Origin of the sequence: Antarcticimicrobium sediminis (assembly GCF_004348975.1) — a bacterium.
GTDB classification, from domain to species: Bacteria; Pseudomonadota; Alphaproteobacteria; order Rhodobacterales; family Rhodobacteraceae; genus Antarcticimicrobium; species Antarcticimicrobium sediminis.
Window position 1 is genome coordinate 112,115 of sequence record NZ_SMFP01000006.1, and the last position, 113,919, is coordinate 226,033.

Below are 113,919 nucleotides of genomic sequence, written 5' to 3' on the forward strand. Positions count from 1 at the left end.
CGGCGCGGATCACCCCGCATACCCGGGCGCTTCTTTTGACAACGCCGCACAACCCCACCGGTGCCATTCTTACGGCCCAAGACCTCGCTGCAATCGGGGACCTGGCGCTGGCGCATGACTTTTGGATCATCTCGGACGAGGTCTATGCGGATCTTGTCTATGAGGGGGCGCAGTTCGCCTCTCCGCTTGCGCAGGAACAGCTGGCGGATCGGGTGGTCGTGGTTTCCTCGATCTCGAAATCCCACGCCGCGCCGGGGTTCCGCAGCGGCTGGTGCGTGTCCTCCAAGGTATTCTGCGACGCGCTGCTGCCGTTTTCCGAAACCATGCTGTTTGGCAACCAGCCCTTCATCGCGGACATGACCGCCGAGGCGGTGACCAAGGGCTCTCCGGTGGCGGCTGGCATGGCTGCGCGGTTCGCGGCCCGGGCCGAACGGCTGGAGACGCGTCTGCACGCGCAAACTAAGCTGCGAGTCCATCGGCCCAAGGCTGGCATGTTTGCCATGCTCGATGTGTCTTTGACCGGGATGGATGGGTTTGCCTTTGCCATGGATCTTTTGGAGAAGTCCGGTGTCGCGGTCATGCCCGGCGCCTCTTTCGGGGAGAGCTTGACGAACTGGGTGCGTCTGGCCTTGACGATCCCGGATGACGATTTTGACAAGGCCCTGACCCGTATCATCACCCATGTGCAACAGGCCGCAGCGGTGCCCGCATGAGCACGGTCGGGGAACAGCTGGTCGCGGCGCTGAAGGCGCGCGGGGTCGAGGTGGTTTTCGGCATTCCCGGGGTCCATACGGTCGAGCTGTATCGGGGGCTGGCCCGATCTGGCATCCGCCACGTCACCCCGCGCCATGAACAAGGCGCAGGGTTCATGGCGGACGGCTATGCGCGCGCCAGTGGCAAGCCCGGCGTGGCCTTTGTCATAACCGGGCCGGGGCTGACCAACGCGCTGACGCCGATGGCGCAGGCGCGGGCGGACTCGGTGCCGATGCTGGTGCTGTCCGGGGTCAATGCCTCGGGCACGCTAGGGCAGGGGATGGGGCATCTGCACGAACTGCCCGACCAACACGGGCTGGCCCGGTCGGTGGCGCTGGTGTCCGAGCATGTGGCGCGCCCACAGGATCTGAACAGCGCGCTCGATCGCGTCTTTGCCTCCTTCACCACGGGCCGTCCGGGGCCGACCCACATTCAGGTGCCTTTGGACGTTGCCGGGGCAGAGGGCGTTGCCCCCTCGGCCCCCGTAGCGGCGCCGACGCCCAAGGTCTCTGACGAAGAGATCGCCGAGGCGGCCCGCAAACTGACTGCAGCCAAACGGGTTGTCATCCTCGCAGGCGGGGGGGCGAGCAAGGCGGCCCCTGACGTGCAAGATCTGGCCGAGCGGCTGGATGCGCCGGTGGTGCAGACGGTGAACGCACGGGGCATCCTGTATAGTCATGACCTGTCCGTGCCCGCGAGCCCAAGCCTGCAGGCCGTGCGGGATCTGATCGAGGCGGCGGACATCGTTCTGGCGCTTGGCACTGAGCTGGGGCCGACCGACTATGACATGTATGCCACCGGCACCATGGCACTGATGCCCGAGCTGATCCGCGTGGATCTTTGTGCCGCGCAATTGGCACGTCACGCGGCCGCGCTCGCGCTTCATGGTGCGGTCGGGCCGTTCGTGCGCTCCTTGCTTGCGGTTTTGCCCGATGCGGCGAAATCCGCCGGTGGCGCAATGCGCGCTGCAGCGGCGCGGGCCGCCGCCTGGGAAGAGATCGGCGCGGAGTATCGCGGCCAGGTCGAGATCGTGAATGCGATGCGCGATGCGCTGCCCGGTGCGTTGATGGTCGGCGACTCGGCGCAGCCGATTTATGCGGCCAATCTCTACTATGATCACGACCGCGCGGGCGGATGGTTCAATGCGGCGACAGGCTATGGCGCGCTTGGCTATGCGATTCCAGCGGCCATCGGCGCGGCGATTGCCAAACCGGGAACGCGGGTGATCTGTATCGTCGGGGACGGCGGCGCGCAGTTTTCCCTGCCCGAGATCATGGCCGCCGTGGATGAAAAGCTTCCGATCACCTTCGTGGTCTGGAACAACCACGGCTATCGCGAAATCGCCATGGCCATGCAGGACGTCGACGTCCCCGTCGTGGGCTGTGACCCGACGCCGCCCGATTTTGCGTTGACGGCGGCCTCTTTCGGGATCCCGCATCAGGCGGTTGGACCTGATCCCGCCGAGATTGCACAGGCCCTGCGCAAGGCCCCCGCTGACGGCCCTTCGATGATTGAAATCGCGGCACCTGTCTTTGTGCCCGCCAAGGATTGAGAGCGACCATGAGAAACCCGAGTTTCGAATTTGCCCGTGCCGTCACTCGCCGCCCCGCGGCCTCGATCGTGGAGGGTCTGCGGGCCAAGGACATCGGCACCCCCGATCTGCAGGGCATGCTGGCCGCCCATGACGCCTATGTGGCGGCGTTGCGCAGCACCGGGGCAGAGGTGACCGTGCTGGATGCCCTTGCGGCCTATCCGGATGCGCAATTCGTCGAAGACACGGCACTGTGCCTTCCGCAGGGGGCGATCCTGATGCGTCCCGGCGCCCCCAGCCGCGCGGGTGAGGTCGCTGAAATGGCCCCGACCCTGCGCGCGCTGTGCGAGGACGTGCGCGAAATCAGGGGCCCCGGCCATGTGGAGGGGGGCGATATCCTGGTCACGGGCAAGGAAATCCTGGTGGGCCGCTCGGATCGTACCGATGCGGAGGGCGTTGCCGAACTGGCCAAGATCGCGGCGGAATGGGGCCACACCCTGCGCGAGGTTTTTACCCCCGAGGGCGTGCTGCACTTCAAGACCGACTGCTCGCTGATGGACGGGGACACCATTCTGTCGACCAAACGGCTTGAGGCCTCGGGCTGTTTTGAGGGCTATCGCGTTTTGCATGTGCCCGAAGGGGAGGAAGCCGCGGCCAATGCGATCCGCTTCAACAATCTGGTGCTGATGGCCGACGGCTTTCCGCGCACCGCCGAGTTGCTGGACAAGGCCGGCTACGAGGTGGTGCAGATCAACAACCGCGATTGCGCCAAGCTGGACGGCGGCATGTCCTGCCTGTCGCTGCGGTTCTGATCGATCTGCCTGAGGGGCCCAACACCCGTCTCGCCATCGGGCGGACGGGTCTTGGCATTCCCGGGCGCGGGATTATTCCGAAGCCTTTTGCGGCGCGCATGCCGCTGATCAGGGGGATCTCTTCACGTCCTGCCTGATCGTACTGATCTGCCTTTCTGCCCCGTTTTTCTGACCACCGAGCATTTGAGCCCGAGAAAAATGGTCTTGCATGGCCGTAAAATAGATAGTAACTGATTACTAACAAAAGTGAAGATTGAAATGATCGCTGGACGAAAGACAGCAACCGGGCAGGGGTTGGAGCGTCTCAACGCGCCACCTTTCACGCTGTTTGCCCGTTCGCCCAACCGGCAGCACCACAGCCTGTTTGGTCCTGACTCAGAGGAAGCCCAGCCGTGAAAATACCGCATGGATTACGACTCGTTCCGCCAATCGCTATCGGGATTGGTCTCGCGGCATGGTTCGTCTCGACATCCGAGCCTCCGGGGCGGACGCAGGATGCAGAGCGCAGTGTGGTCGCCCGCACGATCACGGCCGAGGCCGTGTCGTTGCGGACGGTTGTGCGCGGTTATGGCGACGTCAAGGCGGCGCGCAGTTGGGAGGCAGTGGCCGAGGTTGCCGGCACCATCATCTGGCGTCACCCCGACCTCGACACGGGCAATATTCTGGCATCGGGCACAAAGGTGCTCAAGATCGATCCGACGGCATACGAACTGGCGGTGGCCGAGGCCGAGGCGGACCTGAAGGCGCTTGCGGCGGATCTGGCCCAGCTCGATGTCGATCAGGCCAATACCAGCCGTCTCGTGGCGCTGGAAGAGAGCCGCCAGCAGCTTGCAGAGGCCGAACTGGCGCGGGTGCGGGATCTGGTCGAGCGTGGCGTGGCGGCGCAATCTGCGCTCGATTCACAGGAACGCACCACGTTGCAGGTTCGTCGCGGTGTCGAGGAGTTGCGCAATGCCGCTGCGCTGATCCCGTCGCGGCGTGCCCGGCTCGACGCGCAGGTGGCGCGGAGCAAAGCGATTCTGGCCCGCTCACGTCGCGATCTTGAAAAGACGGATATTGTCGTTCCTTTTGATCTGCGGGTTGGCCGGGTCCACGTCGAACGGCATCAGTTCGTCGGCGTCGCTCAGCCGCTGGTTACCGCAGATGATATCAACCGGGTCGAGATCGCCGCACAGATCCCCGTGATGTCGTTCCGGCGCCTGCTGGGTGGCGCGGCGCAGGGCGACACGATGACGCTTTCGGATATGCCCGAACGCTTTGCACAGGTGTCCGCCGAGGTGCGGCTTGTCTCTGATCCGTCGCAAAGCTGGACCGGTCGTCTTGTGCGGGTGGAAAGCGCGCTCGACCCACAGGCCCGCTCCGTTCCCGCCGTGATCGAGGTGGACGCCCCCTATGCCGGGGCCAATCCGCCCCTGCGGTTGCCGCTGGTGCCCAACATGTATGTCGAGGTCGTGCTGATCGGACCGGACATGCCGGCACGCGTCACCCTGCCCGACAGTGCAATTCACGAGGGCGGTCTGGTCTATCTGCGCAACAGTGACGGCCGGCTTGAATTGCGCGACGTCACGGTCGCTTGGCGGCAGTCGGGGCAGGCGGTGCTGGCCGAGGGGGTGATCCCCGGCGAGGAGGTCATTCTGGACGATCTGATGCCGGCGATTCCGGGCCTGCGGGTCGATCTGGCGGGGGCGGCAAAATGATCCGTTGGTTCACCGAACATCCCACCGCAGCCAATCTGCTGATTGTGCTGATCTTTGCGGCCGGTCTCATGGCCGCCCCGACACTCAAGCGCGAGACATTTCCTGATTTCAGGGCGGTCGAGGCCGAGATCAGCGTCATTTACCGTGGTGCCACCGCTGAAGAGGTCGAGGACGCGATCTGCCGCCGCATCTGGGATGCCGTCGAAAGCGTCGAGAATCTGGAAGAATTGACCTGCAACGCGCAGGGCGGAATCGGGCGCGCCACGGCCACGATGGTGCCCGGCGGCGACAGCGCGCGGTTCGTGAATGATTTGCGCACCGAGGTGTCGGCGGTGGATGATTTCCCCGAGCAGGCCGATCCGGCCATCGTGCGGGAATTGCATCGCACCGACAACGTGACCTCTGTCGCCATTGCCGGCGATCTGCCTGCAGCGCATCTGGAACGCTATGCGGCGGGGCTTCAGGACAAGCTGTCGGCCCTTCCGGGGGTGGCAAAGGTCACGATGGCGGGGTTTGGTACACGGCAATTCCGCATCACGGTTCCGCGTGCGGTGATGGAACAGCACGGGCTGACGGTGACGGCGCTGGCCGCGACCATCGACGCGCAAAGTGTCGACCGGCCCCTTGGCAGTCTGGAGACCGACGAGCGCGAGATCAGCCTTCGCTTTACCGACGAGCGCCGCAGCGCGGCCGGGTTGGGGGCGCTTGTCGTGCTCTCCCAACCCAACGGTGCCGAGCTGACACTGAACCAGATCGCGACCATTTCCGAAAGCTATGCGCCGGAAGAGGAACGCGCCTTTCTTGATGGTCAGCGCGCGGTGTTCCTGCAGGTCGACAAGGCGCTGGGCGCGGACGCGCTGGAGGTCTTTGACAGCGTCGGGAAACTGGTCACGGACGAACGCGCGGCCCTGCCCGATGCGCTGCGGCTTGAGATCGTCAAGGATATGACCAGCATCGTGCGCGACCGCTTGGTCATGCTGGTGCAGAACGGGATCATGGGGCTGGCGCTGGTCATCGCGGTGATGAGCCTGTTTTTCCGCCCCGGTTTCGCGATCTGGGCCGCGATGGGGCTGCCGGTGGCGATCATGGGGGCCTTCGCGGCAATGGCGCTTCAGGGGCTGTCGCTGAACATGATGACCCTTGTCGCCCTTCTGATGGCGATCGGGATCGTGATGGACGATTCCATCGTGATTTCCGATTCCATCGCCGAGGCCGCAGCCCGCGGGGCCACCCGAAGCGAGGCGGCCATAATCGGCGCGCGCGCGGTGATGCCGGGGGTGCTGTCATCCTTTGCGACCACCATCGCGGTCTTCGGGCCGCTCGCCTTTCTTGCCGGGGATCTGGGCGCGGTTCTGGAGGTCGTGCCGCTGGTCCTGATCGCCGCGCTGGCAGCAAGCTTGGCCGAGGCGTTCTGGGTGCTGCCGCATCACTTGAGCCACGGGTTGAAGAGCGCGGACAAGCCGCCGTCACGGTTTCGCGTAGGGTTTGACGCCTGGTTCGAGCGGGTTCGCGAAAAGCGGGTCGGTGCCGCGGTCGATATGGCGATCCGCCACCGATACCTTGTCACCGGGGTGACGATCGCGGCGCTGATCGTGACCGTCGGATTGATGGCCGGCGGCTATCTCAAGCGCGAGGCGATCCCGGCCATCGACGGGGATGTGCTCGAGGCCCGGATCCTGATGCCGCAAGGCACACCGCTGACCCGGACAACCGAGGTGGTGGACCGGGTGACGGCGGCGCTGAAACAGGTCGACGCGACCTTCACGCCGGATCAGCCCGAGGGTGCGGCACTGGTGAAATCCGTGCAGGTCCGCTTCAACCACAATGCCACGGCGGGCGAGGCCGGGCCGCATGTCGCCACGATCAGCGCCGATCTTCTGAGCGCCGAGACCCGGACCGTGACGCTGGACGAGATCGTGACGCTGTGGCGCGAGGCGATCGGAGAGGTGCCCGGCGCATTGTCCATCTTGCTGACCGAGCCCAGTATCGGCCCGCAGGGGATCGCGATCGAAATCCGCCTGTCGGCACCAGACCTTGATGATCTGGCTGTCGCGGCCGAACGGTTGCTTGCCGAAACCCAAAGCTACGCCGGGGTCTTCAATGCCACCCACGACCTGCATCCGGGCAAGCCGGAGCTTCGGTTGCATCTGGCCGAGGGGGCGACCGGGCTGGGATTGAGCGCGCGCGACGTCGCGGATCAGGTCGGCGCGGCCTTTCTGGGCCGGGTCATATCGACGGTCCAGAAGGGGGACATCGCGCATGAGGTCGAGCTTGAGCAGTCGAGCGAAGATCGCGATTCCCGTGATGATCTGCGCGATTTCACCGTGACGCTGCGGGATGGACAACAGGTGCCGCTGTCGACCGTGGCCGTTGTCGAGGAGGCGCGCGGCTGGTCCTCCATTACCCATGTCGACGGGCAACGCACGGTCACCGTTCAGGCCGACGTCGATACAAGGATCGGCAACGCCGATGCCATCGTGTCCGAGCTGAAAACCGGTTTCCTGCCCGGATTGGCGGCCGCGACGCCCGGGCTGCAGTTCGAGATCGGCGGGCAAAGCGCCAATTCGGCGGAAACCGTCGCGTCGATCCTGCGCGGTTTCCTGATCGGGTTGGTCGGAATCTATGTGGTTCTGTCGTTCCAGTTTCGCAGCTACGTCGAGCCGGTGATCGTGATGGTGTCTATCCCGCTGGCCTTCATCGGCGTGGTTCAGGGCCATCTGCTCATGGGGTACAACATCTCGATGCCGTCGCTGATCGGTGCCGCGTCGCTGGCCGGGATCGTGGTGAACAACGCGATCCTGCTGGTGCAGGTTGTCAAGCAGCACGCTGGCGAGGGAATGGATCTGGCGCGGGCGGCCGGGCAGGCCAGCCGCGAGCGGTTCCGCCCGATCCTGATGTCGGTCTCGACGACGATGATGGGGCTGGTTCCGCTGTTGATGGAAACCAGTACGCAGGCGCAGACATTGAAGCCGCTGGTGATTTCGGTGGTGTTCGGCCTGTTCTCGTCAACCCTTCTGGTCCTGATCGTCCTGCCTGCCTTTTACGCCATCCTCGGCGATCTGGGGCTGGCTCAAATCCAGAAGACGTCCACCGAAACGCCGGTTCGCGGCAAAAAACTTATGTAAAACAGGGAGGAGAAGATCATGCCGGGTGAAATCATCTGCGGGGGGCATTCGAGAAAGGCGCGACAGGGCTTACCCTTCAAATCAAGCGCGGCGGGTCGATTGCGCAAAGGCCGGGGGGACGAAGGGAACACCGCCGCCCTGGCGCGCTGTGTGAAAACCGCGACCCTGGCTGTCGCGATCCTGGTCGCCTTCTGCGTGGAGGGCAATGCGCAGGACCTTCTTTCGGGGCCGGACATCCAGTCGCGGATCGTCGGCCACAGCTTTCACGGCAAGAAAGGGATCATGTCGGTGTCCTTGCTCTATGCCGAGGATGGCACCGTGACCATGAAGGCACCGATGGGCACAGGGGCGGGAACCTGGGCGCTGTCGGACAACCGGTTGTGCGTCAAGATGCTTACCGGTCCGCGCAAGATGGACGACTGCCTGACGTTCACCCGCCAGTCCGACGGAACCTATCGCGCCTCGAACGGTATGCGGCTGACACCGGCCGAGTGAGGCGCGCGCGACGGGGCGGCGGGGGCCCGTTCGGTTAGTCTCGCCGCAACCTGTCGCCTAGGCGGGCCGTGTCGGCTGCCGTGTTTTCGAAAAGCGCCGCCTTCAGCCGTTGTGCGATACGCTCGGCCCGGGTCACCAGGTAATTCGCCGCTTCGGGCGTCGGGGCCGTTTCTTCAAGCGTGGCGCGAAACAGCTCAAGCCAGCGGTCAAAATCCTCGCGCCGCAGCCCGGGCAGGTTGCGATGCACCGCGACCAGCTTTTCGGTAGAGCCGCCATCGTGCACCGCGACGTCAAGCCAGAAGGCCCGCATCCGTTCCACCTGCGCGCGCCGATCCTGCGTCGTCTTTCCCTCGAACACCCGGCACAGCTGTTTGTCGGCGCGGATGCGGGCGACGAAGAAATCGAGCATTCGGGACAGGTACGCCCGATCGATCCCGATGATTTCGACCGCCTGTTTGAGCTGGCCACACTTTCGGTCTGGAACAGCCTGTTCGGGATTGAAACGATCCGACATTCAGCGCCTCCCTCGCAATCATTCGGTTGCCGGGGTTTCGGGCCGGGCGGCGCTGATGACCTCGTCCTCCTCGTCATCAACGCCGCGACCCCCGCGATGCGCGGGACATTTTGGGGCATGTCGCCGCGACCGCGGATCTCACTTGGGACGTGTCCCTGAGAGCCAGTTCACCGCCCAGAGCGCAGGGCATACGGTGCCAGCCACTCGAACGGGGGCAGTTTCAGCGTGGGGCTCGCCCGCCGCCCTGTGCTGCATCAAAACCGGGTTTTTCCTTGCGCCGCGCCACGGTGACGATGAGGACCCAGACAGCCGTACGCAGGCCCATCGCCCCGACGGTGCGAACCTCGTAGGCACCGCCAAGCGCCACATGCACCCAGAACGCGATCATCACCAAGGCCGTGGTGACAAGGATCGCGATCGAAAGGCGCACCGCCCAATGCCGTTGCAGGAAAAGGCCGATGCCAGCGCCGACATAGGCGAAGCCAGCCAGAAAATTGAACCACAGCACAAACGGAACCGCATTCCCGACCGCAGCGCGCGCCGCAGCGTCCCCGAAAAGCGCCCGCCCGCCCGAGGCGACAGTCAGCAGCCCGAAGGCGATGGCAACCGTCGCCGCGACCCTCAATCCCCACCGTCTGTTTTCCATGGTTTGATCCTTTTTTTGCAGGCCGGTCCGGCAAATGCAGGCCGTCTATTTCTGAAATATGTAGGTGCCGGGCGCATCCGCGTGCGGCGCTTGCCCCTTGCGACCCATGGGCGGCGGAGCGGTTTCAGCACCGGAGCGGTCGGCGAGCCACCCGGTCCAGGCGCTCCACCAGGACCCGTCCTGTTCCGGTGTGGTCTGGATCCATCTTTCGGGATCCATGTGCAGATCGGTGGCCTTGCGGCTGCGGACCCGGAAGCTTCGGCGCGGGTGGCCCGGCTCGGACAGGATACCGGCGTTATGGCCGCCGCTGGTCAGCGCGAAGGTCACATCGGTGTCGCTGAGCATGTCGATCTTGTAAACCGACTGCCACGGCGCAACATGGTCCTTGGCCGTTCCCACGGCAAAGACAGGTACGCGGATGTCAGAGACGTGGATTGGCCGATCTTCCACCCGGAAACGTCCCTCGGCCAGATCGTTGTTCAGATAAAGCTTGCGCAGATACTCCATATGCATCCGGTAGGGCATGCGTGTCGCATCCGCGTTCCAGGCCATGAGGTCGCTCGCTGCTGCTCGCTCTCCCATCAGGTAGTCGCGCACCATCCGGGACCAGATCAGGTCGTTTGATCGCAGCATCTGAAAGGCGCCGGCCATCTGTGTCGTATCCAGATAGCCCTGCTTCCACATCACGCTGTCGAGAAAGGCGAGTTGGCTTTCGTTGATGAAAAGCCCCAGTTCGCCCGGCTCGGTGAAATCGACCTGGCTGGCCAGAAGCGAGAGCGAGCTCAGCCGGTCGTCGCCGTCGCGCGCCATCGCGGCCGCCGCGATCGACAACAGCGTGCCGCCCAGACAGTAGCCCACACCATGAACCTTCTGGTCCGGGACGATCCCGCCGATTGCCTCCAGCGCCTCCATCACCCCAAGACGCCGGTAATCGTCGAGCGACAGATCGCGATCCCCCACGTCAGGGTTTTTCCACGAGATGACAAAGACCGTGTGGCCCTGTTCGACCAGATACCGCACCATCGAATTCTGCGGCGAGAGGTCAAGGATATAGTATTTCATGATCCAGGCCGGGACGATCAGGATCGGCTCGGGGCGTACGGTGTCCGTGAGTGGGGCGTACTGGATGAGCTCGATCAACTGATTGCGATAGACGACGCTGCCTTTCGTCACCGCCACGTCCCGGCCCGGCAGGAAAGAGTCGGCGCTCTCTTGCGCCGCTCCGGTCAGCGATTTCTGTGTGTCCTGCAGGACATTCTGCATCCCGCGGACAAGGTTCATGCCGTAACTCTCACGGGTCTTTTTCAGGACCTCCGGATTCGTCCAGGGGAAATTGGACGGGGCCATCGTGTCGAGCATTTGGCGGGTCAGGAACTGCAATTCGCGTTCATGCTGTGCCGTGACCCCGGGCACGTCCGTGACGACCTGGTGCCACCATTGTTGTTGCAGCAGGAACCCCTGCTGGAGCAGGTTGAAAGGCCGCATCTGCCAGGCATTGCCCTTGAAACGATCGTCCTGCGGCAGCGCGTCGATGCAGGGGGCCACGGTGTTGGCCGAGGCCGTCGATTTCATCGCATAGCGCGTAAAGCGGCGACCCTTTTCCGCGGCCTTTTCCACGAGGCCCAGCCGCTTGCCCGGCGCGGCCATCATATGCGTCGACCAATCGACCCAGGCGTTCATCAGCGCGGCAGGCGAAAGCCCGTGCGTCAGGCGCGACAGCCCGACCTGTGTCGCATGATCAAGGGCGTCACGAACGGCTGCGGCTGAATCGTGGCACGCACCGGCATCCGCAACCTGCGTCACGGGGGCGGTGTCGCGTTCGACACCGGACCCCGCTGCCGGGGGGGCATCCGCCGTTGGGAGACGCGATGCGCGCTCCTCAGCAGGGGTTCCCCCGTTGGACGCTCGCGCAGGGTGCGGGGTCCGCAGTTTCACCACCTGGTTTTCAGCATTCGGCTCCATGGACCCTCCTTGATGTTCCAACTGGCCATTCCGAGAGGAAAGCCATTTCCACTAGCGGACCTCTTCGAATCAAGATAGTAATCAATTACTATATTAAATCAAGCCATGACGCTCGGTAACGAAATTGAGCGCCGTCCCCGCCTCTGGTATCAAGGTAAGGGTGGCTCTCGAAACAAAGAGATGGAGATGTGTAGTGGTGCGGACCAGAGCAAAGAAAATCCCGGCAGAGGAACGCCGGAACGTCACCGTCGAGGCGGTCATCGATCTTGCCGGCTCCACGAACCCGGATTCCATAACCACTGCTGCTATCGCCGAACACATGCACCTGACGCAGGGCGCGATCTTTCGCCATTTTCCCAACAAGGACGCGATCTGGACGGCGGTCATTACCTGGGTGTCAAAGACCCTGATGGCCCGGATCGAACGTGCCGCCAAGGACGCCGAGACGCCACTTGAAAAAATGGAGTCGATGTTCATGGCGCACGTCAGCTTTGTGGCTGACCACCCCGGCGTTCCGCGCATGCTGTTCGGGGAACTTCAGAATGCGCGAAAGACGCCCGCCAAGAGCCTGGCGCAAAACATGATGAAACAATACGCGGCCCGCTTGGGTGAATTGATCGCGGCTGGCAAGGCGTGCAAGGAATTGCGCCCAGATCTGGACGAGGGGGCGGCGGCGACGTTGTTCGTCGGCACCATTCAGGGCTTGGTCATGCAATCGTTGATTGCTGGCGACATGGGGCAAATGCAGCTCGACGCGCCGCGGGTTTTTGCGATTTATCTGCGTGGTATCTCGATGCCTCATGACATCAAGGCATAGGAGAAAGGGCATCACGAGGGCCCGCTTTCTCAAGGCGATAGCCGGGGCTTCTGACCAGATTGCCCCCGACCTGCAAGGCAACGAACTGGCCAGCCTAGAATGAGGCGCTGAAGTCGTGCGGTTTGCTGACGATCCCCGGATCGGAAACACAGGCTTGCATGTGTCAAGGGGGGGCGATTCCGAAATGACGCGAGCGCCAAAGCCGATTGGCACGCGGCGCACAGTCAGGCCACTGCCGGGCAGTGCAGGAGATTTCCGTCACAGCCGGGGGCTTGTCGGCATCTTTCGTCACAGAACGGCTTGGCGCGGGTTTGGTGCTGAAATTATGGGCGGATCTCGGCGTGCTGGCTGGGTAAATGTAAAATCGCTTTGACAATCCGTGCAACCTTTGGTCTTTTTGGGACACATGGTGGATTGATCCGCCGATGGCATTCGCGCCCCGCTCACCCCCTACAGGGTGTCGGGGTTTTTTGTTTTTGAAGGGACCGACATGGAGCGCTTCGACCTTGGTCTCGTGTTTTCGACCACGGGGCCGTATGCCGCCTTGGGTCGGGCTGCGCGTGCCGGAGCCGAGCTTGCGATCGCAGATCTGGCGCGTGACGGCGTGGCCCAGATTACGCCGGTGGTCTGCGATCCGGCGGGCCGTCCCGATGCTTATGAGGCCATGACCCGCGATGTTCTTGAACAAGGGGTGTCGCATGTGGTCGGTGCGATCACCTCATGGAGCCGCAAGGACATGATCCCGGTGCTGGAACGCTATGGGGCGCTTTTATGGTATCCTTGCCCCTATGAGGGATTCGAGAGCAACGATCACGTGATCTACATGGGGGCGGCGCCAAACCACCATATGATCCCGTTGCTCGATAGAATGCTGGCCGCTGGCGTGCGCCGCGCCTATCTTCTGGGATCGAACTATGTCTGGGGGTGGGAGACTCTGCGCCTTGCCCGCGCGCGCCTGTCCGAGGCCGGGGTGGAAATTGTCGGAGAGCGCTATGTGCCGCTGGGCGAGACCGATTGCACCTTGGCCCTGTCCGAAATCGCGGAGCATGGCGTGGACATGGTCATCAACTCCCTGATCGGGCCGTCGAACGTCGCGTTCATGCACGGATTGCCTGCGCAGGGCCGCCCCGAAGTGGTCTCCTGCAACCAGTCCGAGGCGGATCTGGAGGCGCTGGGCCAAGCTGGCGACGGGCTGGTTTCGGCCGGCACCTATTTCGAGGAGTTGGGGCCGCAGGATTTCGTTCGACGCGCCGCCAAGGTGGCGCCGAATGGGCGGTGCTCGTCCTTTTTTGCCACGACCTATGCCAGCGTCTGCATCCTTGCGCAGTCGATCAAGCGCGCAGGGAGCGCTGCCCCCAAGGCGGTCTTTCGCGCCGCTTGCGCGGGGCCGCACGACACTGTTCTGGGGACGGTTCGGATCGATCCGATGACTCGCCACGCCGCACTGACCCCACATATTGCGCGCGCCAAACAAGGGCGGTTCCACCTGATCGCCTCGTCCGAGGGGCCCATCATCGCTGATCCGTACCTGACCAGCGTGCAGCCCGTGCGTGGCGGCCCAAGAGAAACGCCCAGCCTGAGGATCGTGAAATGACCTATAGCTTTGTCGGCAAGACAGGCATTGTCCTGCATCCCAGCGCCGAGATGCGCGAGCAACTGGTCCGGCGGCTGGCGACCTACGGGATCCGCGCCCAAGGGCGATGGCCCGAACTTGAGCCCGGCGAAACGGAAGCCGATCTGCTGGTGGTTGACCTTGACCGCGCCGAGGACGGGCAATTCCCTTGGCCGCCGCAGGCAGCGCCGATGCCGGTGTTGGGGCTGATCGGCTCTGAAACCCCCGGCCGTCTGGAGTGGGCGATCCGGCAGGGGCTGGACGCTTTCCTGCCCATTGGCGCGACGGCGAACCTGTATTCGGCGTTGGTGTTGGGCTTTGCCCGCTATGACGAACGCTGCGAGACGCGCCGCAGAGAGGCCGAGAGCGCACGGCGCGCGTCGCTGCGGCTGGACCTGCTGCGCGCGGTAATCTCCATCATGCAGGCCGAGGGCATCGACGAGGCCCGGGCGCTGAAAAAACTGCGCGCCTTCGCCATGGTCGAGCGCGTGGCGTTGGAGGATGCCGCAACGCTTTATCTCTCCAGCCCGGCCAAGCGCGGGAAGGCAAAAGCATGACCTCGGCGACCGATACGACGCCCGCGCCCAAGACCTCGCGAAAGGGAGTTCGCATTCTGCAGGATCTGCTGACGCGCCCACGTGCGGCCTTTGGCCTGTTCATTATCGTGCTGATGGTGGGGGCGGCTGTGTTCGCGCCTTGGATCATGCCGCATGACCCGTTCGAGCAGAGTTTCGACGGTCTCAGCCTGGTTGGTGCGCCGCTGCCGCCCGGGGGCGATTTCCTTTTGGGCACCGACCTTCTGGGCCGCGATCTGGCGTCCCGGCTGATCCTTGGCACGAGGACCTCCCTGATCATCGGGGTGCTCGCCAATGGCATCGCGATCCTGCTGGGGGCAGGTGTGGGCATCACCGCTGGATATTTCGGGGGCTGGGTGGGCGCGATCCTGATGCGCTTTACCGATTTGATGATGGCCTTTCCGGCGCTGTTGCTGGCGATTGTTCTGGCGGCGATCTTCCAGCCTTCGCTGCTGATCGTGGCGCTGGTGATCGCGATGGTGAACTGGGTGCAGATGGCGCGCGTGATCTATACCGAGACGCGCAGTCTGGCCGAGCGCGACTTTATCACGGTGCAGCGCGCGCTGGGGGCAGGGCATCTGCGGATCCTGCTCAAGCATCTGTTGCCGCATCTGCTCTCCTCCATCGTGGTGTTCGGCACGCTGGGGATCTCAACCACCGTGCTGCTGGAGGCGACGCTGAGCTTTCTTGGCGTCGGGGTCCAACCGCCGATGCCGAGTTGGGGGAATATCATCTTCGAAAACCAGACCTATTTCTCGACGGCGCCTTGGCTGGTGTTCATCCCCGGTAGCGCCATCCTTCTGCTGGCGCTGGCCTTTAACCTGGTGGGGGATGCGCTGCGCGATATCCTCGATCCGACGTTGAAAGGACGCCACTGATGTCGGCCTATCTTGTCCGTCGCCTGTTCGAAAGCGCCTTGATCCTGATCGGGATCACACTGGTGACCTTCGTTCTGCTTTACCTTGTCCCTGCCGACCCGGCGCGGCAGATCGCGGGGCGGTCCGCCACCGTCGAGACGGTGCAGAACATCCGCGACCAGTTGGGTTTGAACGATCCCTTTTTCCTGCAGTACTGGCGGTATCTGACCGCGCTGTTTCAGGGCGATATGGGGCGCAGCTATCTCCAACGTGCCGAGGTGTCCGAGTTGATCGCCACGCGCCTTCCGGCATCGCTGTTGTTGATGGTCGCGGCCATCGTGACGGAATTGGCGTTCGGCCTGACCATCGGTATCGTCGCCGCCCTGCGCCGCAACAAGCCGGTCGATCACGGGCTGATGATCTTCAGCTTCGTGTCGATTTCGGCCCCGCAATTCGTGATCGGCATCCTGTTGCTTTACGTCTTCGCGGTGAAGCTCGGCTGGTTCCCGATCGGCGGCTACGGCACCTTTGCCCATGTGGTGCTGCCGGCCGTGACGCTCGGGTTTCTCGGGGCCGGGTGGTACAGTCGGATGATGCGCTCAAGCGTGATCGACGTCCTGGGGCAAGACTTTGTACGCACCGCGCAGGCCAAGGGGTTGGGCAAGGCCCGCATCATCCTGCGGCACGTTCTACCCAACGCCATCCTGCCGATCATTGCCATGATCGGTATCGACATCGGGCTGTTCATGTCCGGCATCGTCGTGGTGGAAAGCGTGTTTGGTTGGCCCGGGATCGGCCAACTGGCCTGGCAGGCGATTCAGCGTGTGGATATCCCCGTCATCATGGGCGTGACCATGGTTTCGGCGACCGCGATCGTTCTGGGCAACCTTCTGGCCGACCTTGTCGCGCCACTCGTCGATCCCCGAATCAAGATGAAATAGAAACCAACAGAGGACTGATAACATGAGAAAAATTCTTTTGTCCGGTGTCGCTGGGCTGGCTCTGACCGCCCAGATGGCAACCGCCGAAGTGGACGAAAATGCACCCATGGGCGGGTCCATGATCGTCACCTACAAGGATGACGTGGCCACGCTGGACCCGGCCATCGGGTACGACTGGCAGAACTGGTCGATGATCAAATCGCTCTTTGACGGGCTGATGGGCTATGCGCCGGGCACCACCACGCTGCGCAACGAGTTGGCCAGCAGCTATACCATCTCCGAAGATGGTCTGACCCACATCTTCAAGCTGAAGGACGGGATCAAGTTCCACAACGGGCGCGAAATCGTCGCCTCGGATGTGAAATTCTCTCTTGACCGTGTCACCAACCCCGAGACGCGCTCGCCCGGCGCCGGGTTCTTTGGCATGATTGCCGGCTTCGATGACTGGAGCGCGGGCAATGGCGAGGGCCTGTCCGGCGTCAAGGTGATCGACGACAAGACCGTCGAGATCACCCTGTCGCGCCCTGACGCCACCTTTGGCCACGTCATGGCGCTGAACTTTGCCTCCATCGTCCCGAAAGAAGCGGTCGAAGCCTCGGGCGAAGATTTCGGGCGTGAACCGGTCGGGTCGGGGGCGTTCAAACTGGCAGAATGGTCGCCGGGTCAGCGCGTGGTGTTCGAGCGGTTCGAAGACTATCACCGCGCAAACCTGCCCAAGCTGGATCAGGTGACCTTCGAGATTGGCCTTGAGCCGACCGTGGCGCTGTTGCGTCTGCAGCAAGGGCAAGCGGATATTCCCGGTGACGGCATTCCGCCGGCGCAGTTCCTGCAGGTCATGAATGATCCGGCGCAAAAGGCGCATGTGATCGAGGGCGGTCAGTTGCATACCGGCTATATCACCCTGAATACACAGATGGCCCCGTTCGACAATGTCGCCGTGCGCAAGGCCGTGAACATGGCGATCAACAAGGACCGGATCGTCAAGATCATCAACGGTCGCGCCGTGCCCGCGAACCAGCCGCTGCCGCCCACCATGCCGGGCTATGCCGATGACTATGAAGGCTATGCCTTTGACCCGGCCAAAGCCAAGGACATGCTGGCTGAAGCAGGCTTTGCCGACGGGTTCACCACCGAACTTTATGTGATGAACGTGGATCCCAATCCGCGCATCGCACAGGCCATCCAGCAGGATCTGAAGGAAATCGGGATCACCGCCGAAATTCGCAACCTTGCGCAGGCCAATGTCATCGCCGCAGGCGGCGAGGCGGATCAGGCCCCGATGATCTGGTCCGGTGGCATGGCATGGATCGCGGATTTCCCCGATCCGTCCAACTTCTACGGCCCGATCCTTGGCTGCGCCGGTGCGGTGCAGGGCGGCTGGAACTGGTCGTGGTACTGTAACGAGGACCTGGACGCTCGTGCAGCCGAAGCCGACGCCATGACTGGCGAGGCCAATGCGGCGGCGCGTATCGAGGCGTGGAAATCCATCTATCTCGACGTGATGGAGGATGCGCCCTGGGTGCCCGTGTTCAACGAGCAACGCTTCACCCTGACCTCGGGCAAGGTCGCCGGCGACGCCAGCCTGTTCGTCGACCCGGTCCATATCCCGGTCAACTATGACTACATCTATTCGAAGGAAGCAGAATAACCATGTGTCAGCACTGTGATTACACGATCCACGGTGCACACCATCACGGGTGGGACAATTCGCTCCCACCCGTCGAAACGGTGGCCCCCGGATCACGCCTGCACTTTCAATGTCTCGACAGTTCGGGCGGGCAATTCAACAAGGGCAGCACCAGCGCGGATGTGCCCGGTCTGGACTTCTCCAAGATCAACCCGGTGACCGGGCCGGTCTATGTGGATGGGGCCAAACCCGGCGACGTGCTGAAGGTCAAGATCGAAGCCTTCCACCCCTCGGGCTTTGGCTGGACCGCGAATATCCCCGGTTTTGGCCTGTTGGCGGATCAGTTCACCGATCCTTACCTGAAGATCTGGGACTATAATCCTGAAACGCTGGCGCCGTCGCTGTTTTCCGATATCGCCAAGGTGCCGCTGAAACCTTTTGCCGGCACCATCGGTCTTGCCCCGGCTGAGCCCGGGCTTCATTCGGTCGTGCCGCCCCGGCGCGTGGGGGGCAATCTGGACATCCGCGATCTGGCGGCCGGCACCACGCTGTACCTGCCGGTCGAGGTTGAAGGCGCCTTGTTCTCGGTTGGGGACACCCATGCCGCGCAAGGTGACGGTGAAGTTTGCGGCACCGCCATCGAAAGCCCGATGGATGTGGAGGTGACGCTGGACGTGATCAAGGGCGAAAAGCTTCTCTTTCCGCGCTTTTCAACGCCGGGGCCGGTGACACGGCACCTGGACGCAAAGGGCTACGAGGTCACCACCGGGATCGGCAATGACATGATGCAGGCGGCCAAGGATGCGCTTGCGGCCATGGTTGATCTGCTTGGTCGGACCAAGGGGATGTCGGCAGAGGACGCCTATCTGTTGTGTTCCGTTTGTGGCGATCTGCGGATTTCCGAGATCGTGGACATGCCGAACTGGGTGGTCAGCTTCTACTTCCCCAACGTGGTGTTCGAATGAACCAACCGGTGCTTACGGTGCGCGACCTGAGTGTTCAGGTCGCCACCCCCTCGGGCGCGAAGATGGTGCTTGAGGGGCTGTCCTTTGATCTGCGCGCGGGGGAGACGCTGTGCCTTGCGGGCGAAAGCGGATCCGGCAAGTCGATGACCGCGCTGGCGATCATGGGGTTGCTGCCGAAACCGATGTGCCGGATCGCCGGTGGTTCGGTCAAGCTGGGCGAAACCGAACTGGTCGGCCTGTCTGATGCCGGCTATCGCCAAATCCGCACCGCGCGGGTGGCGATGATCTTTCAAGAACCGATGACCTCGCTCAATCCGCTGATGACGGTTCAGCAGCAGTTGAGTGAAACGCTTCTGGAACATGGAGCCTGTACGCGGGCCGAGGCGCCGGGGCGCGCATTGCAGCTTTTGCGTGATGTGCAACTGACTGAACCGGACCGCCGTTTGAAGCAGTATCCGCACGAATTGTCCGGTGGGATGCGCCAGCGAGTGATGATCGCCATCGCGCTGGCCTGCGACCCCGAGGTGCTGATCGCGGACGAACCGACGACAGCGCTGGATGTGACGGTGCAGGCCGAGATCCTCGATCTGATCCGGGACTTGCAGCGCGATCACGGCACGGCCGTTCTGATGATTACGCACGATATGGGGGTCGTGGCCGAAATGGCGGACCGCGTCGTGATCCTGCGGCATGGCTGCGAAGTGGAAAGCGCGCCGGTTCGGGATCTTTTTGCGGCGCCGCAAAGCGCCTATGCGCAAGAGCTTCTGGCCGCTGTGCCGCGCCTTGGCAGTGCGCCGCCGCGCCCGGCAAAACCACAGGGACCAACCGTTCTCAAGGTGGATGATCTGACGGTGCGCTTCGACGTGACCGGCGGCCTTCTCAACCGTGTGACAGCGCGGGTTCATGCAGTCGAGGGGGTGTCGTTCGATATCCGGGCTGGCGAGACACTGGCGCTTGTCGGCGAATCCGGCTGCGGCAAATCCACCATCGGCAAGGCGCTGCTGGGACTGGTCCCGTGGCAGGGCTCGGTTCTGGTCAATGGTCGCCAGACGCGCGGCATGGGACCGGCCCGGCTCAAACCTGTGCGCCGTGACATCCAGATGGTGTTTCAGGATCCCGGGGCATCGCTGGATTCGCGGATGACGGTGGGGGATCAGGTGGCTGAACCGCTGTTGATCCATGGTCTGGCGTCAGGATCTGAACTGACGGACCGCACCGAACATTTGTTCCGGCGGGTCGGCCTGTCACCCGACATGATGGCGCGCTATCCGCATGAATTTTCGGGCGGGCAACGCCAGCGCATCAACATCGCGCGGGCCCTGTCGCTGTCGCCCAAGCTTATCGTCGCCGATGAAAGCGTTTCGGCTCTGGACGTTTCGGTGCAAGCGCAAGTGCTTGGGCTTTTGCAGGAAATCCAGGATGAGGACGGGTTGGCGTTTCTGTTCATCAGCCACGACATGGCCGTGATCGAGCAGGTCGCGGACCAAGTCATGGTCATGCGCCTCGGGCAGGTGGTCGAGGAAGGCGCGCGCGACGCGGTGCTTCGCGATCCGCGCCATGCCTATACACGGCGCCTGCTGTCGGCGGTGCCGGTGCCCGACCCCACGCAGCTGCGCCATGAACGGATCGAGACCGAAAGCCTCGGCAGCCCGATCTGGCCGGCAGGGCAGGGGCCCGAAAAGTTGCACCTGAACGCCGTCGCCCCGGATCACAGAGTGGCGGTCTGATCAAGTCGCGCCCCGAGGACCGCCCGCTTTGAGCGTCAACACGCAGGGGGCTGGGCTGTGATCTCAGGCACCATCGCCCCTCAAGCTGACGTTGACGGTGTTTCCCACCGGAGCCTTGCTTTGAAGGCGCCCGATGGGGCGCCTTCAAATACATATACCGCGCTGCTAGGCTTTAGGACGCATGCGGAAGACGCCTGCCGCAGGTCGGTCAGCGTTCGCAACGCAGGCGCATAGGTCCTGCAGGACTGCGCGCTCAGAACCCCAGAGCCATGCCGTCCTTGCGGGTATCGCTGGCGCCGGTCAGCAACCCTGTCTTGGGGCAAATGTGGATCGCTTGGCTACCCCCGATGGGGCTGGTCTGGATCGCCAGCACGTGTCCGCGTGACGTCAAATCGGCCTTTGCCTCCTCAGATACGCCAGGTTCGATCTGCAATTTTCCATCATGGGCAAAGCTGCGCGGTGCATCCATCGCGTCCTGAAGGTCCATGCCAAGGTCCAGCACGGCAGACAGGAACGCCGCATGGCCAGCCGCCTGATATTGGCCCCCCATCACGCCAAACGGCATCGCCGCAACGCCATCCTTGCACAGCATGCCCGGAATGATCGTGTGCATCGGCCGTTTGCGCGGGGCGATGGCGTTGGGATGTCCCTCGATCAGCCGGAAGGACGCACCGCGCGAATGAAACAGCACGCCGGTCACAGGATCGAGGCGGGTTGATCCGAAACCGTGAAAGATCGAGTTGATAAAGGACAATGCATTGCCGTCTTCATCAACGACACAAAGATAGATGGTATCCTTGTGCTCGGGCTCGTCCCACAGCGCTGGTGGCAGGGCATGGCGCATGTCGATCCGCGCGGCGAGCGTGTCCACGACCTTGTCCGACAGCAGCGTCTCGACGACATCGGGGCAGGAGGCCGGATCGCTGATCAATGCATCCCGATGATGATAGGCAAGCTTGGTCGCCTCGGCGTGCAGGTGGATGCGATCTGCTTCCGACAACCCTTTTCCCATGTCAAAGCGCGACAGGATCCGCAGGATCAGCAGCGCCGCCAAACCCTGACCGTTGGGCGGGCATTCGTAGACATCGTACCCGCCATAGCTGGTCGAAATCGGGTCGACCCAATGGGCTTGGTCGCGGGCCTCGTGGAAATCTTCTTCGGTGTGCAGCCCGCCAAGAGAGCGCAGATGCGCCGTCATCTGCGCGGCAACCTCACCTTCGTAGAACGCCGTCGCGCCCTTGGCTGCAATTTCGCGCAGGCGGGTGCCAAGAAGCGGCTGGGCGTGCATCTGGCCTACGCTGGGCGCCTTGCCTTCGGGCAAGAAAAGCTTGGCCGCATGTTCATCCCCCGCCACAACCGCAGCATTGGCGGCCCAGTCCATCGCGACACGCGGGGTCACCGGATAGCCATTTTCGGCATAGCCGATCGCGCGGGAAAACAGCCGGTCAAGCGGCAGCGAGCCGTGATCCTCGTGCAGGCGGCACCATGCCGAAATTGCACCGGGGATCGTGACAGCATGTGGGCTGGTCTGGGGGATGCTATCGGTGAGACCGGCGGCCTTGAGCGCCTCGACTGTTGCGGCGGCGGGGGCACGACCCGACCCGTTGAGCGCCTTCACCTTGCCGCCTTTCGGAGCATAGAGCGCGAAACAGTCGCCGCCGATTCCAGTCATCAGCGGATCGACCACGCAGTGCACCGCAACAGCGGCGAGGGCCGCATCGACGGCGTTGCCCCCTTGGGCCAATATCTCATGGCCAACGGCCGTAGAGAGCGGATGCGAGGTGGCAATCATTGCTTTCGGGGCGAGTGTGCTGGGGCGGCGAGCGGAAAAGAAGTTGAACATGTCAGTCGTCCTGTAGGGGTTGGATTGAAGGCCGTGAACGGGTGTCGAGCCCATCGGGCCTTGTGCGGAATATGGGTCAGGCCTGCGTAATCGGGTGGATGCAAGCCACGGCCCGCCCAGAACCCAGTTTGCCGAGTTGCGGATCCTTTGATTGGCAATCTGATTGTGCCACCGGGCAGCGGGTTGAAAACCGACAGCCTTTTGGCAGATCAAGCGGGCTTGGTATCTCGCCCGGCAGCGGCTCGGATAACGGTTCGAAAAACTGTGGCGCGGCGGCGCGCAGGGCCGCAGAATAGGGATGCACAGGCGCCTTGAGCACGGCGTCCGTGGGTCCGGTCTCGACGATGCGGCCAAGATACATGATGGCGATTTCCTCACAAAGATAGCTTGCGACGCCAAGGTCATGCGTGATGAAGGCCAGCGTCAACCCCATGTCACGCTGCAACGATTGCAACAGCGTCAAGAGTTGCGCCTGCGTTGAGACGTCAAGGCCCGAGACCGCCTCGTCAGCGACCAAGACCGAAGGCTCCGAGGCCAGCGCGCGGGCAATTGCCACGCGGCGCACCTGGCCACCCGACAAGCCCGATGGGAAACGCTCGGCCGCGTCCGCGGGAAGGCCAACGCGATCCAGCAATTGGGCGATCCGCGCGGCTTCGCCTTCGCGCGGGACGATGTTGAAGTGGCGCAGGGGCTCTGCGATGATCGCCCCGATCGTCATGCGCGGGTCGAGCGATCCGCGTGCGTCCTGATAGACCATCGCCACGTCGCGGGCAAAACCGGTGCCCCGGGCGCGGGCCTCGCCGATTGGTTTGCCACGATAAAGCGCGCGCCCGCCGCTCGGCTTGTCGAGGCCAAGCAACACACGCAGCAGTGTGGATTTGCCTGAACCGCTTTCCCCGACGATCGCCAGAGAGGTGCCCTTGCGAATACTGAGCCGAACACCGTCCAACGCCCGAAGGCCCACGGTCTCGCGACTGAACAGGGGGCGTCCGGGCTTGGGAACCTCGAAAACCTGTTCGACCTCGATCAACTCAAAGATCGGTTGGACCGGTGCATCTGGTGCATGGGGGGGCAGGGTCATTCGGGATTCCAACAGGCAATATGGTGATCAAGCGGACCGGCGGCAGTCGCGCGCAAGGGTACAAGCGGCGGAGCCTCTCCCGCACAGCGGGGCAACGCGCGTGGGCAGCGAGTGGAAAATCGGCATCCGGGCGGCATCTGGGCATGGGACGGTACTGTGCCCTCGGGCGCGGTCAGGGTCTTTGTGCCAATCTCGAGCACGCAGGACTTGAGCTGCTGGGTGTAGGGGTGGCGATGGTGCTCCAACACATCATGTGCCGGGCCGCTTTCGACAACCTGACCTGCGTAAAGCACTGCAATCCGGTCACAGGACTGACTGGCAAGCGCAAGATCATGCAGCACGAAAATGCAGCTCGCGCCACGTTCACGGGTCAAGGTCAGGATCAGGCGGACGATCTGGGCCTGGATCGTGACGTCTAGCGCCGAGGTTGGCTCGTCCGCGAGCAAAAGATCAGGGCTGCCCGCCAAGGCAATGGCGACCATCACGCGTTGCTGCATTCCGCCCGAAAGCTGGTGCGGAAAGGCTGACATGCGCCCTTCGGGATCATTGATGCCAACAGAGGTGAAAAGCTCGATGGCCCTTTTGCGGGCCTCTGCCGTGGATAAGCCCTGCGTACGTCGCAGGGTCGTGCTGAGTTGACGCCCCACGGTATACGACGGGTTCAGGGCCGCGCCGGCGTCTTGAAAGATCATGGAAAGACGCTGACCGCGAAGCTTGACCATCTGGCGCTCCGTCAGGGCAAGCAGGTCGCCTTCGCCGGCAAGCTCGATTGTGCCCGCGACCTTGGCAGTGCCGAGCAGCCGCATGATTGCCACGGCGATCGTCGACTTGCCTGCGCCGCTTTCGCCCACCAGCGCCAGCGTTTCTCCTTGCCCGAGCGACAGGTTCACGCGGTCGAGGATCTTGGCCGCACCGCGATGAACCGTCAGATCCCGAAGGGTGAGGACGGGGGGCAGAGCCATGTCTGTCATGCGTTCTGTCATGGGTCTTTCCGAAGTTTGGGGTCGAACTCTTCCCGGATGCCATCGCCGACGATGGTGAGCGCGATCAGCAAAAGCGCCAGCGCAAAGCCGGGCATGGCCGACATCCAGGGGGCGAAGCTGACAAAGTCGCGGCCTTCGGCAATCATCAGCCCCCAGTCAGGGGTCGGGGGGGTCACGCCGATCCCGAGAAACGAGAGCGACGACGAGACAAGGATCGCCTCGGAAATACGGATTGTCACTTGTACGGCCAGCGGGAAAATGACGTTCGGCAACACGTGGCGCCAAACCACGCGCAGGTAGGGGATGGACATGAGTTGCGCCGCCTCGATGAAGAGCTGGACGCGAACCTGCAGGACGTCCCCGCGCACGGTCCGTGCAAAGGGCCCGATCATCGACAGCCCGACGGCGATCACCACCTTGTCGACGCCTTGGCCGAGAATCGCGATGAATGCCACGGCGAGGATAAGCGAAGGCAGCGCGAGGATCGCGTCGATAAGGCGCATCAAGGCCCATTCCGATCCGCCCCCGGACAACCCGGCGGCAAGCCCGATCACAAGACCGCCCGCCGCCCCGATCAGCACGGCGAAGATGCCGATGATCAAGGCAAACCGCGCGCCATAGATCACACGCGAAAGAATGTCCTGCCCATAGCTGTCGGTTCCGAACAGATGCCCGACCGTAGGCGGTTGCATCATGACGTTGAAATCCTGCTGCACAGGATCAAAGGGCGCGACCTGCGGCGCAAAGATCGCCGCCACCAGATAGGCCACGGCGACAATCAGGGCGATCGTAAAGAACGGACGACGGACAAAGACCGACCGGCGGGATCTGTTTGCCGTGTCGGGCGCTGCTGTCGGGGGCAGCGTGGTTGGGGCCTCGGGGGTTTGAATGCTCATTTGCGGGCCCTCAGCCGTGGATCGAGGAAGGGATAAGACAGATCGACCAGCAGGTTCACCCCGATAAACAGCGCCGCCGTCATCATGACTCCCGCCTGCACCACCAGGTATTCACGCCCCAGCACCGCCGAGGTCAGCATTTGGCCGATGCCGGGCAGGTTGAAGACGGTTTCGGTAAGCACTGTGCCCTGAAGCAAAACGCCCAGTTGCAGGCCAAGGATGGTGACCAGCGGCATCGCGATATTGCGCACGCCGTGGACCCAGACAACACGCCAGCTTGGCTCACCACGGGCGCGCGCGGCCGTGATATAGGGTTGTTCCATGACCTCGATCAATGTCGCGCGGGTCAGGCGGGTGATCATGGCAATGAAATAGGTGGAAAGCGTCAATCCGGGCAAGATCATGTGATAGATGCCCAGCCAGAAATTCTCCCAAGGGGAGACGTAGCCCATGACCGGAAAAAGCTGGAGTTTCACCGCGAAGAACCAAATCAGCAGGATCCCCAGCAGGAAGGACGGAAAGGCGGTGCCCGTCAGGGCAAGCACCGCAGACCCGGCGTCAAAAATAGTGTCTTTCTTGACCGCGGACAGCACGCCAAGGGGCACGCCGATCAAGATTGCGAAGGCAAGGGAAAAGGAGGCGAGCGTCAAGGTGACGGGCAGCGCCTCCTTGAAGGCATAGGTAAAGATCTCCGCGCGTGCGACATAGGATGTCCCCCAATCGCCTTGTACGAACCGTACAGCCCAATCCGCGTATTGTACGAGGAAGGGTTGATCGAGTCCGAGTTCGGTTTTGAGCGAGTCGTAGCTCTCCTGCGAATATTCCGACCCGAGCATGATTTGAATCGGATCGCCGGGCGCCAGCTTCAAAAGTCCGAAGCTGGCCACCGAGACGAAAAACAAGACAACGAGCGTCTGCGCGATCTTTCCCAGTGCCTGTAAGAGCATTAGTCGAGGCTCACGCTGTGCAGGTTGACGAGGTCGGCAGGGATGTATTTGAAGCCCTTAACCTTGTTTGAGAACACCTTGTAGATCGGCATATGGGCCATGACCGCAATGCCGGCTTCATCCATCAGCAGGTCTTCGGCTTTGTAGTAAAGCGCGCGACGGGCCGCCGGATCAAGCTCGACCTGCGCCTGGGCACAAAGATCGTCGAAATCGGTGTTGACCCAGCCGCCAAAGTTCCATGCACCGTCTGACTTGAACTCGGGGTACAGGGTCTCGTCAGGGTCAAGGTCAGCCACCCATTCGAAATCATAGAAATCAAAGTCAGACCCGTTGCGGCGCTTGACCCATGTTGCGGGTTCGACCAGCTCCAGCTTTGCCTTGATGCCGATTTTGGCCAACATCGGCGCGACGGTCTGGGCGATACGAGTGCCGACGGGGCCACGCTCGGCCATCATGTAGACGGCTTCGATTTCACCTTGGTTCGCGGCTTTGGCGCGGAACGCCTTGGCCTTGTCGAGATCATACCATTGGCCGCGCCCGCTGGTCGCGATGTTGGGATCGAAGAAATCGGTCATGGGGGGCGAAATCGGAGTGTACGCCAGTTGTGCGCGTCCAAAATAGGCCTGTTTCACGATCGTATCGCGATCAAGCGCCCAAGCCACGGCGCGACGCAGATTGATGTCATCGAAGGGACTGCGTTTGCAGTTCATGCCGACAAAGGTGTAGTTGCCCTCGATTTCGCCATAGAGAGTTGCGTTCGGGAAAGCTTCGATCTGATTGACCAACTGCATCGGGCAGTCCGTCATGCCGTCGATCTGTCCCGACATCAGCGCTGCGAGCGCGGTCGAGGCTTCGTTCATGAGAACGAAAGTTGCGCGTTCGAGTTTCGGCAGACCCGGTTCGAAATAGTCGGGGTTGGCCTCCAGTTCGATGGAGTCGTTCTCTTTCCATGACACGAATTTGAAAGGCCCGGTCCCCACGGGGTTGCGGCCGTAATCGGTGCCGTATTTTTGTACGGCGGCGGGGCTGACGATCGTGCCCGCGCGCCCTGTGGAGCCGTTCAACGCGACCGGCAGGAAGGCGTAGGGCTGTGAGAAAATCAGTCTGACAGTGAGCGGGTTGACGACTTCGATGCGATCCAGAAGTGCCAGTTTCCAGGCATGGGGCGACTTGGGCTTGCCTTCCTTGACGCGCAGCAGCGAAAATTTGACCGCTTCTGCGTCGCAGGGGGTGCCGTCGTGGAATTTCACGCCATCGCGCAGCTTGAAGACATGGGTCTTGTCATCCTCAAGATCCCATGTTTCGGCCAGATCGGGTTCGAACGTTACGTTCTCACCATCATAGGCAATCTTGAGCAGGCCATTGTGGATGTTGTTGATGATCTGGATCGAGGAGAGGAACCCGGTGAAGTGAGGATCCAGCGTGTCGATCACTTTGATCGAAGCGATCTTGATGTGTCCGCTTTGTTGGGCGCGGGCAAGGGAGGGCACGCTTCCGGTTGCGGCCGTTACGATCCCGGCCCCGAGTCCCTTTAGGACGGCTCTACGTCCGAAGCGCGCTGAGAGGCGGTCGGCGAGGGCTTTCTTGTGGTCGATTTTTGTCATTTTTTGTCTTCCCTGTTGGCATTGTCTCCTCCCAATATTCAGTTCGATCCGAGTTTCTACGCGGTGGGTTTCTTCCCAACTCGCGCGCCCCGACCGGTTTCGAGGCATTTTTCATCGAATCCTCCACTTCATTCGATGAGTTTGTAAATTCAGGTTGCAGTGACATGTATACAATAGAAAGCTAAAAGTGCACCAAACGGGACGACTGGGTGAGCAATGGCTATTCGTGCAGCAGATAGTATCTTCGAAACCTTGATCGATGAGATCATGGCCGGACAGATGGTGCCGGGTGAGCCATTGGTAGAGCAGACGCTCGCCGAGCAGTTCGGGGTGTCGCGCACACCCGTAAGAGAGGCGTTGCACCGGCTGGAGCAGGCCTGCCTTGCCGAGCGCGGGGCGCGGCGCGCCTTTGTGGTGCGGCGCATGGCGCCCGAAGATCTGGCCGAGCTGTTTGAGGCGACGGGCGAGATCGAGAGCACACTTGCCGCGCTCGCCGCGAAAAGAATGAGCGAGATCGAGCGGCGCAAGCTGGAGACGGTTCTGGACGAGGGCGACGCCTGTGACGACCCGGCGGCCTACAGCGAAATAAACAGCCGCTTTCACGAAATCATCAAATCAGGCGCTCGAAATTCGATCTTGGCCTCCACGCTGGACGAGTTGAATCTGCGTACGCTGGCTTGGCGTGCTGCGAATTTTCGTGAAGACAGTCGACGCTTGGCCTCCTCGCGCGTTGAACATCGCGGCATCACTCAGGCGATCCTGTCGCAGGATGCCGATACCACGCGGCGGCAAATGTGCAGCCACGTCGCCTCGTCCTACATCGTTTTGTCCGACATTCTCGCCCGGCGTTCACCGGACCGAAGCGGCCCGCAATTCTAGAAGATACAGGAGTATCCCATGCCCGACCTGACCCTGACGTTTGAGCTATTGTTGTTCCTTGTCGTTATTGGCGGCGGGGCGGGGGTGCTCGCGGGATTGTTGGGCGTCGGTGGCGGTATCGTTTTGGTGCCGGCCTTCTTCTTTACCTTCCAGATTCTGGGATACGATGGGCCGCAGGTGATGCAGGTCTGTCTGGCGACCTCGCTGGCCACGATCATCGTGACGTCCTTGCGCTCGGTGATCAGCCACAACCGCAAGGGGGCGGTCGACTGGAAGATTCTCAAAGGCTGGGGGCCGGGTATTGTTCTGGGCTCGATCGCAGGCGTGCTGATGGTCTCGTCGCTGCGGTCGGTCACTCTGCAAATGATCTTTGGCGTGCTGGCATTGATCGTCGGGGCCTATATGGCATTGGGCAAAAGCAGTTGGCGCATTGCCGAAGAGATGCCGAGCGGCATCAAGACCTATTTCTATTCGCCGGTGGTGGGTTTCTTGTCGGCCCTTATGGGCATTGGCGGCGGCAGTTTCGGCGTGCCGTTGATGAATCTGCACAATGTACCCATCCATCGGGCGGTCGCGACTGCGGCGGGATTCGGCATTTTGATTGCCGGGCCTTCGGCTGTCGGCTTTTTGTTCCTGAACATCGAGCCGGGTTCGCGCCCGCCGCTGACCGTGGGGGCGGTGAATATTCCGGCCTTTCTGGTGGTGATCGCCATGACGCTGCTGACGACGCCTTTGGGCGTGAAATTGGCCCATGCGATGAACCCGGCGCCGCTGAAGCGGGCGTTTGGGGCATTTCTGATCCTCGTGGCCCTGAATATGCTTCGCAAGGCGATGTTCGGCTGAACTTGGTGCGGCGCAATTGATCATGGCAGATGCGCTGCGCGCCCTCTCTCAACGTTCGCTTTACAAGCGACTGGCGGTCCGCTGGACGTTCTGACGCGCAGGCGTCCGCTCTGCCAGGCATTTCGCCAGACCGCACTGTTGTCGATTACTGCAGCAGGGAGTTCGCTGTATTTTGTAAAATATCATGATTTTATAAAATATTGTTGACCGGCCCCCCGAAGCCATCAAAGCTGTTCCTCAGAGAGGCACAGGGGTGATCGCGCGGCGCGCAGGGCCTGAAACCGACAGTGGATGAGGTGAGAGATGAAGATCGCTATTCTTGGGGGCGGCAATGGCTCGATCGCAGCGGCGGGGGATTTCGCGCTTGCCGGACACGAGGTGCGGCTGTGGCGGCGCAGCGCGTCGGATGTGGCCGAGCATGGCACGTTCGACGACACGATTACCCTGCGCGATGCGCAGGGCACCCGTAAGGGCAAGATGGCGCTGGTCACAAATGATATCGCCAAGGCGCTCGAGGGGGCCGAGTTGATCTTTTGTCCGATCCCTGCGACCGCGCATGACGACCTTGCGCCCGTGCTGGCGCCGCATCTGAAACCTGGTCAGGTGATCTTTCTGCCGCCGGGCACGCTGGGGACGATGATCTTGGCCAATGCCGCGCGCGATGCCGGCACGCTGAGCGGCGTCGCCTTCGCCGAGACCGGCACCTTGCCCTGGTTGGTGCGCAAACATGGCTTTGCCGAGGTCGTCGTCTCGACCCGTGCCGTCCGCCTGCCGACGGGCGTCTATCCGGTGGCGCTGACGGATGCCGCGCTGAAGGTCATCGACGCGGCCTTTCCCGGTGTGATCGAGCCTTGCGAGGATGTGCTTTCCGCTGCGCTGATGAACGCCGGGCCGATCATCCATCCGCCGCTAATCGTGATGAACGCAGGCCCGCTAGAGCATTTCGAAGCATGGGACATTCACAACGAGGGCACGCAGGCCTCGGTCCGCGCGGTCACGGATCAGCTGGACGCCGAACGGGTCGCCGTGCGCGAGGCCTTTGGCTATGGCGCGCCACATTTCCCGCTGGCGGATCACTACCACGACGATGGCGAGATGTGGATGTATGACCGCAAGAGCCGCGCCAACCTGACCGACAGTGGCGACTGGCGCGAAAAGATCGACCTGCACGCGCATCGCTACATGATGGAAGACACGCGGCTGGGACTGTCGCTGATCTGTTCGATGGCCAAGGTGGCCGGGGTCGATGTGCCGATCGCCGCTGGGTTGCTCGCGATTAGCGGTGCGATCAATGGCGTCGATTTCATGGAAAACGGGCGCGCGCTGGACGCCGTCGGCCTTGGTGGGCTGTCGCTGGAGGCGCTGAAGGCCGCCGCGCAAGGGCCTGCGGCATGAGCGTGCCAATTGCCTGTCTGGGCGCGGGCCGGATGGGGCGGGGCATTGCGATTGTCTTTGCCTACGCCGGCCATCCGGTCAGCCTGATCGATTTCAAGCCGCGCGAAGCAGAGGCGTTTGACGCACTGGCCAAAGATGCCCGCACCGAGATCACTGACACGCTGCAGATGATGTCGCGCTTTGGCATGTTCGATGCTGATCTGGTGAGCTCGATTGCGGCGCGCGTCAGTATCGTCGTCGAGGCAGAGGCGGGTGCGGCGCTGGCCACGGCGGCGGTGGTCTTTGAAGGCTTTCCCGAGGTGCCTGAGCTGAAGCGCGAGGCGCTGGCGCGGGCCGAGGCCTTGATGGGGCCCGAGGCGATACTGGCCTCGACCACCTCGACCATCCTGGTCGATGACCTGTCGGGGGCCCTGGCGCGACCGGCGCAGTTTCTGAACGCCCATTGGCTGAACCCGGCGTTTCTGGTGCCGCTGGTCGAGCTTTCGCCCGGTGCGTCGACTGATCCTGCGGTCACGGCGCGGCTGTCGGCGCTGCTGGAAGGGATCGGCAAGGTGCCGGTCACCTGTGCGGCCAGCCCCGGTTACATGATTCCGCGCATTCAACAGGTGGCGATGAACGAAGCCGCGCGCATGGTCGAGGAAGGCGTTGCCAGTGCCGAGGATCTGGAAAAGGCCATCCGTTATGGCTTCAGCTTCCGGTTCTCGGTGCTGGGGCTGCTGGAGTTCATCGACTGGGGTGGTGGCGACATCCTGTACTATGCCAGCGAATACCTGTCCAAGGCGCTGGAGAATGATCGCTATGCGGCGCCTGATGTGATCCGCGCGAACATGGAACAGGGGCGCATCGGGCTGAAAACCCGGCAAGGTTTTCTTAACTATGAGGGCATGGATGTGGCTGCCTACCGCGAAGACCGGTTGCGCGCGCTGGCCGGGCGACTGGCTGCCGAAGGGCTGATGATCCCGCCGGTGGCGTGAGGGCTTTGCCCCTCTCCGCCGATCACAAATCAGGCTGATTTTCAAAATAATGAGAAATCATGCAAATTTAATGAGAAATCATGCAAATTGGTTTGACTTCGGGCCGCCCGGGAAAAATCATCTGAGTGACATGATAGCAAAGGCTCGCCCCCTCTGAGGGGCGGGTCAATACAGGCCGGACAACAGGCCAGATCCCCCCCCCCAACAGGAAAGTGAATGACATGATCGAGAAGACCACTCATCGTCGACGGTCCCGCCTTAAGACAAGCATGATGGCGGCGGTTGCTGCGGGCGTCATGCTGTCGGGCACGTCCCTGCGCGCAGAAGAAGTTCTGAAGGCCGTAAGCGCCTTTCCTCTCCCGATGGTCTTGAGCCAGGATTTCCTGGAATTTGTCACAGACGTGAACGAAAAGGGCGAGGGGATCGTCAAGATCCAGTTGATGGGTGGACCCGAGGTCATGCCGTCGGCGCAACAGATCGATGCCGTGAAACGTGGGATCATCGACATTCAATACGGGCCTGCGACCTACCACCTCGGCTCGGCCCCCGAAATTGATGCGTTTGTCGGTGCCACCGTCAGCCCCGAAGAGGCGCGCGAGAACGGCGGCTTTGAGCTGATGCAGACGATCCTGCAGGACCGGTTGGGCGTGCGGATGCTGTCGATGGCGCAGGCGGGGCTGGAGTTCTATGTCTGGACCGTCGACAAACCCAAGATCAAGGAGGATGGCAGCGTCGATCTGAATGGGATGCGCCTGCGGTCGCAGCCGATCTACCAGTCGTTCTTTGAAGGGATGGGCGCGGTTCCGGTCTCGGTCGGGGTGCCGGATGTTTATACCGGGCTTGAGCGTGGCACCTTTGATGGTATCGGTTGGCCGATTGCCGGGGTGACCGATTTTTCTTGGGACAAGTATCTGAAATATCGCATTGATCCGGGCTTTTTCAATTCGGACCTGATCATCGTGATCAACCCCGAAAGCTATGCCGACCTGTCCGGCGAAGCCCGCGCGGTGATCGATCAAGCCGCTCTGGAGTATGAGCGTGACTCGCGTCAGCGGCTGGCCGAGCTTACCGCCGAGACCGACAAAAAGGTGCGCGATGCCGGTATCGAGGTGATCACGCTCGAAGGCAGTACGGCCACCGATTATCTTGATGGGGCCTTCGGCAGCGCATGGGCGCGGCTGAAAGCCTCGGACAGCACGCACTATGATGAACTGCGGGCCGCCTTCTATCCCAGCGACGCTGAGTGAAACCGCGCGCATAGCGCCGATTTCGACCCGTGGGGCAGGCCGCGAAGGCCTGTCCCCGCCCCCATGAAAAACAGGACGTTCCCCATGCTGGCCAGGCTATATGACCGCGCCATCTTTGGCCTTGCCGTATCAGGCGCGCTTAGTCTTTTGCTGACGACATTGATGATCGTCGTCGATGTGGTCCTCAGAAACACCGGATATCATCCGCTTCAATCCTCCAGCGCGCTGTCAGAATATGCGATGCTGTTTTCGACTATGGCCGCAGCCCCTTGGCTGGTGCGCGAAAACGGCCATGTTGCGATCACCGCTTTTGTCTCCATGATGCCGAGCAGGCTGCGCTTTGCCAACGGGATGGTGACGCAGGCGCTGGCGGTTGCGGTGCTGGCCCTGCTGAGTTGGCGCGCTGCGGTGATCGGGCTGGAAAAGGCGGCAAATGGCACGATGGACATGCGCTCCATCACTTTGCCCGCTTGGGTACTTTACGCGATGCTCGCGGTCGGGCTGGGGCTGATGGCGATGGAATTCCTGCGCTTGCTGCTCCGGCGCGAGGTCTATGCCGGTACTGCGGGGGCGTCCTGATGGAATGGTATATGGCCACGGCCCTGTTGCTGGGCGGACTGCTGGCGCTGATGTTCCTTGCTATGCCGGTCGCCATCGCCTTTCTGGCGATCAACGTGGTGGGGGTGCTGCTGTTCATGGGAGGCCTGAACGGCGTCGACCAGTTGATCGCCAATTCGACCGACTCGATCACCTCTTTCGCGCTGGTGCCGGTGCCCCTGTTCACCATCATGGGCGAGCTGCTGTTTCACACCGGGCTGGCAGTCAAGCTGTTTGATGCGCTGGACATGTGCTTCGGGCGGATCAAGGGGCGGCTTAGCTATCTGACCGTGGCGGGCGGCACGCTGTTTGCAACGCTTTCGGGCTCCTCAATGGCGAATACCGCAATGCTCGGGTCGACCCTGATGCCGGACATGCTGCGCCGGGGCTACAAGCCGCATCTGATCATGGGGCCTATCATCGCGACCGGGGGCGTGGCGATGATCATCCCGCCCTCGTCGCTGGCGGTTCTGCTTGGCTCGCTGGCGCGCATCGACGTTGGCGCGCTGCTGATTGCCGGGCTGATCCCGGGGCTGGTGCTGATGGCGATGTTCGTCGCCATGATCCGGCTGCAGATCGCGCTCGACCCGGACGCCGCGCCGCAATACGCGGTGGAGCCGCATTCGCTTGGCGAGATCCTGCGTTCGCTCGCCCTCAACGTGCTGCCGATGAGCCTTGTTGTCTTTTGCGTCATTGGGTTGATCTTGCTGGGCTGGGCGACACCGACGGAATCCGCGGCCTTCGGGGCGCTGTCGGTGGCCATTCTGGCGGCCATCTATGGCAAGCTGAGCCGGGCCGCGCTGATGAAGTCGATGATGGGCACGCTCAAGGTCTCGGGGATGATGCTGATGATCATCATCGGCTCGACCACGTTTTCGCAATTGCTGGCGTTTTCCGGGGCCTCGTCGGGGCTGATCAGCTTTGCCACCGGGTTCGATCTGGGCCATTTCGGGATGCTGGCGGCGATGCTTGTGGTGCTGCTGGTGCTGGGCATGTTCATGGATCAACTCTCGATCATGATGCTGACCCTGCCGGTCTTCATGCCACTGATCGCGCTGTATGATATCGATCCGATCTGGTTCGGCGTGACCATGCTGTTGGCGCTGGAGATGAGCCTTGCCACGCCGCCCTTCGGGTTGCTGTTGTTTGTCATGGCCGGGGTGGCCCCCAAGGGCACGACACTGGGGCAGATCGCACGCTCGGTCCTGCCGTATCTGGCCTGCACGCTGGTGCTGATCCTGCTGCTGGCGATGTTTCCAGGGTTGGCGACATGGCTGCCGGGGCTGATCGACTAGGCTGTGATCTGTCGCGCGTAGTCCTCAGGTGCCGCGCGCGACTTCGTCCTCACCGTTCAGCAGGCTCTCGATGATCTCACCGGTGCGGCGAAAGCCCTTGGCCATCATCGCCACGGCCTCGTCTTCGCGCCGGGCCACGGCAAGTGCGGCGATCTGCTTGTGTTCGGCGAGATAGGACTGCTTGAGGAATATATTGCCGCCTTCGGTGGTGAAATAGGGCCAGCGATAGCGCTGCGTCTGGTTGTACAGCTGGGTGGAGAACACCGTCATCCAGTTCGATCCGCTGGCGCTGATCAGCGCCCCGTGAAAGGCGCGGTGACGGTCTTCCAGCTGGGTCGTCTGCTCCTCTGTCGCGGCGTGGCCCAGCTTGAGGTTGCGCTCAAAACAGACCGAGAGCTTGTGGAGGGAGCCCATGACCCGTCCCTCCCAGTCATCATCTCCGGTGCGGATCGAGCGGCGGAATGCCTCGCAATCAATCAGGATGCGGGTCTCGATGGCGTCCCACATCTCGGTCGTCGAAATCTTGGTCACGCGGAAACCACGTGCGGCGTAGGAGACGACCAGTTGCTCGCTTTGCAACCGGTTCAGAGCCTCGCGCAGGGGCGAGAAGCTGAAACCGTAGCGGTCCTTCAGCGCCTGAAGGCGCAGCGGGCTGCCGGGGCGGAACTGCCCCTTGAGGATATCGAGGCGGATCCGGTCATAGGCGAGCTGCCCCAGGGTCTGATCAGAGGAACTCTCTGCGGTATTGTCCGACGGCATCTGCGCCTCCTGGGTCGGGCCCTTCTGGGGCCGCTGATGTGTCTGAAAGACTAAACATCCCCATGGGGGGCGGAAATACGAAATCTGGAACTTTCGAAAATATTCCCGAGGCGTGGCCCAATAGGGTCTTCATGCCGGAACAACTGTAAGCGGTGCAAAGACCCCATGTTTCAATAAAATAGGGGGGTTGAGATACTGTCGCCATTACTGAAAGGAGGTGGCGATGTTGGATGGAACGATGCCGGAAGAGACGAAGGTGTGGGGCTTCACTGTCCCCGTCTCGTCGACTGGCCGGCGCAAATGGCCGGAGGCTTTCAGGACCCAGGTCGTCGAGAAGATCAATAACGGGGCCGGTATCCGTGAAACGGCGGAAGAGATCGGAGCGAACAAGTCGCTGGTGGCTCTCTGGATCAAGAAGGCTGAACCTGCGCAAACGCGAAGAGCAAAACGTCGGCTGATCATGAAACCCAAAGCTTTACTTGCCCCCTGCAAACCCCGTTGGCATTTGCTAGCGGAGCGGCGGGCACCGAACAAATGACACTATGAAAGGACGCAGCATGGAAAAAACAGGCGACGATATCGGAATCGGGGATTTCTGGCGCACCCTTGGCGAACGCCCGATCGGGGCCACGCTGGTGACGACCGACAGCGCAGAGGGACCGCAAGGCTTTCTCGGGCTGTCGGCGGCCCATGTAACTGCCAACCCGCCCACAATGCTCGTATCCATCGACAAGAAAACCTCGGCGCTGGCCGGGGTTCTGGATAAGGGGCATTTCGCCGTGAACTTCCTGCCGGAAGGCTATGCAGAAATGGCAAACGCGTTTGGCGGCAAGGGCGACAAGGTGTTTGACCCGGACAAATGGGGCACGTTCGCTACCGGTGCCCCCGTGTTGAACGATGCCCTTGGGGTGTTCGACTGCGAGGTAAGCAAAGTGGTCGAGCAGGGCGACATCTCGATCGTGATCGGTCTGGTCAAAGGTGTCAAAGCCGCGGACGGTGGCGCGCCGCTGATCTTTCACAGGGGCAAGTTTCTGTCAGAGTGATTGCAGACAATCGCAAAGGAAAGGCCCGCGTGATGCGGGCCTTTCTTGTTTGCCACAAGGCGGCTGCGACAGGCTTTGCCCCTTGTGCGAGCCGGCTATCTGAAGGGCGTCGCGCGACGTCATCGGGGGCTGGATTTCGGTGCCAAATTTGTCCAAGCCAACAAGGAAATTGTCGAACACCGTCATGATGCCTTTGACGCCGGGGACTGCCGCCGCTTCGTCCAGCATGGCGGCGATCGTGGCGTAAGAGCCGATCAATGTGCCCATGTTAAAGTTCGCGGCACCTTCCGGCAGGTTGATCTCCTTGGCCGTCGCATTGTCATCCGCCTGATCATCCTGCGCCCCTTGGACGCCCATATAGGACAGCGCTTCCAGATCCGCGCCTTCGCGATAGGTTTCCCATTTGGCTTGCGCGGCTTCGTCCGTCTCATCCGAAATGATCATGAACAGCACATAGGCACCGACATCGCGACCGGACTTTTCCGCCGTCGAGAGCAGGGCTTCACATACGAGGGTAAACTTGGTCGGCGTGTTGATGCCTTGCCCCATGACAAAGGAATAATCGGTGTATTCGGCAGAGAATTGCAAACCGCGTTCGGATTGACCGGCCGCAAGCAGTTCAATTTTGCTTTCCGGCTGCGGTTTCATCACGCAGTCATCCATCGTGAAATGCTTGCCTTTGAAATCAGCCAACCGTTGTTCCCAATCGGAATAGATACGCCCATGTCCATCTGCTAGGTTTCCCGTAGAGTCTTCCATTTGTTCGGACTTTAACGGGCACAATGAGAGGGCACGTAGGAGAAAAATTCGGCGGGATGTCCAAAGAAATTCAGGGGTGGCTGAGGATGGGGCGGGGGAGCAGATAATTTGCACCCAGCCCGTTAATGAGGTGAAGTGTTGATCGAAATCAGGTGGACGACAGCGTCGTGTGATACGTAAAGTTGTCACCGCGATAGTATTGCACGGCGTACTCCAGCAACCGCGCGCCCGACCCCATATAACGCCGGGTCATCGTTAGCCCAAGATCGCCGGGCTTGCGGCCCAAATCATGTGCGATCTCTTCCGGCAGATGGATCGCACGTACATCCTGATGGATTTCCTTGACCCGTTCGCCCGACTTCTCTTCGACCAGGCTGAACAAGGCAACGCGCAGAACATCGATGTCGCTGACGACACTTTTTAGGCGCGGGTCAAGGTAAACTTCGTTTACGCAGAATGGGTTATCCTCTCCGGCATAGTAACGAGGGCCGGACAGGTAGAAGAATTTCCGCCCTGGCCGCACGCCCATTTCCGTTGCCGTTTGGCCGCGCACCTCGACCATTTTGCGGGTCTTGAAGTGCCACTCCGTCGCGCGGGCAAAGTCGAACAGTCCGCCCCTTGAGTCTGCTGTAAAGCGCGATCGCCAATCGTCTTCGACCGCTTCGACCCGGGTGCCGACCCCCTTGCGCGCCGACAGCATACCCCGCTCTCGGAGTTGAGCGATCGCTTGACGCACAGTGTGGCGGGAAACGCCCAATATTTCGGCAAGCTCCGCTTCGGGCGGCAGCAATGTCCCCACACCATAGGTGTTGTCATCGATCAATTTCTGAAGGTGCCGAGCAACTTGAAGGTAACGCGGTGTGCCTTTTTCGAATGTCAGCTTCATTTCGACTGCTTGACCATCCATCAAAGTGCATCCTTATTAAGTTCGAACTTACCGCGATAATTGCACAGCAATTCGGGTGTGTCACCCATCCGCGCGCGCAGACATACAACCAAAAGGATAATGAGGCATGGAAAAACTCACGGATATTCTGGCCGGGCGCGCTTTGACGCCAACCGAGGAGGCGATTTTGCCGGATCAGGCCGCGCGGACCATGAAGGGAATCATGGAGCACCCTTTATTGCGCCAAGATGTGGAGATTCCCGATCTTGTGGCGGTCGATCCAAGCGAGGACCGGATATGAGCGCCTCCATAGATCAAATCGCAGCCGCCCGCGTCCAAGCCGCCGACGCCGAAGAACAGCTTGCCCCCTACCTTGCCGCAGCCGCCGCTGAGCCGACGATCTTTTCCAAAGTCGAGGCCGAGGATGCCCGTGCCCAGGCCCGTGCTTTGGACGCGCTTGCGGCAAAGGGTCAATCTGCCGGGCCGCTCCACGGTGTGCCGCTTGCGCATAAAGATATGTATGACCGGGTCGGGCAGGTGACGGGGTTTGGCGCCAAAGCCGGGTGCGGCAAGCTGGCGACGGCCACCTGTACGGTGCTCGCCCGATTGGATGCGGCGGGGCAGGTGGATATCGGCAGGCTGCGGATGTCCGAGTTCGCGTTGGGGGCGACCGGGCACAATCATCATTGGGGAATCCCGCGCAATACGATCAAGCCCGGCGCGATTTCCGGTGGGTCTTCGTCCGGGGCCGGTGCTGCCGTGGGCGCAGGCTTGGTCCGGGCAGCGCTTGGATCGGACACCGGCGGGTCGATCCGCCTGCCCGCAGCTTGCAACGGCGTTGTCGGCTTCAAGCCGACCCAAGGCCGGGCGCCCGTGACCGGGGTCATGCCGCTGTCGTTTTCTCAAGACACCATCGGGCCGCTCGCCGCCACCGTGGCCGAAGCACGGTTGGTGCTGTCGATCATCGCGGGACCGGACCAGATCGATCCGGCCTGTCGGGACGTCGCACCCATGCGCCAACGCGCCAAACCTTTGCCCGCCGGATTGCGTGTTGGTTTTGCGTCGGGCGAGCTTCTCGCGCCGGCCAGCGCCCGCATGACCGCAGCGATTGAAGCTGTGCGCAGCCTTTTGCAGGCCGGGGGGCACGCCACATGCGATCTTGACCTTGATCTTCTCGCGACCCTTGGCGAGGCGGCAAATGCCATCGCGATGAGCGAAGCGGCTGCGGTGCACGCGGATCGTCTTGCCGCGGCCCCCGAAACCTATGGGGACCAGCTGCGCACACGCTTGGCGCAGGCCGTGGCGATACCGGGGTTTGCCTATGTTAGGGCCCGCCAGATCCAGCGGTTGGCGCGCAAGGACATGTTTGAAAAGGTTTTCGGTACAGCCGATCTTTTCATCATTCCGACGCTGTTCGATGTGCCCCCGACGGAGGCGGACATGAACCTGGGCGGGGCCCCGGGCGCTGCGGCCATGATCGGTCAACTGGCCCACTATACCCGCCCGATCAGCGTTCTGGGCTTTCCCGCGCTTTCCCTGCCCGTGGCGCAGACGCCAGAGGGGCCACTTTCGATTCAAATCGTTGGGCCAGACTGGTCCGAGGATCTGATTGCCGATCTGGGCGAGTGGCTTGAAACGGCCCTTGCATCGACGTTTTCATCTGCCGGGTGAGCAAAACTCAGTCCCTGCGTGGGGGGCTGTTGGGCGTGTTCAACTGGCCGAGCCACGATTGCGCGCTTCGGATGTCCCATCTCCGTATAGGTTGATCGTTGTCAAAGCAGCCCTTCACGGCTGAGAATACGATTCGTTTAGTGTGCCGGGACCGGCGCGGCAGGGGAGGGGCGAATGGCAGTCTTGCAAAGGTGCGCATTCCGGATCGCAATCACGCTGGCGATAGTGGGGCTGGCTGCTCCGGTGGTCGCCGATGAGAAGTTCCAGAAAATTCTGATGCGCGTGGAAAACGAAGGCACGATCCGAGAGAAGGTCGTCGAGTTCACGATCAATCCAGAGGTCAAAGACCGGCTCGCCACGATGCGCAGTTTTGTGTCGGAGCGTGGCCTGAGCCAGATGACGAATTCGCAGATCGTGTCCAACCGTGAGGCGATGGAAAAGGCCGCCGCCACCGAAGGCTGGGACACGTTCAACCTTGGCTTTGGCACGGGCGGCGCCGTCGGCACTGTCGCGGAAAATGTTCTGGAAATGGGCGGCTTGAAGAACGTCAACAGCGCGATGACAAACTTGGGCTTGTTCATGACGGTTTGGCAGGTGAACATTGATCTGTGTTCAGGCGACATTCAGTCGGCGGGCCGGAACGCTTACAAAGGTATTTTGGGCTATGCCATCGGCACATGGGGCAGCTCGGCGTTGCAAGTCGGCAATGTGGCGACCTTCGTGATCGACGTGGCGTTGCAGGAGTTTGGTAAAGGCGCATGGCTGGCCCGCACCGACGCTTGGCGGCAGGTCTATACCAAGTATTACCGCGAGCGTGAGGCCAATGCCGAGGCCGGAGAATACGGCGTGCAACCGCTTTGGACCGAATCCAAAGAGAAGAAACTGGAACGCGTCAAAGGGCAGACAGAAGGCGGGCGCACGATCAACGAGTGGAAGTTCCTGCTCGATTATTACCGCCAGAAAGCGCACAGCTCGGCGGGGTTTGAGGCCTTGGTTCAGACAGAAGTCCAGCGTTATGTTGGTCGGTTTTGGGACAGTGACGACTTTCAAGTCGAAAGCCGCAACATCGACAGTGGATCGTGGGGCTTTGGTCGTGGTGCCAGCCTGACCGTCGAAATCAAGGAAAACCTGGAAGCTGAGCATCGCGCCAAGCTGATGGCCGTCCTTGTGAAAAAGGTGTTTCCCGAGATTGCGCGGCGGCAATGGTATCGTTCGCTTGAAGGTGTTGTCAGAGACCTGAACGACAAAACCCGATTGGAGCTGAACGACGTGATCCGCATCGATGTCGGCGCGTTCGATCTTGTCGCGCCTGCAAAGATCGTTTTGAAGAAACCCAATGGCGGCGAATGGACGGGAAGCCTGCAGCCCAACAAACCGCGCACCTTGCAGATCACCAAACTGGCGATGCTCAAGGCCGGCTGGCCAACCGAGATCTCGCTCGAGCTGCCGGAAGGCACGCAGACCCGCCCGCTGGTGCCAATCAACGACATTGCTGTAATTTCGTTTGGTGAGCCCGTCACGCCGATGATTACCGTTTATGACCGCAAGGAAAGCGCGCAAAGCTGCACCGTCACGACGATCTTGCTGAATGGTGAACGCACGGTGCGTACAGAGACCCGAGCCGCTGTCACAGGGGATCTGGATATTGCGAGCTATCCTATCGGTGAGCCACCGAATTTCTCGATCAGCTTGGTCATGGGCGATTTCAACGGGGACGACTGGGTGGCAGCCTCCCCTGGCGCAGTGGGATATGGCGGATCAGGCTTCTATTTCACGGCGCCGCGATATGAAGACATCCAAAGGATAACGGCCTGCGAAGGCGGTCTGTTGGTGGGCGGTAGCTTGGCGAAGGCAGATTGCACGGTTGAGCGTCGCATAGACAGTGAAGACGCCAAGGGCACACGCATCGAAACCCTCTGCACCTCGAAAATAACGATAGAACCTAAAGGCGTCTATGCGACAGTGGGCGAGCAGATGAAATACATCCCACTTGATGGCGATGTCGGCAAAGACCTACGCAACGTTTTGATTCAGGGCATGTCAAAAACGCAAGGAAACAACTGATGAAACCCTTTATGCTTCCGATTTTGACGGTTTTCTGGATCGCTCAGGCTGTCAGTGGTCACAGCCAAGACATGCAGTCGCGTATTGACGAACTGGCCGCGGGAATGGACGATTTTGCCCCCTCCGTTGACGAGCTTCCACTTGGCGAGATCGCCGATGATTTCGGTGACCCCGAAGCCGAAACAGTCGCGCCACAGGCCGCTTCTGAGCCGGCGGTCCAGCCCGAGCCCGAGCCCGCAGCGCCCGTCGCCACGGTGGCCGTCATTCCTGAGGGCTGGGACAAGCACAGTTTTCTGGGCATGACTTTTGCTGTTCCTGTTCACTGGAAGAGGATGAGCAAACCCGATGACGATGACGAATTGATCTTCGGCGACATCAACATGGCGGAAAAACGGTTTCTGGGGGTAAATGTTACCTACTTTACGCCCGGCCAAGTTGATGATTTTGAAGACGACACCAAAAGCCTACCCGAAGAAGTCGCAAAGGGGATCGGCATTGACTTGACCGGTGCCGAGCAGGCGTTCAGTTATCCTGATCCGATCGTTGCAGTCGATGGGCGCCGCATTTTGCGCAAGAAATTCGTGCTGCGAAAGGACGACTTCTTTGTTTATGCCGAGCTTTTCTACAAGGAAGATTTCAACGAACGCGGCGGTACCGACGCCCTTGGTATAGTTTCGATGAATAAACCAGAGGCAGAGGTCGCCCCGCTCCTAGAGCGATTCGCGGGCACTGTTGGCTTGGAGGCAGCCCCAGAGCCAGAAGCGCAAACAGGGGTCGATGGGCTGGTCAACTATTCGCTTCCCCTGCCAAAAGGCTGGAAGCGCCAATTCAACAGCTCGGATGCGATCAACTTTCTAAGCACACCGACCTACAGCGCCTCGCTTGGGGTCAATGTCGGATATCGCGCGCGCGAGAACTGGAGTTCGGATAGCGAGTATGACGGCGCGCCGGAAATTTCACGCGGCGAGATCTTCGGGCAGCCGGCAACGCTCAAGACAGGGATGACGAATGAGCCGTACATGCAGGTTGGCTACAGTTTTGTCAAAGCGCTGCGCAAGGTTTACAAACTTGACAAATGTCTGGCCAATGGCGACCTGATCGTCATCCAGCAGTATGCTGCCAAAAGCTGGCTTGAAAGCACGGGCTATGACAGCCTGATGGCGACGATGAGCCTCACGCTGCCTGCTGATGCCATTGATTGCCCTGTTGAGGGGGCGGCAACGCCAACCCCCGCAACAACACCAGCCCCCACGCCCGAGACGGCCTCAGGCTGGACGACATATACCAACAGCCGTTTTGGCACCTCGCTCGACTATCCGACCTCGCATTTTCAACCCGCAGGCGCCGCCCCCGAAAATGGCGATGGGCGCAGCTTTGTCAGCCCCGATAGGCAGGCCGAGGTGTTGGTTTGGGGCGCACACAACGCGCTGGAACAGACACCACAGCAGATGATGGAGGAGGTCCGCTCCAGCCATACAAGCGGCACTGTCATTTCGCAGCAGGCGGATGCAAGCGGCTTCACGATCAAACTGTTGGAGGGTGCGAAGCTTATCCAGCAAAGGAGCATCCTTGATGGCGGCAACGTCGTGCACAGTCTTCTGGTGCGCTACCCCGCCAATCAGGATGGCAAATACGGGGAGGTCGTGCAGGCCATGATCGCCTCGTTAAGCGCGCCTGCGGCGGAGGCGGCGCCGCCAACGGCGTCGGCTGCGGTGTCCGATATGGAACAAGCCTTCTGGAACAGCGTCAAAGGGATGACACGGGCGGATGGCTTTGAGGCCTATCTTCAGCAGTTTCCAAACGGTGCCTATGCCGCCGAGGCCCGCCAGCGCATCGCAGATTTGACCGCTCCGGCGCCGTCGACTGATCCGCAGGTCGAGCTGATCTTCTGGCAATCGATTCAGTCCTCCTCTGATCCGGCGATGTTTCAGGCCTATCTTGACCGCTGGCCCAACGGCACATTTGCGGTGCTTGCAAGGCTCAACCTGACGCGGTTGACAGCGGTGGCCGTCCCGCCGACCCCGCAACCGGGGCCACAACCCACGCCGCAGGTCAGGGTCACCCCGAGTGCGCGCAGCTATTACACCCCGGCGCGCAACACCGCTGAGCGCAGCGCCATTATGGATGCCGCGCGGGTGCCGATGCTGCAAGAGTTGGGGCAGAGGGTAATCTTCCTTGTCAAAACGCTGCGCACGGATGGCGAGTGGTGTTTTCTGATGGCGGAACCGCTGCAACCCAACGGAAGAAAGCTGAACTGGTATTCCACGCGCTTTGCCAACGATTGGGCCAATGACGCGATGAGCGACCTTGTGATGGTGCTGATGCACCGGCAGGGCAGCGGCTGGCAGGTCGTCGATTATGTCATCGGGCCAACGGACGTGCATTGGTACAATTGGATCGACAGCTACGGCCTGCCCGAGAGATTGTTCAACCCTGGGTGACCTCGCCTGGGCCGCACCGGAGACGGCCGCTTGTAGGGCCTCTCTACAGACCGTTGGGCACTGTAGAAAAGTCCAGTTTGACGGAGTCTCCGGGCCCTCGGATCACCCGTTCGGGACAGCGGTCGTGAGGCCATCGAAAAAGGTAGTCACGGTGTTGCGGACCGCTGTTTCGATGTCAATTTCAATGCGCTCGCCGTAAACGTATTTGCGGATCGCGATGTAAAAGACCGCCCCGTGCAGCCCCCAGAACAGCTCGACCTCTTCCTCGGTTAGCGGGGAAGACGCCGCGCCCGGGTCCATTTCGTGGCGCAGTTCCAAGGCTGCGGGTTGAATGATCTTGGTGCGGATGAGGTCGAGGTAGCGCGCTGTCAGACCGTAGGATTTCAACCCAGAGGACACAAAGATTCTGACCCAGTCATAGTCGAAAACGCGCCCGGCATATTCAATATAAAACTGCGTCAGTCGCGCCTTCAAGCTGCGGCTGCGGTCCAGGACCAAAGGCTCCCACTCCGGGTTCCAGCGTTTCACATAGACATGGTCATAGACCCGTTCGATCAGGGCGTCCTTGCTGTCGAAATGTCGATAGATCACGGCGTGGGAGATGCCCATGCGTTTTGCAAGCTCGCGCGTTTGCCCTTCAAAGCCGCATTCCGCGAAGAACCGGACGGCTTCCGTGACAATCAATTTTTCACGGTCCTCGCGGCGCATGTTTTTGCGGCGCGGCGCCGTTTCTGTCTGGGGTCCGTTTGATCCGGCCATCTGCCTCTCGCTCGTGTTTGGGTCAGGATAGCCCCGTTTGACGAAATGACCAAGTGGTCACTTTTTTCTTGACGGAGGGCGTGTCGCCTGTCTATCAAAAATGACCAAATGGTTACTAATTCAGCGGGGGGCTGGATTGGAGGGGGAGGAAACCGATGAAGTCACCGGCGTTTGAGTATGTGCGGGCCGAGAGCGTCGCTGACGCGATGTCGGCCTATGCGGAGGCTGATGGTGACGCGGTTTACCTGTCGGGCGGGCACAGTGTTGTGCCGTCGCTGGCCTTGCGCCTGCAAGCGCCGGCGCTGCTGATCGACCTTTCAAATATCGCGGCACTGTCTGGTATTTCACTGCACGACGGTTGGCTGCGTATTGGCGCCATGACCCGGCATGTTCAGGCCCTGAAGGATCCGTTGATCGCGGCGCATGCCCCGTTGTTCACCGCCGCAGCGCCTTTTGTGGCGCACCCGGCCATCCGCAATCGCGGAACCCTGGGTGGCAGCCTGGCACATGCGGATCCGGCATCGGAATTTCCTGCCGCAGCCGTCGCCATGCGGGCCGAGCTTGAAATCGCCTCGTCGCAGGGGATTCGCCGTGTGCCCGCCGATGATTTCTTTGTCGATATCTACGAAACCGCGATCGAACCGGGAGAGGTCTTGCAAGCGATCCATGTGCCCAGCCCGGTGGCGGGGCAGGTGATCGGCTTTGACGAGATCGCCCGCAGGCGCGGGGACTATGCAATGGTTGGCGCTGCGGTTCAGGCGGTTTCGAGGGGCAGCGGTCTTGAGGATGTCAGTATCGCGCTATTCTCGGTAGGCAACCACCCCGTTCGGGCGCGCAAGGCGCAGGCCGCATTGACGGGCCGCATGATCGACGCCGATGCGATCGCTGACGCGCAAGCCGCGCTTGAAGATGATCTCGATCCTCCCGACGACCCCCAGTTCCCCGCCAGCATGCGCCTGCATCTGGCGCGCGTGCTGCTGGGGCGCGTTCTGGCAAACCTGGAGGCGGTGGCATGAAGGCTGACATCACATTGACCGTGAATGGCGAGGCGGTGCGCGAAACCGTCGAACCGCGCACCAGTCTTGCCGACCTTTTGCGGGATAATCTGCGGCTGACGGGCACGCATCTGGGCTGCGAAATGGGCGCCTGCGGTGCCTGCCTTGTGATGCTGGACGGTGTTGCGGTCCACGCCTGTCTGGTGCTTGCCGTGCAGGCAGATGGCCAGAAGGTCGAGACCATCGAAGGTTTGAATGACAGCGGCCTGATCAAAGATCTGCAAGAGACGTTCCACGACCGCAACGCCTTGCAATGCGGGTTCTGCACCAATGGCATGTTGATGTCGGCCTACGCCTTGTTGGCGGGCAATTCTGACCCTTCGCGCGATGAGATCCGTGATGCCCTGTCCGGGAATTATTGCCGTTGCACCGGGTATGAGGCGATCGTCGATGCAATCTCGGCCGCCGCAGACCATCGCCTGAACAAAGCGAAAGGCGCGCAGTGATGACCAGTACCGATCATATCGGGCAATCGCACCGGCGCGAGAACGCTTTGCGTCATCTGGCGGGACGCGGGCGGTTCGTCACGGATCTTGCCCTGCCGCGCATGGTGCATGCCGCCTTTGTCCGTAGCCCGATGGCCAAGGGAAAGATCGTCGAGCTCGACGTGAGTGCCGCCGCCGAAGCGCCCGGTGTGGTGCGGGTGTTTACCGCCGAGACCCTGAACCCGATATGTGCGCCGTGGACCGGCACGCTTGACCATTTCGCCGGCATGAAAAGCGCGCCGCAGAACATGCTGGCCGAGGGGCAGGTTCTTTGGGCCGGCCACCCCGTGGCGATGATCTTGGCGCACAGCCGCGCCGAGGCCGAAGACGCTTGCGAGCTGGTCTTGCTGGATATCGAAGACGAAGAGGCAGTCGTTGATGGCGATGCGGCGCTGGTCGAGGGCACTCCGCTGGTCTCGGAGGGGATCGACAGCAATCTGTGTTTCCGCACGGTGCTGGAAACCCCCGGGCTGGACGAGGCCTTTGCCAACGCGGCCCATGTGGTTGAAGACAGCTTTACCTTTGGTCGCCATACCGCCGTAACGCTGGAGCCACGCGCCGTCGTTGCCGATTTTGATCCGTCGACCGGTCAGCTGACCGTCCATCACGGCACCCAGACCCCGTATCAGTTTCAGGATGTCTATGCCCACCAGTTTGGCCTGCCCGATAACAAGGTGCGCGTGATCGCACCCGATGTCGGCGGCTCGTTCGGCATGAAGCTGCATGTCTATAACGAAGAGATGGCGGTGGTGGCGGCCAGCCTGAAGCTGGGGCGACCGGTTCGGTTCGTGGCGGACCGGTTGGAAAGCTTTGTTTCCGATGTCCACGCCCGCGACCATCGTGTCAGCGCCCGGATGGCGATGGATGCGCAGGGCACCATCCTGGCGATGGACGTCGACGACATGACCCAGATTGGCGCCATTTCGACCTATCCCCGGACCAGCGTGGCCGAGGGCAATCAGGTGATCCGCCTGATGGGCGCGCCCTATACGATGCCCGACTATCGTGGCCGTCTTTCGGTCGTTTTCCAGAACAAGGTACAGACCAGCCAGTATCGCGCCGTGGGCCACCCGATTGCTTGCGCGGTGACCGAAGCGCTGGTCGATCGCGCCGCCGAACAGCTGGATCTGGACCCGATTGAGATCCGGCAGCGCAATCTGGTGGCGGATGATGCCTATCCCCATGTCTCGGCCACCGGGTATCAGTTTGAAAAGCTGTCGCATCATGCGGCGCTGGCGAAACTGCGTGAGATCATGGGGTATGACGCCCTGCGTGCAGAACAGGCCGAGCTGCGCAAACAGGGTATCTATCGCGGTATCGGCATCGCGTCCTTTGTCGAAATCACCAACCCCGGTGCCGCCTTCTATGGCGTCGGCGGCGCGAGGGTTTCGGCGCAGGATGGCGCGATTGTCCGGCTGACGCCTTCGGGCGAAGTGCACTGTGCAATCTCGGTGACGGAACAGGGGCAGGGCACCGAAACCATCATTGCGCAGGTCGTCGCGGATCAGTTGGGCGTGACGCCCGATCAGGTCAAAGTGACCACCGGAGACACCGATACGACCCCGAGTGGCGGCGCAACCTGGGCCTGTCGCGGGGCGGGGATCGGTGGCGAAACTGCATTGCGCGCCGGTCGCAGGTTGCAGGCGCAGATCCTGGCCATCGCCGGTGCGGTCCTGCAAGCCGAGCCTGCAACGCTCGCGCTGGCCGGGGGCACCGTGGTTGACAAGGCGACAGGCAAAGAACGGATCACGCTGGCAGAGATCGGGCGCATAGCGACCTACCGCCCGGATACGCTGCCCGAGGGGTGTGACAATTCCCTGACGGCGGTGCAGCATTTCGCGCCCACCGGCTATCCGTTCGACTTTACCAATGGGATTCAGGCCAGTCATGTTGAGGTCGACATCGAAACCGGCGTGACACGTTTGTTGAAACATTGGGTGGTCGAGGATTGTGGCCGTATCATCAACCCGTTGCTGGTCGATGAGCAGATCCGCGGTGGTGTGGTTCAGGGCCTGGGACCGGCGTTCTTCGAAGAATGCATGTATGACGACATGGGCCAGATGACCAATGCGTCCTTGGCGGATTATCTGGTGCCGATGGCCGGTGAGATGCCGGATATCGAGATCGCCCATATCGAAACCCCGACACTGGATACCATCCTTGGGGCCAAAGGCGTGGGCGAGGCCGGCACCGCCGCCGCCGGGGCCGCCGCCATGAATGCCGTGAATGACGCGTTGCGCCCAATGGGGGCGCGCATTTCTCAAACACCAATGACTCCGCTGCGCATATTGACCGCCCTTGGTCATGTGTGAGCCGGGCCGAAGAAAGGACAAGGATCATGGAACTCAATGGCAGCCAAACCCTTGCCGCCACACCGGATCAGGTCTGGTCGGCCCTGTTTGATCGCGCGGTCTTGGAACAGGCCATTCCGGGGTGCGAAAGCCTTGAACAGACCAGCGACACCAGTTTTTCCGCCGTGGTCAAGCTCAAGATCGGGCCGGTTTCCGCGCGGTTCAAGGGCGATGTCGAATTGAGCGATATCGCGCCCGGACTCTCCTGCACCCTGTCGGGCAAAGGCTCCGGCGGGATCGCCGGCTTTGCCAAGGGGGCGGCCCGTGTGACGCTGACCCCGCAGGGCGCGCAAACCGTGCTGGACTATACCGCAGATGTGGCCGTGGGGGGGAAACTGGCCGCGTTGGGGAACCGTCTGATCAAGGCCACCGCGCAGAAGCTTACGGGCGAATTCTTTGCCAATTTCAACACCGCTCTGACCTGTGAGGAAACCGCACCGACCGCTTGAGCGCAATAACACGACAAGACCTGTCCGCGCAGGACGCGGGATTTCTAAGGGAGGAAACCATGAAATCAACACGCCGGGCCTTTTTGGCCGCATCTTCGGCTGCGCTTGCGACGCCGTTTTTGAACACCCGTCTGATCGCGGCGGAAACCATCAACATCCAGATCGGCTCCAGCCATCCGACCAACAATATCTGGGTTTATGCCATGCAGAATGCATTGCAGCCGGCGTTGGAGCGCCTGCTGGCGGATGCCGGTGGCAACTATGCCGTGACATGGTCCGAGAACTATGGCGGTACGCTGTACAAGTTCAAGGATACGCGCACCGCAGTGCGGGACGGGATCGTCGATATCGGCATGGTCGGCACGGTCTGGGAAGGCTCTGCCATGCCACTGCAGAACGTCACCTATTTCACCCCGTTTGCGAACCCGGACCACAACGTGGTCATTGATATCTTTGACAAGCTGACCGACGAATTGCCGGAATTGCGCGAGGGATGGACCGCGCAGAACATGGTGCATCTGTCGTCACTGGTAACTGACAGCTATGACGTCTATTCGAACTTTCCGATTGCTTCGGTCGACGATGTGAAGAACCGTCGCCTCAATGCGCCGGGCACCTCGGCCAACTGGTTGCTCGATACCGGCTGTACCCCGGTCAACGGCGCGCTCACGACCTATTACACCGACATCCAGACCGGGGTCTCCGAGGGCACGCTTTCGTTTGCCAGCGGCATTCAGCCAACCCGGGTGTATGAGGTTGCGCCACATCTTACTCGCGTCGGGTTCGGGTCGATGTATTTCGGCGGGATCGCCGTGAACAAACGGTTCCATGATCGCCTGCCGGCCGAGGTTCAGACCGCCCTGCGCGAAGCGGGACGGATCACGTCACGCAGCCACGGGGATTATGTGACGGAACGCTCCACCAACGCGATGACGGAAATGGTCGCGGCGGGTCTTCAGGTTTCGGAAATGGCGCAGGTCGAGCGCGAAAGATGGGCCGCGACCCTGCCCAATGTCGCCAAACCGTGGCTGGACGCGAATGGCCCTGCGGCGGCGACCGTGCTGAAGGCCTATTTCGACGAGTTGAAAGCACGCGGGATCACCCCGGCGCGTGATTGGTCCGCAGAAATCTGACCCAGAGCCCCACAAAGTTCCACTTCGCCAAACGGGAAATGACATGCAACAAGCTATGGCTTTCAAGCGACAACCGGGCCCCTTGAAACGGGGGTTTCAAGTCATGCTGAACACTGTGGCCGCGGTTGGAACCCTGTGGATCTTTGCCATCATGCTGTTGATTGTCGCCGATGTGATCGGCCGCAATTTCTTGGCCATGCCCATTATGGGCGTGGCCGAAATCGCCGGCCGCAGCGTGGTCGCGATCGTTTTCCTGATGCTCCCCGCAGCGGCGCTGAACGGGTCTCTGATCCGGGCCGATTTTCTGGTGCGCGGCTTGCGGAGGCACGCGCCTTGGCTGGTGCATCTGCTGGATACCCTGTTTGCACTGGTGGGTGCCGTGCTGTTTGCCCTGGTGGCGATCGCCGCCTGGCCGGACACGCATGAAGCCTGGGTGTCCTCCGAATTCTTTGGCGTGCGCGGGGTCTGGACCCTGCCGACCTTGCCGTTCCACCTGTTGGTGGTGCTGGGGGCCGGTGCAACCAGCCTTGCCTTTCTCGCGGTCGCGCTCGAGAGCGTGGCTCTGACACATTCCGAAAAGGGCCATTGAGATGAGCAACATTTCCATCGGCCTGATTTTGATCGCCGTCTTGTTCGTTCTGGTCCTGTTGGGGCTGCGCATTGCCGTCGCCCTGATGGCCGTGGCCTTTGCCGGGGTCTGGCTGATCCGGGGAAATTTCGACCTGTCGATGCGTCTGATGTCGATGGCTTCCTATAACGGGGTTGCGAATTACCTGTTCGCCACAATCCCGTTGTTTGTCCTGATGGGGCATCTGGTCAGCATTTCGAACGTCGGCAAAGACACCTTCGATGTGGCAGAGGCGCTTTTGCGTCGGCTGCTGGGCGGGCTGGGGATCGCCACGGTCGCGGCCAATACGGTCTTTGCGGCCGTCACCGGCGTGTCGATTGCCTCGGCGGCGGTGTTCACCAAGGTCGCGGTGCCCGAGATGACGCGGCACGGATATCGCCCCTCGTTTTCGGCGGGCACGGTGGCTGGCAGTTCGGTGCTGGGCATGTTGATCCCGCCCAGCCTGTTGCTGATCATCTATGGCGTGCTGGCCGAGCAATCGATCGGGCGCATGTTCATCGCCGGGCTGATCCCCGGCGTGCTGCTTGCGGGCGGGTTTGTCCTGTGGATCGTGCTGGTGGCGAAATTCGCGCCGGGGTTCGTGTTCACGAAAGACTATCTTGAGCAAAAGCAGCATGTGCAGGATCTGCCCCCCGCCATGCCGATGTCAGAGATCGTCCGCAAGCTGATGCCCATTGTCGTGCTGGTCTTCTTCGTGCTGGGCGGGCTCTATAGTGGCTTTTTCACCCCGACAGAGGCCGGAGGCGTTGGCGCCTTTGCGGCCCTCGTCGTTGCCTTGTTGCGCCGCAGTCTGGATCTGCGCAAGTGGTGGCAAGTGTTGACCCAGACCGGGTCTATTTCGGTCGGGATCCTGGCCCTGCTTGTCGCGGCAAGCTTCTACAGCCAGATGTTGGCGGTCGCAGGCATTCCATCCGCAATTGGAAGTTTCGTGCAGAACAGCGGATTCGGCGCGGTGGGCTTCCTGATTGTCTATGTGGTCCTTGTCTTGCTGCTTGGTATGATTCTAGACAGCAGCTCGATCCTGTTGATCGTCGTGCCGATCGCGGCGCCGATCGCGCAGGGGCTTGGGTTCGATCTGATCCAGTTCGGCATCATCACCGTCATCGCGGTCGAAGTCGGCTTGCTGACCCCGCCCTTCGGAATCTCGATCTTCACGGTGCATTCCACGCTTGGCGATAGCCGCACATCGCTGGAATCGATCTTTGCCGGGGCGCTCCCCTATGTCGCGGTGATGCTGATCGTGCTCACCCTGGTTGCGGTGTTCCCGGGGCTGATTATCGGCTGAGGATTGCCACCTCGACCACTTTTTCCGAACTGGTGCGGGGGTGTCTGTAAGTATTTCTGGCCTTTCCTGTTCCCGCGCTGGCTGTGGTCTTGAAGGGATCGCGCGCGCGCCCCCCTGTTTCGATCCAGACATGGCCCGTGCCCTGCTGGATCAGTGCTGAAGGGTCGAAGCCTTTTGGAGAGATGCGCCGAAACCGCACCAAATCCGAGTTTCTGTTCCTTTGGTGCCTGCTTTGTTGAAAGCGAACTGGAGGAGCAGATCGACCGGATTCGGGGAAACCGGGGGGCAGCGCGATGGATCGCGGCCGCTTTCTGAAACCCAAACCGGCAACACGTCAGACCCGGAGCGGCCTCACCATTGGGAACTGTATGGTATCGATGGAACAGGCGGTTCTGCGTCCAGCCAGTAATCGTATCGTGCCCTTCGCAACTTGCACAGAATCCTGCACAGAATCGTGAAGAAAATTCCGCGATGATTCTTGGTCAAAAACATTTCCGTCTTCCCAAAGCTAGGGGGCAAACGCTTGGCGGGCAAAGGAAATATTTTGCGATTTGTGCGCTTATCGAGGGTCGTGACAAACCTCGTTGATCTGGATCAATACTGGCGCCACAAGCTCTGATAATTTCCCGAAATGCTCAATGCGTACGCTCTTTTGTCCAGACTGCTGCTTATGGTCTGCCTAACCCTGTCTGGCCCGATGGCGATGGCAGGGATGGGGACCAATGGCGCCGTCTTTTCAATGGAGATTTGCGCTGATGGCGGTGTCGAAATACTGCGATTCGACGCCAACGGGGCCCCGGTTGCACCGACGACGGACTGTCAGCGGTGTCTGACCTGTTGCCACAGCCCAGAGGCCCGGCTGGACGACTCTTTCTACCTGCATTTACCCGCTGTGCTGCTTGACGTGTCGATGGACGTCACCGCGCGCAGCAGTCTTATCTGTCCAAACTCATTTGCCCGCCCTTTGCCGCGTGGCCCCCCGGTGCAGCCCCTTCCAGTGCTGACCATGCGGGGCCTGATCACGTCGGATCATGCCGTCGATGGCACTAAAACAGACAGCGGTGGGCGACCCTTCCTCAAGGACGCCAACGCATGAAGACCCCCCAAACCCTCCTTAAAATCGTGACCTTTGTCACCGTGATGCTCCTGAGTGGGCTTCCGGCAGCGGCGCAGTCTGTGCTGTCCACGCTATTGCCCAAGGTTCAGGTCACAGACCTGGTCGAAGGGGCCGATGCCTTTGGTGAGATCCACGCGGATCTTCCCGTAGTGCAGATCCTTAAGGGCGGGGAGCGCATTGGCTGGGCCTTCGTCACCTCGGATTTCGTCTCGACCACCGGCTATTCCGGCAAACCCATCCATACAATGGTTGCCGTGGACGACGCCGCGCAGGTGATCGGGGTGCAACTGGTCAAACACTCTGAACCGATCGTGCTGATCGGGATTCCCGACAAAAAGATAAAGGCGCTGGTGGCCGGATACCGGGGGCTGGACCTTGTGGCCGAGGCTGAACAGGGCGGCACCGCGCACCAACTCGATATCATTTCCGGCGCGACCGTCACGATCATGGTGATCGACGACTCCATCATCCGGGCCGGGATCAAGGTTGCGCGCCAGCTTGGGCTCGGCGGTCTGGTGGTCGAAGAGGCGGGAACCGGACCGCAGTTCGAGATAGACCCCGATGCAAAGGCCGCCCCCGGTTGGATGACGCTTGAGGGGGACGGAACCCTGCGCCGTCTGTCGTTGGACGTGGGGCAGATCAACGCGGCCTTCGCCGCAATGGACGACCCGCGCGCCGCCAAGCGCGCGCTGACCGAGGCCCCCGAAACGACATTCATCGAAATGCAGGCCGCGCTTGTATCCCAGCCCGGAATCGCGCGGGCGCTGCTGGGGGATGCGGAAGCTAAAAATCTGGACGCTTGGTTGGAAGACGGCGATCAGGCGGTCGCGATCTTCGGCCGCGGGCTCTATTCCTTCAAGGGGTCAGGTTATGTGCGGGGGGGCATCTTTGACCGGATCGTCCTGATTCAGCACGATGTTTCGGTCCGGTTCCGGGACCGGATGCACAAGCGCATCAACACCGTCGCCGCTAGCGGCGCGCCGGTGTTCAATGAGGCGGACCTGTTCAAGATCCCCGCCGACAGCAACTTTGACCCGACCCAGCCGTTTCGAATCCAGCTTTTGGTGCACCGGGATGTGGGCGCGATCGAAAAGGTCTTTACCACCTTCGATCTGGGCTATCGGTTGCCGGACAAATACCAACGCTCCGTTGCGCCGCTGCCAGTGGCAGACCTGCCCGAAGGCGTCGCAGAGGTGACCTCGCAATCCGAGGCCGACGCGCATCAGGCGCTGTGGAAGCGGATCTGGGCCGGCAAGACGACCGAGATCATCGTGTTGGGGGTCTTGCTGACCCTGCTGACCGGGGTCTTCTTCTTCCAGTCCTTCGCAACCCGGAATGAGCGCGCCTTCTTCTGGTTCCGCATCGGGTTCCTGACCGTCACGCTGGTCTATCTGGGCTGGTACGCCAAGGCGCAGCTGTCTGTCGTCAACCTGATGGCGCTGTTCGGCTCGTTCATGTCGGGGTTCAGTTGGCAGGCCTTCCTGCTGGACCCGCTGACCTTCATCCTGTGGTTCTCGGTCGCGGCGGCGCTGCTGTTCTGGGGGCGCGGGGCCTATTGTGGCTGGCTGTGTCCGTTCGGTGCGCTGCAGGAACTGTTGAACCGGGTGGCCAAGGCGCTGCACATCCCGCAATGGACCCTGCCATGGGGGCTGCATGAACGCCTGTGGCCGTTGAAGTACATGATTTTTCTTGGCCTCTTCGGGGTGTCGCTGACCAGCATCGAGCAGGCCGAGCATCTGGCCGAAGTCGAGCCGTTCAAGACGGCGATCATCCTCAACTTCGTGCGTGCTTGGCCGTTCGTGGCCTATGTTGCCGCCCTGCTGATCGCCGGGCTGTTCGTCGAACGCTTTTTCTGCCGCTATCTGTGCCCGCTGGGCGCTGCGCTGGCCATTCCGGCGCGGCTGCGGATGTTTGACTGGCTGAAGCGGTATCATGAATGCGGCAACCCCTGTCAGACCTGCGCGCATCAATGTCCGGTGCAGGCGATCCACCCGACCGGGGAAATCAACCCGAACGAATGCATCAACTGCCTGCATTGTCAGGTGCTTTATCAGTCCACCACCACCTGCCCGGTTGTCATCAAGAAGCTGAAGCGGCGCGCCAATGTTGGCGCCGCCCCTGATCTTTCGCGCGACATTTCGGGGCATCCGAACCTACGCAAAACCTAAACCGCAGCCTGAAAGGAAATATGATGTCTGAGGGAAAGAAAATGCCGATCTCACGCCGCAATCTGTTGGGCGCGACCGCCGGGGGTGCCGCGCTTGCCGGGGCCTTTGGCTCGCGCGCGTTGCTGACCGGGTCCGCCGTTGTTGGGGCCGCCACGCTGGCGGGCACCACAAGTGCGCGTGCTGCCACAGGTGCCGAAGTCGGCCCGGGCCAGCTTGACGAGTACTATGGCTTCTGGTCGTCCGGCCAATGCGGCGAAATGCGCATTCTGGGGATCCCGTCCATGCGCGAGTTGATGCGTATTCCGGTGTTCAACACATGCTCGGCCACCGGCTGGGGGATCACCAATGAATCCAAGAAGATCCTGACCGAGGGCCTTCTGCCCGAGACCAAGGAATATCTGGCCGCGAATGGCCACGAATTCCCGCCCAACGGCGATTTGCACCACCCGCACATGTCCTTCACCGAAGGCACCTATGACGGTCGCTTCATGTTCATGAATGACAAGGCCAACACCCGTGTCGCCCGCGTGCGCTGTGATGTGATGAAATGCGACAAGATCATCGAGATCCCCAACGCCAAGGCGATCCACGGTCTGCGCCCGCAGAGATGGCCACGCACCAACTATGTCTTCTGTAATGGCGAAGACGAGGTGCCGATGATCAACGACGGCAAGATCTTGGACGAGCCGGAGAAGTATGTGAACTTCTACACCGCCGTGGATGCCGACGAGATGAAAGTCGCATGGCAGGTGATGGTAAGCGGTAACCTCGACAACACCGATTGCGACTATGAGGGCAAATACGCCTTCTCGACCTCCTACAACTCGGAAATGGGCATGAATCTGGCCGATATGACCGAGTATGATATGGACCATGTTGTCGTCTTCAACATTGCAGAGATCGAAAAGGGCATCGAGAATGGCGACTTTCAGGAACTGAACGGTGTCAAGGTTCTGGACGGTCGCAAGGGTCAGAACAAGAAATACACCCGCTATATCCCGATCCCGAACAACCCGCATGGCTGCAACATGGCGCCGGACAAGATCCACCTGTGCATCGCGGGCAAACTGTCGCCCACGGTTTCGGTGATCGACGTGCGCAAGCTGGATGCGGTGTTCAACGAGGATGCAGATCCGCGCAGCGTCGTGGTTGCTGAACCGGAGCTGGGGCTTGGGCCGCTTCACACCTGTTTCGACGGTGAGGGCAACGCGTTCACCACGCTGTTCCTCGACAGTCAGGTGGTCAAGTGGAACATCGAAAAGGCGGTTCAGCTTTTCAATGGCGAGGATGTGGATCCGATCATCACCAAGCAGGACGTCCATTACCAGCCCGGCCACAACTCGACCGTGATGGGGGAAACGTTGGAGGCCAGCGGCAAGTACTATCTGTCGATGAACAAGTTCTCCAAGGATCGGTTCCTCAACGTTGGCCCGCTGAAGCCCGAGAACGAACAGCTGTTCGCGATTGACGGCGACAAGATGACCCTGATCCATGAGGGCCCGACCTTTGCCGAGCCGCATGATGCAATCATCGTCGATCCCAGCAAGGTGAAACCGGTCTCTGTTTGGGATCGCAACGACCGGATGTGGGCCGATGCGCGCAAACAGGCCGAAGCGGATGGTATCGATCTGGATGACTGGCAGGACACCGTCATTCGCGACGGCAAAAAGGTGCGGGTCTACATGTCCAGCAATGCGCCGCAGTTCTCGCTCGAGTCCTTTACGGTCCAGCAGGATGACGAGGTGACGGTCTATGTCACCAACCTTGATGACATCGACGACCTGACCCACGGGTTTACCATGGGGAACCATGCCGTCGCGATGGAGGTCGCGCCGCAAGCCACGTCCTCGGTCACCTTTATCGCGTCGCGGCCGGGTGTCTACTGGTACTACTGCCAGTGGTTCTGCCACGCACTCCACATGGAAATGCGGGGCCGGATGTTTGTCGAGCCGAAGGCAAGCTAAGCCATGTTGCGCTCCCTGATCCTTGTGCTGTCACTGCTGACCGCGCTGCCCCTTTGGGCAGCGGAGGTTCAGGTGCTGCCGGGGACGGGGAGCCTTGCCAAAGCCATCGCCGGGGCCAGCCCCGGCGATGTGCTGAAACTTGAACCCGGCCGCTATGAAGGCGGCGTGGTGATCGACCGACCGCTGACGCTGACCGGCGGCGGCGCGGCCCTGATCGACGGATTGGGGGCCGGCACCGTCGTGACGATCGATGCGCCTGACGTTGCCGTCAGGGGGATGACCGTCACCGGATCGGGGATGGACAGTGCGGCGCTGGACGCCGGTATCAAGATCCTCAAGAAAGCCGACCGCGCGGTGGTCGAAGACAACCGCCTGCTTGGCAATCTGCACGGCGTCGACGTGCATGGCGGGCGGGATGCGCAGGTCCGGGACAATATCATCGAAGGTACGCGCAACCCGCGCATGAATGATCGTGGCAACGGGATCTATGTCTGGAACGCGCCGGGAACTTTGGTCGAGGGCAACTCTGTCCGCTGGGGCCGCGACGGGATCTTTTCCAACGCATCCCGCACCGGCACCTATCGCAACAACTTGTTCCGCGATCTGCGCTTTGCCGTGCACTATATGTACACAAATGACTCCGAAGTCTCGGGCAACGTGTCCATCGGCAACCACCTTGGATATGCGATCATGTTCTCCAACAAGGTGGTCGTGAAGGATAATCTGAGCCTGTCCGACATCAGCCACGGCGTGATGCTGAACTATGCCAACAACGCCGATGTGTCCGGAAATCTGGTGCGCGGCGGGGCGAACCGTTGCACCTTCATCTACAACGCCCACAAGAACCTGATCTATGGCAACCGTTTTGAGGGCTGCAATATCGGTATCCATTTCACCGCCGGGTCCGAACGCAACGCGCTGACCGGAAATGCCTTCATCGGCAACCGGACGCAGGTGAAATACGTCGGAACCCGCGATGTCGAATGGAGCTTTGAGGGGCGTGGCAATTACTGGTCGGACCATCCCGGGTTTGATCTGGATGGCGACGGGATCGCCGACAGTCCCTTTCGCCCCAATGACCTGATGGATCACATCCTGTGGTCGCAACCGGCCGCATCCTTGCTGACCGGGGCCCCCGCGGTGCAGTTGATCCGCTGGGCGCAAGCCAGCTTTCCGGCGACATTGCCCGGCGGCGTGGTGGACAGCGCCCCCCTTATGACCGCACCGACGATTGCGGTCCCATCCGAATACACCGTGATGGAGGCCGAAGCGGTCGCCAGACGGAATGAAAGTGGTCTTGATGACATCGACGTTGACGATTTCACATCTCACTAAGGCCTTTGGCCCCGTGCGGGCGCTGTCCGACGTCTCGCTGCGGGTGGACCCGGGCGAGCGTGTGGCGCTGCTGGGCCATAATGGTGCGGGCAAATCCACCCTGATGAAGGTGATCCTGGGCCTGATCGCGCCGGACGGGGGCGAGATTGCGGTCTGTGGCTCGGCGCCGGGGCAGGCGGGCGCGCGCGCGCAGGTTGCCTATCTCCCTGAAAACGCGACCTTCCACTCTGCCCTGACCGGGGTCGAGCAGATCAGCTATTACATGCGTTTGCGCCATGTCGACCCGGCAGGCGCGATGGACCTGCTGGATCGCGTCGGGCTGGCCTTTGCGGCGCGGCGTCGGATTGGCACCTATTCCAAGGGTATGCGCCAGCGCGTCGGTCTTGCTCAGGCTCTGATCGGGCATCCCAACCTTTTGGTGCTGGATGAGCCGACCAGCGGGCTTGATCCCGTATCGCGGCGCGATTTCTATGAGCTTCTGGACAAGCTGGCCGCAGATGGTGCGGCGATCCTGCTGTCGAGCCATGCCCTGACCGAAGTCGAGGCGCGCACCGACCGTTTGCTGATCCTGTCTGGTGGTCGACTGGTGGCTTCCGGGACATTGCCCGAATTGCGGCGCGAGGCGGCGCTGCCGGTGGCCATGCATGTCACTGCGCTCAATGGCTATGAACCCGACATTCTGGCGGCGCTGCCCGATGCGATCCGCGTCAATGGCGGTCTGCACCTGACCTGCGCACAAGACGAGAAGCTGGCCACGCTCGCCCGCATCTCGGCGCTGCGGTCCAAGGTTGCGGACCTTGACGTCATCCCGCCCAGTCTTGAGGACATCTATAGCTATTTCAGCCGGAGGGATGGCCAATGATCAAGCGCATCCTCGCCACGGCAGTCACGGAACTGCACATTGCCCGGCGCAACCGCTGGGTGCTGATCGCCGTGCTTCTGATGGTGGTCTTTTCCCTCGTACTGTCGGCGGCCGGATCGGCGCCGACCGGGGCGTTGGGCGCTGATCGATTGTCGGTTGTCGTGGCCTCGCTGACCTCGCTATCGGTCTATCTGGTGCCCCTAGTGGCGCTCTTGATGTCGTTTGACGCTGTCGCGGGCGAGGTCGAGCGTGGGACGTTGCCGCTGCTTTTGACCTATCCGGTGGCCCGTTGGGAAGTTCTGGCCGGCAAGCTTTTGGCGCATACGGCCATTCTGGTCGTCGCGATCATTGCCGGTTATGGCGCGGCGGCGGTTGTCACGATCGTGTCCGATCCTGCGGCCGTGTCGGGGCTGGGCGCGCTCTGGCGGCTGACATGGACCTCGGTCTTGCTGGGCGCGACGTTTCTGGGGATCGGCTATGCGCTGTCGTCACTGGCGCGCGGCGTTTCGGGGGCGGCGGGTCTGGCCATCGGGCTGTGGCTTGGTCTGGTCGTATTGTACGATCTGGGTCTGCTGGCGGCGGTTGTGCTCGACAATGGCGGAGCCTTCACGACCCATGTTTTTCCCGCTGCCTTGCTTGCCAACCCGGCGGATGCCTTTCGTCTGTTCAACCTGACCGCCGCGCAGGCCACGGCGGCCGCCTCGGGCGTCGGCGGTGCGGCCAACGCCATTCCCTTGTGGCAATCCCTGTCGTCCATACTGGTCTGGCCTCTGCTGTCGTTGGGGCTGGCGGCGCTGACCTTTCGCAGGGTCGAGCCATGAAGTTCGTCCTGATCCCCCTGCTGCTGCTGGTGCTGACAGCCTGCAAGGACGAGACGGCGCAGGAAACCGCCGCCGCCCCGCTGAGCCGGGATGCCGTTGGTCATTACTGTCAGATGGGTCTGCTTGAACATGATGGCCCCAAGGCACAGGCACATCTGGCCGGGTTGCCGGGGGCGCCGCTGTTCTTCAGTCAGGTGCGCGATGTGGTGGCCTATATGCGGATGCCCGAGCAGAGCCACGACATCCTTGCCGTCTGGGTCAGTGACATGGGGGCGCCCGACGCCACATGGGACTCCCCCGGTGCGACCAATTGGATCGCCGCCAAGGATGCCATCTATGTTGTCGGAAGTCGCGTCGTCGGGGGCATGGGGGCACCTGAAATCGTGCCGTTTTCCGACCCTGAGAAAGCCGCCCGCTTTGCCGACCTCAACGGTGGGCAGATCATGGGTCTGGACGAGATACCGGACAGTGCCGTTCTGGCTCCCGTTGCCCTGGACGGCGACACGACCGAATCCGAATTTGAAAATCGCTTGCGCGCGCTGTCGCGCATATCTGGAGAGTAAGAGCATGACAAATCGCCGCCGTTTCCTTGCGATCAGCGCCGCCGCCTTGGCCGTTCCGGGCATGGGCCGTGCTGATCCGATTTATACCTGGCAGGGTGCAGCCCTTGGTGCGCGCGCCACGCTGCGTCTGGCCCATCCCGAGGCCAAGGCGATCAGCGCGCGTGTCGCCGCCGAAATCTCGCGGCTTGAGGACGTCTTCAGTCTTTACCGCCCGGACAGTGCGCTGTCGCAGTTGAACCGGACCGGCACTTTGCAAGATCCGCCGTTTGATTTGCTGGACTGTCTGTCGCTTGCAGGGGCGGTTCACCGTGCCAGCGATGGCCGGTTCGACCCCACCATCCAGCCGCTTTGGGCCACCTATGCCGAGGCGTCCGCGCGCGACATGATGCCGGAGCAACGCACTCTGGAAGCAGCCCGCGCCTTGACCGGCTGGACGCATGTGTCGCTCGATACCGGTGCCATCGCGATGCGGCCGGGCATGGCGATGACGCTGAACGGGATTGCGCAGGGATACATCGCCGACAGCGTGGCCAAACTGCTGACCGCCGAGGGGCTGAGCAATATCCTGATCGACACGGGCGAGTTTCGCGCCATCGGAGGGCGGCCCGAGGGTGGTGCGTGGCAGGTCAAACTGGCCGCTGGCGGTGAAGTGCCCCTTGTCACGCGTGCGCTTGCCACTTCGGCGCCGCTTGGCACGACGTTTGACGCGGGCGGGCAGGTGGGTCACATTCTGGATCCGCGCACTGGCCAGCCAACCCGCAGCACCTGGCGCGAGATCACCGTTTCTGCTGGATCTGCAGCGCTTGCCGATGCGCTGTCGACCGCGGCCTGCCTGTACCAGACGCGTTCGGAGATCGAGGCTTGTCTGGGGGCGTTTTCGAACGCCAAGTTGGAAGCCGTTGCAACCGTTTAAGTTGCATTCGCTTGGCTGAGCCTATGGCACTGGGCCGATCTTCCCAGTGTTGGAAGACCGGCCCAGTGCGCTGTAACGTCTTTAGGCGGAAAGTTCGCGTGTGGTGATCGTATAGGCAAAGCTGCCCGGGTCGAGCTCGTCGCGCCGTTCACCGCCAACCTCGGCTTGCGGATACATCAGGAACGGCAGTTCGCCGCCGGTGGCACCGGGCAGGATCACGTCATGCGCGACGTTATAGGCAATCCAGTTCCCTTCCCACGCGCCGAAAAGGGTACGGCGCGCGTCCTTGACCTTGGGGGATTGCAACGTCAGCGTTTTCGGCGGCTCTTCCAGCACGACCTTGCGCACGTCGGCAGGATCAACCGGGACCCAGCCAAAGCCGTCAAGGAAAACGTCGGCCCGACAGTGCTGGGCCTTCGTGATATTGGGCGATCCCGCGCCAAGGCTCTTGTAGCCGAAGGCAGAAGGGGCAACCCGCACCCCATAGACGTCGCGGGCCGGCAGCCCGACCGCGCGGGCAAGGCCGACATAGAGGGTGTTCAGATCGGCACATTTGCCGGTCAGGTCCCCCATGGTGAGCATCGAGGCGACATCGCCAAGCCCGCAACCGCGTGTGGCGGGGTTCCGTTCGGTGCTATCGACAACCCAGTCATAGATGCGGCGGGCCTTTTCAAGGTCGCTCGCGGCTCCGGCGGTGATCTCTTCCGCCGTGTCGCGGACGATTCCATCGGTCGGGACCAGCTTGGTCGGTGCGGTAAACCGCGCCCGCTCTTCCGGCGAAAGCGTTTGCGCTGGGTTGGACGCGGTCAGGTCGACCGCGCGGTTCTGTGTAGAGGCGGCAGATGTAACATCAAGGGTGGCTGCGCCTTCGCCCTTCGACCAGACAGCATGGACGAAGCGGGCCCCGGTGGCGTCGGTCTTCAGCGTGACTTCATCGGCGTTCGAGGTCCACTGCGTGTCCCCGGCCTGCATCCAATCTCCTTCGGTGACGGAGGGGACCGGAACCCAGACCTGCGCCATGGCGCCGTCGCGCGACAGTTCGACCCGGGTGCTGATTTCAAAGCGGCGCCAGCCGGCGGGGCGGGGGGCAAAGTCAGCCGCCGCAATCCGGGGCAGAGCCGCCGCAAGAACAGCCGCGCCGCCAAGCTTCATCGCATTTCTTCTGTCCAGAGCCATGGCTCTCTCTCCTTAAAGTCTTGTTGAAAATCTATTGTTGAGTCGGGGCCTGAATAGGCGGCGAATCCTGTGCGGACAAGGCCGCAGGCGTGTCGAGAGGCCAAATATCGCGCGGATCACCCCACGGGCGCGGCGGGGGCCACGCTGGGTTTGACGGTCTTGTCGTGGGGCATATCCACCGTGGTCGAGCTTGGACTTGAAATCCGGCCCCTGAACGATCGCCAGAGGCCGGAAAGGACCAGCCCGAAGGCGGGCCTGTTTCTCTGCGACGCAAGATTAGCCGCGCAGCATAACCTTGCCGGAACGTCCCGGAGTCAAGGCGGCCTGAAGGGCGCCGGCAATCTCTTTGATCGGGTAGACGCCCCCATCCGTGAGCACGAGCTCGCCCTTGGCGGTAAGTGTCACCAGTTCGGTGATCAGCCGTTTGCGCTGGTCCGGCGTCATCTCCTGACTGACGCGCGAGCCCCAGAACCCCTTGATCGTGATGTGTTTCATGATCAGCGGCCCCGAAGACAATGGCATCGGTGCGCCGGTTGCCGTACCAAAGATGACAAGCTCGCCATCCAGTCCCAGCAGGTCGACAAGATCAGCCGAGACATCCCCGCCGACCGAATCGATCGCGGAAACCGCGCCCGCATCGCCAATCAGATCGCGCGCCGCCTGCTTCCAGCCGGTATCAGAGGTGGAAAGGACGTTCTCGATCCCGAGATCCAGCAACTCTTGCACCGCGCCTGCTCGGCGCACGAGGCTTAACAGGGGGATGCCCCGCGCCTTGGCGAGGGTCGCCATGATCTTGCCGACGGCGCCATTGGCGGCGGTCTGAATGATCCAGTCGCCTTTCTTCGCCTTCAGGGTCTCCAGCAGCGACAGCGCGCTGAAGGGCATGGCGATCAGCTGCGCGCCCGCAACGTCCGAGATCGCATCAGGCAGCGGCAACACGCCATTGGCGGGCGCGACGAAGTATTCGGCCCAGGTGCCGTGTACCCCGGCGATCGTGACGCGTTTTCCGATCATCGCGGCATCGACATCCGTGCCGACCGCTTCGATGACACCCAAAGCTTCTGTGCCGCCAATGGCGCCCGGCAGGTCAGGTTTGTAGCCGTAGTTGCCGCGAATGGTCCAAAGATCGTGATTGTGGATCGGGGACAGGACCATCTTGACAAGAACTTCGCCCGCGGCGGGTTTGGGGGTCGTGGTGTCGCGGGCGGTCAGGACGTCAGAGGGTTCACCGAATGTATCGTGGATTGCAGCCAGCATCTGTTGGTTTCCTTTTAGTCTTTTGGGTCAGGGGATAGGTGGGTGATCGTTTCTGTCAGCGCCCGTCTGAGGGGGAGGTCGTCGCGCGACAGCTTTGCCAGAATTGCGGCGCCCAGCCATTTTGCATAAAGCATCTGGGCCGTGGCATCCGGGTCGACGAATTTGCGCACAGAGGCGTCAGCCCCGCCTTCCCTTAAAAGTTCGGCGATACGCGCGACCAACTGGCACACGCCCTGATCAAGAACTTCGCGCATTTCATCCGATAGATCGGCGATTTCAGCGGCGAGTTTGACCACAAGGCACTTGCTGGCGATCCCCTCGGAATCGGCTTGGGTCAGCCATGCGGCCCAGAAGCGATTCAGCTTCTCTCCGGCGGTCAGCGAGGTGGTGGTGAGCGCATCGAAACGGGCGAGATAGTCCGTGACATAGTCAAGCAGTAGGGCCTGACCGAAGGCTTCCTTGGAGGGGAAATAATAGTAAAACGAGCCCTTGGGAACTCCGCTTGCACTGAGAATGCGCGCAATACCAACGCCGCCGAAACCTTGCCGACGCACAAGGTCGCGACCTGCTTCAAGGATCTTGCGCCGTGTCAGATCTGATTTTGTTGGTTCGTTCATTTCTGTGACCTAATCTATAATAGACCGGTCGTCTAGTTATCTTCACGGGATCGTGTGATGCCCTTTTTCAGGCTGACCCGCATCCCGAAAAGGGCGGGGACAATCAGGGCCGAAGGCTCTGGTGTTGCGCGGGCCTGCCGCGGCGCGCGCTGTGCTCAGGGTTTCTTGAGACTTGGGCGGCAGCCTGCCGCAAGTTCAAGCCAAGTCAGGAGATTCAGAATGTCCAATCCCTTCGTTGGGCGCGCGCACGCCTTGTCCGGCCCTGCAACCGACATCCGTCCTGTTACCCCCTCTGACAGCACCGACCTCGATGAGGTGGCCGTGGCGCTGTATGTCGAGATTGGTGGCAGCCTTTCGATCGAAACCGTCGCGGGGCAAAGCCGAAACGTATACGTCGCTGATTTCTCGATGTTGCCGGTCGGTGTACGCCGGGTGAATCTGACCGGAACCACGGCAAGCGGCATTCATGCGATGGTCCTGGCATGAAGCTGGTCGCCGATATGTCCCTGTGCGGACGGCCGTGGCGACCGCGCCGAGGGATCACGCCGGCCGCATTGGTCTTGGACTTTGCGGCGGGTCGCTATGCGCCGGGTGCTTTCCCCGACCTCGTATCCTTCACCCGCGCCAGCACGGCCACCTATATCGACAGCACCGGCACGATGCAGACCGCAGCCATTGATGAGCCCCGCTTTGACCATGACCCGGTGACGCATGAGGCGCTGGGGCTGTTGGTCGAGGAAAGTCGGACGAACCTGATCCCGCACTCTGAGGATTTCACTGATGCAAGCTGGGGTGTTGGAAGCTCCGGAACTGGTGCAAATCCCATACTAACATCAAATGCTGGTGTAGCGCCTGATGGCACAACCACAGCGGACCAGATCATATTCGACAAAGGCGTTGGAGCAGCGGGCGACAGCTATAGCGTCATTGGGTCTAATCTGGCTTCAACCCCCGGCGGGGCGGTCGAAAAATCTGTTTGGCTAAGTACTATCAGCGGAACAGCTCAAGTTGCATTGAAATCGTTAACGTCCACTAGCGAGTATATGGTGTGCAACGTTACGACTGAATGGCAACGATTTACGCTGAATACAGTACCGGCAAGTGGCTCAGATGGCCTTCAACTCATTCTTCGGGGCACTTATGGAACGTCAGATAGCGCAACGCTACTGGTTTGGGGCGCTCAACTCGAAGTCGGCTCCACCCCATCGTCCTACATCCCCACCAATGGCTCAACGGTTACCCGCGCTGCCGACAGCGTGACCATCCCGGCGGCAAAGCTGCCCTACTCTGCGGTTGCCATGAGTATCGCGATGGAAGGGCGGATGTCCTATGCGGATAATAGCTTGTCCTTTTCTACGGTGGTGCTTTCCGAATGGCAGAAAGACACTGGAAATGAGCTTACCGCAAGGATCTCAACGTACGGCTCCGCAACTGGGTATCTCCAAGTATTTAACCGAGTTGGTGGGACAGCTTACGCCACCGCGTCTTCCGACAACTACTTCTCACCTGGAGTAGATATTTCGTTCTCTATTGCAGGGCGATTCACTGCGAATGCGGTTAACGGAGCTGTTGACGGAGCAGCGTTTACGGAAAACACATCAGCCACTGCGCTTCCTGATCTCACTAGCGTCGATCTCAAATTGGCCCCGACCTTCATGGGCACGATCAAGTCGTTCCGCATGTGGGCAACAGACATCGGCGATACCGGTATTGAAGAGGCCACATCATGATCCCCCGCGTTGATGCCATCTTGCACATCGCTTCTGTGCCTGACCTGATCACCTATTTCGCGGCGAATGCGCCGCAGCATCTGGACTTGGAGGCCAGCCCACCGGTGATCATCGGGTTTGACCGGACGCCCGTGGCCTTCTCTGGCGCTGCCGGGCTGGTCTATCTCCGCATCCTTTCGGATCGTGTCGCTGACTGGACGGGCATCCCCGGCGTGACCATCCTCGCCCAGTCCCCCTGCACCGGACCGGATACGCCAGATGACGTCTATGCCACCCTGTTCGCGGACGCGGCGATGACAGCGCTGTATGATGCAGTGTATGACAGGACACCCGTTGAGGTGGACGACGGGGCGGGCGGCACGGTGACCGTCACGCCGCCAGAGCGGTTTGGCCAGATGGGGTAAGTAACCGTGGCTGCTGGGTGCGCGCGTGCGGTTAGTGAGAGGGGGCCAGCGCATGGCGCAAAATGGTCAGACGGCGGTTGATCGCGCGGAAGCTTCTGACCAAGCCCCCTCGCACCGAAATATACACCAGCACATAAAGGGAGAAGGCCAGAAACGCCCAAAGGTTATTCGTCGCGGTCAGTACCGCGATAATACCCGGCGCGACGAAGAGCGGGACCATAACTGCGGTCGCAAGCGAGTTCGCCACGACAAGGCGTTGCCCCGCCGGCAGGTTCGCCCGGATGACCCGCATCACCACATGATGAAAATGCATGCGGTCTGGCGCACTTGCCGGCGTCCGGTTGATGAGGCGCCGCAAGACGGCCGCGCCGGTATCCATCACCGGCCAGAACGCGGCCATCAGCACTGCCCAGGGTGACACTTCGGGATTGCGCGCCATCAACAGGACGGCGATCCAGGCGATCAGGTGACCCAGTGTATAGGCCCCGGCATCGCCCAGAAACAATCGTCCCAGTGGATAGTTCAAGACAAGGACACCCGCCACGCAGAGAACCAGCGCGGCCGCGATGGTGGCCGTCAACTGGTCGCCCATGTTGACGGCGATCATCCCGAGCGCGCAGGCCGCGACGATTCCGATGCTCATGGCAAGCCCGTTCAACCCGTCGACCAGGTTAAAGGCGTGGGAAACACCTGCCGTGGCGAAGACCGTGAACAGGACGCCGACGGGCCAATACCGCATGATCCCGTCCAAGGCTGGTATTCCGAGCGTGGGAATGTGATACCCGGTCAACAGGATCATCAGTGCGCTGCTGGCCATGGCGGCAAACAGACGTGTGCGCGGGCTGGCGCCGACATTGAGATCTTCCATCAAACCAGCGCTGAACACCGGAATGCAGGAGCACAGGAGCATCCAGAGGTATCTGGACGATTCCGGAGGGGCCAAGACTGCTGCGGCAAGCATGCCAAACATCAGCGCGATACCACCGACGCGCGGCGTCGGGGCCGTATGGACGCTTTGCACTTCTAGCTTGGCATGGCCGCGCGACGTCCGCGACAGATGCAAATCGCGGGTCGAGACGATGACAACTGAGGCCAGAAGGCTAAGTGCGCCTGCCCCCCAGAACTCAGCAACGCTTTGAAAAAATAATCTCGACATGGGATGTGCAATGAAATCCGAATTGAGAGACATCCGTTCGAGTGTTGGTCGAACGGGTCTGGTTGGCCAGATTGTCTCGTAACTGGTTATTTTAAGGGGACAATCATGTTGGTTAAAGGTTTTGGATTGATGTTGATCAAGGGGTGTGGGTGTTCATATAAGATGCTTTTGGGCCGAATCGCAGTGTCAAAGTGATACTATTGGCCTCACCGACGTCTGGCAACCCATCCCTCTCCCCTGTGGGGTTTTAGGGAATTTTATACACGTTATGGGGGAATTTTGCCGCGGAGGCGCCTAGAGTGGCGCTGGTGCGCTCAGATCCTTGGCGTGTGGCTCACGCGGGGCGCTCACTGCGGGACGCGGGCCTTAGACCGGAAACGCGCCTTGCTTGAAAACCGTTAACGCGTCTATTATGTGACAAGGTCCCGAAACTTGTGTCGGTGGCGTCGGTTCCGTTTGCAAATCACGACTTGGATGTCGTGTCGGACATTGGTGTCACCGCTTGAACTCTAGGAGGACGGTCAGCTTTGATAAACGATAGCATTTTTCACCTGGCCAAGCTCTATGAGTTGATCACCTCGATGGAGCAGGATCTGGGGCTGGACACCCTTTCCGAGGATGAGCGGGCGCTGATCTATGCCATCACATCGGTGACCGACGCGAAGAAAAGCGCGTTCCTGAGCTCTGATATCAAGAAGCATCTTTTGTGCGGGAGGATGTCGAACCCGACCTTCTATCGGAATCTCAAACGTCTGTTGGAGCGCGGAATTATCAAAAATGCGCTTGGGAAAAAGACCGGTCTGTATGAAGTCGCGGATGACGCCTTTTTTCCGGCAAGGCCGCCCGCCTGAACGCATCGTATCGTATCGGGCATCTTGGACCGCCGCAGCCCCCATGACCTTTGATGGCGTGGTGCACGGTCAGCTGCCTTGAATTGCCGCTTTGTTCGTCGGCCCTTCCTCCTCCGGCGCGCTGAGGGGAGATCTCTCCCCCTGTACGTCCCTGAGCGGTGAGCTTCGCTGCGTCACGCGCTCCTGATCGTTGATGCGTGTTCCGCTGTGAGACTTCGGCCGTGTCGGTGTTCCCGACGGGGCGGTCTCGTGTTCCAGCTTTTGCACATATTTTCATCGAAGAACGGCATCTTCGTGATGCAATGCGTCTATCGTGCTGCTCTCGTAAAATAGTTTGTTTCTTGTGAATTGATAACTTGGGTGGTTTGTGAAACAACGCTCGGTAGAAGTGCGTTTTTCAGTTATCTCCAGTGTGCGTCACGGTGAGATAACGAACAAGTGGGGTAATATGCGCGTCTCTCAAGCTGCGTTCCTGGCGATCTTGATCTCCGGGCTATATCTCTTCGTGTTTGTTGTGATGTTCTGGGGGCTGATGCCCGTTCAGGCCGCTGTCGCCGGAAAGTATTTCGCCTTTGCTCAGGTCATCAGCCTCGTGGCGCTGACGCATGGTGTCCGGGTGGTCGCAACATGGTTGTTCCGATGGAAGGCCATCTTTTTTCTGGCCCCGGGTGTGGCGGCGCAGGTGCTGATATTGGGCCGTTACTTTGCCCTTTCGCCCGAAGAGCTAACCTTGATGTTCTTCTCCTTCACTACATCCAGTTTCTTTGCGTTCGAAACATTCCGCGCCTTGGGTGTGTGTGTCTATTCAAAGGCCGCGAGCCGGTCGGACTGGCGGGCGCTGATGGGGGTCGGAATGCTTGCCACGTTCATTAATACGGCTTTCCTGACGCAGATCGACTTGGGCTTTGCTAATCCCAACTTCTCGGTCTGGTTTGGGCTCAATCTGATCATTGGCGGGGTGTTGGGTCTGTTCGTCTGCTTGCTGCTGCTTCGGGTTGCACTGCGCCGTTTTGTTGGGGCTCCTGACCTCTTTCGTCGCAACAGCCCCCTACGGTCCTGACCTGTTGCCGGTCAGTCAGCCGGTGTCGCTCGGGGGGCTTTTTCGTGAGGGGCGCGGGACCGCGGGGCGACAGAAGAACACCGGCATCCCAGCCGCGATAGGCGCCTTTTTAACATATCGTTTCATCAGCAATCCGCTACACTTCCCCTGATTTGTCCACGGGGAAAGACCAGATGCGCCGGATCATGATCGTCATCGGGGCCTGCTTGGCCCTGTCCGCGCCGCTTGCGGCCCAGCAAACCACCGATGCCGTCGCGCCAGAAGCGGCGACCGGCGGGGCGATCATTGCAACCTCTGCTGCTGTTGCCGCATCTCTCGCGGAAAAACAGGCGGGCCGCCCGGTCACCGCCGAAACCTGGATGATCGCCGCCGCCAACCCTTATGCGGCCGAGGCCGGGGCGGCGATCCTGCGCGACGGGGGTAGCGCCGCCGATGCCATGGTCGCGGTGCAAACCGTGCTGGGGCTGGTCGAACCGCAAAGCTCCGGTTTGGGTGGCGGGGCCTTTCTGGTCTGGTACGATGCGGCAACAGGCGCGCTGAGCACGCTTGACGGGCGCGAAACCGCCCCCCTTGCCGCGCGCCCGACGCTGTTTCAGGACGCCGCTGGCGAACCGCTCACCTTCTACGACGCGGTGGTTGGGGGTCGCTCGGTCGGTACGCCGGGTACCCCCGCGCTGCTGGCCGAGGCGCATCGCCGCTGGGGGCGCACGCCTTGGCCCGCGCTGTTTCAAGATGCCATCACCTTGGCCGAACAGGGCTTTCCGGTCTCGCCGCGTCTGGCCGAGCTGGTCGCCGGGGATGCCGAGCGGCTGGCGCGGTTTCCGGGCACAGCCGCCTATTTTCTGCCCGGTGGCAAGCCGCTGGCCGAAGGACAGCTGCTGAAAAACCCCGCCTACGGCGATACCCTGCGCCAACTGGCAGCCACCGGGGTGGACGCCTTTTATACCGGCCCCATCGCGGCGGATATCGTGCAAACGGTGCAGGGGGCGTCGGGCAATCCCGGCGTGTTGTCGCAGATCGATCTGGCGCTGTATCAGGTCCGCGAACGCCCGCCGGTTTGCGTCTCCTACCGCGCGCATGAGGTCTGCGGCATGGGGCCGCCGTCCTCCGGGGCGCTCACCCTCGGTCAGATCCTTGGCATGCTGGAAACCCACGATCTGCCCGGCCCGCAAAGCCCGGAGGCGTGGCGCTTGATCGGCGATGCCTCCCGGCTCGCCTTTGCGGATCGGGGCCGCTACATCGCCGACAGCGATTTCACCCCGGTGCCGAGCAAGGGGTTGCTTGATCCGGCCTATCTGCGCGCCCGTTCCAGCCTGCTTTCCGGCGATGACGCGCTGCCCGAAGTCGCCCCGGGCCAGCCAGCGTTCGATCACGCGCTGAACTTGGCCGATGATGAGGCGATCGAGTTTCCCTCGACCTCGCATATCTCGATCGTGGACCGCTACGGCAACGCCCTGTCGATGACCACCACCATCGAAAACGCCTTTGGCTCGCGGCTGATGGTGCGGGGGTTTCTGCTTAACAACGAACTTACCGATTTCTCCTTTCGCAGCCATCGCGACGGGGTGCCCATCGCCAACCGGGTGGAACCGGGCAAGCGCCCGCGCTCCTCGATGGCGCCCACCATCGTGATGAAGGACGGCCGTCCGGTGCTTGTTCTCGGCTCCCCCGGTGGCAGCCGCATCATCGGCTATGTGGCGCAGGTGGTGATCGCCTGGCTCGACTGGGGGCTTGATGTGCAGCAGGCGGTGGCGCTGCCCCATGCGGTCAACCGGTTCGGCACCTATGACCTTGAGGCCGGAACGCAGGCCGAGGCGCTGTTCGCCCCGCTCGAGGCGCTGGGCTATGAGGTCAAGGCGCGTGACCTGAATTCCGGCCTGCATGCCATCGCGATTGGCGAGACCTTGCAGGGCGGTGCCGATCCGCGCCGCGAGGGGATCGCGCTGGGCGGCTGAACCGCGCGCCCCATCTTGCCCCTGCCGGGTGGATGGGGCAGGGTCTGGCGCGAATTATCGATAACGACCTACCCCGAAAAGGAGCCGAGCATGGTCCAGGCCACAGCGCTGCCGCGCAATGAAACCGGAATAGAAACCGTTGTGGGCATTCTCAAGCAGCGCTTCGGAGATCGCTGCCAGACCGGAGCGTCGATCCGCGAACAGCACGGCCACACCACGACCTATATCGAGAATCAGCTGCCCGATGCCGTGGTCTTTCCCCACAGCGCCGAAGAGGTCTCCGAGATCGTCAAAACCTGTGCCCTGCACAAGGTCCCGGTGATCCCCTTCGGCACTGGCACCTCGCTTGAGGGGCATGTGAACGCCCCCGCTGGTGGCATCTCGGTCGACCTGATGCAGATGAACAAGATCCTAGCCGTGCATGCCAGCGATCTTGACTGCGTCGTGCAGCCCGGCGTCACGCGCGAAGATCTGAATACCCATCTGCGCGACCAAGGCCTGTTCTTTCCCATTGATCCCGGTGCCAATGCCTCGCTTGGCGGCATGGCCTCGACCCGCGCCTCGGGCACCAATGCGGTGCGTTATGGCACCATGAAGGACAACGTCCTCGCGCTGCAGGTGGTGATGCCTGATGGGGAAATCATCCGCACCGCGCAGCGGGCCAAGAAAAGCTCGGCCGGCTATGACCTCACCCGCCTGATGGTCGGGGCCGAGGGCACGCTTGGCCTGATCACCGAGGTGACGCTGCGCCTGCAAGGCATCCCCGAGGCGATCTCCTCGGCGCGCTGCTCGTTTCCCAGCATCGACGCCGCCTGTCAGGCGGTGATGATGACGATCCAATACGGCATCCCGGTCGCCCGGATCGAACTTCTGGACGCGCTCAGCGTCAGCGCCGCCAATGTCTATTCCAAGCTCGACCTGCCGGAAACGCCGCTGCTGCTGCTGGAATTTCACGGCTCGGAGCGCGGCGTGGTGGAACAGGCCGAAACCTTTGGCACCATCGCCGAGGAGTTCGGCGGCAGCGATTTCGCCGCCACCACCAGCACCGAAGAGCGCAACAAACTGTGGCAGGCCCGCCATGACATGTATTGGGCCAGCCATGGGCTGCGTCCCGGCGCCAAGGGGCTGTCGACCGATATCTGCGTGCCGATCTCGAAACTGGCGGAATGTGTCACCGCCGCGGCGGACAAGGCCGAAGAGATGGGGCTGATTTCCCCCATCGTCGGCCATGTCGGCGACGGCAATTTCCACTGCCTGCCGCTGATCGACATGGACAACCCCGAAGAGATCGCCAAGGCCGAGGAATTCGTCGGCTGGCTGAACGATCTGGCGATCTCGATGGACGGCACCTGCACCGGCGAACACGGTATCGGGCAGGGCAAGCGCCCCTATCTGCTCAAGGAGCTTGGCCCGGCGATGAAATACATGGCCGCGATCAAATCGGCGCTCGATCCTGACAATATCATGAACCCGGGCAAGATCATCTGATCTGGGCTTGGCGCCCTCACAGGGGGGGGCGCCAACGACGGGGCGAGGTTGCGCGCCCTTCGCAGGGGCAGGTCAGCCGCGACTGCGGGAGCCTCCGGCGGGAGTATTTTGACCAAGAAGAAGCGCGAAGGAAGACGTGCGCGCGGCGCGGTCCGGGCGTTTTGCCCATAGGTCGGGCGCAATTTGGGGGCGAACGCGGCAAGAAATGTCGCGCAGTGCCCGCTGAGTGACGCCGAGGTCGGTTTTGGAGGGATTTCGGTCGGATGATCCCCGAGACTGGCCACCGGGCATGCCATAACTCTGGGGAAACAGACTCAGTCACCCGGAGAGCGGATTCATGAAGACCCATGTCAAAGCCCTGGTCGTCGGCGGCGGTGCCGTCGGCGCCTCGATCGCCTATCACCTTGCCCGCGCCGGTTGGAGCGACGTGATGCTGTTGGAGCGCGACGAACTGACCAGCGGCTCGACCTGGCACGCGGCCGGTCTGCTGCCGCTGTTCAACATGGGCTATGCCACCGGCCATATCCACGACTACTCGGTCAAGTTCTACAAGACGCTGGAGGAGGAAACCGGCCTCAATCCCGGGTTCGCCGTGGTCGGCAACCTGCGCATGGCGCAATGTCAGGAGCGGATGGATGAATATATGCTCTATGCCTCCACCGCCGAAACGCTGGGTATCCCCTACGAGTTTTTGAGCCCGGCCCAGATTCGGGAGCGTTGGCCACTGGTGCGCACCGAGGATCTGCAAGGCGCGCTGTTTCACCCCACTGACGGCTATATCAACCCCGCCGACGTGACCCAGGCGATGGCCAAGGGCGCGCGCCAGCGCGGGGTCGAGATTGTCCGCCGCTGGCAGGTCGACGGCTATGAATGGACCGGTGCGGAGTGGAAGGTCAGCGTCACCAAGATGGTCGAAAAGGGTGGCAATCTGGTGGCCTCGGACGAGACCGCCGTGATCACAGCCGAACATGTGGTCACCGCCACCGGCAACCACGCGCAGCGCACGGCGGCCCTGCTGGGCATCAAGATTCCTGCCATCCCGGTCGAGCATCAGTTCATCGTCACCGAACCCGATCCCGCGCTGGTGGACTATCGCAAGACCCACGGCGAACACCCGGTGCTGCGCGACGCGGATGCGCTCTGGTATGTGCGAGAGGAACGCGGCGGCTGGATCCTTGGGCCGTATGAGCGCAACGCCCCAGCGCGCTTTGCCTATGGCGTACCCGACTCGTTTCGCGCCGATCTCTTCCCGCTCGATCTGGACCGGATCGAGGCCGAATACATGTCCTTCATCCACCGCATCCCGTCGTCGGAATCCGTTGGGCTCAAGGACGATTTCAACGGCCCGATCTGCTATACCCCTGACGGCAACCCGCTGGTCGGCCCGGCGCCGGGTCTGCGCAACATGTGGCTGGCCGAAGGCTTTTCCTTTGGCATCACGGCGGCGGGCGGCACCGGCTATTACCTTGCCCAGATGATGGTCGAGGGCGAAGCCGAGATCGACATGGCCGCGCTTGACCCCAAACGCTACGGGTCGTGGATGACCACCGAGTATGCGGTGAAGAAGAACGAAGAATGTTATGAGCATGTCTTTATCCTGCATCACCCGGACGAAGAACGCCCCGCCGCGCGGCCCCTGCGCACCGACCCCGCCTATGACCGGCAACAGGCGCTGGGCGCGCAATTCGGTTGCGTGAACGGCTGGGAACGCCCGAACTACTATGCGCCACAAGGGTTTGACGATCACGATGCCCGCAGTTTCCGCCGTGGCGGCTGGTGGCAATACGCGGTGGATGAGGCGCGCGCGATCCGCGAGGGGGTGGGTCTGATCGACGCCACCGCTTTTACCAAACACGTGGTCAAAGGCCCCGGCGCCACGCAATTTCTGGATTGGTTCACCTGCAACAAGCTGCCCAAGGTGGGGCGCATCAACCTGACCTATGCGTTGACCGCGGCCGGCACCACCCGCACCGAATACACCATCGTGCGGCTGGGCGAGGATGAATACTACCTCGTCTCCGCCGGTGCCTGGAGCGCCTATGACGCGGATTACCTGCGCAAGGCGGCCGAGGAGAAGGCGGGCGAATTCGGCTATATCGAGATTCAGGATGTCACCAGCCAATGGGGCGTTCTGGCCATCGCCGGGCCGAAATCCCGCGACGTGCTGAACGAAATCGTCAAGGATGCCGATCCTGCGACCGTGCTGTCGAACAAACGGTTCCCTTGGCTGTCGATGCGTAATATCGAACTGGGCATGTGCCCGGTGCGCGCCATCCGCGTCGCCTATACCGGCGAGTTGGGCTGGGAGCTGCATCACCCGATCGAGATGCAGCGCTATCTTTGGGATCAGCTGATGCAGGCCGGCGCCAAACACGGCATGAAACCGGTCGGGGCCCGCGCCCAGAACTGGCTGCGTCAGGAAAAAAGCTATCGCGCCTTTGGCACCGAACTGGGCCGCGATGCTACCCCGTTGGAGGCCGATTTGCCACGTTTCGTCGACCTGTCAAAGGAGTTTCACGGCAAACCGGAGATGCAGGAAAAGGGCATCCGCTCCAAATGCTGCACCCTGTTGATCGACGGCCCCGAGGATGCCGATCCCTGGGGCCGCGAGGCGCTTTACCTTGATGGCGAAAAGGTCGGGCGGCTCACCTCCGGCGGCTATTCCGTGGCGTTCGGAAAATCCATCGGCATGGGCTACGTCAAACCTGACCTCGCGGTGCCCGGCACCCGGCTGAAGGTTCGGATGTTCAACGATCTCTGGGATGCCGAGGTGGTTGTGGACAGCCCCTATGACCCGAAGAACGAGACGATCCGCAAGGACGGCTGAAGAACATGGACCGAGGCCGCGACGTCGCGCGGCCCGGTGCCTCCGGCGGGGATATTTGGCGTGAAAGGAAAAGGGAGGGCACGCTCTGCACCCTCCCCGAAAAAGGGGTCACCCTCTTCCTCTCACACGGCCATCGGCGTCCCCGCCTGTACCGCAGGGCAATCCTGCCGCGGCAAGATTAAAAAACCCTTGCTTCCTTTCACCTGAAATATCCCCGCCGGAGGCCTCAGGCGCGGCAGCGCCCGAAACAGGGGCGATCAACCGCTCCCTTGCGAATGATTATTCTGCGCTCAACTCGTCGAAACACTCCAGCGCCTTGGCAGCATACATCATGGCCGGGCCGCCGCCCATCTGGACGCACATGCCCAGCACATCGGCCACCTCTTCGCGGCTGGCACCAGCCTTGATCAGCGCCTCAATATGCAGCCCGATGCAGGATTCGCAGCGTTCCGCCACGGCGATGCCAAGGGCGACGAATTCCTTGGTTTTCAGATCCAGAACACCGCTTTCCTTCACCGCCTTGGTCAGGGTGCCAAAGCCGCGCGTGGCTTCGGGGTTTGCGCGGTTCAGGTTGCGCAGGCTGTTGCGGGTCAGGTTCAGCTTTTCTTTCCAGCTCATTATGAGGCCTTTCACATTTCGGGTTCGCGGCCATTGACCACGCGCCGCAGGAAACGGCATTGATCCTGATCAGAAAGCGGGCTTTTGCGCAATCAGGGCAAGGTTGTTCGCAGGCATTTCGACCGCCTCGATCAGCTCCAACCCGGCCCGGTGGATCAGATCGATCACATCGAAATCATCCTTGTAACCAAGCCGCGAATCCTGCGCCGTCAGGCTGGCGTGAAACGATGCGTCGCCGGCGCTGGTCAATTCGCCCGCTCGCATGAAGGGGCCATAAAGCACCAGCCGCCCGCGCGGCGCCAGCGCCTGTGCGGCCTCTGTGATCAGGACCTCGACCCAAGCCATCGGGATCAGGTGCAACAGATTCGACAGCGTGATCAGATCCTGCCCGGACAGGTCCGCTGCCCAGCCGGGACGGCTGGCATCCAGATCCCGCGCGGGCGAGAGATTGCCGCAACCGCTTTCCCCCGCATAGGCGTCGATACTGGCGCGCCGGGCCGGGTCGGGATCGCTTGGCTGCCAATGCAGCCCGGGGAGGCGCGCGGCAAAGGCCACCACGTGTTGGCCGGTGCCGCTGGCGATCTCCAGCGCGCGGCCTTGCTGTGGCGCCACCTGATCCAGCAGATCGCACAGCGCCGCGCAATTGCGCTCGGCCGAGGGCGCGACCAGTTTGTCGCCCTCGGTCTTGTTGGCGATGCTGGCGCTATCGGGCAGGGTCAGACGATTGGTCATCGGGCGAATCTTTCGGGCGAAAGCTGGGCGCAGGTCGCGCCATCCATCACCGGCGCGCGTCCCAGGATCAGATCGGCGGCCAACTGGCTGACGGCGGGGCAGGTGAGAAAGCCATAGCCGCCCTGTCCGGCCAGCCAGAAAAAGCCGGGCGCGACCGGATCATGCCCGATCACCAGATTGCGGTCGGGGGCAAAGCTGCGCAGCCCGGCCCAGTTCGAGATCATCCGCGTGACCGGTTCGCGCACCACCTCTTCATAACGCGCGATGCCCTCGGCCAGCGTCATATCCTCGGCCCAGGCATCATGCGGCGTGGTCGGGTCTTCCTCGGCGGGCGAGACAAGCAGCGCCCCGGCGTCGGGCTTCATGTACCAGCTCTCGTTGACGCCAAAAACCATCGGCCAGCGCGCCGGATCATGGCCGTCGGGTGCGGCCACACGGGCCATCGAGCGGCGCATCGGCGTGATCTTGATCGGGGCAACCCCGGCCAGACCGGCGACCTCGTCGGCCCAAGCTCCGGCGGCATTGACCAGCAGGTCGGCCTCGATCACCCCCTGTGGCGTGCTCACCAGCCAACGCGCCCCGCGCGTGATCGCGCTGACCGGCGATTTGGTCAGCACCTGCCCGCCATTGGTGCGGATGGTGCGGGCGAAATCCTGCAACAGCCGGTCGGTGTCGATATCCCAAGCGTCGGAATGATACCCCAGAAGAACCGCGCGCTCCGGGTTCAGGATCGGCACCAATTTGCACGCCTCTTCCGGGCTGATCTGATCCATCCCCATCTCGGCCAGATCCTTGGCAAAGGCGTCTTCCTGCCCGGCCAGACCCGCCAGCATCAGCCCGCGCGGGCTGAGATAATCACTCTCGCGTAGGTAGAAATCGGCGCTCGCCCGCGCCAGCGCCACGGTCGAGGGCATGCCATAGCTGGCCTCATACAGCGCCGCCGAGCGACCGGAGGCGTGATAGCCGATGGCCTGTTCTGCCTCCAGCACGGTCACCCGCGCATGCGGCGCCAGCCGCGCCCCGGCCGAGATCCCGGCGATCCCGCCGCCGATGATCACGATATCTGTCTGTGTCTGAGTATCTGTCATGGGGCGAAACTGGCACGGGGCGCGGCAATGGGAAAGCCCTGTTTCGACCGCGCCAGCGCCGAAAACGGCAAACCGAAAGCGATCACCAAAAGCGGCAAACGAAAAAGGCCCCGGCGTGCACCGGGGCCTCTGGATCGTTTCACGCGTGCAGAGCTTACTGCGGAATTTCGCCGTCGAGACCTTCGACATAGAAATTCATGCCCGCCAGCGTGCCGTCATCGGCGACCTCGCCCTCGGCCAGCCACGGGGTGCCGTCCTGCTTGTTCAGCGGGCCGGTAAAGGGATGGTATTCGCCCGATGCAATCGACGCTTTCAGCGCCAGCGCCTCGGCTTTCACATCCTCAGGCACGGCGGACGAAATCTCGCCGATCTTGACCATGCCGGCACCGATGCCGTCCCATGTGTTCACGGTTTCCCATGTGCCGTCCATCACTGCCTTGGTGCGGGCGATGTAATAGGGCGCCCAGTTGTCGATGATCGAGCTGACGCGCGGCGACGGCGCGTATTCGGCCATGTCAGACGCTTGACCAAAGGTGATCACGTTGCCGGCGTTCTTGGCGGCCGCCTGCGGCGCGGTGGAATCGGTGTGCTGCAGGATCACGTCGGCGCCCTGTTCGATCAGCACCTTGGCCGCGTCGGCTTCTTTCGCCGGATCAAACCAGGTAAAGGCCCAGACGATCTTGAACTGGACGTCCGGGTTTACCTTCTTGGCGTGGATATAGGCCGAGTTGATGCCGCGGATCACTTCGGGGATCGGATAGGACCCGATATAGCCCACGATGTTGGATTTGGTCATGCGCCCGGCGATGGTGCCCTGCACCGCGCGCCCCTCATAGAAGCGGGCGGAATAGACCGACACGTTCGGCGCCGTCTTGTAGCCGGTGGCATGCTCGAACTTGATGTTCGGGAATTTCTTGGCCACGTTGATGGTCGGGTCCATGTAGCCGAACGAGGTGGTAAAGATCAGATCGGCACCGTTCAGCGCCATCTGCGTCATCACCCGCTCCGAATCCGGGCCCTCGGCCACGTTCTCGACAAAGACGGTTTCGACCTTGTCGCCGAACTCGGCCTCGACCGCCTTGCGGCCTTGGTTGTGCTCATAGGTCCAGCCGCCGTCACCGACCGGTCCGACATAGACAAAGCCGATCTTGGTTTTGTCCTGTGCCACCGCTCCGGTGGCCAGGCCCAGCACCATCGCGGCGCTGGCAAGAAGAGAAGTCAGTTTCATTCAGGGTCCCCCTGTTGGATATCATGCGCCCCTAATGCGAGGCATGGAAAATACGGCCGAGCGCAGCAGGCGCGCTGCTTTTGTCGGCGGAGAGGATTACGAGCACGAGGATCGTCACCAGATAGGGCGACATTGCCAGATACTCGACCGGAATGGCAACGCCAGCCGCCTGCAGATTGAGCTGCACGACCGTGACGCCGCCGAAAAGATAGGCACCCAGCAAGACCCGCCAGGGCTTCCAGCTGGCGAAGACCACCAGCGCCAGCGCGATCCAGCCGACACCGGCGGTCATCCCCTCGGTCCACTGCGGCACCCGGATCAGGCTGATATAGGCCCCACCCAGCCCGGCACAGGCACCGCCAAAGGCAATCGCCGCAATGCGGATGCGCACCACCTTGTAGCCGAGCGCATGGGCGGCATCGTGGTTTTCCCCCACCGCCCGCAGAATCAGCCCGACGCGGGTGAATTTCAGCACCGCCCAGACCGCCGCGATGATCGCCACGCCAAGATACAGCACCGGATCATGCGAGAACAGGATCGGCCCCAGCACCGGCATGTCGCTCAGCCCCGGGATATGCAGCTCAGCCATCCGCGGCGGTTTGACCCCGACATAGCTCTGGCCCATCAGCGAACTCAGTCCAAGCCCGAACAGCGTCAGCGCCAAGCCGCTCGCCACCTGATTGGCCAGCGCGACCTGCGTCAGCACCACGAACAGCAGCGACAGCGCCGCACCCCCGACAGCTGCGGCCAGAAACCCCAGCCAGGGCGATCCGGTCTCGACCGCGATGGCAAAGCCGCTGATCGCACCGACGATCATCATCCCCTCGACCCCGAGGTTCAGAACACCGGCCTTTTCCACCACCAGCTCTCCGATCGCGGCCAGCAGCAGCGGCGTGGCCGCCACCATCAGCGAGGCGATCAGAAGGACGGGATTGATTGCGGACAGATCCATCTCAGGCCACCTCCGGCTTTTGCAACGCGATGCGGTAATTGGTCAGCAGGTCCAGCGCCAGCAGGAAGAACAGCAGCATCCCCTGAAACACCTGAATCGCCGCCGCAGGCAGGCCCAACTGCCCTTGGGCGATCTCGCCGCCGATATAGGTCAGCGCCATCAACCCCCCGGCCAGCAGAATGCCAACCGGATGCAACCGGCCCAGAAACGCCACGATGATCGCGGTAAACCCATAGCCGACGTTGAAATCAATGCTCACCTGACCCGCAGGACCCGAAACCTCGAACATCCCCGCCAGCCCGGCCAGCGCCCCCGACATCCCCAGACACAGCAGGATCAGCCGTGACGGGCGCACCCCGGCGAACCGCGCCGCGCGCGGCGCCTCGCCGGTCAGACGGATGTGGAACCCCAGCATGTGCCGGTTCAACAGCACATAGGCAAAGATCACCGCGATCAAGGCCGCCACCACGCCCCAATGCATGCCGGTATTGGCGATCAGATCGGCGTTATGCGCGCTGTCATATTGTTGCAGATTGCGGCTACCGGGAAATCCGAACCCCTCGGGGTTCTTCAACAGCCCCAGCGACATCGAGGCCAGAAACTGCTCGGCGACATAGACCAGCATCAGCGACACCAGAATTTCGTTGGTGCCGAAGCGCACCTTCAGAAAGGCCGGGATCATCGCCCAAAGCCAGCCGCCCAAGGCCCCGGCAATCACCATCAGCGGAAAGATGTACCAGGCCTCCAGCGGGTAAAACGCCAGACCGACCGCCGCGCCGGTCAAGGCGCCGATGATATATTGTCCCTCGGCCCCGATATTCCAGATACCGGCGCGGAACCCCAGCGACAGGCCGATGGCGATCAGCACCAGCGGCGCCCCCTTCACCAGCAGTTGCGGGCGGTAATAAAAGGCAAACTCGCCAAACAGCGGTTCCCAGAAAATCGTCTCGATCGCCTGCAGCGGGTTGGTGCCCAGCACCCCGAACAGCAGCCCCCCGAACAGCATTGTCGCCAGCACCGCCACCAGCGGCGTCGCGATCGACCAGCCGCGCGACGGTTGCGGCCTCTTTTCCAACCGGATCATGCGCGGCCCCTTGTGCTTTTTCGTTGTCCACCTGCGCCCGCCAAAGGCGCAAGCGCGTCCTGCCGCCTATACATGCGCCACCTCCATGCCATGAGCCCCGCCCATCATCAGCCCGATTTCCTCGACCGTCAGCCCGGTGGTGGAGCGCGGCGTACTCAGCCGTCCTTCGTTCAACGCCGCAAAGCGGTCGGCGATTTCCATCAATTCATCCAGATCCTGACTGATGCAGACCACCGCGGTCCCCTCTGCTGCCAGATCCAGAAGCGCTTGCCGGATCGCCGCCGCGGCCGCCGCATCCACGCCCCAGGTCGGCTGGTTCACCACCAAGACCTTCGGGCCCTGCAAGACCTCGCGCCCGATCACGAATTTCTGCAAATTCCCGCCCGACAGCGACCGTGCCGCGTTTTCAGGTCCCGGTGTGCGCACGTCAAACGCCTCGATGATCCGCTCGGCAAATTCCCGCGCCGCGCCCCATTTCAGAAACCCGTTGCTGACCAGATTTTCCCGTACCGCCCCGGTCAACAGCGCGTTCTCGGTCAGGCTCATGTCGGGGGCGGCGGCATGGCCCAGCCGCTCTTCCGGGGCGGTCAGCAGGCCTAGGGCCCGCCGCGCCGCCGGTCCCATCCGTCCGATCGGCTCGCCCAGCAGCTTGACCGCGCCCGCCTCGGTCAGGATTTCGCCCGACAGGACGCCCAGCAATTCCTCTTGCCCGTTGCCCGCGACCCCGCCGATGCCGACGATTTCGCCCTGTTGCACGGTCAGATGCACATTCTTCAGCGCGGTGCCAAAGGCCGAGGGCGAGGGCGCCGACAACCCGGAAATGTCCAACGCCACTTCGCCCAAGGCGCGCCCGGCCCGTTCCGGCGTCTTCAGCGCACTGCCCACCATCAACTCGGCCATGTCGCGCGCCGTGGTCTCGCGCGGGGTGCAGGTGCCCACCACCTTGCCCAGCCGCAGGATCGTCGCGGTGTCGCACAGCGTGCGGATCTCTTCCAGCTTGTGCGAAATATACAGGATCGAGGTGCCTTCGCCGCGCAGCTTTTCCAGCGTCTTGAACAGAATTTGAACCTCTTGCGGTGTCAGCACGCTGGTCGGCTCATCCATGATCAACAGCTTCGGGTCCTGCAACAGACAGCGAATGATCTCGACCCGCTGGCGCTCCCCCGCTGACAGATCCCCCACCGTGCGGAACGGGTCCAGCGGCAGGCCATAGGTCTCCGACACTTCGCGGATCCGTGCGGCCAGATCGCGCATCGGCGGCGGGTTCTCCATCCCCAGCGCGATGTTTTCCGCCACGTTGAGCGCATCGAACAGCGAGAAATGCTGAAACACCATGGCGATGCCATCGGCCCGCGCCGCGCGGGGCTCCCCCGGCGCATAGCTTTGCCCGCGCAACTCCATCGTGCCGCTGTCGGGCTTGACCAGACCATAGATCATCTTGACCAGCGTCGATTTCCCGGCGCCGTTCTCGCCAAGCAGCGCGTGCACCTCGCCGACACCGATCTTGAACGAGATGTCGTCATTGGCCACCACCCCGGGATAGGCTTTGGTCAGCCCGTTCAGGCTCAGCAATACTTGGCTCACGCACGTCGCTCCTTTGTCTGTGCCGTCTGGGCGGTCTGGCGCATCAACTGCGCTGCCACGCCAATGGCGATTTGCTGCGGATGTTTGCCCAGCCCCGGATCGCCAATCGGGCAGGTGATCCGCGCGATCTGCTCCGGTGCATGGCCCAGCGCCCGCAACCGCGACCGGAACCGTGCCCATTTCGTAGCCGATCCGATCAGCCCCGCAAAGCCAAAGCCGTGCGACAACAGCCGGTGGCACAGTTCCAGATCCAGCGCATGGGAATAGGTCACGATCAGATGCTCGGCCCGTACCGGCGCATGGCGTACCAGTTCAGCCGGATGGACGGCAGGCAGCACCGTGACCGCCTCCGGCACGCGCTCGGGAAATCGCTCTGGCCCGGTATCGACCCATGTGATCGCCAGATCGGGCAGCGGCGACAATACATCGACCAGCGCGCGGCCCACATGCCCGGCGCCCCAGATCCAAAGATCGCGTGCCGACCGTGTCACCGGCTCGGCCATCCAGCCCTCGATCAGCGCCGGCTCCGGTCCCACGCCACGATCCCGCGCGGTGGCAAGGATGCGACGCACCGCCAGCGGCATTGCCGTTGCCGCCGCAATGGGGCGGGCGATCACCTCCCCCTCCAGCGCCGCAACGGCCTTGGCGTCGTAGATTTCGCTCAACAGGCTCACCGCCCCGCCGCAGCATTGGCCCAGCTCCGGCCCCAGCGCGTGGCGCGTCAACCGGCGGGTCTCGCGCTGATCCCGGGCCGCCTGCGCCGCCGCAAATTCCAGCGCGCCGCCGCCGATGGTGCCGCTTTGTCCGCCTTGCCAGACCAGCATCGCCGCCCCGACCTCGCGCGGGGACGATCCGCGCAGATCCGCGATCACCACCCGCGTCACCCGCTGATGCCGCGCCACCGCCGATTTCAGCGCGCCCAGATCAAAGCTCATCGCGCATCCCCCGGATCGCCGCCCAAACCCGCTCTGGCGTCGCCGGTGCATCCAGATCGGGATAGGCCGCACCACAAGAGGCAACCGCGTCGCTCAGCGCCAGAAAGGCCGAGATCCCCAGCATGAAAGGCGGCTCCCCCACCGCCTTGGAGCGATAGATCGTATCCTCCCGGTTGCGCCCGTCCCACAGCGCCACGTTAAAGATATCGGGCTGATCGGAAAACGCCGGGATCTTGTAGGTGCTCGGCGCATGGGTGCGCAGCCGCCCGGCGTCATCCCAGACCAGCTCCTCGGTGGTCAGCCAGCCCGCGCCCTGCACATAGCCGCCCTCGACCTGACCGATATCCAGTGCCGGGTTCAGGCTGGCACCCGCGTCATGCAGAATATCGGCGCGCAGAATGCGGTATTCGCCGCTGCGGGTGTCCACCGCTACCTCTGTGACCGCCGCGCCATAGGCGAAATAATAGAACGGTCGCCCGGTCCCCTTCAGCCGGTCCCAGGCCAGTTTTGGCGTCTTGTAGAACCCGGTCGCCGACAGGCTGACCCGCCCCTCGTAACAGCGCGCCGCCGCCTCGGCAAAGCTCAGCACCTCGCCGCCGACCTCGACCTGATCATCGACAAAGCGCACCTGCTTGCGGCTGGTCTGATGCTGCTCGGCCAGATAGGCCGCCATCCGGTCGCGGATCTCGTCACAGGCCGCCTTCACCGCCATCCCGTTCAGGTCCGACCCGGACGAAGCCGCCGTGGCGGAGGTATTGGGCACCTTGGCGGTGTCCGTCGCGGTGATCTTGACCGCGCCCAGCCCAATCCCGAACCGGCTGGCCGCCACCTGCGCCACCTTCTGGAACAGCCCCTGTCCCATCTCGGTGCCGCCATGGTTCAGATGCACCGATCCATCCTGATAGACATGCACCAAGGCCCCGGCCTGATTCAGATGCGTCAGGGTAAAGGAGATCCCGAACTTCACCGGCGAAAACCCGATCCCCTTCTTGATCGCCCCATGCGCGCTATTCCACTGCGCCACCGCCTGCTTGCGCGCGTCATAATCCGCGCTCTCCAGCAAGGCCGCGGTGATCCCGTGCAGCTCGAAATCCTCGATCACCTGACCATAGGGCGTGCTCTGGGGCAGGGCGTCGCGCCCGGTTTTTTTCTGGCCGGAACTACTCCGGGGGGGCTCCGCAGGAGCGGGGGCAGCGCCCCCTTGGGCGGCTGCATAATAATTGCGCCGACGCAATTCGACCGGCTCGATCCCGAGCTGATGCGCGGCATGATCCATCAGCCGCTCGATCCCCAGCACACCCTGCGGCCCGCCAAAGCCGCGATAGGCGGTGGCGCTCTGGGTGTTGGTCTTCAACCGGTGGCTCTCGATCCGGGCATGGGGCAGCAGATAGGCGTTGTCGGCATGCAGCATCGCCCGATCCGCCACCGGCAAGGATAGATCCATCGCCCAGCCACAGCGGGCGTATTGCACGAACTCGACGCCCGCGATCCGGCCCTCGGCATCGAAGCCGGCGCGATAGGTGATGCGGAAATCATGGCGCTTGCCGGTGATCACCATGTCGTCGTCGCGGTCATAGCGCATCTTGCAAGGCCGCCCGGTCGCGCGCGCCGCAATGGCACAGGACACCGCCAGCGCATTGCCCTGGCTTTCCTTGCCGCCAAAGCCGCCACCCATGCGCCGCACCTCGACCCGCACCGCGTGCATCGCCAGCCCCAGCGCCTCGGCCACCTTGTGCTGGATCTCCGTCGGGTGCTGGGTCGAGGAATGGACCAGCATATCGCCGCCCTCCTGCGGCAGCGCCAGCGCCGCTTGCCCTTCCAGATAGAAATGCTCCTGCCCGCCCATCTCGAAGGCGCCCTCAACCACATGCGCCGCCCCGGCGATCGCCGTCGCCGCATCGCCCTTGCTCCAGATCACCGGCCCGCCCTCGAACCGGCTGTCCGCCGCCAGCGCCTGATCAATGGTCAGGATCGGGGCCTCTTCGGTGATCGTAAGATCGCCCAGCTTGGCCGCCTTGCGCGCCGCCAGATGGCTCTCGGCCACCACCAGAAACACCGGTTGGCCGACATAGTTCACCCGGTCGACCGCCAGCAAGGGCTCGTCATGCACCGAGGGCGAGACATCATTGGCAAAGGGCAGATCTTCGGCGGTCATCACCGCCAGTACGCCGGGGGCGGCGCGCACCGCCGCCAGATCCATCGCCTCGATCTTTCCGCGCGCCACCGGACTCAGACCAAAGGCCAGATGCAGCGCATCGCGCGGGGTGGGAATGTCGTCGATATAGCGCGCCGCGCCGGTCACATGCAGGCGCGCGGCGTCATGGGGCAGGGGGCTGGTCACGCTCATGCCGACACCTCCAGCACCGAGACCATCTCGCCCATGTCCTCGGCAAAGTACCGTTCCAACATCGCCCGCGCTGTTTCCAGACGATAGCGCGCGCTGGCGCGCATGTCGCTCATCGGGGCGAAATCATCGTCGAACCCGGCCTGCGCCATGCGGATCGTGTCACCCTCCCACGGTTGCCCCAGCAGCGCGCTTTCCACATGCGCCGCCCGCTGCGGTACACCAGCCATGCCGCCAAAGGCAATCCGCGCGGCGGTGACGATCCCATCTTCGACCCGGACATTGAAACAACCGCACAGCGCCGAGATGTCCTGATCGAACCGTTTCGACAGCTTATAGCATTTCAGCCGGTCGTCCTGACGCGGGAAGCTCACCGCTTCGACGAATTCGCCGGGCTGACGGTCTTGCTTGCCATAGGCGATAAAGAACGCCTCCAACGGCATCGCCCGCCGCTCTGCCCCGCGCCGCAGATGCACCACCGCGTCCAGCGCGATCAGCGCCGGCGGGTTGTCCCCGATCGGCGAGCCATTGGCGATATTGCCCCCCACCGTCGCCGCCCCGCGCACCTGGGTCGAGCCGTAGCGCCGGATCATCTGCGCGTAAGACGGATGCAGCGCTTCGATGGCCGCGCCAAAGGTATTCATGTCGGTCATAGCGCCGACCCGAACCTCGTGTTCGCCGATCTCGACTCCGCGGAGGTCAGCGCAGCGGTTGAGAAAGATCATCGGCTCCGGCTCGCGCAGCGCCTTGGTCACCCAGAGCCCGACATCTGTGGCCCCGGCCACCAGCGTCGCCTCCGGGTGCGCCGCATAAAGATCGGCCAGCGCATCGGCGCTTTCGGGGCTGGCGGGCAGGGCGGGCACCTTATTATTCTTGGTCAGCCACGCGGCGTCCGACACCATCCATTCTGGCACCGGCTGCTCTGCCGCTGCCTGCGCCGCGCGCAGGATCGGGGCATAGCCGGTGCAGCGGCACAGGTTGCCCGCCAGCGCTGTCGCGTGGTCGCGCTCGCCGTTCAGATGCGCCACAGCCATCGACAGGATGAAGCCGGGCGTGCAGAACCCGCACTGGCTGCCATGATGGTCGATCATCGCCTGTTGCACCGGATGCAACTGGCCCTCGGGCCCGGAAATTCCCTCGACCGTGCGCACCGCCTTGCCATGCAGCTGCGGCAGGAACAGGATGCAGGCATTGAGCGCCCGCGCCCCGGTCCCATCCGTCACCATCACCGTGCAGGCACCGCAATCGCCCTCGTTGCAGCCCTCTTTGGTGCCGTTCAGCCCGCGCGTCTCGCGCAGCCAGTCCAGCAATGTGCGCGTCGGTGTCGTTTCCGACATCTCAACAGCCTCTCCGTTCAGAAGAAACCTGATTTTCATATTTGAAACCGGTCGCCTTACCCCGTTGTACCCTCAGCTGCCCTGTTCCGATGCGACGTAGAAAAAGGGCGGGTCTTTCTGCCTGTTGCACAAGGTTAGAAACAGGCCCGGCTTCGACGCAAGGAAAACCGAAAGGCGGTGGGACGCGCACAGGTTGCGACATTCTGACCGGGGGGACTTGAAAGCGATAAAAAACCCATATTTACAGTGTGTTATGCCTGTTTATGGCGCGGTGGGCCGCGGAAAGTCTTTCAAGATATTCCGAACAATAGCGCCCGTTTTCTCGGCATTTCATCAGGTTTCACAATCCTGCCCCTGAAAACCGACTCGATGCGGTATCGTCTAGGTTGAAGCAGATTGCCGCGCAGGACGGTCCCGGAACCGGGTGATTTGCAACGCGCAGGCAAATCCGGGGCTGTTTGTGGAACGCCCGCGCCCCCCTCACACGAAAAAGGGCAGGGCCCAGGCCCCGCCCCGTCTCGGGAGGTTGTTTTCTGCACCGGTCTGTCCGGGTCAGCTACTGCTCTTGCCTCGTTCCGCCTCTGTCGTGCGGTTGTTTCGATATTAGAAACATTAGGTTTCGAATGTGGCGAAAATAAGGAGGGCACCGCGCCCCATCTGACCCGCCGCCCGACCCGCCGTTCAACCCGCCGCTCACCCTCGCACACAACCCTGCGCCGACCTCGCGCGGCCCGCCACAGGCGCAACTGCGCGCAGCCCCTTGCCTGCGTGCTTGACGGGCCTTGTTTTCCCATACATATCGCTCTTCATGATCGATCTCGCCCATATCCGCAATTTCTCCATCGTCGCCCATATCGACCACGGGAAATCCACGCTCGCCGACCGCCTGATCCAGGAGACTGGAACAGTGCTGGACCGCGACATGAAGGAACAGATGCTCGATGCCATGGATATCGAGCGCGAGCGCGGCATCACCATCAAGGCCAACACCGTGCGGCTGGAATATACCGCCGACAATGGCGAAACCTATATCCTCAACCTGATCGACACCCCCGGTCACGTCGATTTCGCCTATGAGGTCTCCCGCTCCATGCGCGCGGTCGAAGGCTCTCTCTTGGTCGTCGACAGCACCCAGGGGGTCGAGGCGCAGACGCTGGCGAACGTGTATCACGCGCTCGACGCCGATCATGAAATCGTGCCGGTGTTCAACAAGATCGACCTGCCTGCCTCTGACGTCAGCCGCGTCGCCGAACAGGTCGAGGACGTGATCGGCATCGACGCCTCCGGCGCCATCGCGGTTTCGGCCAAGACCGGGCAGGGCATCCACGAGGTGCTGGAATCCATCGTCCATCACCTGCCCGCACCCAAGGGCACTCGCGATGCACCGCTCAAGGCGATGCTGGTCGATAGCTGGTACGATGCCTACCTTGGCGTGATCGTTCTGGTGCGGATCATGGATGGCGTGCTGAAAAAGGGCGAGCGCATCAAGATGATGCAGAACGGCTCGATCCACCACGTCGACCGGATCGGCGTGTTCCGCCCCAAGATGCAGCCGGTGGACGAACTCGGCCCGGGCGAGATCGGCTTTCTCACCGCCTCGATCAAACAGGTGCGCGACACCCGCGTCGGCGATACCATCACGCATGAGAAAAAGGGCTGCGAAACCCCGCTGCCCGGCTTCAAACCCTCGGTCCCGGTGGTGTTCTGCGGTCTGTTCCCGGTGGATTCCTCGGAATTCGAGGATCTGCGCGACGCGATCGAGAAACTGGCCCTGAACGACGCCAGCTTTTCCTACGAGATGGAAACCTCGGCCGCGCTTGGCTTTGGCTTTCGCTGCGGCTTTCTCGGGCTGCTGCACCTCGAGGTGATCCGCGACCGGATCGAACGCGAATACAATATCGACCTGATCACCACCGCGCCCTCCGTGGTCTATCACATCTACATGCGCGATGGCACCATGCGCGATCTGCACAACCCAGCCGACATGCCCGATCTGACCCATGTGGATCATATCGAGGAGCCGCGGATCAAGGCGACCATTCTGGTCCCGGACGAATTCCTCGGCGACGTGCTGAAACTCTGCCAGGACCGCCGCGGCATTCAGGAGGAGCTGACCTATGCCGGCGCCCGCGCCATGGTGGTCTATGACCTGCCGCTGAACGAGGTGGTGTTCGATTTCTACGACCGGCTGAAATCGGTGTCCAAGGGCTATGCCAGCTTTGACTACCAGATGACCGGCTATCGCACCGATTTCCTCGTCAAGATGCAGATCCTCGTCAATGACGAGCCGGTGGATGCGCTGTCAACCATGGTGCACCGGGATCGCGCCGATCTGCGTGGCCGCGCCATGGTCGAAAAGCTCAAGGACCTGATCCCGCGCCATATGTTCAAGATCCCGATCCAGGCCGCCATCGGTGGCAAGGTGATCGCGCGCGAAACCCTGAGCGCCCTGCGCAAGGACGTGACTGCCAAATGCTATGGCGGCGACGCCACCCGCAAACGCAAGCTGCTGGACAAGCAGAAGGCGGGCAAGAAGAAGATGCGCCAATTCGGCAAAGTCGACATCCCGCAGGAAGCGTTTATTTCGGCCCTGAAAATGGACAGCTAAAAGCTGTCCTTTCACAGGGCCAGTGGGCGAAAGCGGTTGGCAAAGCCAACTGCGTGCCCACACCCCAGCCAATAAAGCGCCAGATACCCCACATCGCCCCGTCAGGGCGGGCTACCGTGCGCACATCACCCAAAACCCGTCCCGCCCGGCCTCTGGCCGGGCAGCGCCCGCCCCGCCCCCGTCGCACCGAAGGTGCGCCGCCTATTGTCGGCACGCCTCCGGCGTGACGGGCGGGCGCTTCGCTTCCCACCCCGTCGGGCCGGGCGCTGCCCTTGGTGACCCAAGTGCATTGCGTCGAAAATCGAAAGATTTTGCCGGGTATCTTTCTGGCTAAGACTTGGGCTGAATGACCTCTGCCCGGTAATTCCTGAGGTACTCGGTCATCTGCCACCGGATCAGGTAGTCCCGATCAATGACCTGGTAGGCGATGTTCAGAGACTGCGCCACTGTCCGCACTTGGAACTCATATTGGTCCTCGCGTCCGTCCGTGTCGATCATCAACACCATAGGGGCTTTGCCCGTCAGCAAGGCCGCAAAGGCCGCCTGATGAACGCTATCGATGGAACTGCGCTTGTCGAGCCCCACCTCGATCACCTGCGTGCTTGTCTCACAGTCCACGCGGATCCGGTGAAGGTCATAGCCAACCGAGTAGCCGTGAGAAACCTCCGTGGCGCCGTGCAGCATCAAGGTGCAGTAGATCGCGGCAAGAGCAAGCTCTGACATGGATACAGCTCCTGCTCTCTGTGGTCATCAGGGTGTTAATGATTCGTTAATCATTCTTAACGCAAGGCCCTTTCCGTTGTCATCCCTCCCCCGTCGGGCCGGGCGCTGCCCTCCGCCCTTGATCGCCCCTCACACCGCCCCCTCTTCCCATCCCCCCTTCCACCCCCTATAGGCAACCGGACACAACCTATCCGGAGCCTTATCCATGCCCTGCGCCCTTTGTTCCGCCGACGCGCCCCTGACCGCCTATGCCGTTGCTGGCGGCCCGGCGGATGCGACCGCCGATCTTTGTGAAACCTGTATTGCCCAGATCGAGGGCGAGCCGGACCCCACCCATTGGCGTTGCCTCTCGGCCTCCATGTGGTCCGAGGTTCCGACGGTGCAGGTGCTGGCGGCGCGGATGCTGACACGGCTGGCCGATCACGACTGGGCGCGCGATCTCTCCGATCAGCTCTGGCTGGATGACGACACCCGCGCTTGGGTCGAGAACGTGCCGCAAGAGACCGGGCACAAGGACAGCAACGGCGTCCCGCTGGCACAGGGCGACACCGTGGTTCTGATCAAGGATCTGCCGGTTAAGGGCGGTGGCTTCACCGCCAAGCGGGGCACGGCGGTGCGCGGCATTTCACTGGTTCACGACAACCCCGCCCATATCGAGGGCCGGGTCGAGGGCCAGCGCATTGTCATCCTGACCGAGTTCGTCAAGAAACGCTGACCCCGCATACCGGGAAACGATCCGGGGACGATCAGAGCTTTTTCTGAACGTCCTCGGCCACGTCCTCGATCGCGCCGCCGGCCTTCTTCAGGTCACGGCCCGCGCCCTTGGTGGTCTCACAGGCTGTCAGCGCCAACAGCGCCAAGCCAAAAACAAACAGTCGCGTCATCGCATTTCTCCATCCGCTCGCATTGTCCCGGATATAGGCCCTGTGCCTGCCACTCGGCAAGCGGCATCGGCGGCGCGCCGCGGATCTCTGCCGCGTGGCACCGGGGCAACCCACCTCCATATTCAAATATTCATAAAATGCTATGGGACTGCGGCAAAGTGTCCTATCCTTCCCCCACAACAGGGGAGGAACCCATATGAAACACCTGCTATCCGCCGCCGCGCTCGCGCTTGGCCTGACCACTTTCACCGGCGCCGCCTTGGCCGAGGGGCAAACCCATCACATCGCTTTTCATATCGATCAGAACGATCCCAAGCTGATGAACATCACGCTGAACAACGTCGCCAATGTGACCAGCTATTATCACGAGCATGGCGACACGGCGGTGATCGAAGTGGTGGCCTATGGCCCCGGCCTGAACATGTTCGTCGTCGGCAAAAGCCCGGTTGCCGACCGGATCTCAGCGATGCATCTGGAGGTCGAGGATCTCACCTTCTCCGCCTGCGGCAACACCCTGCGCAACATGAGCGCGAAGCTCGGCAAAGAGATCGAGCTGCTTGACGAGACCGGGGTCGTGCCGTCCGGCGTGGTGCGTCTGGTCGAGCTGCAAGAGCAGGGCTATGCCTATATCCGGCCCTGATCGGCTGCGCTGAGCGGCTCTCCCTCGGGGCGCCACGGCAGACCCGTTCGCGCCCTGGACATGGGCTTTTGCGGATCGCGCCCCAACGCGGGCGCGGTCCTCAACAAGACGATTGGGCGTTCTGAGCCCGGTTCATCCATTTTCCGCAGTGCCCAACCACTTGGTCCCGCGTTGCGCGACAGTCCGCTCTGCCCGCGTACCCCCCCGCGCTCAGCGGTAGGCGCGCAGGTAGTAATGTTCAAACGCAAGCTTCATCCAGTGGAACGGCTTGAAACCGGGCAGGGCGAGGCTGATCCGCTTGGTCCGGAACACCAGCATCCCGGTGCTCAGCGTGTCCATGATGCAGATGAGTTCGGCCTTGAACGCCGTCGTCGGCTGCCCTCCCGCCAGCACAGACGCGATATTCTGCGCGACCGCCTTCGCCTGCAGATCCGCCTGGTGCGCCTGCTTGGCCAGCCAGTCGGGCCCCGGATAGCTGCCCGCGTCGCCCGCGACCCACAGATTGGCGTGGCCTGTGACCTGACAGGTCGCGTCGGCCTGCACCATGCCGCCGGGCGACAGCGGCAGGCTTGCATTCTCCAGCCACTGGGGGCCGGTCATGCCGGGTTGGAACAGGATCAGGTCGGCCTCGATCTCGCCACCCTCGGTCACGACCTTGCGTTCCTCAATCCGCACCATCTTGTGCCCCAGATGGGTCTCTATCCCGCGCTTCTTCATCTCGGCCAGCAGGCCATCCACCGCCTTCGCACCCAGCCGTTGGCCGGGCCGTGGCGAGGGGTTGTAGAACACAAGCCGGAACGCGTCGCGCCTGCCTTGACGGCGCAGCAAGCTGTCGATGATGAACAGGAATTCGAACATCGGCCCGCCGCGCATCGCGCCGGGTTCGTTCGGGTTGGTGGCAAAGCCCACCGCGATGGTGCCGCCCTGCAACTCGGCCAGCTTGCGCTCGATCGCTTCGCCTGCGGCGATGCCCTGGCACGGGATGATCGCGTGTTCGATACCCGGCAGCTTGCGGATGAACCGCCCGCCGGTGGCGATGATGACGTGATCGGCCTGAACCGGCCCCTGATCGGTTTCAATCGTGCGCCCGTCGGCCGAAAGACCGGTGACCGAGGCGTTCAGGTGGTGCACCCCGTGGCGCGCGAAGAACGGAGCAAGCGCGATGCGCAGCCCCGCGCCGTTGCGCAGCCCGGCCGGGATCCAGATCGTCGAGGGCAGGTAATGCAACTCGTCGCGCGGCGAGATAACGGTGATTTCGGCAGCGACCTTGCGCTTGCGCAAGGCGCGCACTGCGGTCAATGCGGCGAAACCCGATCCGAGGATGGCGATCTGGGTCATGGGAACGGTCCTTTGAAGTGACTACCTATCATAATCGATATTCTGAATGTATATTTTTGCGCGACGAGTCAATGCGGCGATTTGGGCAAAGGAACAAAGCCCTTGTCTGATCGTGCTCATGGGACCCGCATTTGCCGGCAAGCACGCTTGATCCTGCCGGCTGTTCTTGTCTCGCGCGGGCGCATCCCCCCGGCGCCGGCGCGGTGTTGATTTGGCAGGACAAGGACATGACCTGGCTTGCGCAAATCTGCGTCGCACGCATCACTCGCTTCAACGCCCTCTCAACTGACCCGTGGATGTCCCATAGATCACATTCAAACCTTGGGCGGATGCGGTTGCCCGGTGGCTTGGAACTGGTCTCTATGGGGTTGCTGGCCTGGGCGTCAGTTTGAGCCGTTTCGCCGCTTGCCCCACGGCTTCGATTGCAGGCAACGAGGGGTTTGATGCACATACGTCGGAAAATTTAGCGAAGAAGTCAGACTCCAGCCCAGCCGTTGAAATTGAAAATGGCTTGGATAGGTCGAACGCTCTTAAATCATTGTCCCGAATAAATTTTTTCATCAAAATGACAAATGGCAAGACCTCGTCTTTTGGCAGCCCAAGATCGTCCTCAAAAGCACCGGTTCTGCGGTAGTGGGCGATTGAGGCATCGTGATATGCAAAAATGACCTCCTCATGCTTCTCACCAAGTTCTTCGCAAGTTAACCCGATGAGGTCATCTTCGGTGTAGTGCCTTATTTGGGAGAAATTCGGCCAAACGTACACGGCCAAGAGCGCAGCACAAATGCACAAAAACAAACAGATGCTGACGAATATTTTCATCCGGTAAAGTAGGCCGTATCAAGCCCCCCTGTCAAAACCCCCGGGTGTGGGGCGCACCCGTTTTCCGGCCTGTCTTCCCGCTTTGCACAAAACGGCGCAGAAACTCCCCAACCGGGCGGTTTCAGCGCGGGCGGGCCCGTGGGGGACTGCACAAAACCGCCCCGAAACGCCCCAATCCGACCTGAGCCAGATCAAGGCGCGGGCCCGTCCCACAGTCTAAATCGGGGGGCATGAGCCACCTCGTCCTGATCCTGCACCTGTTCATCGGCGCGACCCTTGCCGGGGTCGGCATCGTCGTTCTGCTTGTCGCCGGGGGTGGCAGCGGCTGGTCTCTGGCTGCTGCCGTGGTCCTCGGGTTCGCCGTGGCCTTCCCTATCGCCCTCGCCCTTGCCCGCGCGATGGGAGAAGATTAACGCACTGGTTTAAATATGAAATAACGCGGATCAGCCGCGCTTGCGCAACCCGCCAAACAGGCTCGTCAGCACGAAAAGCAGCGCAGCCGTGCATACGATGCTGGGCCCGGTCGGCGTGTCAAAGACAAAGGCCGCCCAAAGCCCCCCCAGTGCCGAGACCGCCCCCAGCCCGGCCGCCCCCGCCGCCATTCCCTCCGGCGTTGCAGCCAAAGGCCGCGCCGCCGCCGGCGGGATCACCAGTAGCGCCGCGATCAACAAAACACCGACAACCTTGATCGCCACCGCCACCACGACGGCCAGCGCGAGGGTCAGGACAAGCTCTTCTCGGCGCGGGTCGATCCCACTGGCGCGGGCTAGATCTGGGTTCAGGGTGGACAGCAACAACCCCGGCCAGCGCCACGCGGTCAGCGCCACGACCAGCACGGCGCCGCCCCATATTGTGGCAAGATCCCAACGGGTTACCGCCAGAATGTCGCCAAAGAGAAAGGCCATGAGGTCCAGCCGCACATCGGCCAGAAGTGTCACGGCGACCATCCCGGCGGCCAGCGCGGTATGCGACATCACCCCCAGCGCGGTGTCCATGGCAAAGCCCCGTCCAGTCATCGCCGAGACCGCCAGCGCCATCAGCAGCGCGGCGGCCAGCACCGCCGGCATCACCGCCAGCCCCAGCCCCAGCGCGAAGGCCACTCCAAGGATTGCCGCATGCGCCGTTGCTTCGCCGAAATAGGCCATCCGTCGCCAGACCACGAAACAGCCCAGCGGCGCGGCGGCCAGCGCAACGCCCAGCCCGGCCAGCGCCGCGCGTACCAGAAAATCGTCCAGAAAATTCATCCTTCGGCGCCCTCGTCGCTGTGGTCGTGGCTGTGGTCGTGGCTGTGTCCGTCGTCAGGGTCGTGCTCATGGCTGTGCTGGTGCCGGTAAAGCGCCAGCGCCCCCTTGGTGCCGGTGCCGAAAAGGGCGCGGTATTCCGGTGCATCGGCAACGATTTCCGGTGTGCCCTGACAGCAGATATGACCGTTCAGGCAGATCACCCGGTCCGAGGCTGCCATCACCACATGCAGGTCATGGCTGATCATCAGCACGGCACAACCAAGATCTTGGCGAACTTCTTCGATCCGGCGATAAAAGGCTGCTGCACCGGGTTGGTCGAGCCCCTGCGTGGCCTCGTCCAGCAACAGCAGTTGCGGCTGTTCCAGCAGCGCGCGGGCCAGCAAAACGCGTTGGAACTGACCACCCGACAGGTCGGTCATCTGCCGGTCGGCCAACCCCGGCGCACCGGCATGATCCAGCACGCGGTCGGCTTCGGCCGTGCTGATCCGGTGCGGCAGCCCAAGAAAACGGCGTACCGTCATCGGCATCGAGCGGTCAATGGCCAGCTTTTGCGGCACATAGCCAACGCGCAGCCCCGGTGCCCGTTCGATGCGACCGGCCGAGGGCGTGATCGCCCCGATCAGCGCCCGCAGAAAGGTAGATTTTCCCGACCCGTTGGGCCCGACCACGGTGACGATTTCGCCGGCGGTGATCTCGACATTCACAGCGTCCAGAATCACCCGCCCGCCCAAACGGACGGACAGGTCCCGGGCGGCGATCAGCGGCGCGCTCATGCCTCGGCCTCGGCGCAGGTGGGGCAAAGCCCTTCGGCCTCGACCACCACCTTTTCGATCACGAAGCCGGTGGCGCGCGCCGCATCGCCCAGCCGACCGCCCTCCAACCCGGTTTCGGCCTCGGCCACCGCCTTGCACAGACGACAGATCAGAAAGGCGGGCACGTGATCCTCGCCCGGATGGGCGCAGGCGGTATAGGCGTTCATCCGCTCGATTCGATGCGCCAGCCCGTGGCTGGTCAGGAAATCCAGCGCCCGGTAGGCCACCGGCGGCTGCGCGCCCAACCCCTCGGCGGCAAGGATCTCGAGAATGTCATAGGCCCCCATGGCGCGGTGCCGCTCCAGCAGGATTTCCAGCACCCGGCGGCGGGCCGGGGTGAAGTTCAGCTTTTGCGCGGCGCACAGATCCTCGGCCGCCTGCACCGCGTCGGCGATGCAGTGGCTGTGGTCATGCCGGTCGAAACCGACCGAGGGCGCGATCTGGGGGGATGTTCGGGGGGTCGTCTGGGTCATGGGGCAGGGCCGTTTTCATAGGATTATGGGTTGATATAGTATAACAGTATCTGTATCAACAGGCGTTGGCTGTTATGTTATAACGAACAGATCCAGATGAAGCTTGATAAAGACAGAGGACGCCATGTCGAAACTTCCCCTTTTTGTGACTTTTCTGGCTGTACTGGCCGGGCCGATCCGGGCCGAGGTGCCGCAGGTGGTCACCGATATTGCGCCGATCCATGCCTTGACCGCGCAGGTGATGGATGGGGTCGGGGTGCCAGAGTTGCTGGTGCGGCCCGGCCTGTCGCCACACAGCTATGCGCTGCGCCCGTCGCAGGCCCGCGCCTTGCAGGATGCCGATCTGGTGGTCTGGGTCGGCGAGGGGCTGGCGCCTTGGCTGGAAAAACCGTTGGCGTCGCTCGCCGGGGGCAGCGACATGCTGGAACTGATGGAGGCCGAGGGCACGGTGCGCTTGGCCTATCGGGGCGCGGAGGATGTGCTGGCGGCGGCTGCGGGCCCCGACGATCACGGTGATCATGCGGATCACGATGGTCACGAAGATCATGGCGACCATGCAGATCACGCCGCCGAGGCGAGCCATGAGGATCACGACGATCATGACGGCACTGCCGAGGGCGAGGCCGGGCATCACCATACCGGCGCTTATGACCCCCATGCTTGGCTCGACCCGCAGAACGGATCGCTCTGGCTTGGTCTGATCGCTGAGCACCTGTCCGCGTTGGACCCGGAACATGCCGAGACCTATCGCGCCAACGCGATTGCGGGGCAGGCCGAGATTTCCGCTGCCGTGGAGGCGGTCACCGAGGCGCTGCGCCCGATGCAGGGGGTGGCCTTTGTCTCCTATCACGACGCGTTCCAGTATTTTGAGCGGCGCTTTGGCCTGACGCTGGTGGGCACGGTCACGCCGGGCGATGCCACCGATCCGAGCCCGGCGCAGTTGGCGCAGTTGCGCGACCGGCTGGCGGATCTGGGGGTGCGTTGTGCCTTTGCCGAGCCGCAGTTCGACACCCGCCTGTTGCAGGCCGCCGTCGCCGGGCGCGACATCCCGATCCTTGAGCTTGACCCGCTGGGCCGCGCACATGAGCTGGGTAAGGGGCTGTACCCCGCTCTGATCCGGGATCTGGGCACCGGGTTTGCCGCCTGCGTCGGGGGCTAAACCCCTTTCCGAACGGCGGAAAAGGCGGGCGATTTGGTGTTGCCCGCCTTATTCGGCCGGTTTGAACCCCTCGATCAATTGCCGCAGACCAAGGGCGGCACCGGCAAAGATCGACAGAAAGGTGACCGGGGCACTGACCGCCAGCACGGAAAAGGCGCTCATGCCCTGACCGACGGTGCAGCCCATGGCGATCACTGCGCCCGCGCCCATCACCGCCGCGCCGATGATCTGACGGCGCAATTCGCGCGGGTCTTCGCAGGCCTCCCAGCGGAAATGCCCCTTGATCAGAGAGCCGATGAAGGCCCCCAGCCAGACCCCCGTGACCGAACCGACCGCGAAATTGACCGGGCGCAGGCTGCCGGTCATCGCCCAAAGGATGGTGTCACCCACCGGGGCGGAAAAGCTGTGCGAGACGACAGGCAGCGCCCCGAACCCGTTGGACGAAACATATTGCGTGCCAGCCCAGCCAGATACGATGGCAAGCCCGACCATGACGGACCAGAACATCGCCGTGCGGTCACGCCGCAACGCCGGAGCCCAGAGCGCGGTCACGATGAACACCAGCCCCACTGCGATGCCGATGCCGTGCAGCGGCAGGCCGGTCAGCCGGGCGATATGGTGGGCAAGACCCGGCGGCGGCCCGGTGGTGACATCGATCTGTCGAAAAAAGAAGTTGCGGATCGGGGCGAGGGGGCCGGCAAGCACCACATAGGTGGACGCCCCCATCACTAGTACGATGACGAAAGAGCGCAGATCCCCGCCGCCCAGCCGTGCGATGGCACCATAGCCGCAGTTGCCCGCAAGCGCCATGCCATAGCCGAACATCAGCCCGCCGATGATCGAGGCCATCGGCATCCAGCGGATCGACAGATAAAAGCTTTCGGTCTCGTTCAGCAGCCCGGCACCGATCAGGGCAAAGGTGCCGGTCACCGCCGTGCCGATTGCCAGCGCCCACATGCGCATCCGGGTGTCGCTGCCGCCATACAGCGCGTCTTCGATCGCGCCCAACGTACAGAAACGGCCCAGCCGCGCGGCCAGACCCAGCACAATTCCGCCGAAGACCCCGACAAGGGCCACGGCCTGACTTTCCGTCAGCCAGTCCGGCATGCTGCTCCTCCCATTGGCGCATTACGCCGGGACAACTTGTTGGAAATCACGCCGCCCCGCAAGGGGGCGTGGGGGTCAATCGGCGTTGCAGAACAGGTCGTAGACCACTTCGAGCAGACGCCGCGGCTTGTCGTCGGCCAGCCGGTAATAAATCGCCTTGCCTTCGCGCCGGGGCACCACCAGCCCTTCGAGCCGCAGCCGCGACAATTGCTGCGACACCGCCGCCTGACGCGCCGCCAACAGCTCTTCCAGTTCGGTCACCGATTTCTCGCCCGTGACCAGATGGCACAGGATCATCATCCGACCTTCATGGCTGATCGCCTTGAGGAAGTTGGACGCATCGGTGGCGTTTTCGACGATTTTGTCCAGCTCTTGCTCGGACATGTCGATGGAGAATTGCGGAAGCGCCATGGGGTCGGTCCTTGTTCTTGTCGCGCGTCTGGTCATTACAGCGTGACCACGGTGTTGTCAGCCCTGCCGTCGGGGCGCGAATTATTTTTTACGATCCGTTGCCTTGCGTCTCTGTCGGGGTCTTGGCAGGGGCGTAATCGGTGTGGCTGCGCAGCAATTGTTCAAGCAGCGGCCAAAAGAAATCCTCGCCGGGATAGCCCTCCATGCGGGCGATTTCGCGGTCGTCCTCGACCAACAGGAAGGTCGGGGTAAAGGTGACGCGACGCGCGATGCTCAGATCGTCAGGCATCTTGCGCAGGTCGACCCGGCGCAGCGGCGCGAATTGCCCCTCAACGGTGTTGGGGTAGGCGGGGGCGATCTCTTCGTTCCAGCGCGCACACCAAGCACAGCCGGTCTGTTCGACCATCACCAATTCAACTGCCAGCGCCGGGCTGGCCAGCATCACCGCCGAGACCAGACCTGCGAAAAGCTTTGCGCGAAACATCAAACCACCCATTGACCGGGAAAACGTTACACAAGATAATCTGAATATGTGAATAGTTCAAGTCGAGCCCCCGATGTTGCGGGGCTTGTCGCCTAGGGAAGAGGATCGAAATGCTGGAAATTTCACTGTTCGGCGCGCTTGCTGCCGGTTTGTTGAGCTTTTTTACGCCCTGCATCCTGCCGATGGTCCCCTTCTATCTGTCCTACATGGGCGGGCTCAGCATGGCCGAACTGCGTGGCGACGGAGAGATCGCGCCGGGGGCGCAAAAGCGGCTGATCGCCTCGTCGGTGTTCTTTGCGCTGGGGGTGACGACCATTTTCATGCTGCTGGGCATGGGGGCGACCGCGCTGGGGCAGATGTTTGGCCAGTATCTTGATGTGCTGGGCTATGTGGCCGCCGCGATCCTGCTGGTGTTCGGCCTGCATTTTCTGGGCGTGGTCCGGGTGCCGCTGCTGTATCGTGAAGCGCGGATGGAAAGCAACGCCGAGGCCAGCACGATCCTTGGCGCCTATCTGATGGGGTTGGCGTTTGGCTTTGGCTGGACCCCCTGTGTTGGCCCGGCGCTGGCCTCGATCCTGATGATCGCCAGCGGCATGGGAGACATCTGGCGCGGTGCGCTGCTGCTGTTCGTCTACGGTGCCGGCATGACCGCGCCCTTTATCGTGGCGGCGTTCTTTGCACGCCCCTTTCTGGCCTGGGTTCAGCGGCATCGCGCCGCCTTTGCCTGGGTCGAAAAAGGCATGGGGGTCATGCTGATCATCTTCGCTATCCTGATTGCAACAGGGGGCGTGAATCTGATTGCCGACGCGATGATCCGGTGGGTGCCGGGTTTTGCCAGCGTCGGCTGATATCTACGAGTGGAGGAGGAAAACCCATGAAGCGATTGTTTGCCATGCTGGCTGCGGCGGTGATGCTGGCGCTGCCAGTCGCTCTGCCGGCGGCAGCGGCCGAGGTCGGCGATGACGGGCTGCACAAAGAAGACTGGATGCGCGACACCTTTAAGGATCTGCGCGAGGATTTTGCCGAGGCCAAGTCCGAGGGCAAGCGCCTGTTGCTGATCGTGGAGCAGCGCGGCTGCATCTACTGCCGGGATATGCACGAAAACACATTCCCAGATCCGCGCATCCGCAGCCAGATGCAAGACACCTATTTCGTGGTGCAGCTGAACCTGCATGGCGATACCGAGATCACGGATACCGACGGCGAGGTGCTGAGCGAGAAGGCGGCGGCGCGCAAATGGAACGTGATGTTCACACCGACGATGATCTTCTTTCCGCCCGAGATGGACGAGAGCAGATCCGCCGCGGCGCAGGCGGTGGCGATCATGCCGGGGGCCTTTGGGCCGGGCACCACCTATGACATGCTGACCTGGGTCGCGCAGGAGCGGTATCTGGATCAGTCGGAGGAGGATTTCCAACGCTATCACGCGCGCATGATTCGCGAACGCAGCGACGGAAAGACGGAATAGAGGCCGCGCAAGGCATGTCGCTGTGGTGGGGCGGTTTGGATAATATGTCTAAATTCCAAACGCCCTACGGTGCAACTTTCTAATAATTCACATTCGTGAATTCGTTGTTGCGACACTGCATTCGGTAGCCTACGGTATGCAATGAGGACAAGAAAAGAATAGCAGGCCGTGCCGGCAGGGGCGGCAGCAATCGGGAGGAAACATGAAACTTACATCTGTGACATTGGCGGCGGTCCTGATCGGCAGCACGGCCTTCGCGGCCGAGGTCGGCCCGAAAGAGGTCAAATACAACGACGACACCGCCATCGAGATGTCCCTGACCGGCATGGCGGGTGATCCCACCAAGGGTGCCGTGATCATGGGCACCAAGTCGAAGGGCAACTGCGTCGCCTGCCACGAGATTACCGCGCTGAGCAATGCGCCCTTCCAGGGCAACGTTGGCCCGATCCTTGACGGTGCCGGGGATCGCTGGAGCGCGGGAGAGCTGCGCGGTCTGGTGGTGAATGCCAAGATGATGTTCGAGGGCTCGGTGATGCCGTCCTTCTATCAGGTCGATGGTTTCACCCGTCCGGGCAACGCCTATACCGGCAAGGCCGGGAAAGAGCCGCTGGCGCCGCTGTTGTCGGCGCAGGAAATCGAAGACGTCGTCGCGTTCCTGACAACGCTGAAAGACGAATAAGACACCGCTATGACACCGCGCGGAGCGATCCGCGCGAAGCGAAACGTAAAGGAGAGAATAAATGGAGTTCACTCGTCGCGATACCCTGGCCATGGGTCTGGGCGCTGCGGTTCTGAGCATGGTCCCGTTCCGGGCCTCGGCTGCGGTGGATGCCGCGGTAGAAGCCTTTACCGGTGGGGCCGATATGGCCGCGACCGGAATTGAGTTGACCGCGCCGGAAATTGCCGAGAACGGCAACACGGTTCCGATCGCTGTCAACGCTCCGGGGGCAACCGCGATCATGGTCTTGGCCGCAGGCAACCCGACACCGGGTGTGGTCACCTTCAAATTCGGCCCGCTGGCCGGCAGTCAAAGCGCCTCCACCCGGATCCGTCTGGCTGGCACCCAGGATGTGGTCGCCATTGCCAAGATGGCCGACGGCAGCTTTGCGCGCGCCGCGTCGACCGTGAAAGTCACCATCGGGGGCTGCGGCGGCTAAGCCCGCCCAGTCATCCAACCCCGAGACAAGGAGAATCTGAAAATGGCATCTGGTGTTAAACCCCGCGTCAAAGTCCCGAAAAGCGCCGAAGCCGGCGAGGTGGTCACGATCAAGACCCTGATCAGCCACAAGATGGAAAGCGGCCAGCGCAAGGACAAGGATGGCAACGTCATCCCGCGCTCGATCATCAACCGCTTCACCTGCGACTTTAACGGGCAGAACGTGGTCGATGTGGAACTGTTTTCCGCGATTTCGACCAACCCGTATTTCGAATTCGAGGCCACGATCCCCGAAGCCGGCGACATGAAGTTCACTTGGTACGACGATGACGGCTCGGTCTACGAAGAGAGCAAGTCGATCAAAGTCGGCTGAAGCAACAAGATAATACGGCGCCCTGCCTCCGACTTGTTCGGGGCGGGGTGACCCAAAAGGGAGGATGTTTCATGAAGTTCAAGGCACTGACGGCAGCGGCAGCACTTTTGATTGCGATGCCCGTGATGTCGCTGGCCGAGCCGGATGATGATCATCTGGTGATCAACGGCGACCTCGAGATCGTCACGAAGACAGCCGCGCCCGCGCATATGGAAGAAACCGGCATCGACACCATCATGTCGGGCTGGCATTTCCGCGCGGATGAGACGCAGCAACTGGAGATGGATGATTTCGACAATCCCGGCATGATTTTCGTCGATCAGGCGATCGACAGCTGGAATGCCGTCGAAGGCAGCGCTGGCAAGTCCTGCGCCAGCTGCCACGACGATCCGTCCAGCATGGAGGGGGTGCGTGCGGTCTATCCGAAGTGGAACGAGGCCGCGGGCGAGGTGCGCACCATCGCGATGCAGGTCAACGACTGTCGCACGACGCGCATGGGGGCCGAGGCCTGGAAATATGACGGCGGCGACATGGCCTCGATGGAGGCTCTGATCAGTGTGCAATCGCGCGGTATGCCGGTGAACGTGGCAATCGACGGCCCGGTCAAGGCAGTCTGGGATCAGGGCAAAGAGCTGTACTATACCCGGACCGGCCAGCTCGATCTGTCTTGCGCCTCCTGCCACGAGCAGAACTATGGCAACATGATCCGCGCCGACCACCTCAGCCAGGGGCAGATCAACGGGTTCCCGACCTATCGCCTTAAGAACGCCAAGCTGAACACCGTGCATGCGCGCTTCAAGGGCTGTATCCGCGACACCCGTGCCGAGACCTACAAGCCCGGCTCGGATGAGTTCGTCGCGCTTGAGCTTTATGTCGCCAGCCGCGGCAATGGCTTGTCTGTCGAAGGGCCTTCGGTCCGCAACTAAATCACCTCGGCCCCGCGTTGCGTTAGCCGCGACGCGGGGCCGTTTTTGCAATAGTTATGCACATATGCGAATGTGTGTACCCCAAGAACGGAAAGCTGTTTCCATGATTTCTCGTCGTGATTTCCTTCAGGTTTCGATGGCGGCCTCGTCTCTCGTCGGGGCGTCGGGGTTCGGCAATTGGGCGCGTCTTGCCGCGCAGCAATCCCTGACCCAAGACCAGCTGCTGCAATTTGATACCTATGGCAATATCAGCCTGATCCATGTCACCGACATCCATGCGCAGCTCAAGCCGATCTATTTTCGCGAGCCGTCGATCAACCTTGGCGTTGGTGGCAACAAGGGGCAGGTGCCCCACATCACCGGCGCCGATTTCCGCAAGGCCTATGGCATCGCTGATGGCTCGCCTTCGGCCTATGCGCTGACCTATGATGATTTCTCGTCACTGGCGCAGCAATATGGCCGCGTTGGCGGGCTGGACCGGGTGTCCACCGTGATAAACGCGATCCGCGCTGACCGGCCCGACGCGCTGCTGCTGGACGGCGGCGACACATGGCATGGCTCGATGACCTGCTACAAGACCGAAGGCCAGGACATGGTCAACGTCATGAACGCGCTCAAGCCCGATGCGATGACCTTCCACTGGGAATTCACGCTGGGCAGCGAACGGGTGAACGAGATCGTCGAGGGGCTGCCCTTTGCGGCGCTGGGCCAGAACATCTTTGACGCCGAATGGGATGAACCGGCCGAGCTGTTCAAACCCTACAAGTTCTTTGAGCGCGGCGGCGCCAAGGTGGCGGTGATCGGTCAGGCCTTCCCCTATATGCCGATCGCCAACCCGGGCTGGATGTTCCCCGAATACTCCTTTGGGATCCGCGACGAGAACATGCAGGACATGGTGGACGAGGTGCGCGCCGCCGGGGCCGATGTGGTCGTGTTGCTCAGCCACAACGGCTTTGACGTCGACAAGAAGATGGCCGGCAAGGTCAGCGGTCTCGACGTGATCCTGTCGGGCCATACCCATGATGCGTTGCCCGAACCGGTGCAGGTGGGGCAGACCTTTATCATCGCGTCGGGCTCGAACGGGAAATTCGTCTCTCGCATCGATCTTGATGTGCGCGACGGCAAGATGATGGGTCTGCGGCACAAGCTGATCCCGATCTTCTCGGATGTGATCGCGCCGGACCCCATGATCACCAAGCTGATCGACGAGCAGCGCGCGCCCTTCAAGGGCGAATTGGAAGAGGTGATCGGCAAGACCGACAGCCTGCTGTACCGCCGCGGCAACTTCAACGGCACTTGGGACGACCTGATCTGTGACGCGCTGCTGAGTGAGCGCGACGCCGATATCGCCATGTCGCCGGGTGTACGCTGGGGGCCGTCGATCCTGCCCGGTCAGGACATCACCCGCGAGGATATCTTTAACGTCACCTCGATGTCCTATGGCGAGGCCTATCGCACCGAGATGACCGGCGAATTCATCAAGGTGGTGCTGGAAGACGTTGGCGACAACCTGTTCAACCCGGACCCCTATTATCAGCAGGGCGGCGACATGGTGCGTGTCGGCGGGTTGGGCTTCAAGATGGATATCTCCAAGCCGCAGGGCGCGCGGATCTCTGAAATGACCCTGCTCAAGACCGGCGAGGCGATCGACGCGGCGAAATCCTATGTCGTCGCGGGCTGGGCCTCGGTCAACGAGGGCACCGAAGGGCCAAAGATCTGGGACGTGGTGGAAAGCCATATCCGCAAACAGGGCACCGTGACGGTTGCCCCCAACACCTCGGTCAAGGTCGTGGGCGCCTGAGCGCCCCGACCCGGACCTGATGACGCAATCTCAAAGGAGGCAAATCCAGATGAGTGACAGCTCCAAGTCAAAGTCGCCCTCGCGCCGCCAGTTCCTGAGCGGAGCGGCGGCGGCGGGTGCTGGTGCGGTTGCGGCAACGGCAGCCCGCGCTGCTGGCCCCGATCCGCTGATTACCGAAGTGCAGGCCTGGGCCACGGCCACCGGCGATGGCGTGGATGCCACGCCATATGGCCTGCCGATCCGATTTGAAACGGATGTGCGCCGCCGCAACGTGGAATGGCTGACCGCCGACACGATCAGTTCGATCAACTTTACCCCGATCCACGCGCTGGACGGCACCATCACGCCGCAGGGGTGCGCGTTCGAGCGCCACCACTCCGGTGCGATCGAGATGCGCAAACAGGACTACCGGCTGATGATCAACGGCTTGGTCGATACGCCGCTGGTCTTCACCTATGAGGATCTGGAGCGATTCCCGCGCGAGAATCACGTCTATTTCTGCGAATGTGCCGCCAATACCGGGATGGAATGGGCCGGCGCACAGCTGAACGGGGCGCAATTCACCCATGGCATGATTCACAACATGGAATACTCCGGCGTATCGCTGCGCACCCTGCTGCAAGAGGCCGGTCTGGGGGCCGCGGGCGACCTCAAGGACAAGTGGGTCTATGTCGAAGGCGCCGACGCCTCGTCGAACGGGCGCTCGATCCCGATGGAAAAGGCGCTGGACGATGTGCTGGTGGCCTTCAAGGCGAATGGCGAGGCCCTACGCAAGGAACATGGCTATCCGGTCCGGCTGTGTGTGCCGGGGTGGGAAGGCAACATGTGGGTCAAATGGCTGCGCCGAATCGAGGTGGTGGACCAACCGGTGCAAAGCCGCGAGGAAACCAGCAAGTACACCGACACCCTTGCCGACGGCACCAGCCGCAAATGGACCTGGGCGATGGATGCCAAATCGGTGGTCACCAGCCCCAGCCCGCAATCGCCGATCAAACATGGCAAGGGGCCGCTGGTCATCACCGGTCTGGCCTGGTCGGGGCGCGGCGCGATCAAACGGGTCGACGTGTCCAAGGATGGCGGCAAGACCTGGGAAACCGCGCGTCTGGGTGCCCCGGGCGCGAAGATGGCGCTGTCGCGATTCTATCTCGATACCGAGTGGGACGGCGAAGAGATGCTGCTGCAATCGCGCGCCATGGACGAGACCGGCTATGTCCAGCCCACCAAGACCGAGCTGCGCGACGTGCGCGGTGAAAACTCGATCTATCACAACAACTGCATCCAGACCTGGTGGGTCAAGCCGAACGGAGAGGCCGAGAATGTCGAAGTATCGTAAGCTGATCATCACTACGGCGCTGGCCGCCAGCCTTTCGGCAGGCCCTGCATTGGCCGAAAAACTGGGTCTGGGGCGTCCCGCCCTGCCCGAAGAGGTCGCCGCGTGGAACATCGACGTGAACCCCGATGGCGTCGGCCTGCCGGAGGGGTCGGGCTCGGTCGAGGCTGGAGAAGTGCTGTTCTCGGACTACTGCGCGGTTTGCCACGGCGAATTCGCCGAAGGGGTGGACAACTGGCCCAAACTGGCGGGCGGCGGGGGCACGCTGGCCGACAAGGATCCGCTGAAGACCGTGGGCTCTTACTGGCCGTATCTGTCGACCACATGGGACTATGTCCACCGCTCGATGCCGTTCGGCAATGCGCAGACCCTGAAACCCGACGAAGTCTATGCGATCGTTGCCTATATCCTGTATTCCAACGATCTGGTCGAAGATGATTTCGTGCTGTCGAAGGGGAATTTCCTGGATGTCGAGATGCCCAACAAAGACGGGTTCATTGTCGACGACCGGGAAACCGCCGAGGCGCATTTCTGGAAGGGCGAGCCTTGCATGACAAACTGCAAGGAGACCGTCGAGATCACCATGGAGGCGGCGGTTCTGGACGTGACTCCGGAAGAGACCAAGGCCCGCAAGGTGCAGGAGATGATGGACGCCACCAATCCGGCGAACAAGGCGCCGGGGGCAGAGTCCAAAGGCGACGAGGCGGCCACAGAGGCGGCCACAGAGGCGGCCACAGAGGCGGCCACAGAGGCGGCCACAGAGGCGGCCACAGAGGCGGCTACAGAGGCGGCTACAGAATCGCCTGCAGCCGAGGCTGCCGCCGAAGAGCCCGCCGCACCAGAAGAGACCGCCGCGCTTGATCCGGCACTGGTCGCCAAGGGCGAGAAGGTGTTTCGCAAGTGCAAGGCCTGCCATCAGGTCGGTGACGGGGCCAAGCACCGTACCGGACCGGTCCTGAACGGCATTGTCGGTCATGCGGCGGGCGCGGCAGACGACTTCCGCTATTCAAAGGTGATGAAAGAGGCGGCCGAGGGCGGTCTGATCTGGACCGAGGAAGAGTTGACAGCCTTTCTGACCAAGCCAGCGAAATACATGAAAAAAACCAAGATGACCTTCGCCGGTCTGAAGAAAGACGAGGATCTCGAAGCGGTCATCGCCTATCTTAAGTCCTTCAATTGACGGACATCCTTTGACGCCCCCCCTGTGGGCGCCCCGACCCCGGTGCCCTTTGGTGCCGGGGTTTTCCCTTTCGCACCTGCGGGGAGGGCGGCTCGCACTGGGCTTCCTCTGAGGCGAAACAGCGGGCCCGCGCCCCCTTGCAGCCCCCCCCGGGCACCACTAAGACTCGTGTAACGCAGCTTCGGGTATGGTCCCGATCCTACACAAGGCAGGCAGTTTACATGTTCGATCCGACAGAAACCTACATGAACACCCTGGTCCCGATGGTTGTCGAACAGACCAGCCGCGGCGAGCGGGCCTATGACATCTTCTCACGCCTGCTCAAAGAGCGGATCATCTTTATCAACGGTCCGATCCATGACGGCATGAGCCACCTGATCGTGGCGCAGTTGCTGCACCTTGAGGCTGAAAATCCGAACAAGGAAATCAGCATCTACATCAACTCGCCGGGCGGTGTGGTGACCTCGGGGCTGTCGATCTATGACACCATGCAGTACATCAAGCCGAAGTGTTCGACCCTTGTGATCGGTCAAGCGGCGTCGATGGGTTCGGTCCTGCTGGCGGGCGGGGCGCCCGGTATGCGGTTCTCGCTGCCCAACAGCCGCATCATGGTGCACCAGCCCTCGGGCGGGTATCAGGGCCAGGCCAGCGACATCATGATTCACGCCGCCGAGACCCAGAAACTCAAGGACCGGCTGTATGATATTTATGTCAGACATACCGGTCAATCCAAGAAAGCGGTTGAAAAGGCGCTCGACCGTGACAACTTTATGTCACCGGAAGAGGCCAAGGAATGGGGCCATATCGACGAGATTGTCGAAAGCCGTGTCAAACCGGGTGACGACACATAATTCATCAGGGTTCGCCGTGCCGGTCGACGGCACGGGGGCCCTTGGCAATTTGCGATTGTGGTGCCCGGATCGCTGTCCTAAGCTGACCGGTGTCCGGGGAACGGCCCGGCAGCAGGGGCAACGCGGAACTCGAAGCCGAAAGGTAAATCATGGCAACGAACTCAAGCGGTGACAGCAAGAATACGCTTTACTGCAGCTTCTGCGGCAAAAGCCAGCATGAGGTGCGCAAGCTCATCGCAGGACCGACCGTATTCATCTGCGATGAATGCGTCGAGCTGTGCATGGACATCATCCGCGAGGAGACCAAGGCCAGCGGGCTGAAGTCGACCGATGGTGTGCCCACGCCGAAAGACATCTGCGAGGTGCTCGACGATTACGTGATCGGTCAGGCGATGGCCAAACGCGTGCTGTCGGTGGCCGTGCACAACCATTACAAACGTCTCAACCACGCACAAAAGTCCGGCTCGGATATCGAACTATCCAAGTCGAACATCCTGCTGATCGGCCCGACCGGCTGCGGCAAGACCCTGTTGGCGCAGACCTTGGCGCGCATCCTCGATGTGCCCTTTACCATGGCCGACGCCACCACCCTGACCGAGGCCGGCTATGTTGGCGAGGATGTCGAGAACATCATTCTCAAGCTGTTGCAGTCCTCTGAATACAACGTCGAGCGGGCGCAGCGCGGCATCGTCTATATCGACGAGGTCGACAAGATCACCCGCAAGTCGGAAAACCCCTCGATCACCCGCGACGTGTCGGGTGAGGGCGTGCAGCAGGCGCTGTTGAAGCTGATGGAAGGCACCGTTGCCTCGGTTCCGCCGCAGGGCGGGCGCAAGCATCCGCAGCAGGAATTCCTGCAGGTCGACACCACCAATATCCTGTTCATCTGCGGCGGGGCCTTCGCCGGTCTGGACAAGATCATCGCGCAGCGCGGCAAAGGCTCGGCGATGGGCTTTGGTGCCGATGTGCGGGACAACGATGAACGTGGCGTTGGCGAGATTTTTCAGGATCTGGAGCCCGAGGATCTGCTGAAATTCGGCCTGATCCCGGAATTCGTCGGGCGTCTGCCGGTTCTGGCAACGCTGGAGGATCTGGACGAAGATGCCTTGGTGACCATCCTGACCAAGCCGAAGAACGCACTGGTCAAACAGTACCAGCGTCTGTTCGAGCTGGAGAATACCGAGCTTCAGTTCACCGATGACGCGCTCAACGCGATTGCCAAACGCGCGATCCAGCGCAAGACCGGTGCGCGCGGGTTGCGCTCGATCCTCGAGGATATTCTGCTCGACACCATGTTCGAGCTGCCCGGCATGGACAACGTGACCAAGGTGGTTGTGAACGAAGAGGCGGTGAACTCGGACGCGCAGCCGCTGAAGATCTATGCCGAGGCCGACAAGGAATCCGCGACAGCGGGCTGATCTTGGCGACCAGTCGATCATTATCACGGCGCGGGGTCTTCCCGCGCCGTTTCTTTTTCGGAGACGGACCATGACCATCAAACGCATCTCATCGGGCGGAGAGTACGAGGCGAAGGTCGGCTATTGCCGGGCTGTCGTCGCCGGCGGCTTCGTGCATGTGGCGGGCACCGTGGGGCAGGGCGACGATGTGGTCGCGCAATGCTGCTCGGCGCTGGAGATCATCGGCAAGGCGCTGGCCGAGGCCGGGGCGGGATTCGCCGATGCGGTGCGGGTGACCTATTACCTGCCCGACCGGGCCGAGTTTGCGTCCTGCTGGCCGCTCCTGAGCGCGGCGTTCGGGGACAATCCGCCGGTGGCAACGATGCTGGAATGCGCGCTGATCGACCCGAAATACCGCATCGAGATCGAGCTGACCGCGCTGCTGCCCGCATAGCACGCGGGGCGCTGCCGATCCGCGCCTTGGGCACTGGACCTTGGCGCGCGCTTGGTCCATACCTTGCCTCAGCGAAAGGCCGGAGACACCTATGGGAATCCTCAATACTCTTCTGCGCGCCGTGACCTGGTGGAACGGGCAGACGATCAACACGCAGCTCTACACCTGGCGCAAAGGTGTCCGGGTCGGCGAGGACAATCAGGGCAATGTGTTCTACCACAATGCCGATGACAGCCGCCGCTGGGTGATCTTCAATGGCGAGATCGAAGCGAGCCGGATTGATCCGGATTGGCATGGCTGGATTCACCACACCTGGGACGAGCCGCCCACGAACAAGCCGCTGGTCCACAAGCCTTGGGAAAAGCCGCATCACGAAAACCTGACGGGCACGGCACTGGCCTATGCGCCGGCTGGATCGATTCGCCAGCCGCACCCGGTCGAGCGTAGTGATTACGAGGCTTGGAGCCCGGAATAACCGGCCCCGATTGAACGGAGCGCATAATGTCGCACAACACGACCGAGGTTCTGGTGGGCGGTGCCGTTCTGGCAGCCGCCGTCGCCTTTGCCATCTATGCCGGGCAGACCACAGGTTTTGCCACCGGCAGCCGCGGCTATGAGCTGAGCGCTTCTTTCCGGTCGCTCGAAGGGGTGACGGTGGGGACCGATGTGCGCCTTGCCGGGGTCAAGATCGGCACCGTCTCGGATGTTGAACTGAACCCCGAGACCTTTCGCGCAGATACAAGATTGTTGGTGCAAGAGGGGATCGTGATCCCTGACGACAGCGCCGCCGTGGTCGCCTCCGAGGGGCTTTTGGGCGGAAATTTCGTCGAGATCATGCCCGGTGGATCGCTTGGCTATTTTGATCCCGGTGCGGAAATCCTTGACACTCAGGGCGCGGTCAGTCTGGTCTCGCTGCTGCTGAAGTTCGTCTCTGGCGACAGCGGATCTGGCAGTGGGGCTGACGGCGGAGCGACGAATTGAGCCGCCGATTCGCCGGTCTGGTCGTGACACTGGCCTTGGCCTTGTCGGCCCCGGCTTTTGCCCAGGACGACGCGGTGCAATCGGGCGCTGGCGCGGTGTTGCGCGGGCTGGACAAGGTCAATG

At 62.2% G+C, this 113,919-nt stretch carries 106 protein-coding genes (2 of these 106 only partly in view); 69 read left to right on the top strand and 37 right to left on the bottom strand.

The annotated features are described in order from the left end of the window. From E1B25_RS10855 to E1B25_RS10880, 6 genes are all read left to right on the top strand, one after another. Nucleotides 1–713, top strand: the 3' portion of a protein-coding gene (locus E1B25_RS10855) for a pyridoxal phosphate-dependent aminotransferase (protein ID WP_132829189.1). 475 nt of this gene lie to the left of the window's left edge; 713 of the gene's 1,188 nt are visible here — the last part of the coding sequence; its start codon lies beyond the left edge, outside the window; its stop codon occupies nt 711–713. Next, nucleotides 710–2,305: a 5-guanidino-2-oxopentanoate decarboxylase gene (locus tag E1B25_RS10860; protein WP_132829191.1), complete on the top strand. Its 1,596-nt coding sequence runs from the start codon at nt 710–712 to the stop codon at nt 2,303–2,305. Before E1B25_RS10855 ends, E1B25_RS10860 begins: the two co-directional genes overlap by 4 nt. Nucleotides 2,306–2,313: 8 nt before the next feature. Further along, entirely contained in the window at nt 2,314–3,096 is a 783-nt protein-coding gene (locus E1B25_RS10865) for a dimethylarginine dimethylaminohydrolase family protein (protein ID WP_132829193.1), read from the top strand. 392 nt (nt 3,097–3,488) lie between these two features. Beyond that, a complete protein-coding gene (locus E1B25_RS10870) occupies nt 3,489–4,793 on the top strand; it encodes an efflux RND transporter periplasmic adaptor subunit (protein WP_132829194.1) in 1,305 nt (434 codons plus the stop codon). Beyond that, nucleotides 4,790–7,918 (top strand): efflux RND transporter permease subunit, encoded by a 3,129-nt coding sequence (locus E1B25_RS10875; RefSeq protein WP_132829196.1) that lies wholly within the window; start codon nt 4,790–4,792, stop codon nt 7,916–7,918. Before E1B25_RS10870 ends, E1B25_RS10875 begins: the two co-directional genes overlap by 4 nt. A gap of 150 nt (nt 7,919–8,068) precedes the next feature. Beyond that, nucleotides 8,069–8,413 carry a hypothetical protein gene (locus E1B25_RS10880; RefSeq protein ID WP_132829198.1) on the top strand — a complete coding sequence of 115 codons (345 nt, stop codon included), beginning with the start codon at nt 8,069–8,071 and terminating at the stop codon, nt 8,411–8,413. 34 nt (nt 8,414–8,447) lie between these two features. On the opposite strand, the gene E1B25_RS10885 is transcribed toward E1B25_RS10880, so the two are convergent. The 3 genes from E1B25_RS10885 to E1B25_RS10895 all read right to left on the bottom strand — a co-directional run bounded on the left by E1B25_RS10885 (nt 8,448) and on the right by E1B25_RS10895 (nt 11,535). Continuing rightward, nucleotides 8,448–8,927, bottom strand: a complete 480-nt coding sequence (locus tag E1B25_RS10885) for a group III truncated hemoglobin (RefSeq protein WP_132829200.1) — start codon at nt 8,925–8,927, stop codon at nt 8,448–8,450. A 220-nt stretch (nt 8,928–9,147) separates the two neighbouring features. After that, nucleotides 9,148–9,573 (bottom strand): hypothetical protein, encoded by a 426-nt coding sequence (locus tag E1B25_RS10890; protein WP_132829201.1) that lies wholly within the window; start codon nt 9,571–9,573, stop codon nt 9,148–9,150. A 45-nt stretch (nt 9,574–9,618) separates the two neighbouring features. Beyond that, a complete protein-coding gene (locus tag E1B25_RS10895) occupies nt 9,619–11,535 on the bottom strand; it encodes a PHA/PHB synthase family protein (RefSeq protein ID WP_132829203.1) in 1,917 nt (638 codons plus the stop codon). A 160-nt stretch (nt 11,536–11,695) separates the two neighbouring features. Between E1B25_RS10895 and E1B25_RS10900 the strand changes: the two genes are divergently transcribed. From E1B25_RS10900 to E1B25_RS10935, 8 genes are all read left to right on the top strand, one after another. Further along, nucleotides 11,696–12,352 (top strand): TetR/AcrR family transcriptional regulator, encoded by a 657-nt coding sequence (locus E1B25_RS10900; protein ID WP_245510684.1) that lies wholly within the window; start codon nt 11,696–11,698, stop codon nt 12,350–12,352. A 490-nt stretch (nt 12,353–12,842) separates the two neighbouring features. Beyond that, nucleotides 12,843–13,946, top strand: coding sequence for a transporter substrate-binding protein (locus E1B25_RS10905; RefSeq protein ID WP_132829205.1), 1,104 nt, complete (start codon nt 12,843–12,845; stop codon nt 13,944–13,946). Continuing rightward, nucleotides 13,943–14,521, top strand: a complete 579-nt coding sequence (locus E1B25_RS10910) for an ANTAR domain-containing protein (protein ID WP_132829207.1) — start codon at nt 13,943–13,945, stop codon at nt 14,519–14,521. Before E1B25_RS10905 ends, E1B25_RS10910 begins: the two co-directional genes overlap by 4 nt. Then, on the top strand, nt 14,518–15,417 hold the full coding sequence (locus E1B25_RS10915; RefSeq protein WP_165937601.1) for an ABC transporter permease: 900 nt from the start codon (nt 14,518–14,520) through the stop codon (nt 15,415–15,417). The genes E1B25_RS10910 and E1B25_RS10915 overlap by 4 nt, the downstream gene beginning before the upstream one ends. After that, nucleotides 15,417–16,337: an ABC transporter permease gene (locus E1B25_RS10920; RefSeq protein ID WP_132829208.1), complete on the top strand. Its 921-nt coding sequence runs from the start codon at nt 15,417–15,419 to the stop codon at nt 16,335–16,337. Before E1B25_RS10915 ends, E1B25_RS10920 begins: the two co-directional genes overlap by 1 nt. 22 nt (nt 16,338–16,359) lie before the next feature. Further along, entirely contained in the window at nt 16,360–17,985 is a 1,626-nt protein-coding gene (locus E1B25_RS10925; RefSeq protein WP_132829210.1) for an ABC transporter substrate-binding protein, read from the top strand. Nucleotides 17,986–17,987: 2 nt separating this feature from the next. Continuing rightward, the gene (locus E1B25_RS10930; RefSeq protein WP_132829212.1) at nt 17,988–18,929 is read left to right on the top strand and encodes an acetamidase/formamidase family protein; all 942 of its coding nucleotides are present in this window, start codon (nt 17,988–17,990) and stop codon (nt 18,927–18,929) included. Further along, on the top strand, nt 18,926–20,656 hold the full coding sequence (locus E1B25_RS10935) for an ABC transporter ATP-binding protein (protein WP_132829214.1): 1,731 nt from the start codon (nt 18,926–18,928) through the stop codon (nt 20,654–20,656). The genes E1B25_RS10930 and E1B25_RS10935 overlap by 4 nt, the downstream gene beginning before the upstream one ends. Nucleotides 20,657–20,909: 253 nt before the next feature. Here the strand turns inward: E1B25_RS10935 and E1B25_RS10940 are convergent, their stop codons facing one another. From E1B25_RS10940 to E1B25_RS10965, 6 genes are all read right to left on the bottom strand, one after another. Then, on the bottom strand, nt 20,910–22,499 hold the full coding sequence (locus E1B25_RS10940) for a gamma-glutamyltransferase family protein (protein ID WP_132829216.1): 1,590 nt from the start codon (nt 22,497–22,499) through the stop codon (nt 20,910–20,912). A gap of 76 nt (nt 22,500–22,575) precedes the next feature. Next, nucleotides 22,576–23,580, bottom strand: coding sequence for an oligopeptide/dipeptide ABC transporter ATP-binding protein (locus E1B25_RS10945; protein WP_132829218.1), 1,005 nt, complete (start codon nt 23,578–23,580; stop codon nt 22,576–22,578). Beyond that, nucleotides 23,577–24,563: an ABC transporter ATP-binding protein gene (locus tag E1B25_RS10950; RefSeq protein ID WP_245510685.1), complete on the bottom strand. Its 987-nt coding sequence runs from the start codon at nt 24,561–24,563 to the stop codon at nt 23,577–23,579. The genes E1B25_RS10945 and E1B25_RS10950 overlap by 4 nt, the downstream gene beginning before the upstream one ends. After that, nucleotides 24,560–25,459: an ABC transporter permease gene (locus E1B25_RS10955; RefSeq protein ID WP_132829219.1), complete on the bottom strand. Its 900-nt coding sequence runs from the start codon at nt 25,457–25,459 to the stop codon at nt 24,560–24,562. Before E1B25_RS10955 ends, E1B25_RS10950 begins: the two co-directional genes overlap by 4 nt. Continuing rightward, a complete protein-coding gene (locus tag E1B25_RS10960) occupies nt 25,456–26,406 on the bottom strand; it encodes an ABC transporter permease (protein WP_132829221.1) in 951 nt (316 codons plus the stop codon). Before E1B25_RS10960 ends, E1B25_RS10955 begins: the two co-directional genes overlap by 4 nt. Continuing rightward, nucleotides 26,406–28,010, bottom strand: a complete 1,605-nt coding sequence (locus tag E1B25_RS10965; protein WP_132829222.1) for an ABC transporter substrate-binding protein — start codon at nt 28,008–28,010, stop codon at nt 26,406–26,408. Before E1B25_RS10965 ends, E1B25_RS10960 begins: the two co-directional genes overlap by 1 nt. A 216-nt stretch (nt 28,011–28,226) precedes the next feature. Between E1B25_RS10965 and E1B25_RS10970 the strand changes: the two genes are divergently transcribed. From E1B25_RS10970 to E1B25_RS11000, 7 genes are all read left to right on the top strand, one after another. Continuing rightward, entirely contained in the window at nt 28,227–28,889 is a 663-nt protein-coding gene (locus tag E1B25_RS10970) for a GntR family transcriptional regulator (RefSeq protein WP_132829224.1), read from the top strand. Between the two features lie 18 nt (nt 28,890–28,907). Next, a complete protein-coding gene (locus E1B25_RS10975) occupies nt 28,908–29,732 on the top strand; it encodes a sulfite exporter TauE/SafE family protein (protein WP_132829226.1) in 825 nt (274 codons plus the stop codon). 303 nt (nt 29,733–30,035) lie between these two features. Beyond that, nucleotides 30,036–31,127 (top strand): NAD/NADP-dependent octopine/nopaline dehydrogenase family protein, encoded by a 1,092-nt coding sequence (locus E1B25_RS10980; RefSeq protein WP_132829227.1) that lies wholly within the window; start codon nt 30,036–30,038, stop codon nt 31,125–31,127. Further along, nucleotides 31,124–32,101: a 3-hydroxybutyryl-CoA dehydrogenase gene (locus E1B25_RS10985; RefSeq protein WP_132829229.1), complete on the top strand. Its 978-nt coding sequence runs from the start codon at nt 31,124–31,126 to the stop codon at nt 32,099–32,101. Before E1B25_RS10980 ends, E1B25_RS10985 begins: the two co-directional genes overlap by 4 nt. Before the next feature lie 368 nt (nt 32,102–32,469). Then, nucleotides 32,470–33,348, top strand: coding sequence for a TRAP transporter substrate-binding protein DctP (dctP, locus tag E1B25_RS10990; RefSeq protein ID WP_206338535.1), 879 nt, complete (start codon nt 32,470–32,472; stop codon nt 33,346–33,348). A gap of 84 nt (nt 33,349–33,432) precedes the next feature. After that, a complete protein-coding gene (locus E1B25_RS10995; RefSeq protein ID WP_132829231.1) occupies nt 33,433–33,927 on the top strand; it encodes a TRAP transporter small permease in 495 nt (164 codons plus the stop codon). Continuing rightward, a complete protein-coding gene (locus E1B25_RS11000) occupies nt 33,927–35,240 on the top strand; it encodes a TRAP transporter large permease (RefSeq protein ID WP_132829232.1) in 1,314 nt (437 codons plus the stop codon). Before E1B25_RS10995 ends, E1B25_RS11000 begins: the two co-directional genes overlap by 1 nt. Nucleotides 35,241–35,264: 24 nt before the next feature. Here E1B25_RS11000 and E1B25_RS11005 read toward each other — a convergent pair whose 3' ends face one another. Continuing rightward, a complete protein-coding gene (locus tag E1B25_RS11005) occupies nt 35,265–35,999 on the bottom strand; it encodes a GntR family transcriptional regulator (protein ID WP_132829234.1) in 735 nt (244 codons plus the stop codon). 223 nt (nt 36,000–36,222) lie between these two features. On the opposite strand from E1B25_RS11005, the gene E1B25_RS11010 reads away from it, so the two are divergent. Both E1B25_RS11010 and E1B25_RS11015 read left to right on the top strand, forming a co-directional pair. After that, nucleotides 36,223–36,537, top strand: a complete 315-nt coding sequence (locus E1B25_RS11010; protein ID WP_132829236.1) for a transposase — start codon at nt 36,223–36,225, stop codon at nt 36,535–36,537. A gap of 19 nt (nt 36,538–36,556) precedes the next feature. After that, the gene (locus E1B25_RS11015; protein WP_132829237.1) at nt 36,557–37,042 is read left to right on the top strand and encodes a flavin reductase family protein; all 486 of its coding nucleotides are present in this window, start codon (nt 36,557–36,559) and stop codon (nt 37,040–37,042) included. On the opposite strand, the gene E1B25_RS11020 is transcribed toward E1B25_RS11015, so the two are convergent. Both E1B25_RS11020 and E1B25_RS11025 read right to left on the bottom strand, forming a co-directional pair. Then, nucleotides 37,034–37,915, bottom strand: a complete 882-nt coding sequence (locus E1B25_RS11020) for an LLM class flavin-dependent oxidoreductase (protein ID WP_206338537.1) — start codon at nt 37,913–37,915, stop codon at nt 37,034–37,036. The two genes, E1B25_RS11015 and E1B25_RS11020, sit on opposite strands and share 9 nt — an antisense overlap. Nucleotides 37,916–37,949: 34 nt before the next feature. Beyond that, the gene (locus tag E1B25_RS11025) at nt 37,950–38,708 is read right to left on the bottom strand and encodes a GntR family transcriptional regulator (protein WP_132829239.1); all 759 of its coding nucleotides are present in this window, start codon (nt 38,706–38,708) and stop codon (nt 37,950–37,952) included. Nucleotides 38,709–38,814: 106 nt separating this feature from the next. Between E1B25_RS11025 and E1B25_RS22140 the strand changes: the two genes are divergently transcribed. The 4 genes from E1B25_RS22140 to E1B25_RS11040 all read left to right on the top strand — a co-directional run bounded on the left by E1B25_RS22140 (nt 38,815) and on the right by E1B25_RS11040 (nt 44,863). Next, nucleotides 38,815–38,988 (top strand): hypothetical protein, encoded by a 174-nt coding sequence (locus tag E1B25_RS22140; protein WP_165937602.1) that lies wholly within the window; start codon nt 38,815–38,817, stop codon nt 38,986–38,988. Continuing rightward, nucleotides 38,985–40,358, top strand: coding sequence for an amidase (locus E1B25_RS11030; RefSeq protein WP_165937603.1), 1,374 nt, complete (start codon nt 38,985–38,987; stop codon nt 40,356–40,358). Before E1B25_RS22140 ends, E1B25_RS11030 begins: the two co-directional genes overlap by 4 nt. A gap of 174 nt (nt 40,359–40,532) precedes the next feature. Continuing rightward, nucleotides 40,533–42,422 carry a hypothetical protein gene (locus tag E1B25_RS11035; RefSeq protein WP_132829243.1) on the top strand — a complete coding sequence of 630 codons (1,890 nt, stop codon included), beginning with the start codon at nt 40,533–40,535 and terminating at the stop codon, nt 42,420–42,422. Then, a complete protein-coding gene (locus E1B25_RS11040; RefSeq protein WP_165937604.1) occupies nt 42,422–44,863 on the top strand; it encodes a hypothetical protein in 2,442 nt (813 codons plus the stop codon). The genes E1B25_RS11035 and E1B25_RS11040 overlap by 1 nt, the downstream gene beginning before the upstream one ends. Nucleotides 44,864–44,965: 102 nt before the next feature. Here the strand turns inward: E1B25_RS11040 and E1B25_RS11045 are convergent, their stop codons facing one another. After that, nucleotides 44,966–45,622, bottom strand: a complete 657-nt coding sequence (locus E1B25_RS11045) for a TetR/AcrR family transcriptional regulator (protein ID WP_342635594.1) — start codon at nt 45,620–45,622, stop codon at nt 44,966–44,968. A gap of 155 nt (nt 45,623–45,777) precedes the next feature. Between E1B25_RS11045 and E1B25_RS11050 the strand changes: the two genes are divergently transcribed. From E1B25_RS11050 to E1B25_RS11115, 14 genes are all read left to right on the top strand, one after another. Beyond that, nucleotides 45,778–46,638 carry an FAD binding domain-containing protein gene (locus E1B25_RS11050; RefSeq protein WP_132829248.1) on the top strand — a complete coding sequence of 287 codons (861 nt, stop codon included), beginning with the start codon at nt 45,778–45,780 and terminating at the stop codon, nt 46,636–46,638. Beyond that, nucleotides 46,635–47,123 carry a (2Fe-2S)-binding protein gene (locus E1B25_RS11055; RefSeq protein ID WP_132829249.1) on the top strand — a complete coding sequence of 163 codons (489 nt, stop codon included), beginning with the start codon at nt 46,635–46,637 and terminating at the stop codon, nt 47,121–47,123. Before E1B25_RS11050 ends, E1B25_RS11055 begins: the two co-directional genes overlap by 4 nt. After that, nucleotides 47,123–49,474, top strand: a complete 2,352-nt coding sequence (locus tag E1B25_RS11060; RefSeq protein ID WP_132829251.1) for a xanthine dehydrogenase family protein molybdopterin-binding subunit — start codon at nt 47,123–47,125, stop codon at nt 49,472–49,474. Before E1B25_RS11055 ends, E1B25_RS11060 begins: the two co-directional genes overlap by 1 nt. 26 nt (nt 49,475–49,500) lie before the next feature. Next, the gene (locus tag E1B25_RS11065; protein WP_132829253.1) at nt 49,501–49,962 is read left to right on the top strand and encodes an SRPBCC family protein; all 462 of its coding nucleotides are present in this window, start codon (nt 49,501–49,503) and stop codon (nt 49,960–49,962) included. 59 nt (nt 49,963–50,021) lie between these two features. Beyond that, nucleotides 50,022–51,095 carry a C4-dicarboxylate TRAP transporter substrate-binding protein gene (locus E1B25_RS11070; RefSeq protein WP_132829255.1) on the top strand — a complete coding sequence of 358 codons (1,074 nt, stop codon included), beginning with the start codon at nt 50,022–50,024 and terminating at the stop codon, nt 51,093–51,095. Between the two features lie 103 nt (nt 51,096–51,198). Then, on the top strand, nt 51,199–51,684 hold the full coding sequence (locus tag E1B25_RS11075) for a TRAP transporter small permease subunit (RefSeq protein ID WP_245510687.1): 486 nt from the start codon (nt 51,199–51,201) through the stop codon (nt 51,682–51,684). 1 nt (nt 51,685) lies between these two features. Then, nucleotides 51,686–53,008 carry a TRAP transporter large permease gene (locus tag E1B25_RS11080; RefSeq protein ID WP_132829258.1) on the top strand — a complete coding sequence of 441 codons (1,323 nt, stop codon included), beginning with the start codon at nt 51,686–51,688 and terminating at the stop codon, nt 53,006–53,008. Nucleotides 53,009–54,100: 1,092 nt separating this feature from the next. Beyond that, nucleotides 54,101–56,293, top strand: a complete 2,193-nt coding sequence (locus tag E1B25_RS11085) for a NosR/NirI family protein (RefSeq protein ID WP_132829260.1) — start codon at nt 54,101–54,103, stop codon at nt 56,291–56,293. Between the two features lie 20 nt (nt 56,294–56,313). Further along, the gene (nosZ, locus tag E1B25_RS11090; RefSeq protein ID WP_425358931.1) at nt 56,314–58,257 is read left to right on the top strand and encodes a TAT-dependent nitrous-oxide reductase; all 1,944 of its coding nucleotides are present in this window, start codon (nt 56,314–56,316) and stop codon (nt 58,255–58,257) included. Nucleotides 58,258–58,260: 3 nt separating this feature from the next. Then, entirely contained in the window at nt 58,261–59,592 is a 1,332-nt protein-coding gene (locus E1B25_RS11095; RefSeq protein ID WP_132829263.1) for a nitrous oxide reductase family maturation protein NosD, read from the top strand. Next, entirely contained in the window at nt 59,558–60,454 is an 897-nt protein-coding gene (locus E1B25_RS11100; protein ID WP_132829265.1) for an ABC transporter ATP-binding protein, read from the top strand. Before E1B25_RS11095 ends, E1B25_RS11100 begins: the two co-directional genes overlap by 35 nt. Then, complete coding sequence (locus E1B25_RS11105) at nt 60,451–61,275, top strand: ABC transporter permease (RefSeq protein ID WP_132829266.1); 825 nt, start codon at nt 60,451–60,453, stop codon at nt 61,273–61,275. Before E1B25_RS11100 ends, E1B25_RS11105 begins: the two co-directional genes overlap by 4 nt. After that, a complete protein-coding gene (locus E1B25_RS11110) occupies nt 61,272–61,838 on the top strand; it encodes a nitrous oxide reductase accessory protein NosL (protein ID WP_132829268.1) in 567 nt (188 codons plus the stop codon). The genes E1B25_RS11105 and E1B25_RS11110 overlap by 4 nt, the downstream gene beginning before the upstream one ends. Nucleotides 61,839–61,842: 4 nt before the next feature. Beyond that, nucleotides 61,843–62,751, top strand: a complete 909-nt coding sequence (locus tag E1B25_RS11115; RefSeq protein WP_132829270.1) for an FAD:protein FMN transferase — start codon at nt 61,843–61,845, stop codon at nt 62,749–62,751. Nucleotides 62,752–62,832: 81 nt separating this feature from the next. Here the strand turns inward: E1B25_RS11115 and E1B25_RS11120 are convergent, their stop codons facing one another. From E1B25_RS11120 to E1B25_RS11130, 3 genes are all read right to left on the bottom strand, one after another. Further along, entirely contained in the window at nt 62,833–63,927 is a 1,095-nt protein-coding gene (locus E1B25_RS11120) for a transglutaminase-like domain-containing protein (protein WP_132829272.1), read from the bottom strand. A gap of 276 nt (nt 63,928–64,203) precedes the next feature. Further along, on the bottom strand, nt 64,204–65,184 hold the full coding sequence (locus E1B25_RS11125; protein ID WP_132829274.1) for a zinc-binding dehydrogenase: 981 nt from the start codon (nt 65,182–65,184) through the stop codon (nt 64,204–64,206). A 14-nt stretch (nt 65,185–65,198) separates the two neighbouring features. Next, nucleotides 65,199–65,801 carry a TetR/AcrR family transcriptional regulator gene (locus E1B25_RS11130; RefSeq protein ID WP_132829275.1) on the bottom strand — a complete coding sequence of 201 codons (603 nt, stop codon included), beginning with the start codon at nt 65,799–65,801 and terminating at the stop codon, nt 65,199–65,201. A gap of 219 nt (nt 65,802–66,020) precedes the next feature. Here E1B25_RS11130 and E1B25_RS11135 point away from each other — a divergent pair, with 219 nt between their 5' ends. The 3 genes from E1B25_RS11135 to E1B25_RS11145 are packed head-to-tail and all read left to right on the top strand — an operon-like array spanning nt 66,021 to nt 67,935. Then, nucleotides 66,021–66,287, top strand: coding sequence for a spike base protein, RCAP_Rcc01079 family (locus E1B25_RS11135; RefSeq protein WP_132829277.1), 267 nt, complete (start codon nt 66,021–66,023; stop codon nt 66,285–66,287). Further along, nucleotides 66,284–67,531 (top strand): phage head spike fiber domain-containing protein, encoded by a 1,248-nt coding sequence (locus E1B25_RS11140; RefSeq protein ID WP_132829279.1) that lies wholly within the window; start codon nt 66,284–66,286, stop codon nt 67,529–67,531. The genes E1B25_RS11135 and E1B25_RS11140 overlap by 4 nt, the downstream gene beginning before the upstream one ends. 35 nt (nt 67,532–67,566) lie before the next feature. Next, nucleotides 67,567–67,935 (top strand): hypothetical protein, encoded by a 369-nt coding sequence (locus E1B25_RS11145; RefSeq protein ID WP_165937605.1) that lies wholly within the window; start codon nt 67,567–67,569, stop codon nt 67,933–67,935. Between the two features lie 31 nt (nt 67,936–67,966). Here the strand turns inward: E1B25_RS11145 and E1B25_RS11150 are convergent, their stop codons facing one another. After that, complete coding sequence (locus E1B25_RS11150) at nt 67,967–69,091, bottom strand: MraY family glycosyltransferase (protein WP_165937606.1); 1,125 nt, start codon at nt 69,089–69,091, stop codon at nt 67,967–67,969. Nucleotides 69,092–69,618: 527 nt separating this feature from the next. Here E1B25_RS11150 and E1B25_RS11155 point away from each other — a divergent pair. The 5 genes from E1B25_RS11155 to E1B25_RS11175 all read left to right on the top strand — a co-directional run bounded on the left by E1B25_RS11155 (nt 69,619) and on the right by E1B25_RS11175 (nt 77,272). Continuing rightward, nucleotides 69,619–69,942, top strand: a complete 324-nt coding sequence (locus E1B25_RS11155) for a hypothetical protein (RefSeq protein ID WP_132829284.1) — start codon at nt 69,619–69,621, stop codon at nt 69,940–69,942. Between the two features lie 367 nt (nt 69,943–70,309). Then, nucleotides 70,310–71,002, top strand: a complete 693-nt coding sequence (locus tag E1B25_RS11160) for a hypothetical protein (RefSeq protein WP_132829286.1) — start codon at nt 70,310–70,312, stop codon at nt 71,000–71,002. A 173-nt stretch (nt 71,003–71,175) separates the two neighbouring features. After that, nucleotides 71,176–72,957, top strand: a complete 1,782-nt coding sequence (gene ggt / locus E1B25_RS11165) for a gamma-glutamyltransferase (RefSeq protein ID WP_132829287.1) — start codon at nt 71,176–71,178, stop codon at nt 72,955–72,957. Between the two features lie 90 nt (nt 72,958–73,047). Further along, the gene (locus E1B25_RS11170; RefSeq protein WP_132829289.1) at nt 73,048–74,445 is read left to right on the top strand and encodes an FAD-binding oxidoreductase; all 1,398 of its coding nucleotides are present in this window, start codon (nt 73,048–73,050) and stop codon (nt 74,443–74,445) included. A gap of 337 nt (nt 74,446–74,782) precedes the next feature. Further along, a complete protein-coding gene (locus E1B25_RS11175) occupies nt 74,783–77,272 on the top strand; it encodes a GcvT family protein (RefSeq protein ID WP_132829290.1) in 2,490 nt (829 codons plus the stop codon). A gap of 279 nt (nt 77,273–77,551) precedes the next feature. Here E1B25_RS11175 and E1B25_RS11180 read toward each other — a convergent pair whose 3' ends face one another. The 10 genes from E1B25_RS11180 to xdhA form a co-directional block, all read right to left on the bottom strand. Next, nucleotides 77,552–77,890 carry a carboxymuconolactone decarboxylase family protein gene (locus tag E1B25_RS11180; RefSeq protein ID WP_132829291.1) on the bottom strand — a complete coding sequence of 113 codons (339 nt, stop codon included), beginning with the start codon at nt 77,888–77,890 and terminating at the stop codon, nt 77,552–77,554. A 69-nt stretch (nt 77,891–77,959) separates the two neighbouring features. Further along, nucleotides 77,960–78,622, bottom strand: a complete 663-nt coding sequence (locus E1B25_RS11185; protein WP_132829293.1) for a DUF938 domain-containing protein — start codon at nt 78,620–78,622, stop codon at nt 77,960–77,962. Next, nucleotides 78,619–79,710 (bottom strand): NAD(P)/FAD-dependent oxidoreductase, encoded by a 1,092-nt coding sequence (locus E1B25_RS11190; protein WP_132829295.1) that lies wholly within the window; start codon nt 79,708–79,710, stop codon nt 78,619–78,621. Before E1B25_RS11190 ends, E1B25_RS11185 begins: the two co-directional genes overlap by 4 nt. A gap of 154 nt (nt 79,711–79,864) precedes the next feature. Continuing rightward, nucleotides 79,865–80,938, bottom strand: a complete 1,074-nt coding sequence (locus tag E1B25_RS11195; protein WP_132829296.1) for a BMP family ABC transporter substrate-binding protein — start codon at nt 80,936–80,938, stop codon at nt 79,865–79,867. Between the two features lie 31 nt (nt 80,939–80,969). Then, nucleotides 80,970–81,890 (bottom strand): ABC transporter permease, encoded by a 921-nt coding sequence (locus tag E1B25_RS11200; RefSeq protein WP_132829298.1) that lies wholly within the window; start codon nt 81,888–81,890, stop codon nt 80,970–80,972. A 1-nt stretch (nt 81,891) separates the two neighbouring features. Continuing rightward, nucleotides 81,892–82,974 (bottom strand): ABC transporter permease, encoded by a 1,083-nt coding sequence (locus E1B25_RS11205; RefSeq protein ID WP_132829300.1) that lies wholly within the window; start codon nt 82,972–82,974, stop codon nt 81,892–81,894. Between the two features lie 66 nt (nt 82,975–83,040). Beyond that, on the bottom strand, nt 83,041–84,558 hold the full coding sequence (locus tag E1B25_RS11210) for an ABC transporter ATP-binding protein (protein ID WP_132829302.1): 1,518 nt from the start codon (nt 84,556–84,558) through the stop codon (nt 83,041–83,043). Further along, the gene (gene xdhC / locus E1B25_RS11215; protein WP_132829304.1) at nt 84,555–85,493 is read right to left on the bottom strand and encodes a xanthine dehydrogenase accessory protein XdhC; all 939 of its coding nucleotides are present in this window, start codon (nt 85,491–85,493) and stop codon (nt 84,555–84,557) included. The genes E1B25_RS11210 and xdhC overlap by 4 nt, the downstream gene beginning before the upstream one ends. Then, nucleotides 85,483–87,840 carry a xanthine dehydrogenase molybdopterin binding subunit gene (gene xdhB / locus E1B25_RS11220; RefSeq protein WP_132829305.1) on the bottom strand — a complete coding sequence of 786 codons (2,358 nt, stop codon included), beginning with the start codon at nt 87,838–87,840 and terminating at the stop codon, nt 85,483–85,485. The genes xdhC and xdhB overlap by 11 nt, the downstream gene beginning before the upstream one ends. Beyond that, nucleotides 87,837–89,213, bottom strand: a complete 1,377-nt coding sequence (gene xdhA / locus E1B25_RS11225) for a xanthine dehydrogenase small subunit (RefSeq protein ID WP_132829307.1) — start codon at nt 89,211–89,213, stop codon at nt 87,837–87,839. Before xdhA ends, xdhB begins: the two co-directional genes overlap by 4 nt. 769 nt (nt 89,214–89,982) lie before the next feature. On the opposite strand from xdhA, the gene lepA reads away from it, so the two are divergent. After that, on the top strand, nt 89,983–91,782 hold the full coding sequence (lepA, locus tag E1B25_RS11230) for a translation elongation factor 4 (RefSeq protein ID WP_132829309.1): 1,800 nt from the start codon (nt 89,983–89,985) through the stop codon (nt 91,780–91,782). 330 nt (nt 91,783–92,112) lie between these two features. Here lepA and E1B25_RS11235 read toward each other — a convergent pair whose 3' ends face one another. Then, nucleotides 92,113–92,505 carry a hypothetical protein gene (locus tag E1B25_RS11235; RefSeq protein WP_132829311.1) on the bottom strand — a complete coding sequence of 131 codons (393 nt, stop codon included), beginning with the start codon at nt 92,503–92,505 and terminating at the stop codon, nt 92,113–92,115. Nucleotides 92,506–92,710: 205 nt separating this feature from the next. On the opposite strand from E1B25_RS11235, the gene E1B25_RS11240 reads away from it, so the two are divergent. Next, on the top strand, nt 92,711–93,220 hold the full coding sequence (locus E1B25_RS11240; protein WP_132829313.1) for a PhnA domain-containing protein: 510 nt from the start codon (nt 92,711–92,713) through the stop codon (nt 93,218–93,220). A gap of 31 nt (nt 93,221–93,251) precedes the next feature. Here the strand turns inward: E1B25_RS11240 and E1B25_RS11245 are convergent, their stop codons facing one another. Beyond that, on the bottom strand, nt 93,252–93,389 hold the full coding sequence (locus E1B25_RS11245) for an entericidin A/B family lipoprotein (protein WP_132829314.1): 138 nt from the start codon (nt 93,387–93,389) through the stop codon (nt 93,252–93,254). A gap of 196 nt (nt 93,390–93,585) precedes the next feature. On the opposite strand from E1B25_RS11245, the gene E1B25_RS11250 reads away from it, so the two are divergent. Continuing rightward, nucleotides 93,586–94,029 (top strand): DsrE family protein, encoded by a 444-nt coding sequence (locus E1B25_RS11250; protein WP_132829316.1) that lies wholly within the window; start codon nt 93,586–93,588, stop codon nt 94,027–94,029. 210 nt (nt 94,030–94,239) lie between these two features. Here the strand turns inward: E1B25_RS11250 and E1B25_RS11255 are convergent, their stop codons facing one another. Both E1B25_RS11255 and E1B25_RS11260 read right to left on the bottom strand, forming a co-directional pair. Further along, a complete protein-coding gene (locus tag E1B25_RS11255) occupies nt 94,240–95,367 on the bottom strand; it encodes an NAD(P)/FAD-dependent oxidoreductase (RefSeq protein WP_132829317.1) in 1,128 nt (375 codons plus the stop codon). A gap of 360 nt (nt 95,368–95,727) precedes the next feature. Then, the gene (locus E1B25_RS11260) at nt 95,728–96,189 is read right to left on the bottom strand and encodes a hypothetical protein (RefSeq protein ID WP_132829318.1); all 462 of its coding nucleotides are present in this window, start codon (nt 96,187–96,189) and stop codon (nt 95,728–95,730) included. Nucleotides 96,190–96,419: 230 nt separating this feature from the next. Here E1B25_RS11260 and E1B25_RS11265 point away from each other — a divergent pair, with 230 nt between their 5' ends. Beyond that, nucleotides 96,420–96,602: a CTP synthetase gene (locus E1B25_RS11265; protein ID WP_132829320.1), complete on the top strand. Its 183-nt coding sequence runs from the start codon at nt 96,420–96,422 to the stop codon at nt 96,600–96,602. 30 nt (nt 96,603–96,632) lie between these two features. Here E1B25_RS11265 and E1B25_RS11270 read toward each other — a convergent pair whose 3' ends face one another. The 3 genes from E1B25_RS11270 to E1B25_RS11280 are packed head-to-tail and all read right to left on the bottom strand — an operon-like array spanning nt 96,633 to nt 98,718. Beyond that, the gene (locus tag E1B25_RS11270; RefSeq protein ID WP_132829321.1) at nt 96,633–97,433 is read right to left on the bottom strand and encodes a metal ABC transporter permease; all 801 of its coding nucleotides are present in this window, start codon (nt 97,431–97,433) and stop codon (nt 96,633–96,635) included. Continuing rightward, complete coding sequence (locus E1B25_RS11275; protein WP_132829322.1) at nt 97,430–98,206, bottom strand: ATP-binding cassette domain-containing protein; 777 nt, start codon at nt 98,204–98,206, stop codon at nt 97,430–97,432. The genes E1B25_RS11270 and E1B25_RS11275 overlap by 4 nt, the downstream gene beginning before the upstream one ends. After that, nucleotides 98,203–98,718: a helix-turn-helix domain-containing protein gene (locus E1B25_RS11280; protein WP_132829324.1), complete on the bottom strand. Its 516-nt coding sequence runs from the start codon at nt 98,716–98,718 to the stop codon at nt 98,203–98,205. Before E1B25_RS11280 ends, E1B25_RS11275 begins: the two co-directional genes overlap by 4 nt. Nucleotides 98,719–98,842: 124 nt before the next feature. Between E1B25_RS11280 and E1B25_RS11285 the strand changes: the two genes are divergently transcribed. Further along, entirely contained in the window at nt 98,843–99,877 is a 1,035-nt protein-coding gene (locus E1B25_RS11285) for a zinc ABC transporter substrate-binding protein (RefSeq protein ID WP_132829325.1), read from the top strand. Nucleotides 99,878–99,925: 48 nt separating this feature from the next. On the opposite strand, the gene E1B25_RS11290 is transcribed toward E1B25_RS11285, so the two are convergent. From E1B25_RS11290 to E1B25_RS11300, 3 genes are all read right to left on the bottom strand, one after another. Next, nucleotides 99,926–100,984: a YeeE/YedE family protein gene (locus E1B25_RS11290; RefSeq protein ID WP_132829327.1), complete on the bottom strand. Its 1,059-nt coding sequence runs from the start codon at nt 100,982–100,984 to the stop codon at nt 99,926–99,928. A 75-nt stretch (nt 100,985–101,059) separates the two neighbouring features. Beyond that, nucleotides 101,060–101,395, bottom strand: coding sequence for an ArsR/SmtB family transcription factor (locus E1B25_RS11295; protein ID WP_132829329.1), 336 nt, complete (start codon nt 101,393–101,395; stop codon nt 101,060–101,062). 88 nt (nt 101,396–101,483) lie between these two features. Beyond that, nucleotides 101,484–101,879: a thioredoxin domain-containing protein gene (locus tag E1B25_RS11300; protein WP_245510688.1), complete on the bottom strand. Its 396-nt coding sequence runs from the start codon at nt 101,877–101,879 to the stop codon at nt 101,484–101,486. A 110-nt stretch (nt 101,880–101,989) separates the two neighbouring features. On the opposite strand from E1B25_RS11300, the gene E1B25_RS11305 reads away from it, so the two are divergent. From E1B25_RS11305 to E1B25_RS11375, 15 genes are all read left to right on the top strand, one after another. Further along, nucleotides 101,990–102,727 (top strand): cytochrome c biogenesis CcdA family protein, encoded by a 738-nt coding sequence (locus E1B25_RS11305; protein ID WP_132829332.1) that lies wholly within the window; start codon nt 101,990–101,992, stop codon nt 102,725–102,727. A gap of 26 nt (nt 102,728–102,753) precedes the next feature. Beyond that, nucleotides 102,754–103,347: a thioredoxin family protein gene (locus E1B25_RS11310; protein ID WP_132829333.1), complete on the top strand. Its 594-nt coding sequence runs from the start codon at nt 102,754–102,756 to the stop codon at nt 103,345–103,347. 202 nt (nt 103,348–103,549) lie between these two features. Beyond that, entirely contained in the window at nt 103,550–104,026 is a 477-nt protein-coding gene (soxX, locus tag E1B25_RS11315) for a sulfur oxidation c-type cytochrome SoxX (RefSeq protein WP_132829335.1), read from the top strand. Nucleotides 104,027–104,087: 61 nt separating this feature from the next. Continuing rightward, nucleotides 104,088–104,504, top strand: coding sequence for a thiosulfate oxidation carrier protein SoxY (gene soxY, locus E1B25_RS11320; protein WP_132829336.1), 417 nt, complete (start codon nt 104,088–104,090; stop codon nt 104,502–104,504). A 42-nt stretch (nt 104,505–104,546) separates the two neighbouring features. Next, nucleotides 104,547–104,876, top strand: coding sequence for a thiosulfate oxidation carrier complex protein SoxZ (gene soxZ, locus E1B25_RS11325; RefSeq protein ID WP_132829338.1), 330 nt, complete (start codon nt 104,547–104,549; stop codon nt 104,874–104,876). Nucleotides 104,877–104,947: 71 nt separating this feature from the next. Beyond that, a complete protein-coding gene (gene soxA, locus E1B25_RS11330; protein ID WP_132829339.1) occupies nt 104,948–105,802 on the top strand; it encodes a sulfur oxidation c-type cytochrome SoxA in 855 nt (284 codons plus the stop codon). A gap of 103 nt (nt 105,803–105,905) precedes the next feature. Next, the gene (gene soxB / locus E1B25_RS11335; RefSeq protein ID WP_132829341.1) at nt 105,906–107,603 is read left to right on the top strand and encodes a thiosulfohydrolase SoxB; all 1,698 of its coding nucleotides are present in this window, start codon (nt 105,906–105,908) and stop codon (nt 107,601–107,603) included. 49 nt (nt 107,604–107,652) lie between these two features. Then, nucleotides 107,653–108,936, top strand: a complete 1,284-nt coding sequence (gene soxC / locus E1B25_RS11340) for a sulfite dehydrogenase (RefSeq protein WP_132829343.1) — start codon at nt 107,653–107,655, stop codon at nt 108,934–108,936. After that, entirely contained in the window at nt 108,920–110,113 is a 1,194-nt protein-coding gene (locus tag E1B25_RS11345; protein WP_132829344.1) for a c-type cytochrome, read from the top strand. The genes soxC and E1B25_RS11345 overlap by 17 nt, the downstream gene beginning before the upstream one ends. A gap of 221 nt (nt 110,114–110,334) precedes the next feature. Then, complete coding sequence (locus tag E1B25_RS11350; RefSeq protein WP_132829346.1) at nt 110,335–110,964, top strand: ATP-dependent Clp protease proteolytic subunit; 630 nt, start codon at nt 110,335–110,337, stop codon at nt 110,962–110,964. Nucleotides 110,965–111,113: 149 nt separating this feature from the next. Next, nucleotides 111,114–112,382, top strand: coding sequence for an ATP-dependent Clp protease ATP-binding subunit ClpX (gene clpX / locus E1B25_RS11355; protein ID WP_132829347.1), 1,269 nt, complete (start codon nt 111,114–111,116; stop codon nt 112,380–112,382). A gap of 70 nt (nt 112,383–112,452) precedes the next feature. After that, nucleotides 112,453–112,815, top strand: a complete 363-nt coding sequence (locus tag E1B25_RS11360) for a RidA family protein (protein ID WP_132829349.1) — start codon at nt 112,453–112,455, stop codon at nt 112,813–112,815. Nucleotides 112,816–112,906: 91 nt separating this feature from the next. Continuing rightward, complete coding sequence (locus tag E1B25_RS11365) at nt 112,907–113,290, top strand: NADH:ubiquinone oxidoreductase subunit NDUFA12 (protein ID WP_132829351.1); 384 nt, start codon at nt 112,907–112,909, stop codon at nt 113,288–113,290. Between the two features lie 26 nt (nt 113,291–113,316). Continuing rightward, a complete protein-coding gene (mlaD, locus tag E1B25_RS11370; protein WP_132829352.1) occupies nt 113,317–113,796 on the top strand; it encodes an outer membrane lipid asymmetry maintenance protein MlaD in 480 nt (159 codons plus the stop codon). Next, a protein-coding gene (locus E1B25_RS11375) for a DUF2155 domain-containing protein (RefSeq protein WP_132829354.1) crosses the window boundary here: on the top strand, nt 113,793–113,919 show its start. The gene runs 248 nt beyond the window's last position; 127 of the gene's 375 nt are visible here — the first part of the coding sequence; its start codon is at nt 113,793–113,795; its stop codon lies off the right edge, out of view. The genes mlaD and E1B25_RS11375 overlap by 4 nt, the downstream gene beginning before the upstream one ends.

Bases quoted from the DNA above. Each gene is read 5' to 3' on its own strand.
- E1B25_RS10975 (WP_132829226.1), top strand. From the start codon at position 28,908: ATGCCCGACCTGACCCTGACGTTTGAGCTATTGTTGTTCCTTGTCGTT.
- E1B25_RS11100 (WP_132829265.1), top strand. From the start codon at position 59,558: ATGACATCGACGTTGACGATTTCACATCTCACTAAGGCCTTTGGCCCC.
- E1B25_RS11365 (WP_132829351.1), top strand. From the start codon at position 112,907: ATGGGAATCCTCAATACTCTTCTGCGCGCCGTGACCTGGTGGAACGGG.
- E1B25_RS11070 (WP_132829255.1), top strand. From the start codon at position 50,022: ATGAAATCAACACGCCGGGCCTTTTTGGCCGCATCTTCGGCTGCGCTT.
- E1B25_RS11040 (WP_165937604.1), top strand. From the start codon at position 42,422: ATGAAACCCTTTATGCTTCCGATTTTGACGGTTTTCTGGATCGCTCAG.
- E1B25_RS11110 (WP_132829268.1), top strand. From the start codon at position 61,272: ATGAAGTTCGTCCTGATCCCCCTGCTGCTGCTGGTGCTGACAGCCTGC.
- E1B25_RS11015 (WP_132829237.1), top strand. From the start codon at position 36,557: ATGGAAAAAACAGGCGACGATATCGGAATCGGGGATTTCTGGCGCACC.
- E1B25_RS11180 (WP_132829291.1), bottom strand. From the start codon at position 77,890: ATGAGCTGGAAAGAAAAGCTGAACCTGACCCGCAACAGCCTGCGCAAC.
- E1B25_RS11200 (WP_132829298.1), bottom strand. From the start codon at position 81,890: ATGGATCTGTCCGCAATCAATCCCGTCCTTCTGATCGCCTCGCTGATG.
- E1B25_RS11010 (WP_132829236.1), top strand. From the start codon at position 36,223: ATGTTGGATGGAACGATGCCGGAAGAGACGAAGGTGTGGGGCTTCACT.
- E1B25_RS11175 (WP_132829290.1), top strand. From the start codon at position 74,783: ATGAAGACCCATGTCAAAGCCCTGGTCGTCGGCGGCGGTGCCGTCGGC.
- E1B25_RS11290 (WP_132829327.1), bottom strand. From the start codon at position 100,984: ATGCCGGACTGGCTGACGGAAAGTCAGGCCGTGGCCCTTGTCGGGGTC.
- E1B25_RS11055 (WP_132829249.1), top strand. From the start codon at position 46,635: ATGAAGGCTGACATCACATTGACCGTGAATGGCGAGGCGGTGCGCGAA.
- soxY (WP_132829336.1), top strand. From the start codon at position 104,088: ATGGAGTTCACTCGTCGCGATACCCTGGCCATGGGTCTGGGCGCTGCG.
- E1B25_RS10955 (WP_132829219.1), bottom strand. From the start codon at position 25,459: ATGAGCATTCAAACCCCCGAGGCCCCAACCACGCTGCCCCCGACAGCA.
- E1B25_RS10940 (WP_132829216.1), bottom strand. From the start codon at position 22,499: ATGTTCAACTTCTTTTCCGCTCGCCGCCCCAGCACACTCGCCCCGAAA.
- E1B25_RS11255 (WP_132829317.1), bottom strand. From the start codon at position 95,367: ATGACCCAGATCGCCATCCTCGGATCGGGTTTCGCCGCATTGACCGCA.
- E1B25_RS11205 (WP_132829300.1), bottom strand. From the start codon at position 82,974: ATGATCCGGTTGGAAAAGAGGCCGCAACCGTCGCGCGGCTGGTCGATC.
- E1B25_RS11125 (WP_132829274.1), bottom strand. From the start codon at position 65,184: ATGCTGGCTGCAATCCACGATACATTCGGTGAACCCTCTGACGTCCTG.
- E1B25_RS11060 (WP_132829251.1), top strand. From the start codon at position 47,123: ATGACCAGTACCGATCATATCGGGCAATCGCACCGGCGCGAGAACGCT.
- E1B25_RS10875 (WP_132829196.1), top strand. From the start codon at position 4,790: ATGATCCGTTGGTTCACCGAACATCCCACCGCAGCCAATCTGCTGATT.
- soxC (WP_132829343.1), top strand. From the start codon at position 107,653: ATGAGTGACAGCTCCAAGTCAAAGTCGCCCTCGCGCCGCCAGTTCCTG.
- E1B25_RS11130 (WP_132829275.1), bottom strand. From the start codon at position 65,801: ATGAACGAACCAACAAAATCAGATCTGACACGGCGCAAGATCCTTGAA.
- soxZ (WP_132829338.1), top strand. From the start codon at position 104,547: ATGGCATCTGGTGTTAAACCCCGCGTCAAAGTCCCGAAAAGCGCCGAA.
- E1B25_RS11140 (WP_132829279.1), top strand. From the start codon at position 66,284: ATGAAGCTGGTCGCCGATATGTCCCTGTGCGGACGGCCGTGGCGACCG.
- soxA (WP_132829339.1), top strand. From the start codon at position 104,948: ATGAAGTTCAAGGCACTGACGGCAGCGGCAGCACTTTTGATTGCGATG.
- E1B25_RS11095 (WP_132829263.1), top strand. From the start codon at position 58,261: ATGTTGCGCTCCCTGATCCTTGTGCTGTCACTGCTGACCGCGCTGCCC.
- E1B25_RS11050 (WP_132829248.1), top strand. From the start codon at position 45,778: ATGAAGTCACCGGCGTTTGAGTATGTGCGGGCCGAGAGCGTCGCTGAC.
- E1B25_RS10890 (WP_132829201.1), bottom strand. From the start codon at position 9,573: ATGGAAAACAGACGGTGGGGATTGAGGGTCGCGGCGACGGTTGCCATC.
- E1B25_RS11345 (WP_132829344.1), top strand. From the start codon at position 108,920: ATGTCGAAGTATCGTAAGCTGATCATCACTACGGCGCTGGCCGCCAGC.
- ggt (WP_132829287.1), top strand. From the start codon at position 71,176: ATGCGCCGGATCATGATCGTCATCGGGGCCTGCTTGGCCCTGTCCGCG.
- E1B25_RS11305 (WP_132829332.1), top strand. From the start codon at position 101,990: ATGCTGGAAATTTCACTGTTCGGCGCGCTTGCTGCCGGTTTGTTGAGC.
- E1B25_RS10915 (WP_165937601.1), top strand. From the start codon at position 14,518: ATGACCTCGGCGACCGATACGACGCCCGCGCCCAAGACCTCGCGAAAG.
- E1B25_RS10910 (WP_132829207.1), top strand. From the start codon at position 13,943: ATGACCTATAGCTTTGTCGGCAAGACAGGCATTGTCCTGCATCCCAGC.
- E1B25_RS11360 (WP_132829349.1), top strand. From the start codon at position 112,453: ATGACCATCAAACGCATCTCATCGGGCGGAGAGTACGAGGCGAAGGTC.
- E1B25_RS10865 (WP_132829193.1), top strand. From the start codon at position 2,314: ATGAGAAACCCGAGTTTCGAATTTGCCCGTGCCGTCACTCGCCGCCCC.
- E1B25_RS11190 (WP_132829295.1), bottom strand. From the start codon at position 79,710: ATGACAGATACTCAGACACAGACAGATATCGTGATCATCGGCGGCGGG.
- E1B25_RS11240 (WP_132829313.1), top strand. From the start codon at position 92,711: ATGCCCTGCGCCCTTTGTTCCGCCGACGCGCCCCTGACCGCCTATGCC.
- E1B25_RS10930 (WP_132829212.1), top strand. From the start codon at position 17,988: ATGTGTCAGCACTGTGATTACACGATCCACGGTGCACACCATCACGGG.
- E1B25_RS11115 (WP_132829270.1), top strand. From the start codon at position 61,843: ATGACAAATCGCCGCCGTTTCCTTGCGATCAGCGCCGCCGCCTTGGCC.
- E1B25_RS10970 (WP_132829224.1), top strand. From the start codon at position 28,227: ATGGCTATTCGTGCAGCAGATAGTATCTTCGAAACCTTGATCGATGAG.
- E1B25_RS11295 (WP_132829329.1), bottom strand. From the start codon at position 101,395: ATGGCGCTTCCGCAATTCTCCATCGACATGTCCGAGCAAGAGCTGGAC.
- xdhC (WP_132829304.1), bottom strand. From the start codon at position 85,493: ATGAGCTTTGATCTGGGCGCGCTGAAATCGGCGGTGGCGCGGCATCAG.
- E1B25_RS11275 (WP_132829322.1), bottom strand. From the start codon at position 98,206: ATGAGCGCGCCGCTGATCGCCGCCCGGGACCTGTCCGTCCGTTTGGGC.
- E1B25_RS10985 (WP_132829229.1), top strand. From the start codon at position 31,124: ATGAGCGTGCCAATTGCCTGTCTGGGCGCGGGCCGGATGGGGCGGGGC.
- E1B25_RS11250 (WP_132829316.1), top strand. From the start codon at position 93,586: ATGAAACACCTGCTATCCGCCGCCGCGCTCGCGCTTGGCCTGACCACT.
- xdhA (WP_132829307.1), bottom strand. From the start codon at position 89,213: ATGAAAATCAGGTTTCTTCTGAACGGAGAGGCTGTTGAGATGTCGGAA.
- E1B25_RS10925 (WP_132829210.1), top strand. From the start codon at position 16,360: ATGAGAAAAATTCTTTTGTCCGGTGTCGCTGGGCTGGCTCTGACCGCC.
- E1B25_RS10965 (WP_132829222.1), bottom strand. From the start codon at position 28,010: ATGACAAAAATCGACCACAAGAAAGCCCTCGCCGACCGCCTCTCAGCG.
- E1B25_RS11005 (WP_132829234.1), bottom strand. From the start codon at position 35,999: ATGCCGTCGGACAATACCGCAGAGAGTTCCTCTGATCAGACCCTGGGG.
- E1B25_RS11185 (WP_132829293.1), bottom strand. From the start codon at position 78,622: ATGACCAATCGTCTGACCCTGCCCGATAGCGCCAGCATCGCCAACAAG.
- E1B25_RS10885 (WP_132829200.1), bottom strand. From the start codon at position 8,927: ATGTCGGATCGTTTCAATCCCGAACAGGCTGTTCCAGACCGAAAGTGT.
- E1B25_RS10995 (WP_132829231.1), top strand. From the start codon at position 33,433: ATGCTGGCCAGGCTATATGACCGCGCCATCTTTGGCCTTGCCGTATCA.
- nosZ (WP_425358931.1), top strand. From the start codon at position 56,314: ATGATGTCTGAGGGAAAGAAAATGCCGATCTCACGCCGCAATCTGTTG.
- E1B25_RS10935 (WP_132829214.1), top strand. From the start codon at position 18,926: ATGAACCAACCGGTGCTTACGGTGCGCGACCTGAGTGTTCAGGTCGCC.
- E1B25_RS11065 (WP_132829253.1), top strand. From the start codon at position 49,501: ATGGAACTCAATGGCAGCCAAACCCTTGCCGCCACACCGGATCAGGTC.
- E1B25_RS10960 (WP_132829221.1), bottom strand. From the start codon at position 26,406: ATGCTCTTACAGGCACTGGGAAAGATCGCGCAGACGCTCGTTGTCTTG.
- soxX (WP_132829335.1), top strand. From the start codon at position 103,550: ATGAAACTTACATCTGTGACATTGGCGGCGGTCCTGATCGGCAGCACG.
- E1B25_RS10950 (WP_245510685.1), bottom strand. From the start codon at position 24,563: ATGACAGAACGCATGACAGACATGGCTCTGCCCCCCGTCCTCACCCTT.
- E1B25_RS11260 (WP_132829318.1), bottom strand. From the start codon at position 96,189: ATGAAAATATTCGTCAGCATCTGTTTGTTTTTGTGCATTTGTGCTGCG.
- E1B25_RS10980 (WP_132829227.1), top strand. From the start codon at position 30,036: ATGAAGATCGCTATTCTTGGGGGCGGCAATGGCTCGATCGCAGCGGCG.
- E1B25_RS11120 (WP_132829272.1), bottom strand. From the start codon at position 63,927: ATGGCTCTGGACAGAAGAAATGCGATGAAGCTTGGCGGCGCGGCTGTT.
- E1B25_RS11310 (WP_132829333.1), top strand. From the start codon at position 102,754: ATGAAGCGATTGTTTGCCATGCTGGCTGCGGCGGTGATGCTGGCGCTG.
- E1B25_RS11025 (WP_132829239.1), bottom strand. From the start codon at position 38,708: ATGGATGGTCAAGCAGTCGAAATGAAGCTGACATTCGAAAAAGGCACA.
- E1B25_RS11030 (WP_165937603.1), top strand. From the start codon at position 38,985: ATGAGCGCCTCCATAGATCAAATCGCAGCCGCCCGCGTCCAAGCCGCC.
- soxB (WP_132829341.1), top strand. From the start codon at position 105,906: ATGATTTCTCGTCGTGATTTCCTTCAGGTTTCGATGGCGGCCTCGTCT.
- E1B25_RS11045 (WP_342635594.1), bottom strand. From the start codon at position 45,622: ATGGCCGGATCAAACGGACCCCAGACAGAAACGGCGCCGCGCCGCAAA.
- E1B25_RS11075 (WP_245510687.1), top strand. From the start codon at position 51,199: ATGCTGAACACTGTGGCCGCGGTTGGAACCCTGTGGATCTTTGCCATC.
- E1B25_RS11170 (WP_132829289.1), top strand. From the start codon at position 73,048: ATGGTCCAGGCCACAGCGCTGCCGCGCAATGAAACCGGAATAGAAACC.
- E1B25_RS11000 (WP_132829232.1), top strand. From the start codon at position 33,927: ATGGAATGGTATATGGCCACGGCCCTGTTGCTGGGCGGACTGCTGGCG.
- xdhB (WP_132829305.1), bottom strand. From the start codon at position 87,840: ATGAGCGTGACCAGCCCCCTGCCCCATGACGCCGCGCGCCTGCATGTG.
- E1B25_RS11350 (WP_132829346.1), top strand. From the start codon at position 110,335: ATGTTCGATCCGACAGAAACCTACATGAACACCCTGGTCCCGATGGTT.
- E1B25_RS10895 (WP_132829203.1), bottom strand. From the start codon at position 11,535: ATGGAGCCGAATGCTGAAAACCAGGTGGTGAAACTGCGGACCCCGCAC.
- E1B25_RS11285 (WP_132829325.1), top strand. From the start codon at position 98,843: ATGTCGAAACTTCCCCTTTTTGTGACTTTTCTGGCTGTACTGGCCGGG.
- E1B25_RS11245 (WP_132829314.1), bottom strand. From the start codon at position 93,389: ATGACGCGACTGTTTGTTTTTGGCTTGGCGCTGTTGGCGCTGACAGCC.
- E1B25_RS11150 (WP_165937606.1), bottom strand. From the start codon at position 69,091: ATGTCGAGATTATTTTTTCAAAGCGTTGCTGAGTTCTGGGGGGCAGGC.
- E1B25_RS11265 (WP_132829320.1), top strand. From the start codon at position 96,420: ATGAGCCACCTCGTCCTGATCCTGCACCTGTTCATCGGCGCGACCCTT.
- lepA (WP_132829309.1), top strand. From the start codon at position 89,983: ATGATCGATCTCGCCCATATCCGCAATTTCTCCATCGTCGCCCATATC.
- E1B25_RS22140 (WP_165937602.1), top strand. From the start codon at position 38,815: ATGGAAAAACTCACGGATATTCTGGCCGGGCGCGCTTTGACGCCAACC.
- E1B25_RS11135 (WP_132829277.1), top strand. From the start codon at position 66,021: ATGTCCAATCCCTTCGTTGGGCGCGCGCACGCCTTGTCCGGCCCTGCA.
- E1B25_RS11035 (WP_132829243.1), top strand. From the start codon at position 40,533: ATGGCAGTCTTGCAAAGGTGCGCATTCCGGATCGCAATCACGCTGGCG.
- E1B25_RS10945 (WP_132829218.1), bottom strand. From the start codon at position 23,580: ATGACCCTGCCCCCCCATGCACCAGATGCACCGGTCCAACCGATCTTT.
- E1B25_RS11195 (WP_132829296.1), bottom strand. From the start codon at position 80,938: ATGAAACTGACTTCTCTTCTTGCCAGCGCCGCGATGGTGCTGGGCCTG.
- E1B25_RS10905 (WP_132829205.1), top strand. From the start codon at position 12,843: ATGGAGCGCTTCGACCTTGGTCTCGTGTTTTCGACCACGGGGCCGTAT.
- E1B25_RS11085 (WP_132829260.1), top strand. From the start codon at position 54,101: ATGAAGACCCCCCAAACCCTCCTTAAAATCGTGACCTTTGTCACCGTG.
- E1B25_RS11105 (WP_132829266.1), top strand. From the start codon at position 60,451: ATGATCAAGCGCATCCTCGCCACGGCAGTCACGGAACTGCACATTGCC.
- clpX (WP_132829347.1), top strand. From the start codon at position 111,114: ATGGCAACGAACTCAAGCGGTGACAGCAAGAATACGCTTTACTGCAGC.
- E1B25_RS11300 (WP_245510688.1), bottom strand. From the start codon at position 101,879: ATGTTTCGCGCAAAGCTTTTCGCAGGTCTGGTCTCGGCGGTGATGCTG.
- mlaD (WP_132829352.1), top strand. From the start codon at position 113,317: ATGTCGCACAACACGACCGAGGTTCTGGTGGGCGGTGCCGTTCTGGCA.
- E1B25_RS11235 (WP_132829311.1), bottom strand. From the start codon at position 92,505: ATGTCAGAGCTTGCTCTTGCCGCGATCTACTGCACCTTGATGCTGCAC.
- E1B25_RS10920 (WP_132829208.1), top strand. From the start codon at position 15,417: ATGTCGGCCTATCTTGTCCGTCGCCTGTTCGAAAGCGCCTTGATCCTG.
- E1B25_RS11280 (WP_132829324.1), bottom strand. From the start codon at position 98,718: ATGACCCAGACGACCCCCCGAACATCCCCCCAGATCGCGCCCTCGGTC.
- E1B25_RS11270 (WP_132829321.1), bottom strand. From the start codon at position 97,433: ATGAATTTTCTGGACGATTTTCTGGTACGCGCGGCGCTGGCCGGGCTG.
- E1B25_RS10860 (WP_132829191.1), top strand. From the start codon at position 710: ATGAGCACGGTCGGGGAACAGCTGGTCGCGGCGCTGAAGGCGCGCGGG.
- E1B25_RS11080 (WP_132829258.1), top strand. From the start codon at position 51,686: ATGAGCAACATTTCCATCGGCCTGATTTTGATCGCCGTCTTGTTCGTT.